General features: G+C 68.1%; 97 protein-coding genes, 3 tRNA genes, 3 rRNA genes and 4 pseudogenes (2 of these 107 cut by a window edge). 39 read left to right on the top strand and 68 right to left on the bottom strand.

Annotated features, from left to right (window positions below; genetic code table 11):
• Window positions 1-347, top strand: partial view of a Rid family detoxifying hydrolase gene (locus H9L41_RS22030; protein ID WP_028447786.1) — the 3' portion only. The gene continues 34 nt to the left of window position 1, outside the view; the window shows 347 of its 381 coding nt (coding positions 35-381); the start codon falls outside the window, past its left edge; its stop codon occupies window positions 345-347.
• A 70-nt stretch (window positions 348-417) separates the two neighbouring features.
• Here the strand turns inward: H9L41_RS22030 and H9L41_RS22035 are convergent, their stop codons facing one another.
• Window positions 418-1,653 (bottom strand): hypothetical protein, encoded by a 1,236-nt coding sequence (locus tag H9L41_RS22035; RefSeq protein ID WP_028447787.1) that lies wholly within the window; start codon window positions 1,651-1,653, stop codon window positions 418-420.
• A 555-nt stretch (window positions 1,654-2,208) separates the two neighbouring features.
• On the opposite strand from H9L41_RS22035, the pseudogene H9L41_RS26330 reads away from it, so the two are divergent.
• The 6 genes and pseudogenes from H9L41_RS26330 to H9L41_RS22055 all read left to right on the top strand — a co-directional run.
• Window positions 2,209-3,783, top strand: a pseudogene (locus tag H9L41_RS26330) (ABC transporter substrate-binding protein); the annotation flags it as partial.
• A 499-nt stretch (window positions 3,784-4,282) separates the two neighbouring features.
• Entirely contained in the window at window positions 4,283-4,744 is a 462-nt protein-coding gene (locus H9L41_RS26335; RefSeq protein WP_373282128.1) for an ABC transporter permease family protein, read from the top strand.
• 56 nt (window positions 4,745-4,800) lie between these two features.
• Window positions 4,801-5,259 (top strand): ABC transporter permease, encoded by a 459-nt coding sequence (locus H9L41_RS26340; protein ID WP_373282129.1) that lies wholly within the window; start codon window positions 4,801-4,803, stop codon window positions 5,257-5,259.
• Between the two features lie 137 nt (window positions 5,260-5,396).
• Window positions 5,397-5,891: a hypothetical protein gene (locus tag H9L41_RS25285; RefSeq protein ID WP_265584085.1), complete on the top strand. Its 495-nt coding sequence runs from the start codon at window positions 5,397-5,399 to the stop codon at window positions 5,889-5,891.
• A gap of 14 nt (window positions 5,892-5,905) precedes the next feature.
• Window positions 5,906-6,796: an ABC transporter permease gene (locus H9L41_RS25290; protein WP_265583877.1), complete on the top strand. Its 891-nt coding sequence runs from the start codon at window positions 5,906-5,908 to the stop codon at window positions 6,794-6,796.
• 19 nt (window positions 6,797-6,815) lie between these two features.
• Window positions 6,816-8,705 carry a dipeptide ABC transporter ATP-binding protein gene (locus H9L41_RS22055; protein WP_051319360.1) on the top strand — a complete coding sequence of 630 codons (1,890 nt, stop codon included), beginning with the start codon at window positions 6,816-6,818 and terminating at the stop codon, window positions 8,703-8,705.
• Window positions 8,706-8,770: 65 nt separating this feature from the next.
• Here the strand turns inward: H9L41_RS22055 and H9L41_RS22060 are convergent, their stop codons facing one another.
• Window positions 8,771-9,187, bottom strand: a complete 417-nt coding sequence (locus H9L41_RS22060; RefSeq protein WP_211236928.1) for a DCC1-like thiol-disulfide oxidoreductase family protein — start codon at window positions 9,185-9,187, stop codon at window positions 8,771-8,773.
• A gap of 80 nt (window positions 9,188-9,267) precedes the next feature.
• Here H9L41_RS22060 and H9L41_RS22065 point away from each other — a divergent pair, with 80 nt between their 5' ends.
• Together H9L41_RS22065 and ubiG are read left to right on the top strand one after the other, a co-directional pair.
• Entirely contained in the window at window positions 9,268-9,597 is a 330-nt protein-coding gene (locus H9L41_RS22065; RefSeq protein WP_028447792.1) for a metalloregulator ArsR/SmtB family transcription factor, read from the top strand.
• A gap of 9 nt (window positions 9,598-9,606) precedes the next feature.
• A complete protein-coding gene (gene ubiG, locus H9L41_RS22070) occupies window positions 9,607-10,395 on the top strand; it encodes a bifunctional 2-polyprenyl-6-hydroxyphenol methylase/3-demethylubiquinol 3-O-methyltransferase UbiG (RefSeq protein ID WP_034607961.1) in 789 nt (262 codons plus the stop codon).
• 10 nt (window positions 10,396-10,405) lie between these two features.
• Here the strand turns inward: ubiG and H9L41_RS22075 are convergent, their stop codons facing one another.
• From H9L41_RS22075 to H9L41_RS22160, 18 genes are all read right to left on the bottom strand, one after another.
• Window positions 10,406-12,838: a PEP-utilizing enzyme gene (locus H9L41_RS22075; RefSeq protein ID WP_028447793.1), complete on the bottom strand. Its 2,433-nt coding sequence runs from the start codon at window positions 12,836-12,838 to the stop codon at window positions 10,406-10,408.
• Between the two features lie 138 nt (window positions 12,839-12,976).
• Window positions 12,977-13,858: a DUF4166 domain-containing protein gene (locus H9L41_RS22080; RefSeq protein ID WP_187523596.1), complete on the bottom strand. Its 882-nt coding sequence runs from the start codon at window positions 13,856-13,858 to the stop codon at window positions 12,977-12,979.
• A 107-nt stretch (window positions 13,859-13,965) separates the two neighbouring features.
• The gene (locus H9L41_RS22085; protein ID WP_034607962.1) at window positions 13,966-15,417 is read right to left on the bottom strand and encodes a TIGR01777 family oxidoreductase; all 1,452 of its coding nucleotides are present in this window, start codon (window positions 15,415-15,417) and stop codon (window positions 13,966-13,968) included.
• A gap of 64 nt (window positions 15,418-15,481) precedes the next feature.
• Window positions 15,482-15,946: a DUF2269 family protein gene (locus H9L41_RS22090; protein ID WP_028447796.1), complete on the bottom strand. Its 465-nt coding sequence runs from the start codon at window positions 15,944-15,946 to the stop codon at window positions 15,482-15,484.
• A 15-nt stretch (window positions 15,947-15,961) separates the two neighbouring features.
• Window positions 15,962-17,221, bottom strand: coding sequence for an SDR family oxidoreductase (locus H9L41_RS22095; RefSeq protein ID WP_028447797.1), 1,260 nt, complete (start codon window positions 17,219-17,221; stop codon window positions 15,962-15,964).
• Between the two features lie 48 nt (window positions 17,222-17,269).
• Complete coding sequence (locus H9L41_RS22100; RefSeq protein ID WP_028447798.1) at window positions 17,270-17,668, bottom strand: thiol-disulfide oxidoreductase DCC family protein; 399 nt, start codon at window positions 17,666-17,668, stop codon at window positions 17,270-17,272.
• Window positions 17,665-18,114, bottom strand: coding sequence for an HD domain-containing protein (locus H9L41_RS22105; RefSeq protein WP_051319361.1), 450 nt, complete (start codon window positions 18,112-18,114; stop codon window positions 17,665-17,667). Before H9L41_RS22105 ends, H9L41_RS22100 begins: the two co-directional genes overlap by 4 nt.
• Before the next feature lie 20 nt (window positions 18,115-18,134).
• Window positions 18,135-18,680, bottom strand: coding sequence for a GbsR/MarR family transcriptional regulator (locus tag H9L41_RS22110; RefSeq protein WP_028447800.1), 546 nt, complete (start codon window positions 18,678-18,680; stop codon window positions 18,135-18,137).
• Window positions 18,681-18,948: 268 nt separating this feature from the next.
• Complete coding sequence (lnt, locus tag H9L41_RS22115; RefSeq protein ID WP_051319362.1) at window positions 18,949-20,469, bottom strand: apolipoprotein N-acyltransferase; 1,521 nt, start codon at window positions 20,467-20,469, stop codon at window positions 18,949-18,951.
• Entirely contained in the window at window positions 20,466-21,335 is an 870-nt protein-coding gene (locus H9L41_RS22120; protein WP_028447801.1) for a CorC family transporter, read from the bottom strand. The genes lnt and H9L41_RS22120 overlap by 4 nt, the downstream gene beginning before the upstream one ends.
• 227 nt (window positions 21,336-21,562) lie before the next feature.
• Window positions 21,563-21,949, bottom strand: a complete 387-nt coding sequence (gene gloA2 / locus H9L41_RS22125) for an SMU1112c/YaeR family gloxylase I-like metalloprotein (protein ID WP_028447802.1) — start codon at window positions 21,947-21,949, stop codon at window positions 21,563-21,565.
• Between the two features lie 2 nt (window positions 21,950-21,951).
• A complete protein-coding gene (ybeY, locus tag H9L41_RS22130; protein WP_265583878.1) occupies window positions 21,952-22,425 on the bottom strand; it encodes an rRNA maturation RNase YbeY in 474 nt (157 codons plus the stop codon).
• A 2-nt stretch (window positions 22,426-22,427) separates the two neighbouring features.
• Window positions 22,428-22,715, bottom strand: coding sequence for a hypothetical protein (locus tag H9L41_RS22135; RefSeq protein WP_187523930.1), 288 nt, complete (start codon window positions 22,713-22,715; stop codon window positions 22,428-22,430).
• Between the two features lie 50 nt (window positions 22,716-22,765).
• Window positions 22,766-23,812, bottom strand: coding sequence for a PhoH family protein (locus tag H9L41_RS22140; RefSeq protein ID WP_051319364.1), 1,047 nt, complete (start codon window positions 23,810-23,812; stop codon window positions 22,766-22,768).
• On the bottom strand, window positions 23,809-24,231 hold the full coding sequence (locus tag H9L41_RS22145) for a GNAT family N-acetyltransferase (protein WP_028447804.1): 423 nt from the start codon (window positions 24,229-24,231) through the stop codon (window positions 23,809-23,811). Before H9L41_RS22145 ends, H9L41_RS22140 begins: the two co-directional genes overlap by 4 nt.
• Window positions 24,232-24,311: 80 nt before the next feature.
• On the bottom strand, window positions 24,312-25,661 hold the full coding sequence (gene miaB / locus H9L41_RS22150; RefSeq protein WP_028447805.1) for a tRNA (N6-isopentenyl adenosine(37)-C2)-methylthiotransferase MiaB: 1,350 nt from the start codon (window positions 25,659-25,661) through the stop codon (window positions 24,312-24,314).
• Between the two features lie 100 nt (window positions 25,662-25,761).
• Window positions 25,762-25,838: transfer RNA gene (locus tag H9L41_RS22155), tRNA-Met, on the bottom strand.
• Between the two features lie 52 nt (window positions 25,839-25,890).
• Entirely contained in the window at window positions 25,891-27,042 is a 1,152-nt protein-coding gene (locus H9L41_RS22160) for a class I SAM-dependent methyltransferase (protein ID WP_028447806.1), read from the bottom strand.
• Window positions 27,043-27,090: 48 nt separating this feature from the next.
• Between H9L41_RS22160 and H9L41_RS22165 the strand changes: the two genes are divergently transcribed.
• The 8 genes from H9L41_RS22165 (at window position 27,091) to H9L41_RS22200 (ending at window position 34,402) form a co-directional block, all read left to right on the top strand.
• Window positions 27,091-27,831 carry a pteridine reductase gene (locus H9L41_RS22165; protein WP_028447807.1) on the top strand — a complete coding sequence of 247 codons (741 nt, stop codon included), beginning with the start codon at window positions 27,091-27,093 and terminating at the stop codon, window positions 27,829-27,831.
• Between the two features lie 125 nt (window positions 27,832-27,956).
• Complete coding sequence (gene ttcA, locus H9L41_RS22170; RefSeq protein ID WP_034607964.1) at window positions 27,957-28,907, top strand: tRNA 2-thiocytidine(32) synthetase TtcA; 951 nt, start codon at window positions 27,957-27,959, stop codon at window positions 28,905-28,907.
• Window positions 28,907-29,692 (top strand): polyamine aminopropyltransferase, encoded by a 786-nt coding sequence (locus H9L41_RS22175; protein ID WP_034607966.1) that lies wholly within the window; start codon window positions 28,907-28,909, stop codon window positions 29,690-29,692. Before ttcA ends, H9L41_RS22175 begins: the two co-directional genes overlap by 1 nt.
• Window positions 29,693-29,786: 94 nt before the next feature.
• Window positions 29,787-30,293 carry an RNA pyrophosphohydrolase gene (locus tag H9L41_RS22180; protein ID WP_028447810.1) on the top strand — a complete coding sequence of 169 codons (507 nt, stop codon included), beginning with the start codon at window positions 29,787-29,789 and terminating at the stop codon, window positions 30,291-30,293.
• A gap of 194 nt (window positions 30,294-30,487) precedes the next feature.
• Window positions 30,488-31,504 (top strand): UDP-glucose 4-epimerase GalE, encoded by a 1,017-nt coding sequence (gene galE, locus H9L41_RS22185; protein ID WP_034607968.1) that lies wholly within the window; start codon window positions 30,488-30,490, stop codon window positions 31,502-31,504.
• A 28-nt stretch (window positions 31,505-31,532) separates the two neighbouring features.
• Entirely contained in the window at window positions 31,533-32,603 is a 1,071-nt protein-coding gene (rfbB, locus tag H9L41_RS22190) for a dTDP-glucose 4,6-dehydratase (protein ID WP_028447812.1), read from the top strand.
• Window positions 32,600-33,481, top strand: coding sequence for a glucose-1-phosphate thymidylyltransferase RfbA (gene rfbA / locus H9L41_RS22195; protein WP_028447813.1), 882 nt, complete (start codon window positions 32,600-32,602; stop codon window positions 33,479-33,481). The genes rfbB and rfbA overlap by 4 nt, the downstream gene beginning before the upstream one ends.
• Before the next feature lie 3 nt (window positions 33,482-33,484).
• Entirely contained in the window at window positions 33,485-34,402 is a 918-nt protein-coding gene (locus tag H9L41_RS22200; protein ID WP_028447814.1) for a glycosyltransferase family 2 protein, read from the top strand.
• 10 nt (window positions 34,403-34,412) lie between these two features.
• Here H9L41_RS22200 and H9L41_RS22205 read toward each other — a convergent pair whose 3' ends face one another.
• From H9L41_RS22205 to H9L41_RS22240, 8 genes are all read right to left on the bottom strand, one after another.
• Window positions 34,413-35,030: a sugar transferase gene (locus H9L41_RS22205; protein ID WP_245589257.1), complete on the bottom strand. Its 618-nt coding sequence runs from the start codon at window positions 35,028-35,030 to the stop codon at window positions 34,413-34,415.
• An 11-nt stretch (window positions 35,031-35,041) separates the two neighbouring features.
• Entirely contained in the window at window positions 35,042-36,109 is a 1,068-nt protein-coding gene (gene aroB, locus H9L41_RS22210) for a 3-dehydroquinate synthase (RefSeq protein ID WP_028447815.1), read from the bottom strand.
• Window positions 36,090-36,635 (bottom strand): shikimate kinase AroK, encoded by a 546-nt coding sequence (aroK, locus tag H9L41_RS25900; RefSeq protein WP_034607972.1) that lies wholly within the window; start codon window positions 36,633-36,635, stop codon window positions 36,090-36,092. Before aroK ends, aroB begins: the two co-directional genes overlap by 20 nt.
• 18 nt (window positions 36,636-36,653) lie before the next feature.
• Window positions 36,654-38,609, bottom strand: a complete 1,956-nt coding sequence (locus H9L41_RS22220) for a type IV pilus secretin PilQ (RefSeq protein WP_211236929.1) — start codon at window positions 38,607-38,609, stop codon at window positions 36,654-36,656.
• A 98-nt stretch (window positions 38,610-38,707) separates the two neighbouring features.
• The gene (locus H9L41_RS22225) at window positions 38,708-39,229 is read right to left on the bottom strand and encodes a pilus assembly protein PilP (RefSeq protein ID WP_028447818.1); all 522 of its coding nucleotides are present in this window, start codon (window positions 39,227-39,229) and stop codon (window positions 38,708-38,710) included.
• A gap of 14 nt (window positions 39,230-39,243) precedes the next feature.
• Window positions 39,244-39,903 carry a type IV pilus inner membrane component PilO gene (locus H9L41_RS22230; protein ID WP_245589262.1) on the bottom strand — a complete coding sequence of 220 codons (660 nt, stop codon included), beginning with the start codon at window positions 39,901-39,903 and terminating at the stop codon, window positions 39,244-39,246.
• Window positions 39,904-39,905: 2 nt separating this feature from the next.
• Complete coding sequence (locus H9L41_RS22235) at window positions 39,906-40,499, bottom strand: PilN domain-containing protein (protein ID WP_028447820.1); 594 nt, start codon at window positions 40,497-40,499, stop codon at window positions 39,906-39,908.
• Window positions 40,496-41,566, bottom strand: coding sequence for a pilus assembly protein PilM (locus H9L41_RS22240; protein WP_084300567.1), 1,071 nt, complete (start codon window positions 41,564-41,566; stop codon window positions 40,496-40,498). Before H9L41_RS22240 ends, H9L41_RS22235 begins: the two co-directional genes overlap by 4 nt.
• Window positions 41,567-41,710: 144 nt before the next feature.
• Here H9L41_RS22240 and H9L41_RS22245 point away from each other — a divergent pair, with 144 nt between their 5' ends.
• From H9L41_RS22245 to H9L41_RS22255, 3 genes are all read left to right on the top strand, one after another.
• Window positions 41,711-43,408 (top strand): penicillin-binding protein 1A, encoded by a 1,698-nt coding sequence (locus H9L41_RS22245; RefSeq protein WP_187523597.1) that lies wholly within the window; start codon window positions 41,711-41,713, stop codon window positions 43,406-43,408.
• Window positions 43,405-44,022: a penicillin-binding transpeptidase domain-containing protein gene (locus H9L41_RS25905; protein ID WP_187523598.1), complete on the top strand. Its 618-nt coding sequence runs from the start codon at window positions 43,405-43,407 to the stop codon at window positions 44,020-44,022. Before H9L41_RS22245 ends, H9L41_RS25905 begins: the two co-directional genes overlap by 4 nt.
• A gap of 125 nt (window positions 44,023-44,147) precedes the next feature.
• Window positions 44,148-44,414: a LexA family protein gene (locus H9L41_RS22255; protein ID WP_084300572.1), complete on the top strand. Its 267-nt coding sequence runs from the start codon at window positions 44,148-44,150 to the stop codon at window positions 44,412-44,414.
• Window positions 44,415-44,774: 360 nt separating this feature from the next.
• Here H9L41_RS22255 and rrf read toward each other — a convergent pair.
• From rrf to rplU, 12 genes are all read right to left on the bottom strand, one after another.
• A 5S ribosomal RNA gene (rrf, locus tag H9L41_RS22260) occupies window positions 44,775-44,888 on the bottom strand.
• A gap of 145 nt (window positions 44,889-45,033) precedes the next feature.
• Window positions 45,034-47,913, bottom strand: a 23S ribosomal RNA gene (locus H9L41_RS22265).
• Between the two features lie 414 nt (window positions 47,914-48,327).
• Window positions 48,328-48,404, bottom strand: a tRNA-Ile gene (locus tag H9L41_RS22270).
• A gap of 70 nt (window positions 48,405-48,474) precedes the next feature.
• Window positions 48,475-50,006: ribosomal RNA gene (locus tag H9L41_RS22275) — 16S ribosomal RNA — on the bottom strand.
• The 16S, 23S and 5S rRNA genes sit together here with 1 tRNA gene alongside, the layout of an rRNA operon.
• A gap of 440 nt (window positions 50,007-50,446) precedes the next feature.
• On the bottom strand, window positions 50,447-51,601 hold the full coding sequence (locus H9L41_RS22280; RefSeq protein ID WP_028447586.1) for a THUMP domain-containing class I SAM-dependent RNA methyltransferase: 1,155 nt from the start codon (window positions 51,599-51,601) through the stop codon (window positions 50,447-50,449).
• Between the two features lie 19 nt (window positions 51,602-51,620).
• The gene (locus H9L41_RS22285; protein WP_028447585.1) at window positions 51,621-51,977 is read right to left on the bottom strand and encodes an MmcQ/YjbR family DNA-binding protein; all 357 of its coding nucleotides are present in this window, start codon (window positions 51,975-51,977) and stop codon (window positions 51,621-51,623) included.
• A gap of 74 nt (window positions 51,978-52,051) precedes the next feature.
• A complete protein-coding gene (locus H9L41_RS22290; protein ID WP_028447584.1) occupies window positions 52,052-54,865 on the bottom strand; it encodes an AAA family ATPase in 2,814 nt (937 codons plus the stop codon).
• 43 nt (window positions 54,866-54,908) lie between these two features.
• Entirely contained in the window at window positions 54,909-55,559 is a 651-nt protein-coding gene (locus H9L41_RS22295) for a hypothetical protein (protein WP_051319311.1), read from the bottom strand.
• Between the two features lie 95 nt (window positions 55,560-55,654).
• The gene (locus tag H9L41_RS22300; RefSeq protein ID WP_028447583.1) at window positions 55,655-56,908 is read right to left on the bottom strand and encodes a hypothetical protein; all 1,254 of its coding nucleotides are present in this window, start codon (window positions 56,906-56,908) and stop codon (window positions 55,655-55,657) included.
• Window positions 56,909-56,954: 46 nt separating this feature from the next.
• Window positions 56,955-58,079, bottom strand: a complete 1,125-nt coding sequence (obgE, locus tag H9L41_RS22305) for a GTPase ObgE (RefSeq protein WP_028447582.1) — start codon at window positions 58,077-58,079, stop codon at window positions 56,955-56,957.
• Window positions 58,080-58,220: 141 nt separating this feature from the next.
• Window positions 58,221-58,493 carry a 50S ribosomal protein L27 gene (rpmA, locus tag H9L41_RS22310; RefSeq protein WP_028447581.1) on the bottom strand — a complete coding sequence of 91 codons (273 nt, stop codon included), beginning with the start codon at window positions 58,491-58,493 and terminating at the stop codon, window positions 58,221-58,223.
• 16 nt (window positions 58,494-58,509) lie between these two features.
• The gene (gene rplU, locus H9L41_RS22315; protein ID WP_028447580.1) at window positions 58,510-58,821 is read right to left on the bottom strand and encodes a 50S ribosomal protein L21; all 312 of its coding nucleotides are present in this window, start codon (window positions 58,819-58,821) and stop codon (window positions 58,510-58,512) included.
• A gap of 225 nt (window positions 58,822-59,046) precedes the next feature.
• Here rplU and H9L41_RS22320 point away from each other — a divergent pair, with 225 nt between their 5' ends.
• Together H9L41_RS22320 and H9L41_RS22325 are read left to right on the top strand one after the other, a co-directional pair.
• Window positions 59,047-60,015 carry a polyprenyl synthetase family protein gene (locus tag H9L41_RS22320; protein WP_028447579.1) on the top strand — a complete coding sequence of 323 codons (969 nt, stop codon included), beginning with the start codon at window positions 59,047-59,049 and terminating at the stop codon, window positions 60,013-60,015.
• 71 nt (window positions 60,016-60,086) lie between these two features.
• Window positions 60,087-60,163: transfer RNA gene (locus H9L41_RS22325), tRNA-Pro, on the top strand.
• Between the two features lie 190 nt (window positions 60,164-60,353).
• On the opposite strand, the gene gabD is transcribed toward H9L41_RS22325, so the two are convergent.
• The 7 genes from gabD to H9L41_RS22360 form a co-directional block, all read right to left on the bottom strand.
• A complete protein-coding gene (gabD, locus tag H9L41_RS22330; protein WP_028447578.1) occupies window positions 60,354-61,805 on the bottom strand; it encodes an NADP-dependent succinate-semialdehyde dehydrogenase in 1,452 nt (483 codons plus the stop codon).
• 99 nt (window positions 61,806-61,904) lie between these two features.
• Window positions 61,905-63,173, bottom strand: coding sequence for a 4-aminobutyrate--2-oxoglutarate transaminase (locus tag H9L41_RS22335; protein ID WP_028447577.1), 1,269 nt, complete (start codon window positions 63,171-63,173; stop codon window positions 61,905-61,907).
• 200 nt (window positions 63,174-63,373) lie between these two features.
• Window positions 63,374-64,798, bottom strand: coding sequence for a gamma-aminobutyraldehyde dehydrogenase (locus tag H9L41_RS22340; protein ID WP_028447576.1), 1,425 nt, complete (start codon window positions 64,796-64,798; stop codon window positions 63,374-63,376).
• A gap of 132 nt (window positions 64,799-64,930) precedes the next feature.
• Complete coding sequence (locus H9L41_RS22345; RefSeq protein WP_028447575.1) at window positions 64,931-65,740, bottom strand: ABC transporter permease; 810 nt, start codon at window positions 65,738-65,740, stop codon at window positions 64,931-64,933.
• Window positions 65,730-66,710, bottom strand: a complete 981-nt coding sequence (locus H9L41_RS22350; protein WP_169730228.1) for an ABC transporter permease — start codon at window positions 66,708-66,710, stop codon at window positions 65,730-65,732. Before H9L41_RS22350 ends, H9L41_RS22345 begins: the two co-directional genes overlap by 11 nt.
• On the bottom strand, window positions 66,707-67,729 hold the full coding sequence (locus tag H9L41_RS22355; protein WP_028447573.1) for an ABC transporter ATP-binding protein: 1,023 nt from the start codon (window positions 67,727-67,729) through the stop codon (window positions 66,707-66,709). Before H9L41_RS22355 ends, H9L41_RS22350 begins: the two co-directional genes overlap by 4 nt.
• Window positions 67,730-67,997: 268 nt before the next feature.
• The gene (locus H9L41_RS22360) at window positions 67,998-69,149 is read right to left on the bottom strand and encodes an ABC transporter substrate-binding protein (RefSeq protein WP_028447572.1); all 1,152 of its coding nucleotides are present in this window, start codon (window positions 69,147-69,149) and stop codon (window positions 67,998-68,000) included.
• Window positions 69,150-69,313: 164 nt separating this feature from the next.
• On the opposite strand from H9L41_RS22360, the gene H9L41_RS22365 reads away from it, so the two are divergent.
• Entirely contained in the window at window positions 69,314-69,523 is a 210-nt protein-coding gene (locus H9L41_RS22365) for a hypothetical protein (protein ID WP_157462099.1), read from the top strand.
• Between the two features lie 117 nt (window positions 69,524-69,640).
• Here the strand turns inward: H9L41_RS22365 and H9L41_RS22370 are convergent, their stop codons facing one another.
• The gene (locus tag H9L41_RS22370; RefSeq protein WP_028447571.1) at window positions 69,641-70,195 is read right to left on the bottom strand and encodes a thioredoxin family protein; all 555 of its coding nucleotides are present in this window, start codon (window positions 70,193-70,195) and stop codon (window positions 69,641-69,643) included.
• Between the two features lie 103 nt (window positions 70,196-70,298).
• Here H9L41_RS22370 and H9L41_RS22375 point away from each other — a divergent pair, with 103 nt between their 5' ends.
• Complete coding sequence (locus H9L41_RS22375) at window positions 70,299-71,021, top strand: 16S rRNA (uracil(1498)-N(3))-methyltransferase (RefSeq protein ID WP_028447570.1); 723 nt, start codon at window positions 70,299-70,301, stop codon at window positions 71,019-71,021.
• 191 nt (window positions 71,022-71,212) lie between these two features.
• On the opposite strand, the gene H9L41_RS22380 is transcribed toward H9L41_RS22375, so the two are convergent.
• From H9L41_RS22380 to H9L41_RS22400, 5 genes and pseudogenes are all read right to left on the bottom strand, one after another.
• Window positions 71,213-72,106 carry a DMT family transporter gene (locus tag H9L41_RS22380; protein WP_034607771.1) on the bottom strand — a complete coding sequence of 298 codons (894 nt, stop codon included), beginning with the start codon at window positions 72,104-72,106 and terminating at the stop codon, window positions 71,213-71,215.
• A gap of 67 nt (window positions 72,107-72,173) precedes the next feature.
• Entirely contained in the window at window positions 72,174-72,716 is a 543-nt protein-coding gene (locus tag H9L41_RS22385) for a GNAT family N-acetyltransferase (protein WP_051319309.1), read from the bottom strand.
• A gap of 109 nt (window positions 72,717-72,825) precedes the next feature.
• A pseudogene (gene ccsB / locus H9L41_RS22390) lies at window positions 72,826-73,982 on the bottom strand (c-type cytochrome biogenesis protein CcsB).
• Entirely contained in the window at window positions 73,979-76,006 is a 2,028-nt protein-coding gene (locus H9L41_RS22395) for a cytochrome c biogenesis protein ResB (RefSeq protein ID WP_211236917.1), read from the bottom strand. Before H9L41_RS22395 ends, ccsB begins: the two are co-directional and overlap by 4 nt.
• Before the next feature lie 77 nt (window positions 76,007-76,083).
• Entirely contained in the window at window positions 76,084-76,704 is a 621-nt protein-coding gene (locus tag H9L41_RS22400) for a c-type cytochrome (protein WP_028447568.1), read from the bottom strand.
• A gap of 177 nt (window positions 76,705-76,881) precedes the next feature.
• Here H9L41_RS22400 and yihA point away from each other — a divergent pair, with 177 nt between their 5' ends.
• The 8 genes from yihA to H9L41_RS22435 all read left to right on the top strand — a co-directional run bounded on the left by yihA (window position 76,882) and on the right by H9L41_RS22435 (window position 90,077).
• A complete protein-coding gene (yihA, locus tag H9L41_RS22405; protein WP_028447567.1) occupies window positions 76,882-77,520 on the top strand; it encodes a ribosome biogenesis GTP-binding protein YihA/YsxC in 639 nt (212 codons plus the stop codon).
• Between the two features lie 384 nt (window positions 77,521-77,904).
• Window positions 77,905-78,288 (top strand): twitching motility response regulator PilG, encoded by a 384-nt coding sequence (pilG, locus tag H9L41_RS22410; protein WP_028447566.1) that lies wholly within the window; start codon window positions 77,905-77,907, stop codon window positions 78,286-78,288.
• 23 nt (window positions 78,289-78,311) lie between these two features.
• Window positions 78,312-78,677, top strand: a complete 366-nt coding sequence (locus tag H9L41_RS22415) for a response regulator (protein WP_028447565.1) — start codon at window positions 78,312-78,314, stop codon at window positions 78,675-78,677.
• A gap of 67 nt (window positions 78,678-78,744) precedes the next feature.
• Window positions 78,745-79,218: a chemotaxis protein CheW gene (locus H9L41_RS22420; RefSeq protein WP_051319308.1), complete on the top strand. Its 474-nt coding sequence runs from the start codon at window positions 78,745-78,747 to the stop codon at window positions 79,216-79,218.
• Between the two features lie 87 nt (window positions 79,219-79,305).
• Window positions 79,306-79,509 (top strand): hypothetical protein, encoded by a 204-nt coding sequence (locus H9L41_RS25295; RefSeq protein ID WP_265583879.1) that lies wholly within the window; start codon window positions 79,306-79,308, stop codon window positions 79,507-79,509.
• A 14-nt stretch (window positions 79,510-79,523) separates the two neighbouring features.
• The gene (locus tag H9L41_RS22425; protein WP_265583880.1) at window positions 79,524-81,518 is read left to right on the top strand and encodes a methyl-accepting chemotaxis protein; all 1,995 of its coding nucleotides are present in this window, start codon (window positions 79,524-79,526) and stop codon (window positions 81,516-81,518) included.
• 67 nt (window positions 81,519-81,585) lie between these two features.
• Window positions 81,586-88,437, top strand: coding sequence for a hybrid sensor histidine kinase/response regulator (locus H9L41_RS22430; protein ID WP_051319307.1), 6,852 nt, complete (start codon window positions 81,586-81,588; stop codon window positions 88,435-88,437).
• Between the two features lie 194 nt (window positions 88,438-88,631).
• Window positions 88,632-90,077, top strand: a complete 1,446-nt coding sequence (locus H9L41_RS22435; RefSeq protein WP_028447562.1) for a TIGR04222 domain-containing membrane protein — start codon at window positions 88,632-88,634, stop codon at window positions 90,075-90,077.
• Window positions 90,078-90,091: 14 nt separating this feature from the next.
• On the opposite strand, the gene H9L41_RS22440 is transcribed toward H9L41_RS22435, so the two are convergent.
• Window positions 90,092-90,685: a hypothetical protein gene (locus H9L41_RS22440; protein ID WP_028447561.1), complete on the bottom strand. Its 594-nt coding sequence runs from the start codon at window positions 90,683-90,685 to the stop codon at window positions 90,092-90,094.
• A gap of 390 nt (window positions 90,686-91,075) precedes the next feature.
• On the opposite strand from H9L41_RS22440, the gene H9L41_RS22445 reads away from it, so the two are divergent.
• The gene (locus H9L41_RS22445) at window positions 91,076-91,924 is read left to right on the top strand and encodes a sterol desaturase family protein (protein WP_051319306.1); all 849 of its coding nucleotides are present in this window, start codon (window positions 91,076-91,078) and stop codon (window positions 91,922-91,924) included.
• Between the two features lie 136 nt (window positions 91,925-92,060).
• On the opposite strand, the gene H9L41_RS22450 is transcribed toward H9L41_RS22445, so the two are convergent.
• From H9L41_RS22450 to glyQ, 14 genes and pseudogenes are all read right to left on the bottom strand, one after another.
• Window positions 92,061-92,642 carry an NUDIX domain-containing protein gene (locus tag H9L41_RS22450; RefSeq protein WP_028447560.1) on the bottom strand — a complete coding sequence of 194 codons (582 nt, stop codon included), beginning with the start codon at window positions 92,640-92,642 and terminating at the stop codon, window positions 92,061-92,063.
• A gap of 123 nt (window positions 92,643-92,765) precedes the next feature.
• Window positions 92,766-93,083 (bottom strand): hypothetical protein, encoded by a 318-nt coding sequence (locus tag H9L41_RS22455; protein ID WP_028447559.1) that lies wholly within the window; start codon window positions 93,081-93,083, stop codon window positions 92,766-92,768.
• A gap of 49 nt (window positions 93,084-93,132) precedes the next feature.
• On the bottom strand, window positions 93,133-94,050 hold the full coding sequence (locus tag H9L41_RS22460; RefSeq protein WP_051319305.1) for a lipase secretion chaperone: 918 nt from the start codon (window positions 94,048-94,050) through the stop codon (window positions 93,133-93,135).
• Window positions 94,050-94,988 (bottom strand): lipase family alpha/beta hydrolase, encoded by a 939-nt coding sequence (locus H9L41_RS22465; protein WP_187523923.1) that lies wholly within the window; start codon window positions 94,986-94,988, stop codon window positions 94,050-94,052. Before H9L41_RS22465 ends, H9L41_RS22460 begins: the two co-directional genes overlap by 1 nt.
• Before the next feature lie 610 nt (window positions 94,989-95,598).
• Window positions 95,599-96,393, bottom strand: coding sequence for an inositol monophosphatase family protein (locus H9L41_RS22470; protein ID WP_034607765.1), 795 nt, complete (start codon window positions 96,391-96,393; stop codon window positions 95,599-95,601).
• Between the two features lie 219 nt (window positions 96,394-96,612).
• On the bottom strand, window positions 96,613-97,155 hold the full coding sequence (locus H9L41_RS22475; protein WP_028447555.1) for a response regulator transcription factor: 543 nt from the start codon (window positions 97,153-97,155) through the stop codon (window positions 96,613-96,615).
• Window positions 97,152-98,441 (bottom strand): ATP-binding protein, encoded by a 1,290-nt coding sequence (locus H9L41_RS22480; RefSeq protein ID WP_028447554.1) that lies wholly within the window; start codon window positions 98,439-98,441, stop codon window positions 97,152-97,154. The genes H9L41_RS22475 and H9L41_RS22480 overlap by 4 nt, the downstream gene beginning before the upstream one ends.
• A gap of 193 nt (window positions 98,442-98,634) precedes the next feature.
• The gene (locus tag H9L41_RS25300) at window positions 98,635-99,099 is read right to left on the bottom strand and encodes a M48 family metallopeptidase (protein ID WP_308419673.1); all 465 of its coding nucleotides are present in this window, start codon (window positions 99,097-99,099) and stop codon (window positions 98,635-98,637) included.
• A complete protein-coding gene (locus H9L41_RS25910; protein WP_187523600.1) occupies window positions 99,024-99,335 on the bottom strand; it encodes a DUF45 domain-containing protein in 312 nt (103 codons plus the stop codon). The genes H9L41_RS25300 and H9L41_RS25910 overlap by 76 nt, the downstream gene beginning before the upstream one ends.
• Window positions 99,316-100,055 (bottom strand): annotated as a pseudogene (locus H9L41_RS26345) (lysophospholipid acyltransferase family protein). The gene H9L41_RS25910 and the pseudogene H9L41_RS26345 overlap by 20 nt, the downstream one beginning before the upstream one ends.
• A 40-nt stretch (window positions 100,056-100,095) precedes the next feature.
• Window positions 100,096-100,641: a D-glycero-beta-D-manno-heptose 1,7-bisphosphate 7-phosphatase gene (gmhB, locus tag H9L41_RS22500; protein ID WP_028447552.1), complete on the bottom strand. Its 546-nt coding sequence runs from the start codon at window positions 100,639-100,641 to the stop codon at window positions 100,096-100,098.
• A 152-nt stretch (window positions 100,642-100,793) separates the two neighbouring features.
• A pseudogene (glyS, locus tag H9L41_RS22505) lies at window positions 100,794-102,895 on the bottom strand (glycine--tRNA ligase subunit beta).
• Window positions 102,896-102,967: 72 nt separating this feature from the next.
• Window positions 102,968-103,471 (bottom strand): surface-adhesin E family protein, encoded by a 504-nt coding sequence (locus H9L41_RS22510; protein ID WP_028447550.1) that lies wholly within the window; start codon window positions 103,469-103,471, stop codon window positions 102,968-102,970.
• Window positions 103,472-103,477: 6 nt separating this feature from the next.
• Window positions 103,478-104,368 (bottom strand): glycine--tRNA ligase subunit alpha, encoded by an 891-nt coding sequence (gene glyQ / locus H9L41_RS22515; protein WP_028447549.1) that lies wholly within the window; start codon window positions 104,366-104,368, stop codon window positions 103,478-103,480.
• A 263-nt stretch (window positions 104,369-104,631) separates the two neighbouring features.
• On the opposite strand from glyQ, the gene recC reads away from it, so the two are divergent.
• The 6 genes from recC to H9L41_RS22545 form a co-directional block, all read left to right on the top strand.
• Window positions 104,632-107,751, top strand: coding sequence for an exodeoxyribonuclease V subunit gamma (gene recC / locus H9L41_RS22520; RefSeq protein ID WP_028447548.1), 3,120 nt, complete (start codon window positions 104,632-104,634; stop codon window positions 107,749-107,751).
• Window positions 107,748-110,945 (top strand): UvrD-helicase domain-containing protein, encoded by a 3,198-nt coding sequence (locus tag H9L41_RS22525; protein ID WP_187523601.1) that lies wholly within the window; start codon window positions 107,748-107,750, stop codon window positions 110,943-110,945. Before recC ends, H9L41_RS22525 begins: the two co-directional genes overlap by 4 nt.
• On the top strand, window positions 110,852-111,466 hold the full coding sequence (locus H9L41_RS22530; RefSeq protein WP_373282074.1) for a PD-(D/E)XK nuclease family protein: 615 nt from the start codon (window positions 110,852-110,854) through the stop codon (window positions 111,464-111,466). Before H9L41_RS22525 ends, H9L41_RS22530 begins: the two co-directional genes overlap by 94 nt.
• Before the next feature lie 206 nt (window positions 111,467-111,672).
• Entirely contained in the window at window positions 111,673-113,484 is a 1,812-nt protein-coding gene (gene recD / locus H9L41_RS22535; protein ID WP_034607763.1) for an exodeoxyribonuclease V subunit alpha, read from the top strand.
• A gap of 445 nt (window positions 113,485-113,929) precedes the next feature.
• Window positions 113,930-114,079, top strand: coding sequence for a hypothetical protein (locus tag H9L41_RS22540; protein ID WP_157462098.1), 150 nt, complete (start codon window positions 113,930-113,932; stop codon window positions 114,077-114,079).
• A 389-nt stretch (window positions 114,080-114,468) separates the two neighbouring features.
• Window positions 114,469-114,739, top strand: the 5' portion of a protein-coding gene (locus H9L41_RS22545) for an Ig-like domain-containing protein (protein ID WP_028447546.1). The gene runs 1,397 nt beyond the window's last position; only the first 271 of its 1,668 coding nucleotides appear in the window; it begins with the start codon at window positions 114,469-114,471; its stop codon lies beyond the right edge, outside the window.

Genomic DNA, 114,739 nt, shown 5'->3' on the forward strand with positions numbered 1-114,739 from the left:
CCAAGGCCGTCGGCACCTACTCGCAGGCCGTCAAGGTCGGCGACACCGTCTACCTGTCCGGCCAGCTCGGCCTCCACCCGGTGACGGGCGAACTGGCCGACGGCTTCGAAGCCCAGGCCCACCAGATGTTCCAGAACCTGCGCGCGGTGGCCCAGGCCGCCGGCGGCGACCTCAAGGACATCGTCAAGCTCGGCGTGTTCGTGATCGACCTGGCCAACTTCGCCAAGCTCAACGAGATCATGGGCCAGTACTTCGAAGCGCCCTACCCGGCCCGCGCGGCGATCCAGGCCGCGGCGCTGCCCAAGGGCGGCCTGGTCGAGGCCGACGCGGTGCTGGTGCTCGGCTGATCGCCGTACCTCCGCATGCGAAAAGGGGCGCGACGGCGCCCCTTTTTCATTGCCCGGCCGGCAGGCCCGGTCAGGACGACCAGGGATAGGTGGAATAGACGTAGGCCGGGTCCGCGCTGGTCGCATCGGCCGGGATCGCCGTGACCGGCGAGCTGCTGTTGATCGCGTTGTAGATGTTGAACACCGTCGTGTTGTAGACCGGCGCGATCATCAGCACGCGCGAGCGGTCCGGGTCGGTCTGGCCCTTGTTGGCGCCGTCGAGGTCCTGGCAGTCGACGATCAGCTGCTGGCCGCCCAGGCCGGCCGGCAGCTTGGCCACCGTGGTGCCCTGGATCAGCGCCTGTTCGAGGCCGAGGCCGCGGCCGGCGATCAGGTAGGACGAGGCGACGATCCCGGTGCGGTCGTGGCCGCTGGCGCAATGGATGTAGTAGATGCGCGGCTTGGCGTGGGTCGCCGCCATCAGCTTGGCCAGGTCCTGCGCCGAGTGCTGGTCGAACACGTCGTTGCCCGGCGTGGCGTGCGGCTCGATCTGCCAGTTGCACATCTGCGCCTCGAGCGGCGCCGCCGGCGTCGGCGGATACCAGGCGCGGCCGGCCAGGTCGGTGGCGATGTCGCTGCCGCCGAAGGACTGCAGCTCCCACAGGATCGAGCCGCCCTCGGAGGCCTGGCTCTGCAGGCAGATGTCGCACAGCACGTAGTCGCCCTGGGCGGGGAAGTCGGTCTTGCCGGTCTGGGCCTGGTACTTGGCCTGCATCGCCGCGTGCAGGCCGGCGAAATCGACCTGCTGCAATCCGTTGGCGACGGTCGGCGCGGTGAACGGCACGTTGCCGCGGAACAGCATGTTGCCGCTCTTGGCGACGTCGACCAGGAACACCATGGCCGGATCGAGCACCTGGTACAGGCTGTCGATGCCGGACGGCTGCGCGCCCGAGGGCTGCACCACCGGGATATTGTCCGGCGTGGCGCTGCTGAAGGCGCCGATGATGGTGGCGTCGTCGTTCGGGTACTGGCCCTTGGTATCGAGCGCCCACGGCTGGTCGGCATTGCCGAGCAGGAAGTTGAGGTGGCACTCGGCGCTCCAGGCGCCGCTGCCCGTGCCGCCGCTGATGGTGACGTAGCCCTCGGCGTAGGCGCTGTCGTTGTAGATCGTGATCGTGGTGCCGGGCACCACGGTGACCGAAGGCAGCGGCGTGGGCGGCTGGGCGGGGACGTCGGCGCTGAACGCGCCGGACATCAGGGTGACGACGACCGTGGTGCCGGCCTGGGGCGCGAACAGATATGCGTAGCTGTGGGTGGCGGAAGCCATGGGCGATCCTTGCGAGGGTCGGTTCGACGGACGATGCGGGCCGGCCCGGGGCGCTCCAAGCAGTGCGCTCCGGGCCGGGCCTACTAGGTTTAGGCGCACCGGCGCGCGAAGGAAACCCGGCCCGGTAACAGCGCGCCCGGCGGGCCGGTTCCGGGCGCATTTCTCCATGGCCGCGGCACGAATGCACAAGAAAAAATCCGCCGCCGGCGGAGCGCGCCGGACTAGCCGTTTTTCGCCGCCGGATATATTCGCGAAAACCCCACACTCGCCACTGGGACGAAGGCCCGTGACGGCGCAACGTGGCATGATCGCGGCCGTCGCACCACCTTGGTGCCGCCTGCCAGCGAGCCTTACCCCATGCTCCAGACCCTGCGCCGACGCCTGCTCCTGACCGGGAGCCTGGCGGTCCTGCTGTTGCCGACCGGCTGCGGCAAAGTCGTCAACCAGCCCTACCCGAACGAGCAGATCGCCGGCAACGTGCTGTTCTCCTCCTTCCAGGAGCGACCGAAGTACCTCGACCCGGTGAGCTCGTACAACCTCAACGAGACGCCGTGGATGTACCAGATCTACGAGCCGCTGCTGCACTACCACTACCTCAAGCGCCCCTACACGCTCGAGGGCCTGACCGCCACCGAAGTGCCGCTGCCGAGCTACTTCGACAAGGACGGCCAGCCGCTGCCCGACGATGCCGCCGCCGACCGGATCGCCACCAGCCTCTACACCATCCGCCTCAAGCCGGGCACCCGCTACCAGCCGCACCCGGCGCTGGCGCGCGACGCCGCCGGCAACTTCCTCTACCAGGATCTCGAGCCGGCCCAGATCGACGGCAAGTTCTCGATCTACGACTTCCCGCTCGACAAGGCCGCCGTCAGCACCCGCGAGGTGACCGCCGACGACTACGTCTACCAGATCAAGCGGCTGGCCAGCCCCTACGTGGCCACGCCGTCGCCGATCTACAACCTGCTCAACCAGTACATCGTCGGCCTGAAGGACCTGGGCGACCGGCTCAAGGCCGAGAAGAAGGCGGCGCTGGCCCAGCGCGACGCGCGCGACCGCTACCTGCCGTGGCGCGACCTGCGCGAGGTGCCGCTCGAAGGCGTGCGCGCGATCGACAAGTCGACGCTCGAGATCCGCGTGACCGGCAAGTACCCGCAGTTCAAGTACTGGATGGCGATGACCTTCTTCGCGCCGATCCCGTGGGAAGCCGACCGCTTCTACGCCCAGCGCGGCATGGCCGAGAACTCGCTGTCGCTCAACAACTGGCCGGTCGGCACCGGCGCCTTCATGCTGACCGAGCAGGGCCCGACCCGCTACGTGATGAAGCGCAACCCGAACTACCGCGACGAGCGCTACCCGAGCGAAGGCATGCCGGAGGACCGCCGGCAGGGCCTCTTGGCCGACGCCGGCCAGCGCATGCCCTTCCTCGACGAGATCGTGCTCAACATCGAGAAGGAAGGCGAACCGCGGCTGGCCAAGTACATGCAGGGCTACTACGACATCCCCGATGTCAGCCGGCTCGACACCGGTTTCGTCTTCCTCAAGGAACAGATGGACAAGACCGGCCGCTGGCAGACGCTGCGCGACCACGACATCCGCATGATCACCAGCATCGAGCCGAGCAACTGGTGGGTGGGCTTCAACTGGCTCGACCCGGTGGTCGGCAAGGGCGAGACGGCCGAGGAGCAGACGCGCCACCGCAAGTTGCGCCAGGCGATCTCGATCGCCACCGACTGGGAAGAGCACGCCGCGATCTTCTTCGATACCTACGGCCCGTCCGAGGCCGCCATGGGCCCGGTCCCGCCCGGCCTGTTCGGCTACCGCTCGGGCCGCGAGGGCATGAACCCGGTCACCCACGTCTGGCGCGACGGCCAGGCGGTGCGGCGGCCGATCGAGGACGCCAAGAAGCTGCTGGCCGAAGCCGGCTACCCGGACGGCCGCGACGCCAAGACCGGCAAGCCGCTGCTGCTGTTCTTCGATTCGAGCGGCGTCGGCCCGGCCTACCAGGCGCGGCTGGACTGGCAGGTGAAGCAGGTGCAGAAGCTCGGCATCCAGATGGAAGTGCGCGCCGCCGACTACAACCGCTTCCAGGACCGCATGCGCAAGGGCAACGCCCAGATCTACTTCTGGGGCTGGTTCTGCGACTACCCGGATCCTGAGAACTACCTGTTCCTGCTGACCAGCTCGCAGTCGAAGGTGAAGTTCGACGGCGAGAACGCCTCGAACTACTCGAACGCCGAGTTCGACCAGCTCTACACCCGCATGCAGGCGCTGCCCGACGGCCCCGAGCGGCAGCGCGCGATCGACCGCATGATCGACATCGCCCGCGAGGACGCGCCGTGGAGCTTCGGCCTGTTCCCCGGCTCGGTCGGCATCTACCAGACCTGGCTGCGCAACGCCAAGCCGACCGCGGTGGCCAACGACAAGCTGCGCTACCTGCGCGTCGACGGCGCCCTGCGCGCGCAGAAGATCGCCGAATGGAACAAGCCCAAGGCCTGGCCGCTCGGCATCGGCGCGCTGGCCGGCCTGGCGCTGCTGTGGCCGGCCTGGCTGATCTACCGCCGGCGCGAACGCGCCGACGCCCGCTCGACGCGCATGGCCGTCGCGGTCCACGCACCCAAGGGACGAACGCATGATCGCCTACCTGATCCGCCGCACCATCTACGCGGTGCTGGTCCTGGCCGGTATCAACCTGGCCACCTTCTTCCTGTTCTTCTCGGTCAACACGCCGGACGACATGGCGCGGCTGCAGCTGGGCGGCAAGCGGGTGGCGGCGGAAGCGATCGAGCGCTGGAAGGCCGAGCGCGGCTACGACCGGCCGCTCTACTTCAACCCGGCCGCCAGCGGCGTCGGCAAGCTCACCGACACGGTGTTCGCCGAGAACACGCTCGGCGTGGTGGCGCTCGACTTCGGCAAGACCAACGAAGGCCGCGACATCGGCTGGGAGATCGCCAACCGCATCCTGCCGACGCTGTCGGTGGCGATCCCGGTGTTCCTGATCGCGATCGGCCTGTCGATCGTGTTCGGCCTCGGCCTCGTGCTGTTCCGCCATACCTGGATCGACACCGCCGGGTGGTCACCCTGGTCGGGCTGATGTCGATCTCCTCGCTATTCTTCATCATCGTCGGCCAGTTCGTGTTCTCGCGGCTGATGAGCGTGACGCCGATCTCGGGCTTCTCGCCGCCGCCGGACATGTTCAAGTTCCTGCTGCTGCCGGTGGCGGTGGCGGTGCTGTACCAGCTCGGCCCCAACACCCGGCTGTACCGGACGCTGTTCCTCGAGGAGCTGGGCAAGGACTACGTGCGCACCGCGCGCGCCAAGGGCCTGTCGGAGATCGCCGTGCTGCTGCGCCACGTGCTGCGCAACTCGCTGATCCCGATCATCACCTCGGCCGGCCTGCTGCTGCCGGCGCTGCTGGCCGGCTCGATCCTGCTGGAGACCTTCTTCGGCATCCCGGGCCTGGGCACCTTCACGGTGGACGGCATCAACAACCAGGATTTCTCGATCGTGCGGGCGATGGTGTTCTTCGGCTCCTTCCTCTACGTCGCGACCTACCTGCTGACCGACTTCGCCTACGCCTGGACCGACCCGCGGGTGCGGCTGCAATGACCGCCTCGATGTCCTGTAGAAGCGGCTTCAGCCGCGAACCGGTCGAGCGTCGCATTGGCCATTCGCGGCTGAAGCCGCTCCTGCAAAATCCGGCGCCCCTTGCGCCGCCGCGGACCGTTTCTGAGGAACGCCCCATCATGAAAATCGTCATCCTGTGGACCGACTGGGTCGTCTTCCTGGTCATCGCCGCCACCCTGTTCTACGGCTGGAAGGTGCGCCGCACGCCGCACCTGGCCAATACCTGGCGGCGCGCCTTCACCGATCCGACCGGCGCGGCGGCCGCCACCGTGCTCGGCTTCTTCATCGCCATCGGCGTGGTCGATTCGCTGCACTACCGGCCGCTCTTGGCCAGCGCAGCCGGCGGCGAGCCGGCCTACGCCACCGAGACGCGCTCGGCGCTCGACGCCCTGCTGGCCGAACAGGCCGACAACAAGGAGCGCAGCTACTCGGCGCCGCTGGCCTACCAGGGCTACGAGAAGGAAGCGGTGACGGTGAACGGCCAGACCAGCCGCATCTACCCGCGGCTGGCGCACGCCGGCCTCGCGCTGAAGGACCCGGCGCACGACTGGGCCGGCGACGTCGGCGTGCTGACCGCCGTCGGCGTGGCCAAGGGGGCCTGCTGGCCGCGCTGATCGTCTGCGGCGCGGTGCTGCTGCTGGCGCGCAGCCGCCGGATCGCCCCGGGCGCGGCCTGGCGCGTGCTGGCGCGCGGCGAGAGCCGCTACCCGCTGCGCAGCGTGCTGGCGACCACCGCGGTGCTGTGCGTGCTGAGCTGCGTGGCGCTGTCGCTGGCCTCGGAATACCACGTGTTCGGCACCGACCGGGTCGGCAACGACCTGTTCTACGTGGTGCTCAAGAGCATCCGCACCGCGCTGGTGATCGGCACCATGTCGACGCTGGTGACCATGCCGATCGCGGTCGGCCTCGGCATCATGGCCGGCTACCTGCGCGGCTGGGTCGACGACGTGATCCAGTACGTCTACACGGTGATCAACTCGATCCCCTACGTGCTGCTGATCGCCGCCGCGGTGCTGATCCTGATGGTGTTCATCGACAACCACGCCGACCTGTTCCCGACCGCGGCCGAGCGCACCGACGCGCGGCTGTTCTTCCTCTGCGTGATCCTCGGCATGACCAGCTGGACCGACCTGTGCCGGCTGATCCGCGGCGAGGTGATCAAGCTGCGCGAGGCCGAGTACATCCAGGCCGCCCAGGCCTTCGGCGTCGGCACCTGGCGCATCCTCAGCGTCCACCTGCTGCCCAACGTGATGCACCTGATCCTGATCAGCCTGGTCATCAACTTCTCCGGCCTGGTGCTGGCCGAGGCGGTACTGAGCTACGTCGGCATCGGCGTCGACCCGTCGATGCAGAGCTTCGGCACGCTGATCAACACCGCGCGGCTCGAGCTGTCGCGCGAACCGACCATCTGGTGGACGCTGGCGACGGCCTTCACCTTCATGTTCACGCTGGTGCTGTCGGCGAACCTGTTCTCCGATTCCATCCGGGATGCCTTCGATCCCCGGGCGATTCACCGTTGATCCCGCGGAGTAACCAGACATGTTGAAACTCGACCAACTCCGCACCGAGATCCATTCCAGCCAGGGCATCGTCGTCGCCGTCGACGGCGTCAGCCTGTCGATCGAGCCGGGCGAGACCTTCGCGCTGGTCGGCGAATCGGGCTCGGGCAAGTCCGTCACCGCGCTGTCGATCAGCCGCCTGCTGCCCGACAACGCCTGCATCGCCGCCGGCGACGTGCGCCTGGGCGACGTCAGGCTGGCCGACCTGCCCGAGCGCGAGATGCGCCACTACCGCGGCCGCCGCATCGCGATGATCTTCCAGGAGCCGGCCACCAGCCTCAACGCGGTGCTCACCGTCGGCCGCCAGCTGGTCGAGGCGATCGAGACCCATACCGCGCTGCGCGGCAAGGAGGCGCGCGCCAAGGCGATCGACTGGCTGCGCCGGGTCGGCATCCCCGAGCCCGAGCGGCGCATCGACACCTACCCGTTCCAGATGTCGGGCGGCCAGAAGCAGCGCGTGATGATTGCCATGGCGCTGGCCACCGAGCCCGAGCTCTTGATCGCCGACGAGCCGACCACCGCGCTCGACGTAACGGTGCAGAAGCAGATCCTCGACCTGCTGCTCGACCTGCAGCGCGAGCGCGGCATGGCCATGCTGCTGATCACCCACGACCTCGGCGTGGTGGCCCAGGTGGCCGACCGCGTCGGCATCATGTACGCGGGCGAGCTGGTCGAGCTCGGCAGCAAGCGCGACTTCTTCGCCCACCCGCGCCACCCCTACGCGGTGCGGCTCTTGGGCGCGCTGCCCGACGTCGACAAGCGCGGCCACCTGCTCGAAGCGATCGCCGGCAGCGTGCCGGCGCTGAACCAGAGCTTCACCGGCTGCCGCTTCGCGCCACGCTGCTACTCGGCCACCGCGCGCTGCCGCGCCGAGACGGTGCCGATGTATCCGCAGCCGACCCCGGCCGGCGACGCCGCCCACGCGGTACGCTGCTTCGTCTACGCGCCGGCCGACCCGGTCGCGCTGGTGACGCCGCCCGAGCGCGAACCGGCGCCGCGCGCGGTGCCCAAGCAGAGCGACGCGCCGCCGCTGCTCAGCGTGCGCGACCTGCGCGTGCGTTTCCCGATCCGCTCGGGCCTGCTGCAGCGCGTGACCGGCCACGTCGACGCGGTGCACGAGGTCTCGTTCGACCTGCGCCCCGGCGAGACGCTGGCGCTGGTCGGCGAATCGGGTTCGGGCAAGACCACCACCGGCAAGGCCATCCTGCAGCTCTTGCGCGGCAGCGCGGTGGTCGACGGCAGCGCGGTGCTGCACGGCGAGCGCGACATCGACCTGATGCGCGCCGGCCCGCGCGAACTGCACGTGGCGCGGCGGCAGATGCAGATCATCTTCCAGGATCCGTTCGGCTCGCTGAACCCGCGCATGCGGGTGGGCGAGATCCTCGAGGAAGGCATCCAGTCGCTGCGTCCCGACCTCGATGCGGCTGCCCGGCGCGAGCGCATCAAGGGCCTGCTCGACCAGGTGAGCCTGCCGCTGGTGTCGCTGACCAAGTATCCGCACGAATTCTCGGGCGGCCAGCGCCAGCGCATCGCCATCGCCCGCGCGCTGGCGGTCGATCCCAAGCTGATCGTCTGCGACGAGCCGACCTCGGCGCTCGACGTCTCGGTGCAGGCGCAGATCCTCAACCTGCTCAAGGATCTGCAGCGCGAGCTCGGCGTGGCCTACCTGTTCATCACCCACAATATCGGCGTGGTCGAATACCTGGCCGACCAGATCGCGGTGATGAAGAACGGCCGCATCGTCGAGGCCGGCCGCTGCAGCGAGCTACTGGGCGCGCCGAGCCACGACTACACCCGCACGCTGCTGGCGGCGGTGCCGCGGGCCAAGCTGGAGGACGAGGCGGAGATGACGGCGCCGGTATCGGCCTGACCGGCCGGGACGGCAGCCATGCAGACGGGACGCGAAGCGTCCCGTTTTCTTTTGCGCGGCGAACGCTAGCCCGCGGGCGGCCGCTTGAGGTTCTCGATGTAGCGGATGCCCAGCAGCTTGAGCACCAGCGTCCGGAACGCCTTGCCCAGCGGGTAGAACACCCGGGCGCCCAGGCGCGAGCCGAACAGCCGGTAGTTGATCCGGTTGAACAGGCCGGACGGCGTGCTGAGCAGGGTCAGCACCCGGATCGCATCGGGGCCGTAATAGATCGCGTCGCGGAATTTGACGACCATGCCCTGATCGATGTCGAGGCCGGCCGCGGTGATCTCGTCCATCAGCGCGCCGGGCTGCCGTGCATCGATCAGGTGCAACTGGCCGACCGCCTCGCGGATGCGCACGTAGCGGCAATAGGTGGTGCAGACCGGGCATTCGCCGTCGTACACCAGCCAGACGTCTCCCTGGGCTCGCGCCATCGTGTCCATGTAAGGCTCCTTGCTTGGGCTTGGTTGATCGGTGATGACGATGCTATGATACATACCAATTAACTAATTAGCTAAATGTTATGAACATCGATCACGTCTTCGAAGCGCTCGCCTCCACGCCGCGGCGCAAGATCCTGTCCTATCTCTCGGCCGCGCCGCTGACGGCCGGCGAGATCGCCGAACGCTTCGAGATGAGCAAGCCGGCGCTCTCCAAGCACCTCAAGATCCTCGAGCACGCCGGACTGGTCCGCAGCGAGCGCAAGGGCCAGTTCGTGCAGTACAGCCTGGCCGACGACAACCTGCTGGCCCGGTTGCACGACTGCCTCGCCACCTTCTGCCCGGTCGGCGGACCGCTGAAGCGCGAAAGCGCCGAGCTGGCCAAGGGCAAGCCATCCGAGAACGCGAACTAGGAGCCCGCCATGCCTGCCATCGACAATGCCATCTACGACCGGATCGCCACGACCTGGTGGGAAGAGGACGGCTTCATGGCCCTGCTGCGCACCGTGCTGAATCCGCCGCGCTTCGCCTACTTCGAACACCTGCTGCGCGGCCGCCTGGGCATGCCGGCGGCCGGGCTGCGGGTGCTCGACGTCGGCTGCGGCGGCGGCCTGCTGTCCGAACGGTTCGCCGCACTGGGCTGCGAAGTGACCGGCATCGACCGCTCGAGGCCCACGCTCGATGCGGCGCGCGCCCACGCCGAACGCGCCGGGCTGCCGATCCGCTACCAGGAAGCCTGCGCCGAGGCCTTGCCGTTCGCCGCCGGCGAATTCGACCTGGTGATCTGCTGCGACGTGCTGGAGCACGTCGACGACCTCGACGCGGTGGTGGCCGAGATCGCCCGCGTGCTGAAGCCGGGCGGCCTGTTCTTCTTCGACACCATCAACCGTACGCTGCGCAGCCGGCTGATCGCCGTCCAACTGGCGCAGAACTGCGCGCTGACCCGGCTGCTGCCGCGCGACGTCCATGTCTGGGACAAGTTCATCCGGCCGGCCGAACTGGCCGAAAGGCTGGAACGGCACGGCCTGCCCGCGGTGGAATTCCGCGGCCTGTCGCCGCGCGGCAACCCGTTCAAACTGCTGCTCGCCCTGCTCCAGCGCAAGCTCGGCCGCATCGGCTACGCCGAGCTGGGCCGGCGGATCGGCCTGGCGGTCGGCCGCGACCTGTCGATCAGCTACCTGGGTTACGCCATCCGCACGCAACGGGGCTGAAGCCGGCCGCTCAGTCCGCCGGCATCAGCACGCCATCGCGGTAGCGCACCCGCCGCCCCAGCCAGGCCGGATCGGCCTCGGGCAGCACCGCCGACGGCTTGCCCAGTTCGCGCAGCAGCGTGGCGCCATGCGACAACCGGCCGCCCATGCGGGCGATGACGGCATGCGCGGCGCGGTAATCGGCATAGCGGCCCGGATCGAGCGCGTCTTCGAGCAGGATGTCGCGGCCCAATATGCCCTCCGCGCCGCCGGGATGGATCACGAAGCCGGCGGCCTGGTTATCGTCGCGCCGGCCGTCCTGCCAGAAGCCGCCGCGGCGGTCGCGCAGCGCCGGGTGCGGCGCGAACCAGGCGGCCCGGTCGGCCGCCGGCATGGCGTGATGCAGGCGGAAGAAGATGCGCATCAGGTTGTCGCGGTACCACTCGCGCAATTGCAGGTAGTAGCCGCGCAAGCCCGGCAAGCCCAGCCGGTGCGCCAGCCGCACGGCCGACGGCCAGGCGGGCCGCGGCTGCAACGGCAGCTCGGCGGCGGGCGGTCGCGGCGTGGCCGGATCGGTCTCCCACGGCAGCCGGTGCGGCGCGTCGGCCAGCGCGCGATAGACCGTCGGCGGCGTGCCGAGCCACGCGCCGCCGCTGCCGGCCAGCGCCGTACCGATGCACAGATTGCCCTGCACCACAAAAACGTAGAAACGGACGAACCAGTCGGCCAGCGCCTGGCCATCGGCACCGGCCGACTGCAAGGCAGCCAGCTCGGCATCGAAGCGGTGCAGGCCCGGCTCCAGCTCCGCCAGCGCCGCGCGGCTGGCGGATTGCATGCGGCGGAACAGCGGCAGGCTGCGCAACAGCCGGCCGGGCCGCCAGGGCAGCGCCGGCACGCTGCCGCCGATCTCGCCGGCGTAGGCGCGCGACGGCAGGCCCCAGTCGGCCAGGCGCGCCAGGAACAGATCGTCGTTGATATAGCTGGCACCGCCGAAGCGCGCGGTGAACGGCTCGTTGTCCGCCAGCACGCGCGCGTCCCAGCGCGCCATGACCGCCGGGATGCTGGCCGCCGCGCGGCGCTGGGCGTATTCCACCAGCCGGCTGGGCTGCGGCGGCAGGATCTCGCCGATGTTGGCGCTGGTGAGGTGCCGGCGCCAGCCGTAGTCGCTGATCGGGCGATATTGCAGCAGCCACAGCCGCTCGCCGTCCCAGGCCCACTCGATGTCGCCAGGCACGTAGTGGAAGACCCGCAGCACCGCTTGCAGGAAGCCCCACAGCGCGCCGCGGCCCAGCCCGTGGCCCGGCCGGAAATCGCCGTCCGCCCACTCCCCGCCGAGCCGCGACAGCACCGCCCGTTGCGGCTCGGCGCGGCCGTCGGCCAGCGCTTCGAGATGGCCCTCGACCCATTCGACCTCGGCCGCCAGGTGGCGTACGAAGGCGATGCCCGACAGCCGCGGCTCGACGAAGCGCTGCACCACCACCGCTTCGACGCCTCGGCGCTTCAGCATCTCGACCCGCGCCGCCACCTCGGCGGCCGGCACGCGCAGATAGGTGGCGCTCAGGCCGGCGTTGGCGCGGTCGGCCTGGTCCTCGGCCGCGCTCGACGAACGCACCGCCCAGCGCGCGCCGGAGTGGCCAGCCAGCAGCGGAGCCAGCCGCGCATCGGCGGCATCGGCCACGGTGATCGCCGCCGGTACCGGCAGGCCGGCCAGCGCCGCCAATTGCAATCGGCCACCCTTGCCGTGGGCGACGAAGCCGGCCTCGCCCGCCTCCAGCCAGGCGGCGAAGGCGGCCGGCGCGTCGATCCACGGGTAGTGGCCCCAGCCGGCGCGCAGGTCCACCGTCAACGCCGCCCGCGCCAGGATGGCCGACCAGGCCGCCGCCTGCTCGCGGCCGAGCACGGCGTCGGCCTCGCCCCACACCAGCTCGACCGGGTCGGCGATCCATTCGAGCAGGGGCAGCGCGGTATCGGCCCGGACTAGGTCCCAATACGGCAGGAAGGCACGGCAGCGCGCATAGCCGCGCCCCATGCGGCGGTATTGCGCCGCGCTCCAGCGCTGCGCCGAGAACTTGCGGGCGAACAGCCGCGGGCAGTGGCCGAGCAGCAGGTGCGCCAGCTTGCGTACCGGCCAGGGCGACATCAGCGCCGGCAGCCGCCGCTGCCACAGGAAGGCGCCGACCGGCGCCAGCAGCACGGTGCGGGCGAAATGGCCGGGCCGGCGCTGCAAGGCATGCAGCACCACCAGCGCGTTGACGCCGACGGCGAAGATCGCGCCGCCCGGCGCGGTCTGCGCCAGCAGCGCCTCGGCATAGGCGGCCAGGTCGGCCAACGGCGGCTGCGGGTTGTCGCCGAAGCCGGGCAGCTCGATCGGCTGCGGCCGGTAGCGGCGGAAATGCGGCAGGACGTCGTCCCACCAATCGGCGGCGCCGCCGTTGCCGGCCAGCAGGTACAAGGTCTGGGTCATGGCATTCGCTCGGGCGAATCGGCCGCGGCGCGGCCGGATCACCGGATGTTCAGGTCCCGGCCGCAGCGCGCGGCCGTTCGAGGTAGCGCTGCAGGGCGGCCAGCCGGCGCCGCGTCTCCCAATCGAATTAGGCGGCCATCAGCGGCTCCAGCCAGCGCCAGCCGCGCGCGGCCTCGATCCGGTAGCGGAAGCGCGCCTCGACCAGGCCGTCGCCGCGCGGCAGGTAGGCCCAGGTGCCGGCGAACGCAGCCAGGCAGCGCGGTCCGTCCACCATGGGATGGCGGCGCGTTCGGGCGGCCTCCAGGCCAGGTATTCGACCCGCATGCGCAGGCCATGCCTGGCGGTGACCGTCACCACGCCGTCGGCCGCGCGTTCGAGCCGCGCGGCGAACGGATCCCAGTCACGGCGGCGCGCATAGTCCTGCGAGGCGGCGAAGGCCTCGGCCTGGCCGGCGCGGAGGGTGGCGCGTCGTTCGACGATCGGCATCTCAATCCTCCTGCGCCAGCAGCCAGCCGGTGTAGTGCAGCAAGGGCCAGCGCCCCAACCGATGGCGACGTCGAAATGGAAACGCTCGCCCACCGCCCATTCGCGCGCCAGTACCCGCAATCCCAGCCGGGCCGGCAGCGGCAGGCCCAGGCAGCGCGTGGTGCGGCTGATCTGGTGCAGCGTTCCGGCCTCGACCTGGTTGTCCAGCCGCAGCGACCATGGCCCGAACGATTCGACCAGGCCGGCCGCGTCGGCATGCTGATGGGAATGCATGCGGCGGCCGGCGAAGTTGCGCTGCCAGCATTCGCCGCCGCCCTGCTCCGCCAGCACCACCTCGACCGGCTGCGCCTCGCCCTCGCGCGGCAGGCGGCCGAGCCGCAGCAGGGTCCGCAGCAGCGGCTGCTCGCCCCAGGCGACGCGCGTCTCGCCGCGCCAGGCCAGGCCCGGCGTCGAATGGAAGCGCTGCAGCAGCGGGTCGAGCCGGCCGAAATCGTCGCCGAGCAGGCGGAAGTAGAGCGGAGACAGGGTCTGCAAGGCATTCTCCCCAGTCGGAACGTGGGCGCGGCGGCAGGCAGGACCGGATCGGCCCTCGCGCGGGCCGCGAACGTCTCATCCGCGGCCCTGGGCTCAAGCCGGCCGTTTCAGATCAGGTCGCGCAGCGCGCCGGCCAGCGTCGGATGGCGGAAGGCGAAGCCGGCTTCGAGCAGGCGGCGCGGCACCACGCGCTGGCCGTCGACGAACAGCTGCGCCATTTCGCCGAGCGCGAGCCGCATCGGCCAGGCCGGCAGGTGCAGCCAGACCGGGCGGCGCAGCAGGCGGCCGGCGGTGGCGGCGAACTCGGCCTGCGGCACCGCCTCGGGCGCCACCGTGTTGTAGACGCCGCGCATGCTGTCGTCGGCCATCGCGCGCGCCAGCAATTGCAGCAGGTCGTCGCGGTGGATCCAGCTCATCACCTGGCGGCCGTCGCCGATGCGGCCGCCGAGGCCGAGCCGGTGCGGCAGCAGCAAGGGCGGCAGCGCCCCGCCAGGGCCGAGCACCAGGCCCAGCCGCAGCACCACCAGCCGCGGGCCGTGCGCCGCCACGGCGCCGGCCATCGCTTCCCAGCGCGCGCACAGCTCGGTCATGAAGCCCTCGCCGGCCTGGCTGTGCTCGTCCAGCGCCTCGTCGGCCGGCCGCACGCCGTAGAAGCCGATGGCCGAGGCCTGCAGCCACACGTCCGGCTTGTGACAGGTCCGGCCCAGCCAGTCGAGCAGCGCGCGGGTGGTGCCGAGCCGGCTGCCCAGCAACTGGGCCTTGCGCGCGTCGGTCCAGCGCGGTCCGACCACCGGCGCGCCGGCCAGGTTGACCACCGCGTGGAAGCGTTCCTCCTGGTTGAGCAGCGCCAGGTCGCGCACGCAGCGGGCGCGGCCGCCGAAGGTCCGGGCCGCGGCCTCGGGGTCGCGCGCCAGCACGGTGACGGTGTGGCCGGCATCGAGCAGCTGGCCGACCAGCGCCTGGCCGATGAAGCCGGTGCCGCCGCTGACCAGCACGTTGCGATAGGGCAGGCCGGCGAACGGGTTGTCCGCCGCCGGTGCGGCCGCCGCAGCCCGGCCGAGCCGGCGCGCGGCCAGGCCGTCGCGCAGGCCCGACAGCGCCACGCCGACGCCCATCGCCGCCAGCGCCCAGCCGCGCCAGCCGAGCTCTGCCGGCACTAGCGCGCTCGGCAGGCTCCACCACTGCGCCAGCTGCCAGGCATACAGGCCGAACAGCGCGCCGCCGTTGATGGCCAGCACGGTGTGCAGCACGCGTTCGCTGGCCGGCAGCCGGCGGCTGCGGTCCTCGATCACGAAATCCCACAGCGTGAGGCCGACCTCGACCAGCACCAGCGCGGCGACGGCCAGCATCCAGCCGCCGTGGAACTGCAGCAGGCCGATGGCGGCGAACAGCACGCCGTAGAGCAGCGCGCGCAGCGAATGGATCTGCAGCTCGCGCCGCGCGCCCGGCCGGCGTGGCAGGGCCTCGCTCAGCTCGTGGTGCCAGATCGTGTCGAACGCGCCGAGCAGGCCCTGCAGCAGCAGCAGGGCGACGGCGCCGTCGAGCGGGTCGAAGGTCATGATCGCGGTCCTTTCTTTCTCTTATGGAATTCAGTCCTGATTCGGCGCGTTTCGTTGCCGGCCGCTACATCGGCTTGTGCACCATCAGCCAGTACACGACCAGCAGCCCGCCGAAGGCCGGGAAGCCGAGCACGGTCCAGATGCGCTCGTAGCGCCAGTAGCGCGCGGGCAGCGCGGTGCCGTCGCGGGCGGCGAGCGCGGCCATGTCGCGCATGCGCAGCTGCAGCCACACCACCGGCAGCCAGCAGGCGCCGGCCAGCGCGTACAGCGCCAGTGACCCGGCGATCCAGGGCGCATCGAGCGGCCAGCCGGCCTGGCGGATCATCCACAGCCCGCTGAGCGGCTGGACGATGACGGCCGGCGTGGTGAACCACCAGTCGGCGCGCGCCACCCAGCGCGTCACCACGGCGATGGCCTGGACGTTGCCGCTGCGGTTGGCGAAGAACATGTAGAAAGCGGTGCCGAAACCGGTGCCGAACATGAAGGTGGCCGACAGGATGTGCAGCCATTTGAGGGTGAGGTAGTCCATGGTCGGGCTCCGGGGTCAGCGATGCGGGCGCGGCGTGGCGGCGGCCAGCAGGCCGAGCCAGGCGAGGATGGGCAGGTTCTTGCTCAGCGGGCCGAACGGGTGCAGCCACCACTGCGGCAGCCGCAGCGCGATGAAGATGCTGTAGGCCAGCACCAGCGCGATCTGGACTTGCCATAGCCGGCGGGTGGGCCGCAGCAGCGTCAGCGCGCCGAGCAGCGTGTCGAGCGCGATGCCGGCCAGCAGCGCCGGCATCCGCCAGGCCTCGGGCAGGCCCGCCGCGGCCAGCAGGCGCAGCCCCTCGTCGCGCTGCGCCCACGACACCCAGGCAGTGAACAGCCAGACGAAGGCGAGCGCCAGCCGAGCCAGCGGCAGCCACAGCGCCAGCAGCGCTTCGCCGCGCAAGGCGGGCCGGGTGAAATCGGCCGGATCGCGCAAAGGACGGCCAACCCGCTCGCGGGCGACGGCCGGGTCGGCCCGGCTGCCGGCGCGCAGCATGGCCAGGCTGTCGGGCCCGACCAGGCTGGCGGGCCAGTGCGCCAGCACCCGGCCCGCCAGCGCGACCGTGCCAGCCGGCAGGCGCAGCACCGGCGCCTGCGCCAGGCCCATGCCGCGGCGCAAGGCTTGCAGGTAGTCGGCCCAGGCCAGCGCGCGCGGCCCGACGGCTTCGATCACCCGGCGGCCGGCCGCCGTCGCCGTCAGCAGCCGCAGCAACAGTTCGACCAGGTCGTCGAGATGGATCGGCTGCACCGCGCCGGCATCGGCCGGCACCGCCAGCACGGGCATGGCCGCCAGCCGGCGGAACAGCGTGCTGCTGGGCCCGGCGTCGGCATACACCAGCGAAGGCTGCACCACCGCCCAGTCGAGCGGCTGCGCCATCAGCGCCGCATCGCCGGCGGCCTTGCTGCGCCAGTAGGCGGTGGCCGCCGCGGGCGCCGCGCCGAGCGCGGAGAGCTGGATCGCCCGGCCGACGCCGGCTTCGGTGCAGGCGGCGAACAAGGCGGCCGGCGCGCGTTCGTGCAATGCCTCGAAAGTCTGCCCGTCCTGCTCGCGCAGGATGCCGACGCAGTTGACCACCGCCTCCACGCCGGCCAGCAGCGGCAGCCAGTCGGCCGGCGTCGTCAGCGTGGCCAGGTCGGCGGCCTGCCAGCGCAGGCGCGGGTGCGCTTCGGCCGGCGGCCTGCGGCACAGCGCCGTCACCGCGTGGCCGTCGGCCAGCAAGCGTTCCAGCAAGGCCCGGCCGATCAGGCCGCTGGCGCCGGTCAGCAGGATGTGCATGGCGATCTCCGTTTATTTCTGTATAGACAGAAATACATGGACGAAAAACTAGCGCAGCCGGGCATCGCAGACCCCGTCCCGGCAGTCGGCATAACCGAACCAGCGGCTGGCGCGATAGCGGTTGCGGGCGAACCAGCGATAGGCGCGGCGCCACAGCGGCTTGCTCCAGCCCACCGTCAGCGGCCACACCAGCCAGCCGCGGCCGACCGCGCGGTAGGCGGCGGCGATGCAGTCGATGCCGACCAGCAGCCGGCCGGAGGCGTCGACACCGTGCAGCTCGGCGTCCATCGCCGCCAGCGTGGTGCCGTAGGCGGCCGCGTCGAAGCCCTCGCCGTGCATGTCGCGGAAGGCCAGCCGGCCGGCGCGGTCGCGCCCGGCCAGCCTGCGCATCTCGGCGACGCAGAGAGGGCAGCGGCTGTCGTAGAACAGGGTGAGGGTGGCGGTCATGGCAGATCCTGGGGATGGTCGGCGGCGAATTGCTCGATCAGCGCGATGGCGCGGCGGTACTTGGCCACCCGCTCCAGGTCGCGCTCGGTCGGTGCGGCGATGCGGCCGAGGTCGCAGTTGTCGCGCAGGTCGGCCAGCTTGACGCGGCGCGCCAGCGGATCGGCGGCGGCGCGCAGCACGAAGTCCTCGTAGCTTTCGCCGTCGCGCCGCGTCACCGCCTCGACCGCGGCCACCACGGCGGCGCTGAAGCCTTCGGCCCGCAGCGCCTCGGCGGTCCAGCCACAGTCCTCGACCACATCGTGCAGCACCGCGACGATGCGCTCGTCGTTGTGCCCGAGCGTCAGCATCAGCCGCAGCGGATGCAGGATGTAGGGCGCGCCGGCCTTGTCGACCTGGCCGGCGTGGGCGCGGGCGGCCAGTGCAATGGCGTGTTCGAGGGTGCTCATGGCCGTTCTCCGGTTCGTGCTCAGAGGGTGTCGTCGGCTTCGTCGGGACTGAGGAAGCGCGCCACCTTGCCGCCCATCTTGAGGAAGCGCTGCAAGGTGGCCGGTGGCAGGCCCTTGAAGTCATCGTAGGCCTTCATCAGCAGCTCGAGAAAGGCCAGCACCTCGTCCATCTTGGCGCGGCTGGCGGCCTCGAGCAGGTGGTCGCCGTCGGCTTCGAGCCGGCATTCGCGCAGCACCGACAGGGTCGGGTCGAGCTCGCGCTTCTTCCGCTCTTCCATGATCACGCGGAAGATTTCCCACACGTCCTGGTGGGCGACGAAGTGGTCGCGCCGATCGCCCATCACGTGGGTCACCCGCACCAGCCCCCAGCTCTGCAGCTCCTTGATGCTGGTGCTGACGTTGGAGCGCGCCACCGTCAGCGTGTCGCTGATCTCCTCGGCGTGCAGCGGCCGGTTGGCCAGGAACAGCAGCGCGTGGATCTGCGCCACCGTGCGGTTCACGCCCCAGCGCGTGCCCATCTCGCCCCAGTGGAGGATGTATTTCTGCGTGGTCGGGCTGAGTTGCATGGCGGTTCCGTCATTAATTTCTGTCGTTACAGAAATTAAATAACACCATAAGCCGAAGGTCAACGGGAAACGAGATTTCACCGCGGAGGACGCCGAGGCCGCGCAGAAAACACCCGCAGCCCGGCCAGTCCGATCGGAACCGCAGGAGCGGCTTCAGCCGCGAATCGCCGGGGATCGATGAGGCGGATGGGCCGATCCACCGCGGCCCCCGCCCGAACGCCTTCCTCCGCGCCCTCGGCGTCCTCCGCGGTGAATCATGCCCGCATGCTCAGCGCGCTGCCGCCCGTCTCAGGCCCCAGGCCGCCAGCAGCCCGATCGCCGCCAGCGCCAGCGCCGCCGCATTGCCCCAGCGCATGTACGGCGTCTCGCCCTGCATGCCCTGCACCGTGGCGTAGAGGATGCCCTCGACGCGTTCGGGCAGCTTGGCCTGGTAGCGGCCGTCGGGCCCGATCGCCGCGGTGGTGCCGCTATTGGTCGCCCGCAGCATCGGCCGGCCGGTCTCGCGCGCGCGCGCCTGGCTGATCTGGCCGTGCTGGGCCAGCGCCACCGAGCCGTCGAACCAGGCCAGGTTGGACAGGTTGAGCAGGATGGTGGCCTGCCGCGCATTGGGCAGCAGCTCCTCGCCGAACACGTCCTCGTAGCAGATGTTGGCGGCGATGCGCTGGTCGCGCACCTCGAGCGGCACCTGCACCGGTCCGCCCGACGAGAAATCGGACAGCGGCATGTGCAGCAGATCCTGGTAGACCCAGCCGAACAGCCAGGGCAGCGGCACGAATTCGCCGAACGGCACCAGGTGGGCCTTGTAGTTGGCCGGCCGCTTCGGATCGGTCAGCAGCACCGCGCCGTTGTAGTAGCGCTGGCTTTTCGCATCGAGCCGCGGCACGCCGGTGATCAGGTCGGCGCGCTGCTGCCTGGCGTGGCCGATCAGCATGTCGAGGTAATCGTCGGGCACCTCGTGCAGGAAGATCGGCAGCGCGGTCTCCGGCATCACGATCAGGTCGGCCTCGCTGCGCTTCACCAGCGAGTAGTAGGTGCGCAGGTTGTAGATCAGGTCTTCCATGCCCCACTTCTGGTTCTGCGGGATGGCGCCCTGCAGCAGCGCGACCTTGAGCGGCTTGCCGGCCGGCTCGGTCCAGCGCAGTCCGCCCAGGCCCCAGCCGGCCAGCAGCAGCAAGGCGGCGGCCAGCGCCGGCAGCCAGTCGCGGCCGCTCGGCCGGCCGGCCAGCAGCCAGGCTGCCGCGCCGGCGATCCAGGCCATCAGGCCGCCGACGCCGTAGACGCCGATCAGCGGCAGGAAACCGGCCAGCGGCCCGCCCGGCAGCTGGCTGTAGCCGACCGAGGCCCAGGGGAAGCCGGTGAACAGCCAGCCGCGCAGCCATTCGCCGAGCAGCCACAACGCCGGCAACGCCGCCAGCAGCAGCGCCGCGCGCGATTCGCCGGCCCAGCGCCGGGCGGCCCAGGCCACCGCGGCCGGGTAGAGCGCCAGGAAAGCGGCCAGACCCGCCACCGCCAGCGCGGCCAGCAGCGCCGGCATGCCGCCGTAGGTGTGCAGGCTGATGAAGATCCAGTGGATGGTGGCGGCGAAATAGCCCAGGCCCCAGGCCCAGGCCTTGAAGGCGGCACCGCGCAGCGTCGGCGCGCGCTCGACCATGCAGAACAGCAGCGCCAGCGCCAGCAGCACCAGCGGCCAGGAGAAGAACGGCGCGAAGCCGAACACGGCGATCGCGCCGGCCAGCGCTGGCGGGATCGCCCGGCCGATCAGCCGGGCGGCAGCGGCGGCGCGGCTCACGCTTCGTCCGCCGGGACCGGGGCCTCGCGCTCGACCAGCAGCGAGTAGACGCGGCGGCTGTCGGCGCGCAGCACGCGGAAGTGGAAGCCGTCGATGCTGATCGCGTCGCCGCGCTTGGGCACGCGGCCGAACTCGGTCACCACCAGGCCGCCGACGGTATCGATGCCGTCGGGCGCGTAGGCGCTGCCGAGCACCGCGTTGAGGTCGCCGACCGGCGTCATCGCCTTGACGCGCCAGCGGCCCTGGCGGTCGGGCCGGACATTGTCCTCGCTGTCGTCCTCGTCGTACTCGTCCTCGATGTCGCCGACGATCTGCTCGACCACGTCCTCGATGGTGACCAGGCCGGCCACGCCGCCGTACTCGTCGACCACGATGGCCATGTGGTTGCGGTTGGCGCGGAATTCCTTGAGCAGGACGTTGAGGCGCTTGGATTCGGGGATGAACACCGCCGGCCGCAGCATCCGGCGCAGGTCGAACTGCTGGCTGGCGTAGTAGCGCAGCAGGTCCTTGGCCAGCAGGATGCCGACGATGTTGTCCTTGGAGCCTTCGTAGACCGGGAAGCGCGAGTGCGCGGTGTCGATCACGTAGGGGATGAAGTCCTTGGGTTCGGCCGCCAGGTCGATGGCGTCCATCTGCGCGCGCGGCACCATCACGTCGCGTACCTGCAGGTCGCCGACCTGCAGCACGCCCTCGATCATCTCGAGCGCGTCGGCGTCGAGCAGGTGGCGCTCGAAGGCCGAGTGCAGCAGTTCGACCAGCTCTTCGCGGTCTTCCGGCTCGCGCAGCAGGAAGGCGGTCAGCCGCTCCAGCCAATTGGGTTTGTGGTTCGAATTGGGCTTGGGCGGGCGACTAGGGGGTAAGTCCATGAGGGGGAGGGAAAAATGACAACCCCCGGATTATAGCCGGCCGGCCCCGCCGCGGCGTGACCGCAGCGTTGCAAACGGAATGCCGGTCAACGGCCGACAGAAAAAATGCTTCACCGCAGAGGACACCGGGAACCGCGGGTCACCGCATCGCGCGGAAGCGCTCGTCCTCCCTGCCCTCGGCGTCCTCTGCGGTTGAAAGGCGGCGCCCGATGTCCCGCGATCCAGGTTCAGCGCGTCTCGTAGAACTCGATCGGCAGGCCGTCCGGATCGGCGCAGAAGGTGAAACGCGCGCCGGTGTACTCGTCGACGCGGATCGGCTCGCAGGCCACGCCGAAGGCCGCCATGCGCGCCACCATGGCGTCGAGATCGGCGACGCGGAAGGCCAGGTGGCGCAGGCCGCGCGCCTCGGGCCGGCTCGGCCGCGGCGGCGCGGCCGGAAAGGTGAACAGCTCGAGCTGGCCGCCGTCGGGCAGCTTGACGTCGACCTTCCACGAATCGCGTGGGGCGCGATAGTGCGCCGCGATCTCCTCGCCGCCGAGCGCCTCGAGGTAGAAGCGCCGCGCCGCGGCCAGGTCCGACACGATCAGCGCGACATGATGGAAGCCGGCGATCACGCTCAGGCGGCCGGCTCGCTCTCGATCGGGCCTTTCTCGCCGGCGTACGGGTCGGGATAGCCGAGCCCCTGCAGGATGGCCGTCTCGAGCGCTTCCATCGCCTCGGCTTCGACTTCGTCCTCGTGGTCGTAGGCCTGCAGGTGCAGCATGCCGTGCACCACCAGGTGAGCCCAGTGCGCCTCGAGATCCTTGCCCTGCTCCTCGGCTTCGCGCGCCACCACCGGTGCGCACAGCACCACGTCGCCCATCACCATGCCTTCCATGCCCGGCATCGGCTCGCCGTCGTTGAAAGCGAAGCTCAGCACGTTGGTGGCGTAGTCCTTGCCGCGGTAGTCATTGTTGAGCGCGCGGCCTTCGGCCTCGTCGACCACCCGCAGCGTGACCGAGGCGTCGACGCCGGCCTCGAGCGCGGCCGCCACCCAGCGCCGCAGCAGCTTCTTGGCCGGGACGCCGCGGGGCTTGACGGCGTACTGCACGCTCAGGTCGAGCGAGCCTTCGGGATCTCGATCAGCGGTTGCGCTTCGTCGACCTCGACCGCGACGCGCACCACGTTGGCCGCACCGGGCCGCAGCAGCAGCCGCGCCGGCCGCGCCTCGTCGCCGGGCGTGCCGATCAGCAGGCCGTCCTCGTCGTCGAGCAGCAGCTGCAGCACCGCGCCGTCGGCCAGCACCAGCTTCAGCTCCTGCGCCTTGACGCGCTTTTCCTTGCCGTCGGCATCGATCGCGTAGACCGCGACCCTCGTATCGTCCTGCTTCTTCATCTTCATGTTCGGGATTCCTGCGCCGGGCGGCGCTCGATGGGACTGGACGGATCGGCTCAGGCGGCGTCGCCGGCCGCGGGCGCAGCGCCGTCGGCGGCCGCGGCACCGGCGGCCGTCCTGCCTTCCCGCTCGCTGCGCGCCGCGGCGGCCTGCCGTTCGTGCTTCTCGTAGGCGTCGACGATCTTCTGCACCAGCGGGTGGCGCACCACGTCGTCGCTCTTGAAATGATGGAGGGCGATGCCGCGCACGTTCTGCAGCACGCGCTGGGCGTCGATCAGGCCGGATTTCTGGTTGCGCGCCAGGTCGATCTGGGTCACGTCGCCGGTCACCACCGCCTTGGAACCGAAGCCGATCCGGGTCAGGAACATCTTCATCTGCTCGGGCGTGGTGTTCTGCGCCTCGTCGAGGATGATGAAGGCGTGGTTCAGCGTGCGGCCGCGCATGAAGGCCAGCGGCGCGACCTCGATGATGCCGCGCTCGAACAGCTTGGTGACCTTGTCGAAACCCATCAGGTCGTACAGCGCGTCGTACAGCGGCCGCAGATAGGGGTCGACCTTCTGCACCAGGTCGCCGGGCAGGAAGCCGAGCCGCTCGCCGGCCTCGACCGCCGGCCGCACCAGCACCAGCCGCTTGACCAGGTCGCGCTCGAGCGCGTCGACCGCGCTGGCGACTGCCAGGTAGGTCTTGCCGGTACCGGCCGGGCCGATGCCGAAGGTGATGTCGTGCTCCTGGATCGCCTTCAGGTACTGGTTCTGCCGCGGCGTGCGGCCGCGCAGGTCGGCGCGCTTGGTCAAGAGCGCCGGCATGCCGTCGTCGGCGACCGCGTCGGCCGGGTGGGCGACTTCGATCAGGCCGAGCTGGATCTCCTCGATTTCGATCGGCCGGCGCGAGATCGAGTAGAAGCGCTCGAGCAGCTCGGCGGCGAGCTTGGTCTGGGCGATGCGCCCGGAAATGCTGAAGTGCTCGGCCCGGCGCGCGATGTCGACCTCGAGGCCGTTCTCGATCTGGCGCAGGTTCTCGTCGAGCGCGCCGCACAGGTTGGCGAGGCGCGCATTGTCGATCGGTTCGAAGCTGAGTTCGCGGGTGGCGTGGCGGGTCGTCATGCTCGGGGGAGGGTCTTCTCGTGGCTGCGCTGGGGGTGGCCGATGATACGGCGGTAGCCCAGCCCTTCGTAGAAATGCATGGCCGGCACCGCATTGGTATACAGCACCAGCCGGCGGAAACGGCCGGCCGCGGCGGCTTCGATGGCGGCGATCAGCGCGTGGCCGACGCCGTGGCTGCGCGCCTCCGGGTGGACGTAGACGCGCCGCACCCGGGCGAGGCTTGCGTCGTCGCAATCGCGGTTGAGCCCGCCGACGCCGGCCAGCCGGCCGTCGAGCCAGACCGCGTAGAAAGCTTCGCCGTCCTGGTCGAAGCGGTTGTCGCCGCAGCGCCAGTCGTCGACCAGCCGGCGCAGGAAGCGGAAGCCTTCCGCCTCGCCCAGCGCGCACAGGGCTTCGATGCCGTCGGGCAGGGCCGTCACTGCTGCGACCGTGAGAGAAGGGCTTGCGTTCAAAATCGATGCGTCCTCGAAGGCGGCCGGGCCGGGGGCCGCGACGGCGGTCAGGCGGCGGCGGTCACCGCTTCGCGCGTCACGATCTCGCCGCGCAGGCTGTGCGGCATCGCCTCGGTGATGCGCACCTCGGCGAACTGGTTGAGCAGCCGATCGGGGCCGACGAAGTTGACGATGCGGTTGTTGTCGGTGCGGCCGGCCAGCTCGGCGGCGTCCTTGCGCGCGCGGCCTTCGACCAGCACCCGCTGCACGCTGCCGACCATGCGGCGGTTCTCTTCCTGGGCGAATTCCTCGATGCGCGCCTGCAGCCGCATCAGCCGCTTCACCTTGTCCTCGTGGCTCACGTCGTCCTCGAGCTCGGCGGCCGGCGTGCCGGGGCGGCGGCTGTAGATGAAGCTGAAGCTGGCGTCGAAGCGCACGTCCTCGATCAGCTTCATGGTCTTCTCGAAATCGGCCTCGGTCTCGCCGGGGAAGCCGACGATGAAGTCGCTCGACAGGCAGATGTCGGGCCGCGCCTCGCGCAGCTTGCGCACGATGGCCTTGAATTCGAGCGCGGTATAGCCGCGCTTCATGTTCATCAGTACCCGGTCGGAGCCGGCCTGCACCGGCAGGTGCAGGTGCGACACCAGCTTGGGCAGGTTGCGATAGCAGTCGATCAGCCGCTGCGTCATTTCCTTGGGGTGGCTGGTGGTGTAGCGGATGCGCTCGATGCCGGGGATCTCGTGAATGTATTCGAGCAGCAGCGCGAAGTCGGCGATCTCGCCGTCTTCCATGCGGCCCAGATAGGCGTTCACGTTCTGGCCCAGCAGCGTGACTTCCTTGACGCCCTGCTGGGCCAGGCCGGCGACCTCGACCAGCACGTCCTCGAACGGCCGGCTCACTTCCTGGCCGCGGGTATACGGCACCACGCAGAACGAGCAGAACTTGGAACAGCCTTCCATGATCGAGACGAAGGCCGAGCCGCCCTCGATGCGGGCCGGCGGCAGGTGGTCGAACTTCTCGATCTCGGGGAAGGAGATGTCGACCTGGGCGGCGCCGGTCTCGCGCTTTTTGGCGATCAGCTCGGGCAGCCGGTGCAGCGTCTGCGGGCCGAACACCACGTCGACGTAGGGCGCGCGCTTGACGATGGCTTCGCCCTCCTGCGAGGCGACGCAACCGCCGACGCCGATCACCAGGTTCGGGTTGAGCAGCTTCAGCTCCTTGATGCGGCCGAGGTCGGAGAACACCTTCTCCTGCGCCTTCTCGCGCACCGAGCAGGTATTGAACAGGATGACGTCGGCCTCTTCGGGCTTGTCGGTCTTGGTCAGGCCTTCGGAAGCATTGAGCACGTCGGCCATCTTGTCCGAGTCGTACTCGTTCATCTGGCAGCCGAAGGTTTTGATGAAGACTTTCTTGCTCATGGAAACCACCCGTGAAATCAGGCGCTTATGCTAAGCCATCGCGGCCGCGCGCGCATAAGGCAAAAGCCCGCCGCCTTGCGGCGACGGGCTTTGTGAAACCTGGTGGCTATGACTGGACTTGAACCAGTGACCCCAGCATTATGAGTGCTGTGCTCTAACCAGCTGAGCTACATAGCCATCAAAGAGGGCGCGATTATCCTGAGCGACGCCCTTTCCGTCAAGCGCCTCGTCACAATCCGCCCGAACGGTCGTCGCGGCGGAAGCCCGCCAGCAGTTCCGGCAACGCCACTCCCTTCGAAAAGCCGATCACCTTGAACAGCTCGCCCATCTCGGCCGGGCCGACCAGCTTCTGCACCGCGGCAGCCGTGCGGAAATAGGCCGGATCGGCCGGATCCTGCTGCCCCATCAGTTCGAGCAGCCCGGCATCGAGCAGGAAGGACGCCTGCGTCGTATAGCCTTCGAGCTGCCAGCCGGCCGCGTCGCCGGCGCGCCAGATCGCCGAGAAGTCGACGTGGGTGGTGATGTCCTCCAGCCCCGGCAGGTGGAACGGGTCGTCGTGGCTGTGATGGCGGTAATGGCACATCAGCGTGCCGCGGCTGCGCTGCGGGTGGTAGTACTCGTCGGCGGCGAAACCGTAGTCGGGCAGGATCAATGCGCCGCGTGCGGTGGCGTCGGCCAGGCTGGCGACGAAGGCGCAGGCTTCGGGCTGGATTTCGGTCAGGTAGTCGTCGGGCAGCGCATGGCCGTCGAGATGGGCCACGGCGGCCGGGTCGGCCAGCGGCCGGTCTTCCCAGCGCAATCCATCGTCCCAGGCCACGCCGCGCTCGAACCAGGCGCCGGCCGACCAGCGCACCAGCCGGCACGGCATCGCGTCGAGCACCTCGTTGCCGACGATGCCGCCGACGAAGCCGCGCGGCAGCGCATCGAGCCATTCGACCCGGTCGACCAACTGCGGCAGCGCGGCGGCGATGGTCTCGCGCTGACGCGCCGCCAGCTCGGCCGACACTTCGAGGATGCGATAGCGCGCCGGCAGGCGATCGAGCGCCGCCAGCTCGGCCAGCAGGTCGGCCGCCAGCCGGCCCGAACCGGCGCCGACCTCGAGCACGTCGCCGCCGACCGCGGCCAGCACCTGCGCCACCGGCCGCGCCAGCGTGCGGCCGAACAGGGGAGACAGCTCGGGCGCCGTGACGAAATCGCCGGCCGCGCCGAACTTGCGGCTGCCGCCGGCGTAATAGCCGAGCCCGGGCGCATAGAGCGCCAGCCGCATGTAGTCGGCGAACGGCAGCCAGCCGCCGGCGCGGGCGATTTCGGCGCGGACGGTCTCGACCAGCGCGCGGCTCGCCGCCGACTGTTCTGCGCTCGGCGCGGGAAGTGAGGTCATGTGCTAGATTCGGCTGGATTCAAACGGGCAGTTTAACGAGGGCCGAACATGCAGGGCAAAGTGGCATTGGTGACGGGCGGCGCCAAGCGCGTGGGCGCCAGCATCGTGCGGCGCCTGCACGGCGCGGGCTGGAACGTGATGCTGCATTACCGCAGCTCGGCGACCGAGGCGCGCGCGCTGGCCGCCGAGATGAACCTGCAGCGGCCCCACTCGGTCGCGCTGGCCCAGGCCGACCTGCTCAACATCGCCGGCCTGCCGGTGCTGGTGCAGCAGACGCTGGCCCAGTTCGGCCGGCTCGACGCCCTGATCAACAACGCCTCGAGCTTCTTCCCGACCCCGGTCGGCGACATCAGCGAGGACGCCTGGACCGACCTGATCGGCAGCAATGTGAAGGCGCCGCTGTTCCTGGCCCAGGCCGCCGCACCGGAACTGAAGAAGACCCAGGGCTGCATCGTCAGCATCGCCGACATCCACGTCGAACGGCCGATGCGCCAGCATGTGGTCTACACCATCGGCAAGGCCGGCCTGGTCGCCATGACCCGCGCACTGGCCCGCGAACTGGCGCCCGAGGTGCGCGTCAACGCGGTCGCGCCGGGCGCCAACGTCTGGCCCGACGGCGAGTCGGTGTTCGACGAAGTGCATCGCCAGCGCATCGTCAGCAGCATCCCGCTCAAGCGCGTCGGCGAGCCCGACGATCTGGCGCGCACCATCCAGTTCCTGATCGAGGACGCGCCCTATATCACCGGCCAGATCATCAACGTCGACGGCGGCCGCAGCATCTACCTCTGAAGCGTAAAGACACCCGGCGGCCGGGCCGCGGCGGACCGCGCCAGGTTGAGCATCGGCGCGCTGCGGGCATGACACCGCTTTTCCCTGTAAAATCACGCGCTTTTCGCATTCCAGGGGTGCCCGCGATGGACGCCGCAATCACCGACCACGTCGAAGCCGGCCCGGCCGAGACCGATCCCAAGACCAAGTACAACGCCGACAAGCTGGCCAAGCGCCTGCGCCACGCGGTCGGCGACGCCATCGACGACTTCGGCATGATCGAGCAGGGCGACCGCATCATGGTCTGCCTGTCGGGCGGCAAGGACAGCTACACCATGCTCGACATGCTGATGAGCCTGCAGAAGAGCGCGCCCATCGACTTCGAGTTGATCGCGGTCAACCTCGACCAGAAGCAGCCCGGCTTCCCCGAGCACGTGCTGCCGGCCTATCTCGACCAGATCGGCGTGCCCTACCGCATCGTCGAGGAAGACACCTATTCGATCGTCAAGCGCGTGGTGCCCGACGGCAAGACCACCTGCGGCCTGTGCTCGCGCCTGCGCCGCGGCATCCTCTATCGGGTGGCCGACGAACTCGGCGCGACCAAGATCGCGCTCGGCCACCACCGCGACGACATCCTCGAGACGCTGTTCCTCAACATGTTCCACGGCGGCAAGCTCAAGGCCATGCCGCCCAAGCTGGTGTCGGACGACGGCCGCCACATGGTGATCCGCCCGCTGGCCTACTGCCGCGAGAAGGACATCGAGCGCTACGCCGCGATCAAGGGCTTCCCCATCATCCCGTGCAATCTGTGCGGTTCGCAGAGCAATCTGCAGCGGGTGGTGATCGGCGACATGCTGAAGGATTGGGACCGCCGCTTCCCCGGCCGCATCGAGACCATGTTCCGCTCGCTGCAGAACGTGGTGCCCTCGCACCTGGCCGACCCGCGCCAGTTCGGCTTCAAGTCGCTGCGTACCCAGGACGCGCCGTTCGAGGGCGGCGACACCGCCTTCGACGCGCCCGAGCTGCCGGCCGAGCCGGCGGCCGGCCCGTTCGGCGGCATCAGCATCCTCGACAGCCGCAGCGGGGGTTGCCACTGATGCTGCGCTTCGGCAAACGCGCCAGCCGCGACTGGACCGACGAAGTCGTCGTCGACGTCAGCGAGAAGGACGGCATCCGCTCGCTGCACCTGGGTTCCGAGGCGATTCAGAGTTCGATGCGGATCCGCGATCCGATCGAGCTGGTGCTCGGCTACAGCCGCTGCATGTTCGCCTTCCTGCTGTTCCGCGACCTGCCGCGCGATGCGCTGGTGCTCGGCCTCGGCGGCGGCTCGATCCCCAAGTTCATCCACCACCACATGCCGGCCACGCGCACCACGGTGCTCGAGCTGCATCCGCAGGTGGTCGGCGTGGCGCGCTCGATGTTCCACCTGCCGCCCGACGACGAGCGGCTAGAAGTGGTGGTCGGCGATGGCGCCGGCTACATCGACCGCATGGTCAACCCGGTCGATGCGATCTTCCACGATGCCTTCGGCCCGACCGGCATCGCCGAGGCGCTGGCCACCGAGGATTTTTTCGCCCGCTGCCGCGACCGGCTGACCGCCGACGGCACGCTGCTGGTCAACCTGTGGGGCTCGGACCCGAAGTTCAACGTCTACGTCGACCGCCTGTCGCGGGTCTTCGACGGCCTCCTGCTCTGCCTGCCGGCGCGCCAGCGCGGCAACGTGACCGCCATCTGCTTCCGCCGCGGCTGCAACAGCCCGACCTGGGCCGCGCTGAGCGAACGCGCGAGCGTGCTCGAAGCTCATTTCCCGCTCGAATTCCGTGAATTCGTGGCGGACCTGGCGCGCATGAACGTCCACAACGACCGCCGCCTGCTGGTCTAGCCCGATGCCGTGGCAGGTGCACGACAGTTCGCTTTCCATCACTGTGCCAATGTGAAAAAATCGAGACAATTTAACGATTTCCACGGTGATAACCATGCTCGATCGAGACGGCTATCGCCCCAACGTCGGCATCATCATCTGCAACGACAAGAACCAGGTTTTTTGGGGCAAGCGCGTTCGCGAACACTCCTGGCAGTTTCCGCAGGGGGGCATCAAGTCCGGGGAAAACCCGGAACAGGCCATGTTCCGCGAACTGATGGAAGAAACGGGCCTCAAGCCCGAGCACGTCCGGATTCTCGGCCGCACGCGGGACTGGCTGCGCTACGACGTGCCGACCCACTGGGTCCGGCGCGAATGGCGCGGTACTTACAAGGGCCAGAAGCAGATCTGGTTCCTGCTGCGGCTGGTCGGCCGCGATTGCGACGTCTGCCTGCGCGCTTCGCGCCACCCGGAGTTCGACGCCTGGCGCTGGAACGACTACTGGTCGCCGCTCGAGACAGTGATCGAATTCAAGCGCGGCGTGTACGAGCAAGCGTTGCACGAGTTGGCGCGCTTCCTGACGCCGTCGCCGCATCAACGCGTGGCCGCGCGCATGAAATAAGGCCGGGCTGCAAGATCCGACAGGGTGGCCACTCTTTTTTGCAGCTACCCTGTCGTCATCGTGCATCCAATGATTCTGGGTTCATACAGTTCAGCAGCAATTCATTTCGCATATGCCATATTAGGTGCAAAATCTTGTAGGCCATTTCCGACCGATTCTGCTGCAACGCACAATCGGCGATAATAAGATCAATCATGAAACAAACCATCCTGGTGACCGGCGGTGCCGGCTACATCGGCAGCCATACCTGTGTCGAGCTGCTGGCCTCGGGCTACGACATCGTCGTGGTCGACAATTTCTCGAACAGCAAACCCGCAGTGCTCGACCGAGTCGGACAGATCAGCGGCCAGGAATTCCCCTGGTACGAGATCGACGTCCGCGACCGCGCCGCGCTCGCGCGCGTGTTCGGCAAGCACCGCTTCTCGGGCGTGCTCCACTGCGCCGGCGTGAAATCGATCGCCGAGGCGCAGCGCGATCCGCTCAAGTACTACCAGCACAATCTCGAAGCCAGCCTCACGCTGCTCGAGGAAATGGCCGAGCGCGGCCTCAAGCGCCTGGTGTTCAGCTCGTCGGCCACCGTCTACGGCGAATGCACCCAGATTCCCTATCGCGAGGAATCGCCGCTCAAGCCCAATACCGTCTACGGCCGCAGCAAGATGGTGGTCGAGGACGTGCTGCACGACCTGGCCAGCGCCGACGAAAGCTGGCGCATCGCCATCCTGCGCTACTTCAATCCGGTCGGTGCCCATCCGTCCGGGCTGATCGGCGAAGACCCCAACGGCACGCCCAACAACCTGATGCCCTATATCTGCCAGGTCGCGGTCGGCAAGCAGGCCGAACTGGCGATCTTCGGTCACGACTATCCGACCCCGGACGGCACCGGCGTACGCGATTACCTGCACGTCGCCGACCTGGCCGAAGGCCATGTCCGGGCGCTCGACTACCTGGGCCGCGAGACCGGCCTGGTGACCTTCAACCTGGGCACCGGCCGCGGCTACAGCGTGCTCGAAGTGGTCCGCGCCTTCGAGCATGCCAGCGGCCGGGCCATTCCCTTCCGCTACGCCCCGCGCCGCTCCGGCGACCTGGCCAGCTATTATGCGGATACCAGCCGCGCCGCCAATACGCTGGACTGGCGCGCCAAGCGCAGCCTGGGCGAGATGTGCGCCGACGCCTGGCGCTGGCAATCGAAGAATCCCGGCGGCTACGCCTGATCGCCGTCCCGAAATCCTGGAGTAGACCTTGATACTTGTAACCGGTGGTGCCGGCTTCATCGGCGCCAACTTCGTCCTCGACTGGCTGGCCCAAAGCGACGAGCCCATCGTCAACCTCGACAAGCTCACCTACGCCGGCAATCGCGACAGTCTGAGCGCGCTGACCGGTGATCCCCGCCATGTCTTCGTCCGGGGCGACATCGGCGACGTCGAGCTGCTGAACCGGCTGTTCAACGAACATCGCCCGCGCGCGGTCCTCAACTTCGCCGCCGAATCGCACGTCGACCGCTCGATCCACGGCCCGGCGGACTTCATCCAGACCAACGTGCTCGGCACCTTCGGCCTGCTCGAAGCGACGCGGTCGTACTGGAGCCAGCTGCCGGAAGCCGAACGCGCCGCGTTCCGCTTCCTCCACGTCTCCACCGACGAGGTCTACGGTTCGCTCGCGCCCGATGCCGACGCCTTCACCGAGCAGCACCGCTACGAGCCCAACAGCCCGTATTCGGCCTCCAAGGCCGCCTCGGACCACCTGGTCCGCGCCTGGCACCATACCTATGGCCTGCCGGTACTGACCACCAACTGCTCCAACAACTACGGTCCCTACCAGTTTCCCGAGAAGCTGATCCCGCTGGTGATCACCAACGCGCTGGCCGGCAAGGCGCTGCCGATCTACGGCGACGGCCGCAACGTGCGCGACTGGCTCTATGTCGGCGACCACTGCGCGGCCATCCGCCGCGTGCTCGAGGCCGGCACGCTGGGCGAGACCTACAATATCGGCGGCTGGAACGAGAAACCGAACATCGAGATCGTGCAGACCATCTGCGCGCTGCTCGACGCCAGGCGCCCGCGTGCAGACGGCCTGTCCTACGCCAGCCAGATCACCTATGTCGCCGACCGGCCGGGCCATGACCGCCGCTATGCGATCGACGCCCGCAAGGTGGAACGCGAGCTGGGCTGGAAGCCGGCCGAAACCTTCGACACCGGCATCGCCCGGACCATCGACTGGTATCTCGCGCACCAGGACTGGGTGGGGCGCGTGACCAGCGGCGCCTACCGCGAATGGATCGACGCCAACTACCAGCAGCGGGGCAACGCATGAAGGGCATCATCCTGGCCGGCGGCTCCGGCACCCGCCTCTACCCGGCCACGCTGGCCGTCAGCAAGCAACTGCTGCCGGTCTACGACAAGCCGATGGTGTACTACCCATTGACCACGCTGATGCTGGCCGGCATCCGCGACATCCTGATCATCTCCACGCCGCAGGACACGCCGCGCTTCGAACAGCTGCTCGGCGACGGCTCGCAATGGGGAATCCGGATCGAATACCGCGTCCAGCCGAGCCCGGACGGGCTCGCCCAGGCCTTCCTGATCGGCGAATCGTTTATCGGCGACGACCGCGTCGCGCTGGTGCTTGGCGACAACATCTATTACGGCCACGATTTCCAGCGCCTGCTGCTCAACGCCGCCGCACGCGACAACGGCGCCACCGTATTCGCTTACGCGGTGACCGATCCGGAGCGCTACGGCGTGGTCGAATTCGACAAGACCGGCCGCGCGATCAGCCTCGAGGAAAAGCCGGTCCAGCCGAAGTCACGCTACGCCATTACCGGCCTCTACTTCTATGACCAGCGCGTGGTCGAGATCGCCAAGTCGATCCGCCCCTCGGCGCGCGGCGAACTCGAGATCACCGACGTCAACGCGCGCTATCTCGAGTGGGATGCGCTCAACGTCGAGATCATGGGCCGCGGCTATGCCTGGCTCGACACCGGCACCCACGAATCGATGCTGGAAGCCTCGATGTTCATCGAGACGCTGGAAAAGCGGCAGGGCCAGAAGATCGCCAGCCCGGAGGAAGTCGCCTACCGGCAGGGCTATATCGACGCTGCGCAACTCCAGAAGCTGGCCGCGCCGATGGCCAAGAACGGCTACGGCAAGTACCTGCTGGGCCTGCTCGCCGACGACAGCCCGTTCAACTGATCGATGCGGATCGGCCTGCTGATTCCGACCCTGAATGCGGGGCCGCGCTGGCATGCGGCGCTGCGCGCGCTCTCGCTGCAGGATCTGCGGCCCGATCGATTGCTGCTGATCGACTCGGGTTCGCAGGACGGCACCGTCGAAGCCGCCCGGGCGCACGGCTTCGAAATCGTCGAAATCCACCGCGAGCAGTTCGATCACGGCGCGACGCGGCAGCTCGGGCTCGACCGCCTCGCCGACTGCGACGTCGTCATCTGCATGACGCAGGATGCCATCGCCGCCGCGCCGGACACGCTCTCCAAGCTGGCCGCCGGCTTTGCCGACGGTCAGGTCGCCGTAGCCTGGGGCCGGCAGCTGCCGCACGACGACGCCAATCCGATCGCGGCCCACGCGCGCCGATTCAACTATCCCGGCCGGTCGCGCCAGGTCCGGTCGCAGGACATCCCCACGCTCGGCATCAAGGCCGCCTTCTGCTCCAACTCGTTCGCCGCCTGGCGCCAGACGGCGCTGCGCGCGATCGGCGGCTTTCCAAGCCAGACCCTGCTCGGCGAGGACATGCTCAGTTGCGCGAAGTTGCTGCAGGCCGGCTGGACCAGCGCCTATGTCGCCGAAGCTGCCGTTCACCATTCGCACAACTACAGTGCGACCGAGGAATTCAGGCGTTATTTCGATACCGGCGTGCTGCACAGCCGCGAAGCCTGGCTGATCGATGCGTTCGGCCGCGCCGAGGGCGAGGGCCTGCGCTTCATCCGATCCGAGTGGCAGGCGCTGGCCGAGCATGGCTCGGCCTGGCGGCTCAAGGCCCTGCTCAACAATGCAGCGAAGTTCTCCGGCTATGCATTGGGGCGCCGCTACCAACGACTACCGAAACGGCTCGTCCCGCGTCTCAGCATGCACCCGCGCTGGTGGCGCGCCCTCCGCTAGCCGGCGGGCTTCAATAGGCGCCGCGCCGGCTGATCACGACGCCGACGGTCCGGAACAGGATGCGCAGATCGAGCGCGAAGCTCCAGCTGCGGACGTACTCCGCATCGAGCCGGACCCGTTCCTCGTAGCTGGTGTCGTTGCGCCCGCTGACCTGCCACAAGCCGGTCAAACCCGGTCGGACCTGCAGATACAGCGCCGCCGCGTCGCCATAACGCTCCAGCTCGGCCCGCACCACCGGCCGCGGGCCGACCAGGCTCATCTGGCCGACCAGCACGTTCCACAGCTGCGGCAGCTCGTCGAGGCTCGACAGGCGCAGGAATTCGCCGAGCGCGGTGACACGCGGGTCGTTCTTCAGCTTGAAATCGCGCGCCCATTCCTCGCGCGCGGCGGGATCGGTGGCCAGCACATGGGCCAGTCGCGCCTCCGCGTCGGGCACCATGGTGCGGAATTTATGGCAGGCGAAAGGCTGGCCGTTGCGGCCGACCCGCTGGTGGGAAAAGAAGGCCGTGCCGCCCTCCAGCCGCAGCAGCAAGCCGAAGGCCGCGAACAGCGGCGCCAATACGACCAGCAGGGCCAAGGCCGCCAGGAAATCGAAACCGCGCTTCAACCGGTACGACCAGGACTGCAAACCCACCGCCATCAAGCCAGCACCGTGCGCAGTTGCTCGTCGCCCAGGTAGCCGAGATAGGATTCGCCGAGGCGGCGCATCAGCACGAAACGGATGCGGCCATCGGCGACCTTCTTGTCGAGCGACATCAGGTCCATCCAGCGCTCGAAGCCCAGCTGCGGCGCCTGCACCGGCAGGCCGGCGCGCTCGATCAGGGATTCGATACGGCCGACGTCCCCGGCGGACAGATTGCCCAGCACCTGCGAAACGCGCGCCGCCACGATCATGCCGGCGGCGACCGCCTCGCCGTGCAGCCAGGTACCGTAGCCGAGGCCCGCCTCGATGGCGTGGCCGAATGTATGGCCGAGATTCAGCAAGGCACGGCTATCCTGCTCCCGCTCGTCCGCCGCCACGATCCTGGCCTTGCTCGCGCACGACTGCTCGACGGCATAGGCGAGCGCTTCGGGGTCGCGCCGGATCAATGCATCGATATTCGCCTCGAGCCATTCGAAGAACGGCAGGTTATCGATCAGGCCGTATTTGATGACTTCGGCAAGGCCGGCCGAATATTCGCGCGCCGGCAGCGTATCGAGCGTGGCCAGGTCGGCGACGACCAGCTGCGGCTGGTAGAAGGCGCCGATCATGTTCTTGCCGCGCGCATGGTTCACCGCGGTCTTGCCGCCGACCGAAGAATCCACCTGCGCCAGCAAGGTGGTCGGAACCTGGATGAAGGGCATGCCGCGCTGATAGATGGATGCGGCGAAACCGGTGATGTCGCCGACCACTCCGCCGCCGAGGGCGATCAAGGTGGTCTTGCGCTCGCAATTGAATTCGAACAATTGATCCAGAATGCCGCTCAGGACTTCCCAGTTCTTATATTGCTCACCATCCGGGAGAATGATTTCCTGAACCTTGATCGCCTGATCCTGCAAAGTCTTTTGCAATGGCGCCAACCAGATTCGAGCAATCGTCTGATTGGTCACGATGACGATTCGTGGTTGCGGCAGATGCTTGGCGATCAATTCGCCGGCATCGATCAAGCGGCGGCCGATGACGATATCGTATGGCGCCCGCTCCAAATCAACATGAACTACTGGCATGACGGCGAATCAACTCTGCAAGAATGGATTGGGCAAGATGATTGGCATTTTGCCGGCTGGTGTCGATCACGATATCCGCCACTTCTCGGTAGAGCGGGTCGCGCACGGCATAGAGTGCTTCCAGCTTGGCGCGCGGATCGGCCAGCTGCAGCAACGGACGGTTCTTGTCGTTCTTGGTGCGCTGGTAGAGCTCCTCGACCGGCGCCCGCAGGTAGATCACATAGCCGCGCGACGACAGCACGCTACGCACTTCCGGACTCAATACCGCCCCACCGCCGGTCGCCAGCACGATATTCTCGTGCGAGGTCAGCTCACGGATCGTCTCGACCTCCCGCGCGCGGAAACCCGGCTCGCCCTCGATCTCGAAGATCACCGGAATACGGACCCCGGTCCTGGCTTCGATCTCATGATCGGAATCGTAGAAAGCCTTGCCGGTGGAACGCGCCAAGGCGCGACCGATCGTGGTCTTCCCCGCTCCCATCAAGCCCACTAAAAAAAAACTGCCCGGCAAATTCATGCCGGGCATTGTAGCGAAATATGTTTCTCAGCGCAGGGACAAGCTCTCGTCCAGGATCCGCGGCGTGATGAAGATCAGCAGCTCGGACTTGTTATTGGCGCGGGCCTTGGTCTTGAACAGGCTACCGAGTACCGGCACGTCGCCGAGCAGCGGCACCTTGGTCACCGTATCGCTTTCGGTGAGCTCGTAGATCCCGCCCAGCACGGCCGTTTCGCCGTTGCCGACCAGCACGTTGGTCTGGATCGAACGGGTGTCGATCACCTGGCCGGGCTGCAGCGCATCCTTGCTGATCTTGAGCTCCATGAACACCTTGCGGTCCGGCGTGATGCGCGGCGTCACCTCGAGCATCAGCACGGCCTCCTTCTCTTCGCTGACCAGGCCATCGGTGGTCGAGCGGTTGATGAAGAAGCGGCTACCTTGACGGATCACGGCCTTCTGTTGGTCACCGGTGATGACGCGCGGACTCGAGATCGTACGGCCGTTGCCTTCCGCTTCGAGCGCCTGCAGCTCGAGGCTCAGCAGTGCACCGACGCTGTTGTTCAGCAGCGTCACGCCGATCGAGGCGGGCGAGACGCTGTTGATACCGGCGGCCGGCAGGTTCACGTTGGTGGTGGTCGCCGCACTGACGCCATTGTTCAGCACATCGAGCGAATCGTTGGTGCCGGAGCCGATGCCGACGCGCGTGTTGTTGCCGGCGGTGCGGTCGCCGCGGATGCCGAGGCGGGCACCGAGCGTACGGCTGAAGTCGTCCTTCGCGATCACGATCCGTGCTTCGATCATCACCTGCCGCGCCGCGATATCTGCACGCAGCAGCAGCGCGCGGATCTCGTCGAGCTTGGCCGGCACGTCGTTGACGATCAGCACGTTATTGCGGCTTTCGACGATCGCGCTGCCGCGCTTGCTCAGGAACGGCTGCTTGTCGTTCATCAGCATCGCGCGCAGGTCTTCGGCCTTCAGGTAGTTGAGCTGGAAGGACTCGGTACGCAGCGGCTCGATGTCGGCGATCTGTGCCTTGGCTTCCAGGGCCAGCTTCTCGCGCGAGGCGATCTCTTCACGCGGGGCGACCCACAGCACGTTGCCGTTCTCGCGCTTGTCCAGACCCTTGCTCTGCAGGATCAGGTCGAGCGCCTGGTCCCAGGGCACGTCCTTCAGGCGCAGGGTCAGGTTGCCGCTCACGGTGTCGCTGGTGATGATGTTCTTGCCGGTGAATTCGGCGATCACCTGCAGCACGGTGCGGACTTCGACGTTCTGGAAGTTCAGCGACAGCTTCTCGCCCTTGTAGGTCGGCTTGTCGAGCTGGGCCAGGCGCTTGGCCTGCTCGTCCACGGTACGGATTTCGACGATGAAGCGGCCTTCGGTCTGGTAGGCCGAATATTCCCAGACGCCCTTGGGTTCGATCACCATCTTGGTGGACTCGCCCTGGGTGTAGGTATCGACCAGCTGTACCGGCGTACCGAAGTCCGACACGTCCATCCGGCGCTCGAGCTGGCGCGGCAGGCCGGTCTTGGCGAACTCGAGCACCAGGCCCTTGCCCTGCTGCTTGATGTCGATACCGATGTTCGGGTTCGACAGGTCGATCAGCACCCGGCCTTCGCCACGTGGTCCACGGCGGAAATCGACGTCGCGTAGCGATTCCTTGGCGACGTTCTGCGATACCGAGAACTGGCTCGACTTCACGCCGGCGTCCGTCCCGGCGCTGCTGGCCAGCGAGATCACCAGCTTGTTGCCGTTGGCACGCACTTCATAGCTTGCCGGCTTGACCAGGCCGAGCACCAGGCGCGAACGGCCGCCCGATTCGGCGATGGAAACCGACTTCAGATTGCCGCCGCCGACCGGGATGGTCGACTTGCCGGTCGAATTGACCGTATTGGCGAAGTCGAAGGCGATACGCGGCGGCGTGTTGACTGCGAAGCTCGCCGGAACGTCGACCTTCTTTTGCAGAACGAGCGTGATTTCCTGGCGATCGGCAGACTCCGTACGCACATCGACCGTATTGATCGCGTTCAGGTCTTCGGCACGAGCCGCAATCGCCAGCGCAGCAACAGCAATGACAATTGCGGAATTAAGCAGCTGGCGCACACTCATTTCTTGGACTCCGTTTCATCAAGCAGCAATGTGCTCGTCTTCTCTACCCAATCCCCGCTGCTGTCCTCAACGATCTCTTTCAGGGTAATCTCGGACTCGGTGATCGCTGTAATCATGCCAAAGTTCTGGCCCATATAACTTCCCATCTTCACCCTGAAGAGATTGCCATCGGGCGCCTGGATCAGCGCGCTGATCTCCTTGCCGCGCTGCAGCGTGCCGACCATGCGCAATTTCTCCAGGTCATATGCCTCGAGCGATTCTTTGGGCCGGTTCAAATTCGGCGCAAGCCCGCCGCCGCCCTTCTTGGCGATCTCCATCTTGCTGCGATTGAATGGATCGACCAAATCGAAAGCCTCATAGATATAAGGCTTATAGGGCTTCACTTCCGGCAAGGGCTCGACCTTGCCCTTCATCCCGCGAGTCGACTCTTCCATCCAGGATTTGAGGTCATCGAATTCACGACCGGCACATCCGAACAAGAAAAAAACCAGCGAGGAAGCAAGTAGAGACTTTTTCATTGACATACCTCAGCTTACTTTTTCTTCTTGGCGTCGGCCTCGGCCTTACGCACTGCGATGGCTTCCTCCGCATCCAGCGCCCGATAAGTCTTCGCGACTGCCTGCAGGGTCAGGGCGCCGGCTGCCGCTTCCTTCACCTGGGTAGGTGCCGGGGCCGTCAGCTGGATCTCGTCGATCGTGACGATCCGCGACAACTGGGCCACGTCGCTGGCGAACGCCGCCAGGTCATGGTAGCTACCGGTCAGCTTGATATCGATCGGACGCTCGGCGAATTCGGTCGTCCTCACCTCGGTGGGTGTCGGGCGGAACAGTTCGAATTGCAGCCCCCGGCCGACGCCGGCCTGGTTGATCTCGGTGATCAGCGTTTCCATCTCGGCCTTGCTCGGCAGCTGCTTGAGCAGCGCGCCGAACGATTCCTGGATTTCGGCGAGCTGCTGCCGATAGGCATCCAGGTTGACCGCCTTGACCTTCTTGTCCAGGAACGCCTGCTTGAGCTCTTCCTCGCGCGCACGGCCTTGGTCGAGCACTTCGCTCTGGCCGGCCAGGACGCCGAAATAACCGAGCACCACGATCGCCACGATCAGGATCGCAAGAAAGATCAGTTGCGCAGGTCCGGGCCAGTTCGCGATGTCCTTCGGATCCAGCCGGCGCAGTTCATCTAGTGTCATGGCCATGATCAATTGCCTTTCTTCTGGCCAGCTGCGCTCTGCGAATCGGCCGAGCCTTCCACTTCGCGCGTGATCTTGACGTTCAGGTTGAACTCGTTCAGACGCTGGGCATTCACGAGGGAAGCCTTGATTTCGATCAGGTTCGGCTGCTCGAACACGGCGGAATCGTTGAGGCTGCGCATCAGCGTCGACACGCGCGCGCTCGATTGCGCATAACCGGTCAGCGTAAGCAGATCACCGGTCTGCTTGACGTCCTTGAGGTAGATCCCCTCGGGCATCTGCCGCACCAGCTGGTCCAGGATCTGGACCGTCTCGGCACGGCTCGACTGCAGCCGTTCGACGACCTTCTTCCGATCCAGCAGCAGCTGCCGTTCCTTCTTGAGCGTCTCGATTTCGGCGATCTGCTTGTCGAGCTTGGCATTTTCCCCGTCGAGGAAAGCATTGCGCTCGTCCTGCATCGCGATCTGGGCGGTCAGCGCCAGGTAGGCCGCCACCACGATCGCCACGCCGATACCGCAGGCCAGCAGCGAAACGACGATGAAGCGCTGCAACCGCGCCTTGCGTTTCTGCTCCCGATGCGGCAGTAGGTTAATGCGAATCATGAATCAAACCTCCGCATCGCCAGACCACAGGCAATCAGCAGCGATGGCGCGTCCAGCAGCAGCTGCCTCGTCTTGACCCGGCTCGCCTGGGTCATGTTCAAGAAGGGATTCGCAATCATCGTGCTCACTTGCGTACGGCTCGCCACGACCTCGTCCAAGCCGGGAATGACGCTGCACCCGCCCGCGAGCAGGATATGGTCAACCGAATTGTATTGAGTCGAAGTGAAGAAGAATTGCAGCGCTCTGGAGATTTCGATCGCCAGGGAATCCATGAAGGGCTGCAATACTTCCGGTTCGTAATTGTCGGGCAGGCCGCCATTACGCTTTGCAGCCTCGGCTTCTTCCGAGGACAGATTGAATTTGCGCTGGATATCCTGCGTCAGCTGGTTGCCGCCGAAAGCCTGCTCGCGTGAATAGATCTGCTGCCCATCGCGCAGGACATTGATATGCATCAGCGCCGCACCGATATCGATGACGGCCACCGTCTGGCCCGCACCGGCATCGGGCAGCTGCTTCGCGATCAATTCGTAGGCAGCCTGGGTGGCGAAGGACTCGACGTCCATCACCAGCGCCTTGAGGCCGGCGGCCTCCACGGCGGCGACCCGGTCTTCGACCTTTTCCTTGCGCGAAGCCGCAATTAATACCTCGACTTCGTCCGCCGTCGCCATGGACGGTCCGAGAACCTGGAAATCCAGATTCACTTCATCGAGCGAAAAGGGGATGTACTGATTCGCTTCGGTCTCGACTTGCAACTCGAGTTCGGTTTCCGATTGCCCGGCGGGAACCGTGATCTTTTTGGTGATTACAGCAGCGGCCGGCAAGGCCAATGCAACGTTCTTGACGCGGGTTCCGAGCACTCGCCAAGCACGCTTGACGGCCTCACCAACCGCGTCTAGATTCGCCATGTTGCCATCTGCCACGGCGTCTTTGGGCAAAGGCTCGATCACATAGCGTTCAATCGTCAAATGCTTACCGGCTTCCGACAATTCAACCATTTTGACCGCTGATGTGCTGATGTCGACACCAATAAGCGGAGGGGATTTCGGCTTTAGGAAATCTAGATTCAACTTGAATTTCCTTTTAGGGATTTTAACAAGCGAGGATTTGTCTGATACGTCCGTTAGATGCTAGCAGCCCATCCTACGGGTGTAAAGCTGGTTTATGCATTTATTCTAAAATCCCCCTCTCCCTAGGTGCCCGAAAGCCCGCACATGCCCCGAAGACTGCTTCTGCTTACTCTGTGGACCATGCTCACGCTGTTGATCCTGGTCGTCGCCGCAATCTCGATTCTCATCGCCGTCACCTACCCGAAGCTGCCCTCGCTGGAGACGCTGACCGACTATCGGCCCAAAATCCCGCTGCGGATCTATACCGCCGATGGCGTGCAAATCGGTGAATTCGGCGAGGAGCGCAGGGCGTTCGTGCCAATTGGCAAAGTACCGACGCTGATGAAGCAGGCCATCCTGGCCGCCGAGGATGAGCGCTTCTACCAGCACGGCGGCGTCGACTACATCGGCGTGGTGCGGGCGGCGCTGTCCAATCTGGCGTCCGGCCATACGCAGTCCGGCGCGAGCACGATCACCATGCAGGTCGCGCGCAATTTCTTCCTGTCCAGCGAGAAGACCTTCACCCGCAAATTCAACGAAGCCATGCTCGCCTTTAAGATCGAGCACAATCTGACCAAGGATCAGATCCTCGAGCTTTATTTCAACCAGATTTATCTGGGCCAGCGCGCTTATGGATTCGCTTCCGCCGCCCGGGTGTATTACGGCAAATCGCTGGATCAGCTGAGCCCTGCCGAGATGGCGATGCTGGCCGGCCTGCCCAAGGCGCCATCGAGCTTCAATCCCATCGTCAATCCGTCGCGCGCACGCTTGCGCCAACAATATGTGCTCCGGCGCATGCACGAGCTTCAATTCATCAATGATGCTCAGTACAAGCAGGCCACCACAGAGCAATTGCGCACGTACGGGTCGACCGATGCCTTCTCGGTGCATGCCGAGTACGTCGCCGAAATGGCCCGCCAGGCCATCTTCGAGAAATACGGGGAGAACGCCTACTCCCAGGGACTGAAGGTCTTCACCACCGTGCTCGCCGCCCATCAGAGCGCCGCCTACGACGCCGCGCGCAAGGGTGTGATCGACTATGACCGGCGTCATGGCTATCGAGGCCCGGAGGCTTACCGCGAGGTGCCCGCAGTCAAGGGCGAAGGCGCCCGCGCCGCCTACGATGAACTGCTCGGCGAATTCGGTTCGATCGACGCCCTGCCGCCGGCGCTGGTGTTGAGCGCTAGCCCACAGGCCCTCACCGTGTACGCGAAGGATGCCGGCATGGTGGAAATCAAGGGTAAGGCGCTGGCCTTCGCCGCCCGTGCGCTGAGTGACAAGTTGCCGCCCGCGCAGCGGCTGCGCAGCGGCTCGGTGATCCGGATCCGCAATACCGACGACGGCTGGCAGATTGCCCAACTGCCCCAGGTTGAAGCCGCCTTCGTGTCGCTCGATCCACGCGACGGCGCAATCCGCGCCTTGGTCGGCGGCTTCGATTTCGGCCGCAACCACTTCAATCGGGTCACCCAGGCCTGGCGCCAACCGGGCTCCAGCTTCAAACCCTTCATCTACTCCGCCGGGATCGAGCGAGGCTTCACCCCGGCCACCCAGATCAACGATGCCCCGCTGGTCATCGACCCGGCCACCATCGGCGGGCAGCGCTGGGAGCCGAAGAACTTCGACGGCAAGTTCGCCGGCATGATGTCGATGCGCGATGCGCTGACCAAGTCGAAGAACCTCGTCTCGATCCGCATCCTGCAGGCGATCACCCCTGCATACGCGCAGGCCTATATCAGCAAGTTCGGCTTCGAGGCGAAGAACCACCCGCCCTATCTGACCATGGCACTGGGGCGGGCAGCGTGACTCCGCTACAACTGGCCGAGGGCTATTCGGTCTTCGCCAATACCGGCTATCGAGTGCGCTCCTATCTGATCGACCGGATCGAGAACGATCAGGGCAAGGTACTGGCCCGCACCCAGCCTGAAGTTGCCGGGGAGAACGCGCCGCGGACGCTAGATGCGCGCAACGCCTTCATCATGACCAGCATGATGCAGGACGTGACCCGTTACGGAACGGCCGCCAAGGCCAATGTACTCAATCGCACCGATCTCGCCGGCAAGACCGGCACGACCAACGATACGCACGATGCCTGGTTTGCAGGCTTCCAGCCTTCGCTGGTTTCAGTCGTCTGGCTCGGGTTCGATCAGCCGCGATCGCTGGGCGGCGCCGAAACCGGCGGCAACGCTGCACTGCCGATCTGGATCAACTATATGGCGACAGCACTGAAAGGCGTGCCGAACAAGCAGTACGCGGTGCCCGATGGTGTCATCAGCCAGACCATCGAGACCAGCCGAGGTCCAAGAGCGGAATATTTCTACGCCGAATTCCCGGACACCAATCCTGAGCTCGCGCTGGACAATGGTGCAGGCGCGGCCAATCAGCCCATCGATGAAAGTGTGAAGGATTTGCTGTTCTAAGCTTCTGAATTACAGCTTTTAAAGCAGGTAAGGCAGGGCCATCGATATTTCGATGGCCCTATTTTCTTGGCCTCCAATAGACCATCGAGCGATGAGCAACCAATTGCCAACCGCCCTTGGAGACCATGCTGATCCCGATCAAGGGCGATTCGATGATCGACGCCGGCATCCATCCGGGCGACCTGGCCGTGGTCGAACGCCGTGCAGCCGCCAACGTCGGCGACATCGTGGTCGCGATCGTCGACGACGAATTCACCCTCAAGACGCTGGCGCGCGAAGCCGGCCAGTTCGTGCTGCAGCCGGCCAACCCGGCCTACCCGGTCATCCGCCCCCGCGGCGCGCTCGAGATCTTCGGGGTGATGGTGGGGCTGGTGCGTAAATACCGGCACTGAGGCTTAGTCCGGTCGTCCCGCATTCCAGCTCGTAGAAACGATCAAGCCCCGCACGAACCGTGCGGGGCTTTCTTATTGCAGGTGTAATTCGATCTATTGAAGCTTCGATCTATTGAAGCGCAGGGATTCGTCCCTTTGCACAGAGCGCCGGATAAGCTTGGGGTGAGGGCTGGCTCATCAAATCACAGCACTCGAGACCATCCTGAAGCATTACCTGCTGCGCTTCATTGCGACTTGCGCCCCAGCCAATCCGAAGCAGCGCTCAATCCGGATACTCAGTGCGCATCAATCAAGCCAATCCGAGCCGCAAAGCTACAAAGCAAAACGCCCCGAACATCAGTTCGGGGCGTTCTAGAGGGAGCCTGGCGATGACCTACTTTCACACGGGTATACCGCACTATCATCGGCGCGACGTCGTTTCACGGTCCTGTTCGAGATGGGAAGGCGTGGGTCCAACGTGCTATGGTCGCCAAGCATTAACTTGGGAGCCCGATCAACTCTCTGATCAGCACTCATATTCGTTCGGCCGGTATCTCACCAGCCTCACATGGAAGAAGTAACTCTTTAGGTTGACCGACTCGACCTCGCAAACCCTGCCCTCTCAGGCATCTTGGGTTATAGGATCAAGCCTCACGGGCAATTAGTATCGGTTAGCTTAACGCATTACTGCGCTTCCACACCCGACCTATCAACGTCCTGGTCTCGAACGACCCTTCAGGGGATCAAGTCCCCAGGGAAGTCTCATCTTAAGGCAAGTTTCGCGCTTAGATGCTTTCAGCGCTTATCTCTTCCGAACTTAGCTACCCGGCGATACGACTGGCGTCATAACCGGTACACCAGAGGTTCGTCCACTCCGGTCCTCTCGTACTAGGAGCAGCCCCCTTCAAACTTCCAACGCCCACTGCAGATAGGGACCAAACTGTCTCACGACGTTTTAAACCCAGCTCACGTACCACTTTAAATGGCGAACAGCCATACCCTTGGGACCGGCTACAGCCCCAGGATGTGATGAGCCGACATCGAGGTGCCAAACTCCCCCGTCGATGTGAACTCTTGGGAGGAATCAGCCTGTTATCCCCGGCGTACCTTTTATCCGTTGAGCGATGGCCCTTCCATACAGAACCACCGGATCACTATGTCCTGCTTTCGCACCTGCTCGACTTGTCAGTCTCGCAGTCAAGCATCCTTATGCCATTGCACTATCAGTACGATTTCCGACCGTACCTAGGATACCTTCGAGCTCCTCCGTTACACTTTGGGAGGAGACCGCCCCAGTCAAACTGCCTACCATGCACGGTCCCCGATCCGGATGACGGACCTAGGTTAGAACCTCAAACACACCAGGCTGGTATTTCAACGTCGGCTCCACGAGAACTAGCGTCCCCGCTTCAAAGCCTCCCAGCTATCCTACACAAGTCTGTTCAAAGTCCAATGCAAAGCTACAGTAAAGGTGCACGGGGTCTTTCCGTCTAGCAGCGGGGAGATTGCATCTTCACAAACATTTCAACTTCGCTGAGTCTCGGGTGGAGACAGTGTGGCCATCGTTACGCCATTCGTGCGGGTCGGAACTTACCCGACAAGGAATTTCGCTACCTTAGGACCGTTATAGTTACGGCCGCCGTTTACTGGGGCTTCGATCAAGAGCTTGCACCCCATCACTTAACCTTCCAGCACCGGGCAGGCGTCACACCCTATACGTCCACTTTCGTGTTAGCAGAGTGCTGTGTTTTTAATAAACAGTCGCAGCCACCTTTTCACTGCAACCCCATCGGCCTTCGCCTGTACAGGCTACAACCTACCGGGGCACACCTTCTCCCGAAGTTACGGTGTCAATTTGCCGAGTTCCTTCACCCGAGTTCTCTCAAGCGCCTTAGAATTCTCATCCTACCCACCTGTGTCGGTTTGCGGTACGGTCAATCTGTAACTGAAGCTTAGCGGCTTTTCCTGGAAGCAGAGCATCAACCACTTCGTCTGCAAGCAGACTCGTCATCACGCCTCAGCTTAGTCTCGCGGATTTGCCTACGAGACACGCCTACACGCTTAAACCGGGACTTCCAACACCCGGCTGGCCTAGCTTTCTCCGTCCCCACATCGCATTACAGATTGGTACGGGAATATTAACCCGTTTCCCATCGACTACGCATTTCTGCCTCGCCTTAGGGGCCGACTCACCCTGCGCCGATGAACGTTGCGCAGGAAACCTTGGGTTTTCGGCGACAGGGACTTTCACCCTGTTTATCGCTACTCATGTCAGCATTCGCACTTCCGATACCTCCAGCAGACTTCACAATCCACCTTCGCAGGCCTACGGAACGCTCCTCTACCATATGCCTTACGGCATATCCCTAGCTTCGGTTCATAGTTTGAGCCCCGTTACATCTTCCGCGCAGGACGACTCGACCAGTGAGCTATTACGCTTTCTTTAAATGATGGCTGCTTCTAAGCCAACATCCTGGCTGTCTATGCCTTCCCACCTCGTTTTCCACTTAACTATGCATTTGGGACCTTAGCTGAGGGTCTGGGTTGTTTCCCTTTCGACACCGGACGTTAGCACCCGATGTCTGTCTCCCACGCTCGCACTTTCCGGTATTCAGAGTTTGCCATGGTTTGGTAAGTCGCGATGACCCCTAGCCATAACAGTGCTTTACCCCCGGAAGTGATACGTGAGGCACTACCTAAATAGTTTTCGAGGAGAACCAGCTATTTCCAGATTTGTTTAGCCTTTCACCCCTATCCACAGCTCATCCCCTAGTTTTGCAACACTAGTGGGTTCGGTCCTCCAGTGGGTGTTACCCCACCTTCAACCTGGCCATGGATAGATCATCTGGTTTCGGGTCTACACCCAGCAACTGAACGCCCTATTCGGACTCGCTTTCGCTACGCCTCCCCTACTCGGTTAAGCTCGCTACTGAATGTAAGTCGCTGACCCATTATACAAAAGGTACGCAGTCACCCCTTACGAGGCTCCCACTGTTTGTATGCATCCGGTTTCAGGTTCTATTTCACTCCGCTCCCGCGGTTCTTTTCGCCTTTCCCTCACGGTACTGGTTCACTATCGGTCGATCACGAGTATTTAGCCTTGGAGGATGGTCCCCCCATCTTCAGACAGGATTTCACGTGTCCCGCCCTACTTCTCGTACGCTCAGTACCACCGATCGCTTTTCACATACGGGGCTATCACCCACTATGGCCGGACTTTCCATTCCGTTCTGTTAAGCGTTCGACTATCACGTACAGGCTCTTCCCCTTTCGCTCGCCACTACTGGGGGAATCTCGGTTGATTTCTTTTCCTGCAGCTACTTAGATGTTTCAGTTCACTGCGTTCGCCTCTCATACCCTATGGATTCAGGTATGGATACCCTTGCGGGTGGGTTTCCCCATTCGGACATGCCCGGATCAAAGCTTCATTGCCAGCTCCCCGAGCCTTTTCGCAGGCTTGCGCGTCCTTCATCGCCTGTGATCGCCAAGGCATCCACCAGATGCACTTATTCGCTTGACCCTATAACCTAAAATGCCTAAGCATCGATTACAGGTGTTTGCGATGCCAGATCCATTCTTTCGAACGATCCAGCTGTCGATACAATCAACCCATTGCAGTCCTTTACAACTCCCCAGGCAACTTTCATCGCCCAGTTCGTCATTGAACTACATTGGTTACTTCTTCCATTTTTTTAAAGATCAAGTACAGACTTTCGTCCATTCGGCCAAGAAGCCAAACAATAAAATACTCCGCCATGCGACTCTCGTCGCAACGCTCAATATTCTCTTGTCTGGACTCTCGTTCCTGTCCACATCCTCCCGTTCCGCTTTCCAGCCCGGCAACGATGTGGTGGAGGCAGACGGGATCGAACCGACGACCCCCTGCTTGCAAAGCAGGTGCTCTCCCAGCTGAGCTATGCCCCAATCGAGTTACTGGTGGGTCAGATAGGAATCGAACCTATGACCCCCGCCTTATCAAGACGGTGCTCTAACCGACTGAGCTACTGACCCAGCTCCCGTACTTCTCTAACTACTACAACCGATAAGTGTAGACACTTGGCTACAGCGCCATTTTCTCTAGAAAGGAGGTGATCCAGCCGCAGGTTCCCCTACGGCTACCTTGTTACGACTTCACCCCAGTCATGAATCCTACCGTGGTAACCGGCCTCCCTAAGGTTAGCCTAGCTACTTCTGGTAGAACCCACTCCCATGGTGTGACGGGCGGTGTGTACAAGGCCCGGGAACGTATTCACCGCAGCATGCTGATCTGCGATTACTAGCGATTCCGACTTCATGCAGTCGAGTTGCAGACTGCAATCCGGACTACGATCGGCTTTCTGGGATTGGCTCCACCTCGCGGCTTGGCAACCCTCTGTACCGACCATTGTATGACGTGTGAAGCCCTACCCATAAGGGCCATGAGGACTTGACGTCATCCCCACCTTCCTCCGGTTTGTCACCGGCAGTCTCCTTAAAGTGCTCAACTGAATGGTAGCAACTAAGGACAAGGGTTGCGCTCGTTGCGGGACTTAACCCAACATCTCACGACACGAGCTGACGACAGCCATGCAGCACCTGTGTCCAGGTTCCCTTTCGGGCACCGCCAAATCTCTTCGGCATTCCTGGCATGTCAAGGGTAGGTAAGGTTTTTCGCGTTGCATCGAATTAATCCACATCATCCACCGCTTGTGCGGGCCCCCGTCAATTCCTTTGAGTTTTAATCTTGCGACCGTACTCCCCAGGCGGTCTACTTCACGCGTTAGCTGCGTTACTAAGGTATTGCTACCCCAACAACTAGTAGACATCGTTTAGGGCGTGGACTACCAGGGTATCTAATCCTGTTTGCTCCCCACGCTTTCGTGCATGAGTGTCAGTGCTATCCCAGGGGCTGCCTTCGCCATCGGTGTTCCTCCACATCTCTACGCATTTCACTGCTACACGTGGAATTCCACCCCCCTCTGACGCACTCTAGCCACGCAGTCCTCAATGCAGTTCCCAGGTTAAGCCCGGGGATTTCACATCAAGCTTACGTAACCACCTGCGCACGCTTTACGCCCAGTAATTCCGATTAACGCTCGCACCCTACGTATTACCGCGGCTGCTGGCACGTAGTTAGCCGGTGCTTATTCTTCCGGTACTCTCAGTTGCATGGGTATTAACCACGCAGATTTGCTCCCGGACAAAAGAGCTTTACAACCCGAAGGCCTTCTTCACTCACGCGGCATGGCTGGATCAGGCTTGCGCCCATTGTCCAAAATTCCCCACTGCTGCCTCCCGTAGGAGTCTGGGCCGTGTCTCAGTCCCAGTGTGGCGGATCATCCTCTCAGACCCGCTACGGATCGTCGCCTTGGTGAGCCTTTACCCCACCAACTAGCTAATCCGACATCGGCCGCTCATATAGCGCAAGGTCTTGCGATCCCCTGCTTTCATCCGTAGATCTCATGCGGTATTAGCGTAACTTTCGCTACGTTATCCCCCACTACACGGTACGTTCCGATGCATTACTCACCCGTTCGCCACTAACCTGGGAGCAAGCCCCCAAGTCCGTTCGACTTGCATGTGTAAAGCATGCCGCCAGCGTTCAATCTGAGCCAGGATCAAACTCTTGAGTTCAATCTCTGTTTAAATTGCTTCATTTGGCGTATTGCAAAATCAAAACCGTCGAAACGATTTCAATTCAACGTAAGCCTTGGCATCCTTCGCCAAGCGCCTACGCTTATCGGTTGTATCTTGTTAAAGAGCGTTTGCTTTCGCACTCAAACTCGGCTAGACTCGTTCGTTTTCGCTTCGTTTTCGTCTGCGTCAGCAGCAGAGATGCGAACTATACGGATCGCCGCCACACCCGTCAACACCTCTCGCGAAGATTTTTGAAAGATTCGCGTCAAAACCCACTAAATCATTGATTCATAATGGAACGGGCGGCAAAAGAATTTTCCGGGCCGCAGCCATCCCGTTGCAGTCCCAAGCAAAAGGCCCGCAGATGCGGGGCCTTTTGCTTGGCAAGCCACCGAAATCCGGCGCTTACCTATATATGTAGATGGAAATGCCGGGCCTCAGGCCGGCTTTCGGTTCGATCCCGCCACCATCCGGTACTCGAACAGCCGGCACTCGAGCCCGCCGTTGAACAGCACCGTACGTTTGCTGGCCGCCAGCCGGATCAGCTTGGCCAGCCGCAGGTCGCCGGTGAAGTAGTAGGCGCGCCAGCCGGCGAAGCGCTGCTTGAGCGCGTGGCCCAGCAGCGGGTAGAGCACCGCCAGGCTTTCCTGTTCTTCGAGCCGGATGCCGTAGGGCGGGTTGCAGACCAGCACGCCCTGCTCGGCCGGCGCGCTGCGCTCGAGCGCATCGGCCCGGCTCAGCTCGACGCAATCGGCCACGCCGGCCGCCGCCAGGTTGGTACGGCAGATGCTCAGCATCGCCGCATTGTCGTCGCTGCCATATATAGATATGGATTCGACCGGACGCTCCTTGGCCAGCGCCGCCTCCTTCACCCGCGCCCAGGCATCCGCATCGAACTGCGGATAGCGCTCGAAGGCGAACGAACGCTTGCCGCCCGGTGCGATGCCGCGCGCAATCAGCGCCGCCTCGATCAGGAAGGTGCCGCTGCCACACATCGGATCGAGCAAAGGCTCGCCGGGCTGCCAGCCGGTCAGGCGCAGGATGCCGGCGGCCAAGTTCTCGCGCAGCGGCGCCTCGCCGGTCTCGCGCCGGTAGCCGCGCTTGAACAGTGCGTCGCCGCTGGTATCGAGATAAAGGGTCAGCATCTTCTCGGTCAGGAAGACGTGGATGCGCATGTCCGGCGCCACCGTGTCCACGCTCGGCCGAGCATCGACAGCGGCACGGAAGGCATCGCAGATCGCGTCCTTGACCTTGAGCGCGACGAAATCGAGGCTGCGCAGCTTGCAGCCGATCCCGGTGACAGCCACCTTGATGGTGCGCTCGACCGAGAACAGCTCGGGCCAGTCGAGCGCGCGCGCCGCGCGGTAGATGTCGTCCTCGCTGCGATAGGGCTTTTCCAGCAGGCTCCACAGGATGCGGCTGGCGATGCGGCTGTGCAGGTTGGCCGTCATCATCAGCGCCCAGTCGCCGCGGAAGGCGACGCCGCCATCGGTCGCCGCGACCTCTTCCGCCCCCAGCTGCTGCAGTTCGTCGGACAGGACGGCTTCGAGGCCGCGCGGGCAGGTGGCGAAAAAGTGGAAACGCTGTTTCATGGGATATCCGGTCGGGCGATCAGGGTTGGGCGGGCAGGCTGTCGCGCAGCTTCTTCGGCAGCTTGGCGCGCACCAATCGGTAGGAGTCGGTCAGCAGCGCGGCGAAGGTTTCGTCCGCGACCACGCCGGGATGTTCGAGCCGCACCCAGTGGTGGCGTGCGAGATAGGGCGCCGGCGCAATGCCGGGCTGGTCGGTCAGTTCAAGGAAGCGGGCCGGATCGGCCTTGAGCGAGACGCCGGTGGAGACCGAGCGGTCGAGGCAGAACACGCAGAACATCTTGCCGCCGACCGAGAACACCCGGTCGACCTGCCATTTCACGTCGGCCGTCGCCCCGGGCAGGGCCAGGCAGAAGGCTTCGATCTCGGCGTAGTCCATGCGTGCTCCTGGTCGGGTCGATGCAGCATGTTAGGCCGCGGCGGAGCGGCTTTCAGCCTTTCCGCCGCAGGCGATCAGCGCGGCCGGCTGGCGTCGGTGCGGCGCCGGGTCTGGGTGATGATCGGCGCCCAGCGCTCGCTCGGCCGCTTCTTATAGGTACATAAGGTCAGCTCGCTCGGCGCGAAGGCATTGAGATTGTGGGTCAGCGGCGTAGTGATCAGGTACTGCGCCTGGGTCGCCTTGAGGAAGGCGCCGACCTTGTCGATGTTGAGTACGTCGAGGTGGGCGAACGGCTCGTCGATGAAGACGAAGCCCGACGGATTGCTCTCGTCCATCATCAGGCCGATCAGCAGGATCAGCGACTTCATCACCTGCTGGCCGCCCGAAGCCTCGCCGTCGTTCAGGCCCATCATGCCCTTCTGGTCGAAGTCGAAACGCGCCACCAGGCCGGCGTTGGCCAGCACCGCGTCATCGTTGTCCAGATGCGGCATATCGACCTCGACATGGATGCCCGACAGCTCGCCCAGCCGCTTCACGTTCTGGCCATAGCTGCGCACCGTGGCGCGCAGCTTGGCGATATAGGCGCCGCGCGCATCCTCGGTCAGCTCGCGGGCGCGCGCCACTTCGCGGGCACGGGCCGCCGTCTCGCCGGCCAGCGCGTCGTAGTCCTGCTGGATCTTGTCGCGCAACTCCAGCACGCTGGCGTCGCGCTCCCAGTCGCCATGCTCGATGCGCTGGCGCTGGCGCTCGGCCTCGTGCCGCACCGCCTGGATCGAGCCCCATTCCTGCTTGAGCTCGGGCAGCACGGTGGCGACCACGCCCTGCGATTCGAGGGCGGCGCGCAGCTCGCGCGCGTCTTCGATCTGGCGTGCCTGCTCGGCCTGGCGCGCCTCGACCTGGCTCATCAGCTCGCGCACCTGGCGAGCCAGGCCGTCGCGGGCGATCTCTACCTTCTGCAAGGCCAGCCGGCCATCCATCGCCGTCTTGCGCGCCGTGTCGAGCGCGGCCTGCTGTTCGGCCAGCTCGCCGCCGAGCCGCTGCGCCTGCGCCTGCAACTCGGGCAGCACCTGCTCGGCCGCCTCGAATTCGTCGCGCCGCGCGGCCAGCTGCTGCACCGCATCCATGCCGGCCAGCTGCAACTGCAGGCTGGCGATGCGGCGGCCCTGCTCGACCGACTCGCTTTCGCTGTCGAGGATCTGCTGGTTCAGGTCGCGCAGCCGGCGCGTCACCTCTTCCAGCCGCGACAGCCGGGCCGCTTCGCCGTAGGCATGGTCGCGCGGGTTGACGCCGATGAAGCGCGCGCCGCGGCGTTCCTTGTGATAGCCGTCGCGGGTGATCCAGTCGCCCTGCACGCCGGCGCCGGCCTCGACCGACTTAACCCGTTGCACGTTGTTGAGCTGGCGGGTGAGCCAGCCCGGCGCGTCGGCGCGGAAGTCGACCACCTCGAGCACCGAGCCCGGCACCGCGCGCGGCGCGGCTTCGCGCTCGGGCACGATGAAGTGGCGATATTGCAGCCGCTGGCCGATGCGGAATGCGTCGGCGCGGTCGGCCTCGCGGTTGAGCAGGATGATGTGGCGATACGGCGCCAGCAGCGCCTCGACCGCTTCCTGCCAGCTGTTGTCGCGGACTTCGACGATCTCGGTCAGCAACTGGTGGGCGATGCCGGCCTCGTCGAGCGCGGCGCGCATCTGGCGCACGAAGGGCTCGGCCGGCGGGCGACCGCCCTGCAGCGCGAACTGCAGTTCGGACAGCTGCTGGCGCTCGTCCTTGGCGGCCTTGATGCGCGCGTCGAGCTCACCCTTGCCCGCGCGCAGCCGGCCGACCTTGTCGGCCAGCTCGATCGAGTCGGCGCCCGACTCGGCTTCGGCCAAAGCCTTGAGCTTGTCGCGCTGGCCCAGCACCTTGTCGGCATCGCGCGCATCGGCCTTGACCCGCTCGAATGGCTCCCACAGCGCCTTGTAGCGCGCATCGGCGGTCTGCTCGGCCTGCACCGCGGCCTCGGTGGCGCCGTGCAGCCGGTAGTACTCGGCATCGGCGGCAGCCAGCTCGTCCTGGCGCGCCCGCAGCGCGCGGCGCACGCCGGTGTACTGGCTGCGATAGCCCTGCAGCGATTCCCAGGCGTCGAGATAGCGCAGCGCCGGCAGCACCGTGCTTTCGAGGTGCTGCACTTCCTGCTGCAGCTCCTGCCATTCGAGGTAGCGGTTGGCGCGGCCGCGCATCTGCTCGACCTTGTTGCCCAGGCCAGCCAGGCTGTTCTCCAGCTCGACCAGCTCGGCCTCGGCTTCGCGCTGCTCGGTCTTGGCCTGCTGGTAGTTGTCGAGCACCTGCTTGTCGCCGAACACCTGGAACACCAGGTCGAGCAGCGCCTTGGGGCTGTATTCGCACAGCTTGTCGGTATCGCCCTGCTCGAGCGCCAGCACCTCGGCGATCGCGCGGGTCAGGCCGGCCTGCTCCAGTGCCAGCTTGTAGTCGTTGACGCCGAGCCAGCGCAGCTGCTCCTCGGTGCCGGCCTCGAGCTCGATCTCGCCCTCGGCGATCGCGTAGTGGCGCGCCCAATCGCCGCCCTGCTTCTTCACGCGGCAGAACAGCGTGACCTTGTCGGCGGTGATCGGGAAGAAAGGATAGGGGAACAGGCCGCCGCCCTCGCGGCGCGGGTTGTCGACCACGCCGCGCAGCCAGGCGACCGGCTCGGTGCTGTTGCGCACGTAGCGCTTGTAGTCGCGCCGGCCCGAGCAGCGCAGGCACAGCAGCGTGCGCAGCGCGTCGAGCAAGGTGGTCTTGCCCGAGCCGTTGGGGCCGACGATGGTGACGATCTGCGCGTCGAGCGGGATTTCGATGCTTTGCCAGAAATCCCAGTTGCGCATCTCGAGCTTACGGAATTGGAACATTGCGCACTCTTTCGGCCCTCGCGGGCCTGCCCGGATGGGCCGGTTATTCGGCGGCGGCCTGCTCGGCGGCGCGGCGCTTGAGCACCTCGCCGAGCGCGCCCTCGATCACGCGCGGGGCGAGCGTGCCGTAGTCGAGCATCAGGTCGAGCAAGGGACCTTCGAGAATGATCTTGTTGCGGCGCTCGATGAAGCCGAGCCGGGCCAGCTGGCCCAGGTTGGCGTTCATGCGGGTCTTGCCGCCGAGCTTGTCGCGGTAGTCGGCGTAGAGCGCGTCCTCGGGGATGCCGACCGACACCTCTTCGCCCTGCAGCAGCGGCTTCTCTGCGCCGAACATGTCGGCCTGGCCTTCGCGCTCCTTCTCGGCGCGGGCGATCTGGCGCTCGCGCTTGGGCAGGATGATCTGCGCCCACAGCACCACCAGCAGCGCCACCGCGTCGCGCGGCAGGTTCATGTTGTTGTTGAGCCAGGCGTCGCCGTCGCCGAACACGAAGGGCTGCATCTCCTCGGCCAGGCCCACCGCCAGGTATTCGGCATAGGGATTCTCCAGCAGCGCCAGGCCGACCTCGGCCAGCCGGTGGTCGAGCGCGGCGCGGAAGTCGTCGTCGACCAACGCGCGGCGCGCCAGCGGGTCGTTGCGCGGGATGAAGCGGTGCGCGATCAGCCGCGCGCTGAGGATGGCAAGGGCGTTGTCCATGGCTTAACTCGTCCTTCTGGACCGCGGGCCGTGCCCGCGGCGGCGTCGACGCGGGGTCGACGAGATTCGTGGCCCGATCCGGCCGCGCGCAGCCGTCATCGGCGCGGGCGCAACCGGCCGAGCGAGATGCTGGCCACTTCGGGATGGTCGATCTGCTCGACTTCGCCGTCGGTCTCCAGCGCCAGCGGCAGGCGCACGATGTCGCCGACCACGCTGCGCTCGACCTCGGCCTCGCTGTCGCCGATCAGGCTCAGCAGCGACAGCCGGTAGGCGGTCTCGCGATAGCTGTCGGCGATCACCGCCTCACGCAGGCTGGCCGGCGCCTCGATGCGCGCCAGCACGGCGTGCAGCGCCTCGGCCTCGAACAGCCGCTCGGCCTCGACCGCGCCGACCGCCGGCGCGACCTGCTTGTCGGGCAGCGCCAGCGAGCCGGCGGCCAGCCGTTCGCGGTCGATCAGCTCGTATTCGGCGATGTCGAGCATCTCGTTGCCGGTGACGAAGGCCGGCTGCGGCGGGAAGCGCAGCATGCCGGCCGCCATCGCGGCCAGGTCGCCCTGCGCCGCGCTGCGCAGCCATTCGGCGATATCGCTCGAAGTGAGGCCCGACTGGCCGAGGTGGACGCGCTGCGCCTGCAGCTGGTTGAGCCGGCGCTGGAACACGCCGGTGAGCCGCAGCAGCCGCGACTGGACGTCGTGGATCGACTGCACCGCGTCGAGCGTGCGGCGGTCGTACTGCTCGTCGGCCATCAGCTCGTGGGTCAGCGCAGTACCCTTCTGCACCCAGCGCCAGACCGCCTCGAGCCGGCCCTGCGCCTTCTTGATCTGGTATTCGGACTGCGATTCGAGCGCGTCCTCGAAATAGCGGTGCAGCTCCTTGAGCCGGGCCAGCAGGTGCTGCAGCGTCTCGTTCGAGACCTGGCCGAGCTGCTGCTGGCCGGCCGCCTGGGCGGTCAGGTAGCCGAGCTCGGCGTCTTCCTCGGAGAAGGCCAGCAGCGTCGACAAGGCGGCCAGCGCGACCCGGCCGGTCTCGGCGATGCGGTAGAGGCCGTCGTCGGCGTCCCACAGCAACAGCTCGTTCTGGCGCAGCCGGGTCAGCACCGTCTCCAGCTTGATCGGGTTCACATAGGCGAAGTGGGCCTGCAACTGCTGCGGCGACCAGCGCGGCTCGTGGCCGCGCGCGCCGATCTCGCGCAGCACCAGCAGCCGCACCAGCACCTGTTCCTCGTTGCCGTGGAACAGCGTGATGAAGGCGGCCAGCAGGTTGCGCGCGCGCAGCAGCTCGGCCAGCGGCGGCAGGTCGAGCGGGTTGAGATTGCTGGCGAAGAAATCGGCGAGGCGTTCGTCGGACATGGTCGGAATCAGGCGAGGCGGCGGAGCCGCCGGGCGCGGCGACGCATCAGGACTTGGTCGGATCGTAGGGCGCGTGCAGCGCCTCGGCCTCGGTCGGGGCGCCCTCTTCGCGCTGCGGGCGGGTCGCCTCGAGGTAGTCCATCACCGCCCAGCACAGCTGCTGGGTGCCTTCGCCGGTGAGGCCCGAGATGGTGAAGACGCGCGGCACGGCCGGGTCGAACGGCGCCAGCGGATCGATCTCGACGCGCGGCCAGCCGAAGGCTTCGAGGAAGGCCTCGACGCGCGCCCCGCGCTCGTCCTCGGGCACCATGTCGAGCTTGTTGAGCACCAGCCAGCGTGGCTTGTGGTACAGCGTCTCGTCGTACTTGCGCAGCTCCTCGACGATGGCCTGCGCCTCGCGCACCGGGTCGGTCTCTTCGTTGAACGGGGCGAGGTCGACCAGGTGCAGCAGGATGCCGGTGCGCGCCAGGTGCTTGAGGAAGCGGTGGCCCAGGCCGGCGCCTTCGGCCGCGCCCTCGATCAGGCCGGGGATGTCGGCGATCACGAAGCTGCGGTTGTGGTCGATGCGCACCACGCCGAGATTCGGATGCAGCGTGGTGAACGGATAGTCCGCCACCTTGGGCTTGGCGGCCGACACCGCGCGGATGAAGGTCGACTTGCCGGCGTTGGGCATGCCCAGCAGGCCGACATCGGCCAGCACCTTGAGCTCGAGCCGCAGCTCGCGCTGCTCGCCCTCCTCGCCGTAGGTGAACTGGCGCGGCGCGCGGTTGGTGGAGGACTTGAAATGCAGGTTGCCCAGGCCGCCCTTGCCGCCCTTGGCGATCAGCGCCTGCTGGCCGTCGTGGGTCAGGTCGGCGACCAGTTCGCCGGATTCGGCATCGGTGATCACCGTACCGACCGGCATGCGCAGGTAGATGTCGTCGGCACCCTTGCCGTAGCAGTCGGCGCCGCGGCCGTTCTCGCCGTGCTTGGCGCGGTACTGCTTCACGAAGCGGTAGTCGACCAGCGTGTTGATGTCCTTGTCGGCCACTGCCCAGATGCTGCCGCCGCGGCCGCCATCGCCGCCGTCGGGGCCGCCGCGCGGCACGAACTTCTCGCGGCGCATGCTGGCCGAACCATTGCCGCCGCTGCCGCCGATCACTTCGATGCGGGCTTCGTCGATGAATTTCATGGGTAGGCGTGTCCTGTCTTGATCAGCATGACCGCGGGCCGGGCCGGCCTGCGCGGAAACGAAAAAGCCCTATCTGCGAGATAGGGCTTCGATTTTAAGCGAAACGCCCTGCGACCGGCGTCCCGCTTGACCGGGCGAGGCTCAGGCCTCGGCGCCGGTGTAGGGCTCGACCACCACGGTCTTGCGCTTGAGCGCGCCCTTGACCACGAACTTCACGTAGCCGTCGACCTTCGCGTACAGGGTGTGATCCTTGCCCATGCCCACGTTGTCGCCAGCGTGGAAGCGGGTGCCGCGCTGACGGATGATGATCGAACCGGCCGGGATCAGCTCGCCGCCGTAAACCTTGGTGCCAAGTCGCTTCGACTCGGAGTCGCGGCCGTTGCGCGAGCTACCGCCTGCTTTTTTGTGTGCCATGTTTCAGACTCCTTGCTTACTTGACGATGGCGTCGATGCGAATTTCGGTGAAATTCTGGCGATGGCCCTGGCGCTTCTGGTAGTGCTTGCGGCGGCGCATCTTGAAGATGCGGACCTTCTCGCCACGACCATGCGCAACCACGGTTGCCTCGATCTTGGCGCCAGCCACGACCGGGGTGCCAATGGTAACCGCTTCACCGTCCACCACCATCAGTACTTCTTCAAGCACGATTTGGGCGTCGATGTCGGCGGCAATCTGTTCTACTTTGAGTTTTTCGCCGACGGCAACTTTGTACTGCTTGCCCCCGGTTTTTACGACCGCGTACATAGACTGAGCTCCTGATAAATCCCCACGCGCGACGCGTAGGGAGCCGCGCACTATACGGAAGTCGCTGAATTTGGTCAATATTTCAGCCATATCGGCCAGCCCGGACGGCTGCCTGCGGGCCTTGGCCCCGGCTGCGATCGTGCAGTGCAACGTAGCCGACCGCGGCCGGCGCGCCGCTCGGCTATAATCGCGCGGTTTATCAAACTCGCCAGCCGATCCCGCAACGTGTCCATCGAATTCGTCAAATCCGTCATCGCCGCCGACATGCAGGCGGTCGATCAATTGATCCGCGAGCGCCTGCATTCCGAGGTCGCGCTGGTGCGCCAGGTGGCCGAATACATCATCTCCTCGGGCGGCAAGCGGCTGCGCCCGGTGCTGGTGCTGCTGTCGGCCGGCGCGCTCGGCTACCGCGGCGAGCATCACCGCGAGCTGGCCGCCGTGGTCGAGTTCATCCACACGGCCACCCTGCTGCACGACGACGTGGTCGACGAATCGAGCCTGCGCCGCGGCCGCGACACCGCCAACGCGATGTTCGGCAATGCCGCCAGCGTGCTGGTCGGCGACTTCCTCTACTCGCGCGCCTTCCAGATGATGGTCGGCGTGAACGACATGCGGGTGATGCAGGTGCTGGCCGACGCGACCAACGTGATCGCCGAGGGCGAGGTGCTGCAGCTGATGAACATCGGCGACGCCGAGCTCGACGAGGCCGACTACCTCAAGGTGATCCGCTACAAGACCGCCAAGCTGTTCGAGGCCGCCGCGCGCCTCGGCGCCCTGCTGTCCAAGTCCGACGCCGCGACCGAAGACGCGATGGCGCGCTTCGGCATGCACCTGGGCACCGCCTTCCAGATCGTCGACGACGTGCTCGACTACTCGGGCGACGCCGGCGAGATCGGCAAGAACCTCGGCGACGACCTGGCCGAGGGCAAGTGCACGCTGCCGCTGATCCACGCCATGCGCCTCGGCACCGCCGAACAGGCCGCGGTGGTGCGCGAGGCCATCGTGCACGCCCAGCGCGACCATTTCGCCGCGGTACTGGCCGCCGTGCAGGGTAGCGGCGCGCTCGAGGCCGCGATGGCCGCCGCGCGCGGCGAAGCCCGGCAGGCGCTGGCAGCACTGGCCGGCCTGCCCGACAACGACTCGACCCGCGCCCTCCATGCGCTGGCCGAATTCGCGGTCAACCGCAGCAATTGAAACAAGTTGAACAAATTTGCACGCGGGGGTTTACAGCTCGGCGGTGAATCTCCATAATGCGCAGCTCCTTTCGGGGTGTAGCTTAGCCTGGTAGAGCGCTACGTTCGGGACGTAGAGGCCGGTGGTTCGAATCCACTCACCCCGACCAGACATGAAAAAGCCGATGCAGACGCATCGGCTTTTTCGTTTCCGGCTGTTTCTCCGCACCTCGGATGCGCGCCCTTCTCCGCGGAAAGAGGGCAAAAAAAATCCCGCCGGCTTGCGCCAATAGCGGGAAGAGGAGGAGGAACTGGTTCGCGTCCGGTTACAACACGATTACGTTCATAGTAATCGCTAATTTAGATTCCTGCAAGGCAGAGATACTTGATCTCCAGGTAGTCCTCGATGCCGTGGCGCGAGCCTTCGCGGCCCAGGCCCGATTGCTTGACGCCGCCGAACGGGGCGACTTCGGTCGAGATCAGGCCGGCATTGGCGCCGACCATGCCGTATTCGAGCGCTTCGGCGACACGGAACACGCGGCCGAGATCCTTCGAGTAGAAATAGGCAGCCAGGCCGAATTCGGTGTCGTTGGCGCGCTCGATCGCTTCCTGCTCGGTATCGAACTTGAACAGCGGCGCCAGCGGGCCGAAGGTCTCCTCGCGCGCGACCTTCATGTCGGCGGTCACGCCGCTGACGATGGTCGGCTCGAAAAAGCTGTGGCCCAGCGCATGACGCTTGCCGCCGGTCACCAGCTTGCCGCCCTTCTCCAGCGCATCGGCGATGTGCTCCTCGACCTTCTCGACCGCCTTCATGTCGATCATCGGCCCCTGAGTCACGCCGGCCTCCATGCCGTTGCCGACCTTGAGCTTGCCGACCGCCACCGCGAGCTTCTCGGCGAACGCGTCGTAGACGCCGGCCTGCACGTACAGCCGGTTGGCGCAGACGCAGGTCTGGCCGGCGTTGCGGTATTTGGAGGCGATCGCGCCTTCGACCGCGGCGTCGAGGTCGGCGTCGTCGAACACGATGAAGGGCGCGTTGCCGCCCAGTTCGAGCGAGACCTTCTTGATGGTCGGCGCGCAGGCCGCCATCAGTTCGCGGCCGATCTCGGTCGAGCCGGTGAAGCTCAGCTTGCGCACGATCGGATTGCCGCTCAGCTCGCCGCCGATCGCCTTGGCCGAACCGGTGACGACGCTGAACACGCCGGCCGGCACGCCGGCACGGTGCGCCAGCTCGGCCATCGCCAGCGCCGACAGCGGCGTCTGGCTGGCCGGCTTGATCACCATCGGGCAGCCGGCGGCCAGCGCCGGGCCGGCCTTGCGGGTGATCATGGCCGAGGGGAAGTTCCACGGCGTGACCGCGGCAGTGACGCCGATCGGCTGCTTGATGGCCAGCAACCGCTTGTCGGCCCACGGCGAGGGGATGGTCTCGCCGTAGACGCGCTTGGCTTCCTCGGCGAACCATTCGAAGAAGGCGGCGGCGTAGGCGATCTCGCCCTTGGCCTCGGCCAGCGGCTTGCCCTGCTCGGTGGTCAGGATGGTCGCCAGGTCGTCCTGGTTGGCCATCATCAGGTCGTAGAGCTTGCGCAGCACGGCCGAGCGCTCCTTGGCGCTCTTGGCCTTCCAGGCCGGCCAGGCGCGCTCGGCGGCTTCGATCGCGCGGCGCGTCTCGGCTTCGCCCATCTTCGGCACGCGGGCGATGATCTCGCCGGTGGCCGGGTTGTTGACGGCGATGGTCTCGCCCGAGTCGGCGTCGAGCCACTGGCCGTCGATATAGCACTGCTGCTTGAGCAGGCTGGGGTCCTTCAGGTTCATGTCGGTCTCTCCATCCAGCGATCTAGAAATGGCAAGGGCGCAAGGCGCGCGAAGGGCCAGCCCTCCGCGCCCCTCGCGCCCCTCGCGGCGATACGGGAATCAGGCCTTCAGCGCGGCTTCCAGCACGTCGAGCGCTTCGGCGAAGGTGGCGTCGTCGATGGTCAGCGGCGCCAGGAAGCGGATCACGTTCGAGTAGACGCCGCAGGTCAGCAGGATCAGGCCGCGCTTGAGCGCCTCGACCTGCACCTTCTTGGCGAAGTCGGCATCGGGTTCGTCGCCGCCGGCCTTGTTGAACTCGACCGCGACCATGAAGCCCAGGCCGCGCACGTCGGCGATCTGCGGCACGGCGCCCTTGAGGCTGTTCAGCTTTTCCTTGAGCGCGGCGCCGAGGCGGTCGGCGCGTTCGTTCAGCTTCTCTTCCTCGATCACCTCGAGTACCGCCAGCGCGGCGGCGATCGCCAGCGGGCTGCCGGCGTAGGTGCCGCCGAGGCCGCCGGGCGCCGGCGCATCCATCAGCTCGGCGCGGCCGGTGACGGCGGACAGCGGGAAGCCGCCGGCCAGGCTCTTGGCCATGGTCATCAGATCGGGCTTCACGTCGTAGTGTTCCATCGCGAAGGTCTTGCCGGTCCGGGCGAAGCCGGTCTGGATCTCGTCGGCGATCAAGAGGATGCCGTGCTCGTCGCAGATGCGGCGCAGGCCGGCCATGAATTCCTTCGGCGCGACGTAGAAGCCGCCCTCGCCCTGCACCGGCTCGAGGATGATGGCCGCGACGCGCTTGGGATCGATGTCGGCCTTGAACAGCGTCTGCAGCGCCTTGAGCGAGTCGTCGACGCTGACGCCGTGCAGCGGGATCGGGTACGGCGCGTGGTAGACGTCGGCCGGCATCGGGCCGAAGTTGAGCTTGTAGGGGTTGACCTTGCCGGTCAGCGCCATGCCCATCATGGTGCGGCCGTGGAAGGCGCCCGAGAAGGCGATCACACCGCTGCGGCCGGTGGCGGCGCGGGCGATCTTGATGGCGTTCTCGACCGCTTCGGCACCGGTGGTGAAGAAGGCGGTCTTCCTGGCGCCGTCGATCGGGACGATCCCGTTCAGCGTCTCGGCCAGCTTCACGTAGCCCTCGTAGGGCACCACCTGGTAGCAGGTGTGGCTGAAGGCATCGAGCTGGGCGGCGACGGCGGCGGTGATCTTGGGGTGGCGGTGGCCGGTGTTCAGCACGGCGATGCCGGCGGCGAAGTCGATGAAGCGGCGGCCTTCGGCATCCCACAGCAGGCTGTTTTCGGCCCGTTCGACGAAGAAGTCGCCCAGTACGCCGACCCCGCGCGGAGTGGCGGCGAGACGGCGGGCGTGGAGATCGGCGTTGCTGGACATGTCGGGAATCCTCTTGGGCGGCAGGGGTGGAATGCGCGAATTTAAACATAAGCGATGAATAAATTCACCACTCACGATGAATAAATTCATCGCGCTGCAGTGCAGCATCAAGCCACTGATTCCAAATGGATAAGGGCGGCTCGCGCCGCCCTTCGTTCCGCACCGCGGGGCCGCGCCGACGCGCGGCCCACCCGGTCGCCTCAGTGCTTGAGCATCACGTGGCGCACGCAGGAATAGTCTTCCAGCGCATACATCGACATGTCCTTGCCGTAGCCCGACTTCTTCATGCCGCCGTGCGGCATCTCGCTGACCAGCATGAAGTGGGTGTTGATCCAGGTGCAGCCGTACTGCAGCCGAGCCGCGACCTGCATGGCGCGCGAGACGTCGCGGGTCCAGACCGAGGAGGCCAGGCCGTAGTCCGAGTCGTTGGCCCAGCGCACCGCCTCGGCGGCGTCGTCGAAGCGCGTCACCGACACCACCGGGCCGAACACCTCGCGCCGCACGATCTCGTCGTCCTGGCGCGCGCCGGCGATCACCGTCGGCTCGTAGAAGAAGCCGCGGCCGCCGCCGAGCTTGCCGCCGGCGGTGACCTCGATATGCGACTGCGCCGCGGCGCGCTCGACGAAGCTGGCGACGCGGTTGCGCTGGCGTTCCGAGATCAGCGGGCCCATCTCGACGCCTTCGAGATGCTGGTCGCCGAAGCGGATGGTCGAGACCGCCGCCGACAGGTCGGCCACCAGCCTGTCGTAGACCTTGGCGCCGGCGTAGACGCGGCAGGCCGCGGTGCAGTCCTGGCCGGCGTTGTAGTAGCCGAAGGTACGTATGCCGGCCACCACCTCGTCGACGTCGGCGTCGTCGAACACGATCACCGGCGCCTTGCCGCCGAGTTCGAGGTGGGTGCGCTTGAGCGACTTGGAGGCGGTCTCGAGGATCTTCTGGCCGGTCGAGACGTCGCCGGTCAGCGAGATCATCCGCACCTGCGGCTGCGAGATCAGCGGCGAGCCGACGCTGTCGCCGCGGCCGCACACCACGTTGACCACGCCGGCCGGCAGGATGTCGGCCAAGAGCTCGGCCAGCTTCAGCGTCGACAGCGGCGTCTGCTCGCTCGGCTTGATCACCACCGTGTTGCCGGCGGCGATGGCCGGCGCGATCTTCCAGGCCGCCATCATCAAGGGGTAGTTCCACGGCGCGATGCTGGCGACCACGCCGAGCGGATCGCGCCGGATCAGGCTGGTGTGGCCGGGCAGGTATTCGCCGGCCAGCGCGCCCTGCTGGCTGCGCACGGCGCCGGCGAAGAAGCGGAACACGTCGGCCACCGCCGGGATCTCGTCGTTGAGCGCGAACAGGTAGGGCTTGCCGCAGTTCAGCGATTCGATGCGGGCGAATTCGGTAGCGCGCGCCTCGATCGCGTCGCCGAGCCGCAGCAGCAGCGTGGCGCGGTCGCGCGGCGTGGTCCGGGCCCAGCCGTCGAAGGCGGCCTCGGCGGCGGCCACCGCGGCCTGCACCTGGTCGAGACTGGCCTCGGCGACGCGCGCGATCACCTCGCCGGTGGCCGGGTTGAGCACGTCCTCGACCTCGCCCTGGCCGGCGACGAACTGGCCGTTGATGAGCAGTTGGGTATGCATCGTCGTTCTCCTTCTGGTGTGAGGAGTGAGGCGTGAGGGGTGAGGGGTAAAGGTCCACGCGGGCACGGCAGGTCTCGCTCCACCGCCGCTGCCACGCGTACACCTCCCCCTCGCACCCCACACCTCACCGCATTACTTTCCGCTGCCCGCCACCGTTTCCGTGCCCTGGGTCAGCTTCCAGGCCAGCACGATCGGCAGCATGGTCATGAGCATCACCACCATCGCCACCACGTTGGTGACCGGCACGTCGCGCGGCCGGCCGAGCTGGTTGAGCAGCCAGATCGGCAGCGTGCGTTCGTGGCCGGCGGTGAAGGTGGTGACGATGATCTCGTCGAAGCTGAGCGCGAAGGCCAGGATGCCGCCGGCCAGCAGCGCGGTGGCGATCTGCGGCAGCACCACGTGGCGGAAGGTCTGGAAGGCGTCGGCGCCGAGGTCCATCGAGGCCTCGACCAGGTTGTAGGCGGTGCGGCGGAAGCGCGCGACGACGTTGTTGTAGACCACCACCATGCAGAAGGTGGCGTGGCCGATCACGATGGTCCAGAACGACGGTTCGACCTCGGCCAGCCGGAAGGTCGACAGCAGCGCGATGCCGGTGACGATGCCGGGCAGCGCGATCGGCAGCACCAGCATCAGCGTGATCGCGTCCTTGCCGAGGAAGTTGCGGCGGTACAGCGCGGCGGCCGCCATGCTGCCCAGCAGCAGCGCCAGCAGCGTGGCCGCGCCGGCGACCTTGACGCTGAGCCAGATCGCGGCGAGCACGTCGTCGCGGCCGAAGGCCTCGGCGAACCAGCGCAGCGTGAAACCCTGCAAGGGGAAGCTGAAGGCCGATTCCTCGGTGTTGAAGGCGTAGGCCAGCACCACCAGCAGCGGGAAATGCAGGAAGGCGAGGCCGCCCCAGGCCATGAGGCGCAGCCACCACGGCGCGCGCGGATCAGAGTGCATCGAAGGCTCCCAGTTTGCGCGCGGCGGTCAGGTAGAGGCCGATGATCACGATGGGCACCACGGTGAAGGCGGCCGCCATCGGGATGTTCCCGATCGAGCCCTGCATGGTGTAGACCATGTTGCCGATGAAGTAGCCGCTCGGCCCGACCAGGCTGGGGATGATGTAGTCGCCCAGCGTGAGGCTGAAGGTGAAGATCGAGCCGGCCACCACCCCGGGGAAGGCCAGCGGCAGGATGACGGTGCGGAAGGTCTGCGCCGGCGTGGCGCCGAGATCGGCCGAGGCCTGCAGGAGGCTGGCAGGCACGCGTTCGAGCGCGGCCTGGATCGGCAGGATCATGAACGGCAGCCAGATGTAGGTGAACACCAGGAAGCGGCCCAGGTGGCTGGTCGACAGCGAGGTGCCGCCGACCAGCGGCAGCGCCAGCACCGCCTCGAGCACGCCGTCGAGGCCCAGCGTATCGACGCACCAGTAGACGATGCCGCCGCGCGCCAGGATCACGGTCCAGGCATAGGCCTTGACGATGTAGCTGGCCCACATCGGCAGCATCACCGCCACGTAGAAGAAACCCTTCCAGGCGCCGCGCGCATAGCGCGCCATGTAGTAGGCGATCGGGAAGGCGATCACCGCGCCGGCCACGGTGACCGCGCAGGCCATCGCCAGCGTGCGCAGCACGATGTCGATGTTGGCGTCGAACAGCGGGTGGCGCGGGTCGAGCAGCGCGCGGAAGTTGTCGAGCGTCCAGTCCGGCGTCACCGCCATGGTGAAGTCGTCGAAGGTGTAGCCGGACTGCAGCAGCAACGCCAGCAGCGAGCCGAGGTAGACCACGCCGAACCACAGCAGCGGCGGGACCAGCAGCAGCAACAGTGCCAGCGTGCTGCGGCGGTAGAGCAGATCGGCCAGGCGGCGGCGCCAGCCGCTCGCGGCCGCCATGGCCGCGCCCTGGGCCGGCAGGCTGGAGGCGGCGCTCATGCGCGGGCGTCCAGCCAGACCATGGCGGCCGCCGGCCAGCCGAGCACGACCGCGCTGCCGACCGCCGGCAGCGGCTCGCCGGCGCCGTCGACGTTGGCGCGCGTCAGCGCCAGCAGGCGGCCGTCGTCGACCTCGACCTCGAAACGGCTGGTGGCGCCGTGGTATTGGATGTCGACCAGCCGGCCGGTCAGCCTTGGGCCGTCGCCGCCCGGCTCGTCGGCCAGGAAGCGGATGTGCTCGGGCCGGATCGCGAACGGCTCGGCGCGGCCGGTCAGCCGCTGGGCCAGCAGGCCGTCGACCACGTTGGCGGTGCCGACGAAATCGGCCACGAAGGGCGTGCGCGGCCGGGTATAGAGCCGCTGCGGGCTGTCGACCTGCTCGATGCGGCCGCGGTTGAACACCGCCACCCGGTCGGCCATCGACAGCGCCTCGCCCTGGTCGTGGGTGACATAGACGAAGGTGATGCCGAGCTGCTTCTGCAGCGCCTTGAGCTCGACCTGCATCGCCTCGCGCAGCTTGAGGTCGAGCGCGCCGAGCGGCTCGTCGAGCAACAGCACGCGCGGCTGGTTGATCAGCGCGCGCGCCAGCGCCACCCGCTGGCGCTGGCCGCCCGACAGCGCGGCCGGCTTGCGCTCGCCGTAGTCGGCCAGCTTGACCAGCGCCAGCAGCTCCTCGGCGCGGCGCCGGCGCTCCGCGCGAGCCACGCCCTTCACCATCAGGCCGTAGGCGACGTTGTCGCGCACGTTCATGTGCGGGAACAGCGCGTAGTCCTGGAACACGGTGTTGACGTCGCGCCGGTAGGGCGGCAGGCCGGCCGCCTCGCGGCCGTGGATGCGGATCGAGCCGGCGCTCGGCTGCTCGAAGCCGGCGATCAGCCTGAGGCAGGTGGTCTTGCCCGAGCCCGACGGGCCGAGCATGGCGAAGAATTCGCCGTCGGCGATCTCGACGCTGACGTCGTCGACGGCGCGGACGCGCTCGTAATGGCGGCTGACGTGGCTGAATTCGACGGCTGCGGTCATGGCGGCATCCCGGTACGCCGCGCGATGGGCGGCGTGGAAACGGCCCGTCGGACGACGGGAAGAAAGTGCCCGGCCGGCGTCGTGCCGAACCGGCCAGGCCCGAAGACGGACCGCGTCGCGCGATCCGCCGATTGCTGTCGGCGCGACGCCGCGCATGCCCCCACACGCACGGCGGACGGGCCACTCACCCGTCCGGCGTCCCTGCCGCGCCGCGCGTCCCGCCCCGGGGAGAGGCGGGACCGCGCCGCGGCGGGCGCCGCCCGCGGCCTCAGCGGCCGCCCATGATGGCGATATAGTCCTGCGTCCAGCGGCTGTACGGCACGCAGCTGCCCTGGCCGCACTTGGCCTGCGGCGTCTTCCAGAAGCGGATCTGGGTCATGCGGCCGAAGCCGTTCGAGGCGCAGAAGTCGCTGCCGCCGGGCGCCTTGTCCTGGCAGGCGGCCGCCACCGCCGGATTGGAGCCGAACCATTCGGCCAGCGCCGACTGCAGCTTGCGGTTGAGCGAGTGCTCCATCCACTTGTAGGCGCAGACCGGGTTCTTGGCATCGGCGTGCAGCATGGTGGTGTCGGCCCAGCCGGTGGCGCCCTCCTTCGGGATCACGCCCTCGATCGGGAATTTCTCGGCCTGCAGCGCATTGATCTGGTAGCCCCAGGCCGACGAGGCGGCGACGCCCTCGTTCTTGAAGTCGTTCATCTGCACCGTCACGTCGTGCCAGTAGCGGTGGGCCAGGGTCTTCTGCTGGCGCAGCAGCTTGAGCACTTCGGCGTACTGCTTCTCGTTGAGTTCGTATGGGTCCTTGATGCCGAGCGCCGGGTTCTTCTGCATCAGGTAGAGCGCCGCATCGGCGATGTAGATGGCGCCGTCGTAGGCCTGCACCCGGCCCTTGTTGGATTTGCCGTCGGGCAGGTTCTGCGGCTCGAACACCACGCCCCAGCTGTCGGGCGCCTTGGGGAAGATCTTGGTGTTGTAGGCCAGGAAGTTGGCGCCCCACTGGTAGGGTACGCCATAGTGCTTGCCGTCGACGGTATGCCAAGCGGCGTTCTGCAGCCGCGGGTCGACCTGGCCGTAGGACGGCACCAGCTTGAGGTTCACCTCCTGCACCTTCTTGCCGTAGATCAGCCGCAGCGAGGCGTCGCCCGAGGCGGTCACCAGGTCGTAGCCGCCCTGGTTCATCAGGCTGACCATTTCGTCCGAGGTGGCGGCGGTCTTGACGTTGACCTTGCAGCCGCTGTCCTTCTCGAAGGCGGTGACCCAGTCGTAGTTCTTGTCGCTCTCGCCGCGCTCGATGTAGCCGGGCCAGGCGATGATGTTGAGCTTGCCCTCGGGCTTGCCCAGGCTCTGCAGCGGCGCGGCCAGGCCGGCGACGGAGAGCGCGGCAGTCACGGCCAGCGCCACTCCATGGGTGTATCGCGTATGCATCGTGTTCTCCTCGGTTCGGAACTGCGGCGGGATCGGAACTGCGCCGATTCTGAGCGCCTGCCGGAGGGCGAATCCAGCGCAGGAGGGAGATACGATCCATCTGGAAAACAGATAGCCGATGGCGGCCCAGGCCTCCGCCGAGTCGCTCAACCCTGGATATGGCCATGCCGCAGTGCAGCAGCTGCGCGCCGATCGGCCGGCCCGATCGCTTGCAGATGGCTATTTGCCTGGCTTCCAGCCGATTGCTGCGGCGCGTGCATCGCCGTATCGAGGCGGCCGCGGCGGAATTCGGCAAAACCGATGGGCCGACGCCGCCGCACACGTCATTTCGGCCGATCCGATCAGTCCCGCTGCTTTATCTGGAAAACCGATGACCCAGGAAGGCGGCGCGCAATGCCGCCCGGCCCGGATTGCGCGCCGGACCGTTGCAATCCGTCACTGTCCGCCAGGCCGGACATCCGGCGGCATGCCCGCCGGCGAGCCGGGCAGGCTCAACCGTCGCGCCACTTGATCGAGCAGCCGATGCTCGGCACCTGCTCGAGCGGCCCGTCGCCGAGCATGGCGATCTGCTTCATCGCCTCGAACAGCTCGCGCCGCGCGCCCGGCACCATGTGGCGGCCGGAGGAATCGAAGCGGCCGCGGTACCGCAGCTTCAGATCGCTGTCGTAGCCGAAGAAATCGGGCGTGCAGACCGCGCCATAGGCGCGCGCGACCTGCTGGTCCGCGTCGAACAGATAGGGGAAGCCGAACTGATAGGCCTTGGCATAGGCCTTCATATGCTCGAAATCGTCCTCGGGATAGGCCGCCGGATCGTTGCTGCTGATCGCCACGCTGCGGATGCCGAACGGTTCGAGCTCGCGGCAGGTCTCCACCAGCGATTCGCGGATCGCCTTCACGTAGGGGCAGTGGTTGCAGATGAACATCACCAGGAGGCCGTTCGGGCCGCGCAGGTCGGCCAGCCGGTGGTTGCGGCCGTCGACGCCGGGCAGTTCGAAGTCGGGCGCCGCGAGACCGATGTCGCCGCGGGGAGTGGTAAGGGAGACCATAGGGGGCAGGCCGGAGGAGGAATGGGTCGATTATAGGGCGCCGGATCGGCCTGCCGAGGCTGGCATAATCGCGCGATTCCGATTCATCCATGTCGCCACGCCCATGCCCCGCCTCTTCGTCGACGCCCCGCTCGCCACCGGTCTCGAATTCGACCTGCCCGAAGCCGCCGCCCGCCATGTCCAGGTACTGCGCCTGCAACCGGGCGAGGCGCTGACGCTGTTCGACGGCCGCGGCGGCGAATACGCGGCGCGGGTGCGCGAGATGGGCAAGCGCCATGTCCGGGTCGCTGTCGAGGGCTTCGACGCGACCGAGCGCGAATCGCCGTTCCGGCTGACGCTGCTGCAGGCGCTGTCGGCCACCGAGCGGATGGACTACACGGTGCAGAAGGCGACCGAGCTCGGCGTGGCCGAGATCCGCATCGTGCAGTCGGCCTACTGCGGCTACAAGCTGGCGGCCGACCGCGTCGACAAACGCATGCAGCATTGGCGCGGCGTGGCCGAATCGGCCGCCGAACAGTGCGGCCGCACGCGGGTGCCGGCGCTCCATGCGCCGGTGCGGCTGGAACAGGCGCTGGCCGAGGCGCCGAGCGCCGCGCTGCGGCTGCTGCTGTCGCCCATCGGCGCGATCCGGCCGGCCGAGTTGCCGGCTGCCGCCAGCGAGGCGGTGGTCTTGATCGGGCCCGAGGGCGGCTTCTCGGCCGACGAGGAATCCCTCGCCGCGCTGGCCGGCTTCACGCCGCTGCTGCTCGGCCCGCGCATCCTGCGCACCGAGACGGCGACGCCGGTGGTCGCGGCCTTGCTGCAGGCGCGTTACGGCGATTTCTGAACGGCCCGGCGACGCGCCGGATCTTCACGGTTGCCAAAGATTGGGTAGGAGCGGCTTCAGCCGCGAACGGTCGGTGGCGCTCGACCGGCATTCGCGGCTGAAGCCGCTCCTACGGTGATGCCGGCGCCTGGACGTCCTTTTCCCGCGCGCTTCGACGACTCGGCAGAAGGAAGGGCCCAGCCCGGCGCCGCTCACTCGGTCTCGCGCGCCAGCCGGTCGGCCCACTGCTTCCACAGCGGCAGCTGGTGCACCAGCAGGCCGAACACGATCAGCGCGGTGCCGGACAGCAGTCCGGCCGAGACCGCCTCGCCGTCGGCCAGGTGGCCCAGCGCCAGCGCGGTGACCGGCGTGATCAGCGTGATCAGCGCCACGTGGGCGGTCGGCAGGCGCTGGATCAGCAGGTAGTAGAGGCTCATCGCCAGCACCGAGCCGACCGCCGCCAAGTAGGCCACCGCCCCCCAGCTCCGTACCCCGGCCGCGCTCGGCCACTGCCCGTCGAGCAGCGCCCAGGCCGCCAGCGACAGCACGGCACTGACCGTCAGCGCACCGGCCGCGGTCGCCAGCGGCGGCGTATCGCCGCCGTGGCGCTTGGTCAGCACCGCGCCGAGCGCCTGCAGCAACACGCCCATCAGGCCGCCGGCGATGCCCAGGTGGGCCTCCGGCCCGAGCGCGACGCGATCGCCGAAGATCAGCCACAGCCCGGCCAGGCCCAGCGCCATGCCGGCCAGCTGGCCGCGGCCCGGCCGCTCGCCGATCAGCGAGGTCGCGCACAGCGCGGTGATCAGCGGCGACAGGCCGAACAGCACCGCCATCAGCCCCGACGAGATATGGCGCGCGCCGAAATAGGTGCAGGCCATCGACAGCGCCATCGCCAGCCCGGCGATCAGGTAGGTGCGCCGCGCCGCCCGGTCGAACGGCAGGGGCCGACGCAGCAGCAACAGCAGCAGGACGGCCAGCGCGGCGCCGAGCGTCATGCGCGCGGCCAGCGCGGCGGTGAACGACATGCCGGCCACCGACCAGCGGATGGCCAGCGCGGTGGTGGACCAGACCAGCACCACGCCGAGGTAGGCGAAGGAAGTAGGCACGGCGGTAGGCACGGCGGTAGAGCTTGCGGACGGAAGGGAGGGAGGCCGCCGGAGGGCGGAGCGCCGCTTATAACACGGCCGGCGTATGCAGCGGCTTCTCCAGCACCACCGTGTCGGCCAGGAAGCCGGCATCGCGGCGGCGCTCGCCGGTCTCGCGGAAACCGAGCCGGCGCCAGAACGGGAAGGCCGGCTCGTTGCTGGCGACCACGCCGATGCGCATGGTCTCGATGCGCGGCCAGCGCTGCGCCAGCGCCTCGACCTCGAGGTAGGCCAGGCGGCCCAGGCCCTTGCCCTGCCAGGACTCGGCCAGCAGCAACAGGCCGATGCTGGCCTGCTCCGGGTAGGGCCAGCCGCGCAGCACCATCACGATGCCGATCAGGGTCTGGTCCGGGTCGTCGAGGTGGATGCCGTAGATCTGCTGATCGCCGATGCTCTTGCCCGGCGGCAGCTGGCGGCCGTCGAACCAGGCGGCGACCGCATCGCGGCCGGGCATGCCCTTGCCCTCGCTGAGCAGCCAGTAGTTGGGCGCCTGGCTCGCCACCGCCAGCACCGCGTTCAGTTGCGCCGCATCGGGCACCACGATGCGTTCGAGCCGGATCGACACGGCCATCTCCTCTTCGCCGACAAGCAAACGGCCAGGCTGGAGCCTGGCCGTATATTAGACAGTGTTAATTTTACCAGCAGCGAGCCGGGCGGTGGCCAATATATCGATCGGCGCCCTACAGCGAGCCGTAGGAATGCAGGCCGGACAGGAACATGTTGACGCCGAGGAAGGCGAAGGTGGTCACCAAGAGGCCGATCACCGCCCACCAGGCCAGCACGTTGCCGCGCCAGCCCTTGACCAGCCGGACGTGCAGCCAGGCCGCGTAGTTGAGCCAGACGATCAGCGCCCAGGTCTCCTTCGGATCCCAGCTCCAGTAGCCGCCCAGGCGTCGGCCGCCCACATGGCGCCGAGGATGGTGGCGATGGTGAAGAACAGGAAGCCGACCGCGATGGCCTTGTACATCACCTCGCCCAGCGTGTCGTAGCTCGGCAGCCGCGAGGCCAGCACGCCGTAAGAGGACAGCAGCTGCGCCACGCCGAGCATGGCGGCCAGCGCGAACGAGCCGTAGCCGACGAAGTTGGCCGGCACGTGGATCTTCATCCACCACGACTGCAGCGCCGGGATCAGCGGCTGGATCTCGTGCGCCTGGCGATCGAAGGTGTACCAGAGGATGAAGCCGACCGCGGCGCTCACCACCAGCAGCACGAAGGCGCCCATGCGGCGGGTGGCGAAGCGCTGCTCGTAGTAGAGGTACATCAGCGCGGTGATGAAGCAGAACAGGATGAACACTTCGTACAGGTTGGACACCGGTACGTGACCGACGTCGGCGCCGATCAGGTAGCCCTCGCGCCAGCGCACGAAGAACCACACCATGGCCGCGCCGGCCGCCGCCCAGGTCAGCCAGGAGCCGATCGCGTCGGCGGTGTCGGAGCGGCGCAAGAGGCCGACCCAGTACATCAGCATGGCGAGGAAGAACAGCACGCACATCCACATCACCGCCGACTGGCTGGCCAGCACGTACTTGAGCCAGAACGCGCTCTGGCCCCGCGCCAGGTCGTCGCCGTACAGCGCGACGCCGCCGAGCGCCAGCAGGCCGCACAGCGGCACGAACAGGCGGATCGGTTTCCAGAACCAGCCGAAGGCGATCAACCCGGCCACGGCGGCCAGCAGGATGGCCTGCTCGTAGACGTCCATCAGCGCGTGGTAGCGGCCGAAGGCGATGCCGCCGGCCAGCAGCACCAGGCCGGCGAACAGGTGGTCGCCCCACTTCAGGCCGCGCCAGAACGGCGGATCGATCGAGGGCGGCACGGCGGCGAGTTGGCTGGTGTTCATGGCGTTTCCCCTTGGGATTGCGGGCCGGCAATGGCGGCCAGCGCGGCGCGGTGGGCGGCGAATTCGCGCTCGGTCTGGTCGTCGCGGCGGTTGGAGCTCAGCGCCAGCAAGAGGCGCCCCTGGCCGGCGAAGACCCAGATGCGATTCTCGCGGATATAGAACATGCAGAAAATGCCCAGTACCAGCAGCAGGCTGCCGAAATAGACCAGGTTCTTGCCCGGGCTGCGGGTGAGCTGGAAGCCGCTCGACTTCACTTCCTCGAAGCCGGTCGGCTGCAGGTAGAAGCCGCTGCCGTAATCGAAGCTGGCCGAGACCGCCACCAGGCCGTCCATCAGGAAGCGGTAGCGCGCCTCGTCGAGCTCGGCCACCGGCAGGCCGGCGCGCTCCTGCGCCAGCGCCTGCGCGTCGATCACCGCGCCCTGCAGCAGCTTGATATAGGTCTGCGCCACCGCCTGGCGCTTGTCCTGCGGCACCTTGGCGTCGAGGAAGCGCTCGAGCGCGGCGAAGCCGCCTTCCGAGAAGCGCTGCAGCACCCATTGCAGGCTCTGCTCGAATTCCTGCCGGAACGGGCCGCTGATGGCGCCCTCGCGCTCGGCCCGCTCGGCGGTGCGGCGGGCGATGTCGGGCCAGGCCGCCGGATCGAACAGCACCGCGCGCAGACGCATGAAGCCGTCGATGCGGAAATCGCCGTCGAGCGGGATGCGGACGAAGGCGAACGGATCGGCCACCTGGCTGCGCACGCCGCTCATCAGGTAGTAGCGGCCGTCGTTCTCGACCGGCGACAGGTAGTTCAGGTACTCGCGCGCCTGGCCCTGGCCGTCGCGCACCTTGAACTGGATCGATGGGCCGACGTTCTTCACCTTCTTCACGGCCTTCACCTGGCGCGCGTCCTGCATCAGCTTGCCCAGGCCCTCGGCCTCGGCGGTGGCGCCGAGGTTCTCGATGTTGAAGGCGCGGAATTCGCCGAATTCGAGCGTGAGCGGCTGGCCGCGCCAGGACAGCGGCAGGTTGTTCTGCGAGACGGCGCGCAGGGGCTGCGGCGCGGCGCTGCGGCCGGCCCAGTCCCACAGCGCGAATTCGAGCTTCGAGCCGCCGTCGCCGAAGCTCGACTGGTAGATCGCGATGCCGTCGACGATCAGCGGATGGTTGACCTTGACCGTCGCCGTGCGGATCTTGCCGCTGGCCTTGTCGATGACCTCGATGTCGCTGGCGAACAGCTTGGGCTGGCCGGTGCTGTAGTGCTCGATGTGGAATTTCTTCAGCCGCAGCTGGAAGGGCAGTTCCTGCACGAAGTAGCCGCGGCCGGCATTGACGAAGGCGACGTCGCCGGCGCCGCCCTCGGGCAGATCGAGGATGCCGCGGAACGACAGGTTGCCGACGCCGAGCCGGCTCTCGGCCGGCACCTGGCTCTGCGGCACGTTGCGCATCTCGACGCGCTTGCTGCCGATCATCTCCTGCAGCTTGAACGGCAGGTTGCCGTCGAGCAGGCCGCCGATGCAGATGATCACGATGGCGGCGTGGGCGAACAGGTAGCCGAGCCGCTGCAGGCTGCCCTTCTTGGCCGCCAGCAGCGTGCCGTCGTCGCGCTCGGCCTGCCTGAAGCGATAGCCCTGGGCGGCCAGCCACTGGCGCGCCGCCGGAATCGCGGCGGCGGGATCGGCCGCGTCAAACTCGGCCTGGTGCGCCATCGCGCGCAGCGACTTCAGCGCGGCGTGCTCGCGGTAGTGGCGCACGTCGCGCAGCACGCCGGGCAGGTGGCGATAGATGCACAGCGAGGTCGACAGCACCAGGAAGGCCAGGATGCCGAGAAACCAGCCGGCGTGGTAGACGTCGAACAGCCCCAGCCATTCGAACGGGACGAACCAGAAATCGCCGAACTCGATGGCGTAGTTCGGATAGGGCTGGTTCTGCTGCAGCACCGTGCCGATCACCGAGGCGATGGCGATGACGGTGAGCAGGCTGATGGCGAAGCGCATCGAACTCAGGAGCTCGAACAGCGCCCGCGCGAAAGAGGTGCGTCGCACGGCGTTTCTCAACAAGAAGGGGTGGCACGGGGCCACCCCTTGGGTGCAGCGGGGCCGGAAAGTTCCGGCCCGACGGCTCAGCGCAGGCCGGCGATGTATTCGGCCACGGCCTTCATGTCCTGCTCGGACAGCTTGGCGGCGATCGGCGCCATCACCGCGTTCTTGCGGTCGGTACCGGCCTTGTAGTTGTTCAGCGAGGTCACCACGTAGGCGGCGTGCTGGCCGCCCAGGCGCGGGAACTGCACCGGGATGCCGGCGCCATTCGGGCCGTGGCAGGCCATGCAGGCCGGCACGCCGGACGCCGCGATGCCGCCGCGGTAGATCTTCTTGCCGGCTTCGATCAGCGCCTTGTCGGTGCCGGCGCGCTCCTTCGGCTTCTGCTCGCCGAAGTAGGCAGCCAGATTGCGCATGTCCGCATCGCCCAGGTTGGCCACCTGGCCCATCATGATCGGATTCTTGCGCTCGCCCTTCTTGAAGGCCTGCAGTTGGGCGTACAGGTATTCGGGATGCTGGCCGGCCAGGCTCGGATTGGCGCTGGCCGCGCTGTTGCCGTCGGCGCCGTGGCAGGCCGCGCAGACCTGGTCGACGATCGCCTTGCCCTTGGCCGGATCGGCCTTGGGCTTGGCTGCGGGCGCATCGGCGGCGATGGCGAAGGAAGCGGCGAAGCCGAACAGGACTGCCAGCGCGCTGCGTTTCATAGAAGCAACTCCTTGAGGACGATGGGTGCGGCGACGGCGCCGTCGTTGTTGGTTGTCGCGCGGGGTGAGATGGGGCTGGGAAGCGCCCGCGCGCCAAGGCATTGATTCAAACCTGATATTCTATCCGAAGCTCACGACGCCGCAAAAGCGCGGCTCACTCCCGGATTCCAGCCCCTCATGTCCCTGTTCCGCCAGCTCCGCTTCCATACCACCGTCAACGAACTGCACATGCTGCCCGCCGGCGGCATCGAAGTCGCCTTCGCCGGCCGCTCCAACGCCGGGAAGTCCAGCGCCATCAACACCTTGGCCGACCACACCCGGCTCGCCTTCGTCTCCAAGACGCCGGGCCGCACCCAGCACATCAACTACTTCGACTTCGGCGAAGGCCGCTTCCTGGTCGACCTGCCCGGCTATGGCTACGCCCAGGTGCCCGAGGCGATCCGCGCGCACTGGGAGAAACTGCTCGGCCACTATCTCGCCACCCGGCCCAACCTGATCGGCCTGGTGCTGCTGATGGATGCGCGCCACCCGCTCAAGCCGCTCGACGAGCGCATGCTCGACTGGTTCATCCCGACCGGCCGGCCGGTCCACGTGCTGCTGACCAAGGCCGACAAGCTCACCCGCCAGGAGCAGGCCAAGACGCTGGCCGCCGTGCGCGACAAGCTCGGCAGCTGGCCGCAGTGCAGCGTGCAATTGTTCTCGAGCCTGAAGAAGACCGGCATCGAGGAAGCCGAGGCGGTGGTCGGCGGCTGGTTCGCCGCCGCGCGGGCGCAGGACGCGGACGGGGACGAAGACGAGGCGCCGGCCGCCGAGTGAACGGCCATATGCGCGGCCGGGTCGCTTGCTGCATTGCCGCAGATCGGTGGGAACTAAACCGCGAGGGTGCGCTCTGACCATACAGGTGTATCGCACGCCTCCCGCTTTCCCTCCCTGAGCGGGCGCCTGGCCACGACGGCCAGGCCTTTTGACCCCGGTCCTCTCCCCTTGGATCGGGGTTTTTTATTTGCCGCGAATCGACTCGGCGATCTTGGAGTATTGCCGCGTCATGGCCGCCTGCAGCATGTCGGGATGGCTATTTCGGAACCAGCGCCTACACTCCAAACTTGCCTACGTCATAGAGCTTTACGCTTCAATGTGCTATGTTAGCGTTCGCCGTTAAGGCGCCCAGCAAGCGCTCAACGGGTATAGGGAGACAGGCCGATGCAGAATCTCGCCGGCATCAAGGTCATGGTGATCGACGACAGCAATACCATCCGCCGCAGCGCCGAGATCTTCCTCGGCCAGGCGGGCTGCGAGGTCATCCTGGCCGAAGACGGCTTCGATGCGCTAGCCAAGATCAGCGACCATCATCCCGACGTGATCTTCGTCGACGTGATGATGCCGCGGCTAGACGGGTACCAGACCTGTTCGCTGATCAAGAAGAATCCGCGGTTCAAATCCACGCCGGTGATCATGCTGTCGTCCAAGGACGGCCTGTTCGACCGCGCGCGCGGCCGCATGGTCGGCTCGGACGAATATCTGACCAAACCTTTTACCAAGGACAGCCTGCTGCAAGCGGTGGGCGCCCATGCAACTCACGCCTGATCGGGCGTCATAGGACTTATAAAATGACCATCAAGAAAATCCTGATCGTCGACGACTCCCCGACCGAACGCCATTTCCTTGGCGAGCTGCTGACCAAGAACGGTTTCCAGGTCATGACGCTGGAAAGCGGCGAAGAGGCCGTCTCGCGCGTGCGCGAGATCATGCCCGACCTGATCCTGATGGACGTGGTGATGCCCGGCCTCAACGGCTTCCAGGCCACCCGCACCATCACCAAGGACCAGGCCACTGCCCACATCCCGGTGATCATGTGCACTTCCAAGGGCCAGGAAACCGACATCGTCTGGGGCAAGCGCCAGGGCGCCAAGGGCTACGTGGTCAAGCCGGTGAACCCGGAAGAGCTGCTCAAGCAGATCGCCGCGCTCGGCTGAACCCGCTCCACGAACACGATCCGCCATGGCCCGCCGCGTCAGTCTCCGAGAATTCCAGGAAAGCGTAGTGGCGCGACTGAAGTCGCTGCCCGCTACCCATACCGCCACCACCAAGCTCGGCATCCAGGTCGGCGACGCCTCCTGGCTGGTCGACCTCACCGACGTCAGCGAGGTGCTGCCCGTGCCGGGCATGGTCGACGTGCCGCTGACCCGGCGCTGGTTCAAGGGTGTCGCCAACATCCGCGGCAACCTGTTCAGCGTGGTCGACCTGCCGGGCTTCCTCGGCGACGAGCCGGTGCAGCCCGCGGTCAGCAGCCGCCTCTTGCTGATCCACCCGCGCCACATCGTCAACTCGGCCTTGCTGGTCAACCGCATGCTCGGCCTGCGCAACGTGCAGAGCATGGAAGAAGTCGCCCCGGCCGACCCCGCCGTGCCGTGGTGCGGACCGACCCGGCGCGATGCCGACGGCCGCGACTGGCGCGAATTGCGCATCGCCGAGCTGGTGCAGCAGGCGCCCTTCCTCCAGGTAGGCACGATCTAGATCGGCCTGCCGCCCCGAACCACCCCCACTCGAACACCGTAAGCTCAGGCCGGCGAGGCCCAGGAAAGCACAGGGAGAAACGCGAACATGGCGCTGCTGGACAAAATCAAATCGCGCGGCAATGACCAATCCGCCGAGGCTGGTGCCTCGCGCGGCCTGTTGTCCGTATTCAAGAAACAGGCCGAACCGGCCGCCAAGAACGAGAAGGCCTACGACCCCTGCGTACCGTCTCGATCCTCGACCGCATCCGGCCGCAGGCCGAAGGCGGCGCCGCGCGGCCGCTGCCGCTGATCGGCCACCTGCCGGTGCGGCGCCAGATCGAGATCTGCGTCTACACCATGGTGATCGCCATCATCGCCTTCGCGGTCGCGATGATCATGATGGTGCGCGCTTCGGGCCACGACGCCCTGTACCGCGCCACCTCGACCGAAATGCAGATGCTGTCGCAGCGGATGGCGCGGACCTCCGCCCAGGCCATCCAGGGCAACACCGAGGCCTTCCAGCTGCTGTCCGAGGCCTACGAGCAGTTCGACCGCGACCTGAATCGCCTGGTCAGCGGCGGCGACGGCCTGCCGGCCTCGACCGGCGAAGCCGCCGAGATCCTCGGCAAGATCAAGCAGAGCTGGGACAACAACTTCCGTCCCAACCCGAAGAAGCCCACGGTCGAGACCATCCTCAAGCAGAAGGACACCCTGGTCGCGGTGACCAAGAACGTGAGCGCGATCAACCGCAACGATGCCAAGCTGCTGGAACTGACCCAGCAACTGGTCTCGCTGCTGTCCGAATCGGGCGCCTCGGGCCACGAGATCGAGCTGGCCAACCAGCAGGTGATGCTGTCGCAGCGCATGGCCAAGAACGCCAACGCCATGCTGGCCGGCGAAATCATCAACCCCGAAGTGGTGTTCCTGCTGGGCAAGGACACCAACACCTTCCGCGACACGCTGCAGGGCATGATCGAAGGTAGCGAGGAACTGCGCATCCCGGCCGCCAAGGACGGCGAGGTCAAGGACAAGCTCAACGAAATCCGCGACATGTTCAAGGACTTCGAGACCGTGGTGGGCGCCTTCTCGCGCAACATGCAGAACCTGGTGAACACCCGCCTGGCCAACCAGACCATCTACAAGGAAAGCGAAACGCTGCTTAAGGACGCCCAGCGCCTGACCGCCAGCTACGAGAACGAAGCCGGCGGCATGCTGATCGTCGTGCTCGAAGTCGCCTTCGCCCTGCTGGCCTTCCTCGGCCTGTTCGGCCTGATCCGCGTGTACAACGCCGAATCGCAACGCCGCCGCGTCGACATCGAAGCGGAAAACAAGCGGAACCAGGAAGCCATTCTGCGGCTGCTGAACGAAATGTCGGACCTCGCCGACGGTGACCTGACGGTTCGCGCCTCGGTGACCGAAGACCTGACCGGCGCCATCGCCGACTCGATGAACTACACCATCGACGAGCTCCGAAGCCTGATTATCGGTATCAACCGCGCGACCGAGCAGGTGACGGCCGCATCCCAGCAGGCGCAGGCGATTTCGGGCGAGCTCTTGCAGGCCGCCCAGCGCCAGTCCGAGGAAATCGTCGAGACCAACGCCGCGGTGCAGAACATCGCCCGTTCGATCAGCGACGTCTCGACCAACGCCGCCGAGTCCGCCCGCGTGGCGCGCCAGTCGCTGGATGCCGCCAACAAGGGCGCCGACGCGGTGCAGAACCAGATCAAGGGCATGAACGAAATCCGCGAGCAGATCCAGGAGACCGCCAAGCGGATCAAGCGGCTGGGCGAAAGCTCGCAGGAAATTACCGAAATCGTGGAACTGATCTCCGACATTACCGAGCAGACCAACGTGCTGGCGCTGAACGCCGCCATCCAGGCCGCTTCGGCCGGTGAAGCCGGTCGCGGCTTCACGGTGGTTGCGGAAGAAGTGCAGCGGCTGGCCGAGCGCTCCGGCGAGGCGACCAAGCAGATCGGCGCGATCGTGAAGACCATTCAGGCCGATACCCACGACGCGGTGGCCGCCATGGAAATCTCGACCCAGGGCGTGGTGGAAGGCGCGAAGCTGTCCGACGCCGCCGGCCAGGCGCTGACGGAGATCGGCCAGGTGTCGAACGATCTGGCCTCGCTGATCGAAACGATCGCCCGCGCCACCCAATCGCAACGCGAACTGGCCGACAAGGTGTCGGTATCGATGCAGGACATTCTGCGCATCACCGAGCAGACCACCGCCGGTACCAAGCAAACCGCCGTGCAGATCGGTCAGCTGACGGGCCTCGCCGCCGAACTGAAGGGTTCGGTCGCGGGCTTCAAGCTCTGATCGGAAACCGGCCGCCCGCCATCCCGCGCGGGCGGCATTCCTGCCATATCGCGGAAGCAGAAGACTGATGAGCGCGCACACCGAATTCGACCTGGGATCGCTGATCTGGGTAAAAGGCGAGATCGACCAGGCTCTTGAGAAGGCGCGCCAGTGCCTTTTCAAGTACAAGGCGCAGGCCGACACGGCCGAGCTGAAATTTGCCCAGACCCACCTCCACCAGGTCCGCGGCGCCGTCGAGATGGTCGGCCTGGCGGGCGCAGCCCGCTTCGCCGAAGAACTCGAAGTCGCCGTCGGCAGCATCGCCGGCGGCGAAGCCGACCCCAAACTGCTGGGCCTGGTCGCCGATGCCGGCGACAGCCTGGCGCAATACCTCGAAGCCCTGATCAACGGCTCGCCCGACCTCGCGCTGAAGCTGCTGCCGGCCTACCGGCGCGTGCGCGAAGCGCGCGGCGAGAAGCACACCTCGGGCGCCGACCTGTTCTTCCCGCCGCTGTCGGCCAGCCTGCCGGCCAGCGTCGCGCCGATCGCGCTCGACGAGGCCGCGCTGCCCAACTACCTGAAGAACGCGCGCGCGCGCTTCGAGGCCGGCCTGCTCAAGTGGCTCAAGGGCGATCGGCGCGAAGGCGGCACCTGGATGGTGCACGCGCTGTTCGGCGTCGCCCGCAGCCAGTCGAGCAGCCTGCAGCGCGGCTTCTGGTGGGCCGCCGCGGCGCTCGCCGAAGGCAGCATCGACCAGCGCGGCACGCTCGATCTCGACCTCAAGACCCTGTTCTCGCGCCTGAACCAGCAGCTCAAGCGGCTGGCCGACGGTGGCGGCAAGGTGGCCGAACGGCTGTTCCGCGACGTGCTGTACGTGGTCGCCCACCTCGACACCCAGAGCGTGCAGTGCGCCGCCGTGCGCGAAGCCTACGGCCTGGGCGAGCTGCTGCCGGCCGGCGCGCTCGAGGACGACGCGCACCAGCTGGCCTCGCTGCAGGCCGCGCGCGAGCTCAAGGAACTGGTCAACCAGGCCAAGGACAACTGGGCCCGCATCGGCGGCGGTGGCGCGGACAAGCTGCCGAGCTTCAAGCAGCAGCTGGGCGAATTGAGCCGCCGCAGCGCGGGGCTCGACATCGCCGCGCTCAAGGGCCTGGCCGAGACGCTCGAACAGGTGGTGGCCACGCTGAACGACACGCCGGCCGAAGGCCAGGCGCTGGAGATCGCGACCGCCCTCCTGCTGATCGAGAACGCCCTGGTGGTGTTCCCCGAGCGCTCGACCGACTTCCCGGCCCAGGCGGCCGCCATGCAGGCGCGCCTGACCCAGGCCGACACCGGCGCGCCCGAGGTCAACCTGCTCGACGAAGTGTCGCGCCGCGCCCAGGAACGCCTGCTGATGGCCCAGGTGGCGCAGGAGATCCAGGCCAACCTGGGCCAGATCGAGCAGACGCTCGACGACTTCTTCCGCGACCCGTCCACCCGCGGCGAGCTGCCGGCCACCGACGCGACGATCCGCCAGATCCGTGGTGCGCTGACCATCCTCGACGAGCGCGACGCGCTGGCCATCCTCGACGCCTGCGCCGAGGTGGTCCGCCGCTGCCAGGCCGCCGATTACGAAGCACCGGCCGAGGAACTCGAATTCCTGGCCGAAGCCTTCTCCAGCCTCGGTTTCTACGTCGATGCACTGCGCCGCGAGGAAGCCGACCGCGACAAGCTGATCGCGCCTTGGCTGCACAAGATCCGCGGCGACCAGCCCGCCCAGGACGCCGAAACCGAAGCGCCGAGCGAGGCCGAGCAGATCGTGGCCGAATTCGCCGTCGGTCCCGACGCCGAAGCCGCCAGGCCGGCAACCCAGCCGGCCCCGGCCGCCGCGGCGGAAGCCGCGCCGGAACCGGTCGCCGAGGCGCCGGCCAAGCCCGAACCGGTCAGCGAGGCCGCGGTCGACGCCGAGCTGCTCGAGGTCTACCTCGAGGAAGCGGTCGAGGTGCTCGACAACATCAACGGCTACCACCAGGTCATCCAGGAACAGCCGGGCGACAAGGAAGCGCTGACCGTCATCCGCCGCGGCTTCCACACGCTCAAGGGCAGCGGCCGCATGGTCGGCCTGAACCAGCTCGGCGAAGTCGCCTGGGCGGTCGAGCAGGTGATGAACAAGTGGCTGCAGGACGAGAAGCGCGCCACGCCGGCGCTGGTACGCCTGGTCGGCGATACCTCGGCGGCCTTCTCGGTCTGGGTCGGGCAGCTCAAGGACAGCGGTACAGCCCAGGTCGAGGCCAGCGCGCTGTTCGAACTGGCCGAGCAGCTCAAGAGCGGCATCGAACCGGAAGTCGCGCCCAAAGCCCATGCCGAGGCCGCCGAGCCGGCCCCGGTCGAAACGACTGCGGACGAAGCCGTCGCCGCGGTCGAACCGGTCGCCGACCTGGCCTTCGACCTCGAGCTGCCTGAAGTCGAATCCGAAGCCGCGCCGCAGCTCGCGACCGAGCCGACGCTGTCGCTGGACGATGCCGCCCCGGCGACCGGTGCGACCGAACTGACGCTCGACGCCGGTTTCGAGCTCGACATCGCCTCGCCCGAAGCCGCCGAACCCGCCGCAGACGTCCCGGCTACCGATGCGCTCGAGCTCGAATTCGACCTCGACCTCGCCGCGCCGGAAGCCCCGGCCAGCGAAGCCGTCGTGGCCGAAGCCGCGGTCCCGACGCTCGATTTCGATCTCGACCTCGCGGACGACCTCGCCGCCGACGCCGCGCCGGCCGAGGCCGTGACGCTCGAGGCCGCCTCGATCGAGGCCGAGCCGGTGCTCGAAGCGACGCCGCTCGAGCCCCTGCCCGAATCCCAAGCGGTCGAAGCCGCGCTCGACGATGGACCGGGCCTGCGTCCCGGCGACATCGAGCCGGTCAAGCCGGAGCCGGAAATCGAGCCGAGCGAGCTGGTCATCGGCGACACCGTGGTCTCCAAGGCGCTGTTCGGCATCTTCCTCGACGAGGCCTACAAGCATTTCGCCACGCTGAACGACGCCTTCATCGACTTCCATTCGCGCGGCGAGGTGCGGCCCGAATTCGTGCACGCGGCCCACACGCTGTGCGGCATCGCCAATACCACCGGCTTCACCACGCTGGGCGAACTCGGCTACGCGATCGAGCAGGCGCTGGTCGCCTTCCAGAAGGCCGGCGTGGAACCGCAAGTCGGCGACCGCGACACGCTGTCGCTGGCGATCGACAAGGTCGGCACCATGCTCGGCTCGATCGGCTACTACGCGCCGCCGCAGCCCGAGCCGCAGCTGGTCGCCCTGCTGGGCGCGCTGACCAACCGCCTCAAGGACGGCCTGCAGGTCGCCCTGCCCGAGTCGGCCCCGCTCGGCACGGCCCGCACCGAAGCGATCGACGAGGTGCACGAGCCGGAACCGTTCCCGGACTGCTCGCTCGCCACCGAACCGGCCATCGAAGCCGCCGCCGAAGCGCCGGCCGAGATCGACCTGGTGCTCGACGAGCCGGTCGCCGATCTCGACGTGCTGTCGCTCGAACCGCTGTCGGCCGACGGCGCGGCCGATGCGCTGCCCGACGCCGACGCGCTCGAAGCCGAGCTGGCGATCGAACTCGGCATCACCGAGCCCGAAGCCGCCGCCGAGCCGGCCGCCGAGCCCGCGCTGCTGCTCGATCTCGACGCCGAATCGCCCGCTTCGGCCGAAACGCTCGCCGTCGAAGCCGAGTCCGAGCTGCTGTCGATCGACCTGGACCTCGATGCGCCCGCCGAAGCCGTGCCCGAAGCGCAGTCGACCGACTTCGTGCTCGATCTCGATGCACCGGTCGCCCCGACCCTCGACGCGACGACCGCCGACGCCGAGCCGGAAGCCTTCTTCAGCCTCGACCTCGACGCCCCGGCAGAAGCCAGCGCCGATGCGATCGCCGTCGACGCGGCCTCCGAAGCCCAGGCCAGCGTCGAGCCGGTCATCGATCTCGATGCCGCGCTCGATCTCGACGTGCTCGGCGAAGCCACCGCCGCCGCGATCGACGACGCAGCCGACCAGGTCGCCGTCGAATCGGCCGTGATCGACCTGGCCGAACCGGCCGTGGCCGGCCTGCTGGTCCACGACGAAGCCGCGCCGCTCGAAGCGCCCACGCTCGATTTCGCAGTCGCCGAAGAAGCCCGGGCCGAGACGCTCGACCTCGATGCCGACCTCGACGCGGCCGAGACGACCGAAGCCGCAGCCATCACGCTCGACATGCCCGAGGAAGAGCCGGCCGTGGGGGTCCTCGACGACGTCGTGCCGCTCGATACGGACGTGATCGACCTGTCGGCCGGCGATTTCGCGATCGAAACCGCCGAGGCGCCGGTCGCGGCCGACGAGCTGGTGATCGACCTGGCCGAGCCCTCGGTCGAATTCGACCTGACCGAAACCCAAGCGACCGAGCCCGCCGTGCTCGACCTGCTGGCCGAAACGCCGGTCGAGGTCGAGCTGGCCCCGGTCGACGAAGCCATTGTGGTCGAGGCCAGCGAGCCCGACTTCGACCTCGACCTGGCTGCGCCGCTCGAAGCCGAGCCGGTCGCCGCCGAACCGATCGCGGCGGAAGCCGTGCCGACCAGCGCAGCCGAGCCCGACGGCATCGGCAGCGTGCTGCACCTGGCGACCGAAGACCGGCTGGCCGAGATCGCGGTCAAGGACGAACTCGACGAACAGCTGCTGCCGATCTTCATCGAAGAGGCGCAGGAGCTGACGCCGCAGGTGGCGGCCGGCCTGCGCGGCCTGCGCGCCGACGCCCACAACGTCGAGACGCTCGACTCGCTCAAGCGCGTGCTGCACACCCTCAAGGGCAGCGCGCGGATGGCCGGCGCGATGCGCCTCGGCGAAGCCACCCACAATATGGAGACCCGGCTGCTCAACGCCGGCGACCACCTGCCGGCCGCGCTGCTCGACCAGCTCGACCTCGACCTCGATGCGATCAACGAGCTGTACGACCGGCTGGTCAACGGCGAACCGGCGGAAGCCGAAGCCGTCGAGCCGGCCCTCGCGGCGCCGGTCGCCGCCGGCGAAGCCGTTCCGGCCGCAGCCGCCCAGCCGGCCCGCGCCGCCGCGCCGGCCCAGCAGCAGGCGCTCGGCCTGTCCGACCCCGAAGCGCGCGGCAGCGTGCGGGTGCGCGCCGACCTGATCGACCGGCTGGTCAACCAGGCCGGCGAGGTGTCGATCTCGCGCACGCGGATCGAATCCGAAATGCTGTCGCTCAAGCGCTCGCTGCTGGACCTGACCGACAACGTCGGCCGTCTGCGCGGCCAGCTGCGCGAGATCGAGATCCAGGCCGAGTCGCAGATGCAGTCGCGGCTGGCCCAGGCCTCGGACCGGCCCGACTTCGACCCGCTCGAGTTCGACCGCTTCTCGCGCCTGCAGGAACTGACCCGCTTCATGGCCGAGAGCGTCAACGACGTCGCGACCGTGCAGCACAACCTGCTGAAGAACCTCGACGAGTCGGCCGCCGCGCTGACCCAGCAGGCGCGCATGACGCGCGACCTGCAGCAGGAACTGATGCGGGTGCGCATGGTGCCGTTCTCGTCGGTGTCCGAGCGGCTCTACCGCCTGGTGCGGCAGACCGGCAAGGAAACCGGCAAGAAGGTGAACCTGGAAATCCGCGGCGGCCGCGTCGAGATCGACCGGTCGGTGCTGGAAAAGATGGTGTCGCCGTTCGAGCACATGCTGCGCAATGCGATCGACCACGGCCTCGAGAAGCCCGAGGCGCGGCTCGGTTCGGGCAAGAACGAGTTCGGCGAAATCGTGGTCGAGGCCCGCCAGGAAGGCAACGAACTGGTACTGGTGCTGCGCGACGACGGCGCCGGCCTGGACCTCGCCCGCATCCGCCGCAAGGCGGTCGAGCAGGGCCTGATCGATGCGAACGGCGAATACGCCGACGCCCAGATCATGGCGCTGATCTTCGAAGCCGGCTTCTCCACCGCCAGCGCCGTGACCCAGCTGTCGGGCCGCGGCATCGGCATGGACGTGGTCAAGAGCGAGATCGAAAGCCTCGGCGGCCGCGTCGACGTGATGTCGATCGCCGGCAGCGGCACCATCTTCACCATCCACCTGCCGCTGACGCTGGCGGTGACGCAGACCGTGATGATCAAGGTCGGCGCCAAGACCTACGCGATCCCGTCGGTGATGGTCGAGCAGGTGCAGGAACTGAAGCTGCCGGTGCTGGAGAAGCTGTACCAAAGCCACCAGGTCGAATGGCTGGGCAACGCCTATCCCTTCCACTACCTGCCGCGCCTCCTGGGCGACTACGACAGCCAGCCCGAGCAGAAGCGCTACAACACCGTGGTGCTGCTGCGTTCCGGCATCCATCGCGTCGCGCTGCACGTCGACGAGCTGATGAAGAACCAGGAAGTGGTGGTGAAGAACATCGGCCCGCAGCTGGTGCGGGTGGCCGGCGTGGCCGGCGCCACCGTGCTCGGTAACGGCGAGATCGTGCTGATCCTCAACCCGCTGGCGCTGCTGCAGCGCCGCGCCGAAGCCCCGGTGGCCGATTTCGACGCCGCCATGGCCGCCAGCAAGCCGGTGCCCGAGGAGCTGCTGCAGGTCGCGCCGGTGGTGATGGTGGTCGACGATTCGCTGACCGTGCGCAAGATCACCGGCCGCCTGCTGGCCCGCGAGGGCTACCAGGTCGAGACCGCCAAGGACGGCGTGGATGCCTTGCAGAAGCTGCACGACATCCGCCCGGCGGTGATGCTGCTCGACGTCGAGATGCCGCGCATGGACGGCTTCGAACTGACGCGCAATCTGCGCGCCAACGCCGACACGCGCGACATCCCGATCATCATGATCACCTCGCGCACCGCCGACAAACACAAGAACTACGCCTTCGAGCTCGGCGTGAACGTGTTCCTGGGCAAGCCCTACCAGGAAGACGAGCTGCTCGAGCACATCCGCAAGCTGATCGGCGAAGAGATGCCGATCGCCTGACCGCGATGGAACTGCCCTCCTACAGCGCCCCGTTCTTTGCGGGGCGTTGTTTTTGGTCGGGCCGGCTGCGTTTCACCGCGGAGGACGCTGAGGACGTGGAGGGAAAGCGGCATGCAGGCAATACCGACTTGCAAACTCAGTGTCCTCTGCGGTGAATGATTCGGCCGTCAGGTATCGCGCCCGCTGGAGAAACGATGAAACCCGATCCGCAACCGTCCATCCCTGCCGCCGGCCTGTCGCCCGAGCAAGCGGCGCTGTACCGCCGCATCGCCGAACATCCGTTCGACCGGGCCGCGCCGCTCGAGAACTTCTCCGCCAAGCTGGCGCGGCAGAACGGCTGGACGCCGGCCTATGCGCGGCGCGTCACCGCCGAGTACCGCCGCTTCGTGTTGATCGCGCTCGAAAGCGGCCATGTCGCCTCGCCGTCCGACGCGGTCGACCAGGCCTGGCATCTGCACCTGGGCTATACCCGCGACTACTGGGAGCGCTTCTGCCCCGAAGTGCTGGGCCGCACGCTGCACCATGAGCCAGCCGCCGCCGGCACGGCCGACGCCGCGCGCCATGCCGCGCAGTACCGGCAGACGCTGGCCAGCTACCGCCGCCTGTTCGGCGAGTCGCCGCCGGCCGACATCTGGCCGACCGGGCGCGCCGCCCACCGCTTCCAGCGCGTCGACCTGGCGCAGCACCTGCTGTTGCCCCGGCCCACCGTCCGGCCGGCCTGGCGCGTCGCCGCCGCCGTGGCCCCGCTCCTGCTGCTGGCCGGCTGCAGCGCGCTCGGCGGCTTCGACGTGCTCGGCTACAGCGGACCAGCCTTCCTCGCCTTCTACCTGCCGCTGCTGCTGATCTACCTGCTGCTGCGGCCCTGGCTCGGCTCGCTGGGCAGCCGCGTCCCCATCGAAAAGGATCTGCCGCTCGAACCGGCCGAGGCGGCCTACCTGGCCGACGGATCGACCCGGCTGGTCGAGACCACGGTCCTGGGCCTGCTGCAGAAACAGCAATTGACGCTCGACGAACAGGGCCGGCTCAACCGCAACGGCCTCGCCGGCGACTTCGGCCTGGCGCCGTTCGAGCGCGCGGTGCTGGCGCAGGTCGGCTTCCACACCGAGCCGGTCGAGCTGCACGACCGGCTCGACACCACGCCGATGCGGCGGCAGCTGCTCGCGCGCGGCCTGCTGCAACGGCCGGGGCTGCGCGCGGTCGATCTGCTCGGCATCGCGCTGTGGCTGCTCGGCGCGGTCAAGGCCGGCATCGGCATCTCGCTGGGCCGGCCGGTCATCGTGCTGCTGCTCGTGCTCGGCGCGCTGGCGGTGGTCGGCATCATCGTCTTCGTCCACTCGCGCCGCGTCCGCCCTTCGCCGGCCGGCCGCGCTGCCCTGAAAGGCTACGAGCGCCGCACCCGCAAGCTGACCCGCGGCAGCGACGAATACGCGCTGCAGCGCTTCGCCGTGATCGGCAGCGCCGCGCTGGCCGGCAGCGCCTGGGCCATCCTGCAGCGGTATTTCGGCCTGCTGCCGCCGGGCCGCCAGGACGGCGGCAGCGACAACGGCAGCAGCAGCTCGAACAGCGACAGCACCTGTTCGAGCGGCGGCGATGGCGGCGGAGGGGGTTGCGGCGGCTGCGGGGGCGGCGGCGGAGACTGAGCCGGCCGGATCGTTCAGACCACCGGCGCGCCGATGGCCAGCGCCGAGCCGACGAAAGGCACCGCCGCATCTTCGGCCGGCGCATTCGTCGTCGGCGCGGCAGCAGCCGCGGTGCCCCATTGCGTCACGCCGTGCGGCAGCAGCCGGCCGAGGTCGAAGCTGCGGCCGGCCCAGTCGAATTCGGTGCTCCACACCAGCGCGGCCGAGAACACGTTGTTCGACAACAGCCGCTGGCTGGCGCCGAGCTGGCCGGTGGCGAGCTCGACGCCGACCACCATGCCGACGCGGCGGAAGATGGCGATGCGCTCGCCGGCGGCGAACGAGGCCGGATCGTCGAAACGGCCGCGCGGCTCGCGCTGCAGGTAGACCGAGAATTCGCCGGCCGGGTCGATCGCCAGCGACAGAGCGCCGTTGCGGATGCCGCCCGGCTTGAACGGCTCGGCGGCGAAGGTGAAGTGCGCGTTCGGCGCGTCGATCTCGCCGGCGAACAGCGGCGCGATGCCGGCCAGGTGCAGGAAGTAGCCGCAGTCGAAGGCGGTGTCGTGCGGGCCGGCGTAGAAGCGGCCGGTCACATACCAGGCGATCTCGCCGGTGCGGGGTGGGTGCATGTCGTGTTCCTCCTCGTTCGAGGGCCGAAAACCGGCCCGGGGCCGCCGCGATCGGCAGGCCGTGCCCAGTGTAGATAGCGCGGCCGCCTTCCCGCCATGCCTGACGCGGCCCACCGGCCGCCGCGCCGAATCGGCATCCATGCCGCAAGGTCATGCCGTTCCGTCTCCCGGCATGGCCGCGGCGCGATGCGGACGCTACCATGCAGGCTCTAGCGCTTGCTCGAAGGCCGGCTCCGCCGCCGCGCCGCGCAGGCCGAACGACATGCCGGGCGGCCGACCTCGCGGACGACCCGGCGGACCTGGAGACATCGCATGCACGCCCTCACCGCGCGGCTCGCCGGCCGTACCGCGCCCTCGATCCGCCCAGCCCCCGCCCGCTAGGACTCCGCCATGGAACTCGGTTTCGATCCCGGCCTGGTGCTGCTCGGGCTGGCTCCGCTCTTTCTCGCCTGCATCGGCTGGGAGATCTGGTACTGGCACCGCCGCCGGGTCGCGCAGTACACGCTGGTCGACACGCTGTCCAACGCCGGCCTGGCGCTGATGCACCAGGGCGCCGACCTGCTGGCCAACCTGCTGTTCGTCAAGACGGTCTACAGCTGGGCCTACCAGCACGGCCTGCATGCCTTCCCCAACACCTGGTGGAGCGTGCTGGCGGCCTTCGTGATCCAGGATTTCGTCTACTACTGGTTCCACCGCGCCAGCCACCGCATCCGCTGGATGTGGGCCAGCCATGTGACGCATCACTCGAGCGAGCGGCTCAACCTGTCGACCGCCTTCCGCCAGAGCCTGACCTACCCGATCTCGGGCATGTGGCTGTTCTGGCTGCCGCTGGCCTGGCTCGGCTTCGCGCCCGACCTGGTGCTGCTGGTGGTCGGCCTCAACCTGGGCTACCAGTTCTTCGTGCATACCGAAGCGGTCGGCCGGCTCGGCTGGTTCGAGAAGATCTTCAACACGCCCTCGCACCACCGCGTGCACCACGCCAGGAACGCGCACTACATCGATCGCAATTACGCCGGCGTGCTGATCGTGTGGGACAAGCTGTTCGGCAGCTACGTCGAGGAAGTCGAGCCGCCGGTCTACGGCATCGTGCGCCAGGTGCGCAGCCACAATCCGCTCCGGCTGACCTTCCACGAGTGGATCGCCATGTTCCGCGACGTCTGGCGCGACCGCGATCCGCGCCATCTGTGGAAGCCGCCCGAGTGGGGCGAGAAGCCGGCCGAACGCACGGCCGGCTCTTGAGCCCTGGCGTGCGTGGCAGCTTTTCAGGTCCGCTAGTTTTTACCGCGGAGGACGCGGAGGGAGCATGAAAGGGCTGCAGCGTGCCTTCCTCCGCGTCCTTGGCGTCCTCCGCGGTGAAATCCGCCCGGAAACCGCTTCAGCGCAGCAGGTGCAACTGCGCGTACTGCAGCAGCATGATGGTCTTGGCGTCGACGATCTCGCCACGCGCCAGCATGGCCAGCGCCTCGTCGAACGACAGTTCGAGCACCTCGATGTCCTCGCCTTCCTCCGCCAGCCCGCCGCCATCGCCGGCGCGATCGGCCGGATCGTATTCGGCGACGAAGAAGTGCAGCTTCTCGGTCACCGAGCCGGGGCTCATATAGCACTCGAACACCTTGCGCACCGTATCGACGCGCAAGCCGGTCTCCTCGGCCACCTCGGCGCGGATGCGCTCGGCCGGATCGGCGTCGTCGAGCAGGCCGGCCGGCGCCTCGATCAGCAGGTCGTCGTGGCCGTTGAGCCAGACCGGCAGGCGGAACTGCCGCACCAGCACCACGCTGCGGTGCGCCAGGTTGTACAGCAGGATCACCGCGCCGTTGCCGCGATCGTAGGCCTCGCGTACCTGCGCCTGCCATTCGCCGTTGCCGCGCAGGTAGTCGTATTCGTACTTGCGCAGCACGTACCAGTTGTCCGACAACAGCGTCTCGCGCCGCATCCGGATGCGGTCTTTCAGGCTCATCGCGTCTCCTCGGGTTCGACGGCCGGCGTAGCTTACCCGAGCCGCGTCCCGGCGGATCGGCCGCCGGCAACGACGAAGGGCGCCATCGGCGCCCTTCGCGTCATTCGCTCATGTCGGATCGCGTCAATCGTAAGGCTCGTCGTCGTCGCCCGGTTCGCCGCCCAGGGCATTGAGCGCGCGTTCGCTCGGTACGCCGAAGGCGGTCAGGATGAAGTCGTACTGGTCGTCGCGCAGCTGCTGCGCCACGTAGGGCTGCAGCGCGGCGAGCTTGTCGGCGGTGAGGAAGTAGGAAAGCAGCATGTCCGGATCGGGCCGCTGCTGCTCGGCGGCAAACAGCCGCAGCAGGTAGGCCGGGGCGATCGAGTCGGCCACCGGCCAATGGCCGACGAAGGCGCCGTCCATGCCCTTTTCCCACACTTCGATGACGCGTTTGATCTGCATGCCGCGACTCTACGCGCATGCGGTCCGGCCGGGCAAGCCAGCCGGCCGTCTACTCGTAGGCCTTCAGCCGCAGCCGCTCCTCGGCGCTGAAACCGGCCGCCTGCAAGCGCTCGATCGCCGCCGTGCGCGCCGTCTCGTCGAGCGCCGCGTCGGCGCGGATCGCCGCCAGCGACTGGCGGTACTGCTCGATCCGCCCGCGCCAGGCCGCCTCGTCGCGGTCGAGCGCGGCCAGCCGGGCCGCGGCGGCCTCGCCGACGTTGGCGGCCCGCATGCGGAACACCGCCGCGTCGTCGGCACCGGCGGCGCGGGCCGCCTGCACCGACTGGTCGAGCGCGATGAATTGCACCGGCTGCTGGCGCGCGGCCAGCATCTCGGGCGGCAGCGCGGCATCGAGCTCGGCCAGCCGGCGCTGCTTCTCTCGGGCGTCGAGCGTGCCGTCCTGCTGCAATTGAATGCGCGCCAGCGCATCGTCGTCGTAGCGGTCTTCCCAGCCGAACAGCGCCTGGTCCTCGTCGGCGCTGAAGAACTGCCGCCGGAGCTTGCGCATCGCGTCGAGCCGGGCCCGGGCGGTGGCCGGCGCGTCGCCCTTCAGCGCCGGATCGGCATCGAGCGCGATCAGCGCGCGCTTGAAGTCGAGGTAGCGGCGGAACAGCCGCTTGGCCTCGGCCGCCGCAGCCGGCGACAGGCGCGCGTCGAGATCGCGTTCGACCAGGGCGATGATGGCGTCGAGACTGCGCTCGCCCTGGCTCGACAGGTGGTAGTCGAACAGCCGGCGTAGTTCGGCGTCGATCAGCAGCCGCTCGCCGCGGCCCTGCGCGCCGCCGTCGACCTCGGTGCCGACCTGCGAGGCGGCGGGGGCCGGCGACGGCGCCGCCGCCGGTTCCGCCGGTTGCGAGCCGAGCGAAGTCATCGCCAGCGCGGCCGCGCCGAAGGCGGCGACCGCGGCGGCCAGCACCGCCTTGCGCATCACAGCCCCGCGTTCTTCAGGCGGTTGGCCTGCTGGCGGTAGAGCGTGACCGGGCTGGTCTCGAACAGGTGCACCAGGCCGAAGAAGTGGTTGATCTCGTCGACGTGGTTCATCCAGTAATTGTCGCGGATCACCTGGCCCAGGTGGCTCGAGCAGGTGCCGACCAGGCCGTCGCTGGCGCTGCCGTAGACGAGGCCGGTCAGGCCCAGCAGCGCGTCGCTCGGGTCGAGGATGTTGGTCACCGTGCTGGCGCCGCTCCAGGAGTAGAAGCGGATGCCGTTCTGGCTGTAGGCGCCTTCGCCGCACTCGCTGGTCGGCACACCGGCCGGGAAGCGGCGGTTGAAGTCGGCCAGCGACTTGGTGGTCAGCGCGTCGAGCGCCTTGACCGGATCCTGCGGCAGCTGGGTGCCGCCCGAAGCCAGCGAGATCAGTCCGGACAGGCCGCGGGCCACGCCGGCGGCGACCGCTTCGGACACCGAGCCGGGCGGCAGCGCGCCGCGGGCGACATCGGCCACGCGCGAACCCTTGTTGACGCCGCCGACGGTGGTGACCGAGGCGATCAGGCCGGGCGCCACGCCGGCGACGTAGCGCACGGTCGGGCCGCCATGGCTGTGGCCGATCAGGTTGACCTTGGCCGCACCGGTGATCGCCAGCACCTGGCGGACCTGGCTCAGCAGCTGCTCGCCGCGCGTCTCGGTGCTGTTGGTGGCCGACACCTGGGCGACGTAGACCTTGGCGCCGTCCTGCTGCAATTCGGCCGGGATGCGGTACCAGTAATCGACGCCGAGCGCCTGATCGAAACCGAACAGGCCGTGTACGAGAACGATCGGATACTTGGTCTGGGTATAGCCGCTGGAGGCGGCCTGGACGGCAGTGGGGGCAGCGAGGGCGCAAGCGAGCCCAACGCCGCCAGCAAGCTGGCGAAACGCTTCATCGATGTTGTCTCCGGTTGTAAATCATTGATCCGCCATATGTATTGGCGGTAGCGGCAAGTTAGCCAATGACGAGTGGATTGTCTAGAGCAATCGCTCGATAGGCAAAAAAGCGACAAAACGCGGAGAAACGAACGGAAACGAAAGAGGGGAGGTGTTAGGGGTGAGGCGTGAGGTGTTGACCCCATCCCCTCCCAGCCCTCCCTTGAAGGGGAGGGAGCCAGACAGCGGAAGGCTGAGGCTGAGGCTGAGGCTGAGGCTGAGGCTGAGGCGTTTCAGGATGGCAGGTGGTCGCCCGGCGAACACAAGCGCATGCCGGATCACGCGTGATCAAACCGGCGCCGTATCAAGCCGCGCTGCCGTCCCTCTCCCTCTGGGAGAGGGCTAGGGTGAGGGAGCGCCGGCCGAGCGCTCACCAACCTGCAGCACATCCTGAACCGTCGCTCCCTCACCCTGCCCTCTCCCGGAGGGAGAGGGTGGTGCAGTGATCACCCAGGCATGCGGCCATCGTCATCGCAGTGCACGACGGCTCATCCCCTGCACTGCCGCTCCCTCCCCTTCAATGGGAGGGCCGGGGAGGGGATGGGGTTACACCTCACCCCTCACACCTAACCCCTCACAGATTGCACTTCACCCAGCGCGTCCACTGCCCGAACAGCCCCGCATCAAGCGCCGCCACCACCGAGCGCTGCCAGACGTCGTCGGCCCAGTAGTCGTCGTGGTAGAGGCTGGTCATGTGGCCGCCGGCCTCCTTCAGCACCAGGCAGCCGGCCGCGTAATCCCACAGCCGCTGGCCGCCGTGCACGTAGAGGTCGAAGCGGCCGGCGGCGATATAGCACCAGTCGAGCGTGGAAGCGCCGAAATTGCGCTGGCTGCCGAACGGGGCGATCGCTGCCAGCCGCTGCGGCAGCTTGCCGCCGAGCCATTTGACCTCGACCCCGGCCACCGCTTCCGACATCGCCGGCACATGGCGCTTGAGCGGTAGCCGCTGGCCGTTGAGATAGGCGCCCTGGCCGAGCTCGGCGGTGAAGCATTCGTCGGCCACCGGGTTGTAGACCACGCCGAGCACCGGCCGGCCGGCGCGCACCAGCGCCACCGAGATGGCGAAATACGGCAGGCCGTGGACGAAGTTGGTGGTGCCGTCGATCGGGTCGATCACCCACAGCTGTTCGTGGCCCTCCCACAAGGCCTCCTGTTCGGCCGCGGTCATTTCCTCGCCGAGCACCGGGCAGGGCACGATCTTCGGCAGTTCGCGCTCGAGCGCGCGCTGCGCCTCGAGGTCGGCTTCGGTGAACAGGGTGCCGTCGTCCTTGCGGCTGCTGCCCACGCGCATGAAACGCGGCATCACCTCGGTGGCGGCCACGGCACGCACGGTGGAGACGAGCTGGTCGAGGACGTGGCTGGCGGACATGACAGGACCGGAGACGGGTGGAAGACCGGCCATTCTAGCCGAGGCCGGCGGCCGCAGCAGCGCGGGAAACCACCGCCGGCCTTGGCCGCGGCGAAGCGTTGAAGCCCTGCAAACTTCTTACTGCAGCGGACGCCGGGGACGCGGAGGAAGACTGGCGGACGCCTGCCCTCCGAGGCGCCCCTCCTCGGCGTCCTCCGCGGTGAAGCTTTTCCAACCCGCTCAATCGCGCTCGGGCGGATTCGGGCTCGGCCGCTTCAGCAACTTGCGCTGCAGGGTGCGCCGATGCATGTTGAGCGCGCGCGCGGTGGCGCTGATGTTGCCGCCGTGCTCGGCCAGCACCTTCTGGATGTGTTCCCACTCGAGCCGCTCGACGCTGAGCGGCTGCGCCTCGACCGTGGCGGCCGCATCGCCGTCGACCTTGTCGAAGGCCGCGATGATCTCGTCGACCGCGGCCGGCTTGGCCAGGTAGTGCACCGCGCCGAGCTTGATCGCCTCGATCGCGGTGGCGATGCTGGCATAGCCGGTCAGCATCACGATGCGGCAGGCCGGCGCCAGCGCCTTGAGCTCGGCGATCAGCCGCAGGCCCGAATCGGCGCCCAGCTTGAGGTCGATCACCGCGTGGCTCGGCGGCTGCCGCCGCGCGGCCGCCAGCGCGCCGGCCGCGTCGTGGGCCAGCTCGGCCTGCCAGCCGCGGCGGCCGAAGGCGCGCGCCAGCACTGCGGCCAGCATGGCATCGTCGTCGACGATCAGCACGGTCTTCATGCGGGCAGCACCGGCAGTTCGATCTCGGCCCGCGTACCGCCGCCGGGCCGCGCGCGCCATTCGACGCGGCCGCCGCTGCGCTCGATCGCCGAGACCGCCAGCGCGATCCCGACGCCGAGACCGTCGCCGGCCTCGTCATCCTCGCCGCTCGCGCGGGCCTCGCCATTCTTGTGCCCCTCGCCGCTGACGCGGCCCTCGCCGCTGACGCGGCGAGTGGGCGCCACCCCGTCGAAACCGGCGCCGGCATCCTCGACGCCGACCCGCAAGCGCCCGGCCGACCAGTCCAGCGTCAGCCGCTGCCAGTCGGGACTGGCGTCGGCGGCGTTGTCGAGCAGGTTCATCAGCGACTGGCGCAGCGTGAAATCCCAGGCCACCCGCGGCGGCTCGCCGCCGCCGAGCACCGCCGTCTCGCAATGCTGCGCCGGCCGCACCACCCGCCAATCGTCGAGCAGCGCCAGCAGCGCGGCATCGGCCGGCAGGGCGGCCGGCGCCTCGCCGGCGGCGCGCAGCCGCTGCAGTTCGTCGCGGCAGGCCGCCAGCTGCTGGCGCAGCACGGCCAGGTCGGCCGCCAGCGCGCGATCGCCGGCATGCTCGGCCGCCAGTTCGTCGACCAGCACGGTCATGGTCGCCAGCGGCGTGCCGAGCCGATGCGCCGCGCCGGCGGCCTGGATCGCCAGGCCCATCACCTGCTGCTGGCGCAGGCCGCGTTCGCGTGCGTCGTGCAGCTCGCGCTGCTGGTCGCGCAGCTGGCGGCCGATGCGGGCGACCAGGCCGGCCACGATCAGCGCGGCGGCGACAAAGGCCAGCCACATGCCGACCGTGTGCAGGAAGAAGGCCTGCGCCAATGCCGTCTCGGGGATCGGCAGCGGCATGTACCAGACCATCAGGGTCGAGTAGGTCGCCAGCGTGAGCGCGGTCAGCGGCCAGACGTAGCGGCCCGGCAGGCTGGCGGCGGCGATGGTCAGCGGCAGCAGGAACATCGCGGTGAACGGGTTGGTGGCGCCGCCGACGAAGAACAGCCACAGGCCGTGGCCGACGATGTCGACCGCCAGCTGGCGCGCGACTTCGGCATCGCCGGCCGGGTAGCCGCGCCGCGCCAGCCGCAGCCGGCCGATGGCCAGCAGGTTGTAGCCGGCCAGCAAGAGGCAGATGAAGCTCAGCGAGACCAGCGGCAGCGCCCAGTCGAGCGCCAGGCCGCCGATCAGCATGGCGACCGCGTAGGCGCTGACGGTGAGCGCGCGCAGCAGGATCAGCCGGCGCAGGATCGAATCGGGAACGGATGACATCGCGCGATTCTAGCGGGGACGCGGACGGACCGGCTGCGGCATGGCGTCGCAGCACGGCCTGGCTGCCATGCAGGGACGCTGGAGAAGGTGCTTTACCGCGCGGGGGCAGTTCGCAGCGCCGATTGACGGTTCGCAGCGCGAACGTAGGTCGGGCTTTATGCCCGACCTACCTACGACCTGCCCGCCTCGCACATCACCAGGCGAAGTACCGCCCGCCCTCGCACTTGAGCCAGTCGCGCTTGTGCTTCCAGTCCGGGCAGACGCTGGCCACCAGCGCCCAGAAACGGGCCGAGTGGTTCAGCTCGACCAGGTGGCACAGCTCGTGGATCACCACGTAGTCGAGCACCGGCAGCGGCGCCTGCATCAGCCGCCAGTGCAGCCGGATCGCGCCGGCCGAGGTGCAGCTGCCCCAGCGCGTGCCGGCGCTGGTCAGCTTGAAGGCGCTGTATTGCAGGCCGAGCCGGCCGGCCCACAGCGCCAGCCGCTCGGCCAGGAAGGCGCGCGCCTCGCGCCGCATCAGCTTTTCCAATGCCTGCGGCAGCGCGGCCGGGTCCGCCGTGGCCAGCCGAAGCTCGTCCGCGGTCACTTCGCCGCGCAGGTAGCCGAGCCGGACCGCATGCGGCTCGCCGAGCCAGTCGACCGCCGCGCCGTCGGCCAGCGGCTCGGCGCGCGGCCGGCCGCCAGCTCGTCGAGCTTGGCGACGATCCAGTCGGCCTTGCGCTGCAGGACGGCGTCGAGTTCGTACAGCGGGAAGCGGTTGGGCAGGGTGACGGCCAGGCCGTCCGGGCCGATGCGCAGGCCGACCGAGCGGCGCGCCGAGCGCGTCAGCCGCACCGGCACGCTGCGGCCGGCCACGGTGAACAGGCGGACCGCCTCAGGCAGAGACCGTGCCATGGACCTCGGCCGGTTGCCTGCCGGCCGGCCAGCACGGGCCGACGCCGCTGATGCGCGCCATCTCGGCTTCGATCCAGGCCGACACCTCGCGGTTGACCTGGTCGGCGGTCTTGCCGACGGTGGGAATGGCCGGGCCGATCGACACCACGATCTCGCCCGGATACTTGAGGAAGCTGTTGCGCGGCCAGTATTCGCCCGAATTGACCGCCACCGGCACCACCGGCGCGCCGGTACCGCAGGCCAGCCGGGCGCCGCCCTGCTTGTACTTGCCGCGACGGCCGGCGGCGATGCGGGTGCCCTCCGGGAAGATCACGATCCAGGCGCCGTCGCGCAACCGCGCCTTGCCCTGCTCGATCAGCTGGCGGCCGGCCTCGGCGCGGTTGGAACGGTTGAGCGCGATCGGCCGGAGACTCCACAGCCCCAGCCGAAGAACGGGATCCACAGCAGCTCGCGCTTGACCACCCAGGCGGTCAGCGGCAGCAGCCGCTGCAGCGCCATGGTCTCGTAGGCCGACTGGTGCTTGCTCATCACCACCGCGGCGTCGCGCGGCAGGTTCTCGCGGCCGATCACCCGGCCCTTGAGGCCGCAGGTGAGCTCCAGCCAGCGCAGCGCGAACCAGCACCAGTAGCTGATCACGCCGTAGCGCACCTTGTAGGGCAGCGGCAAGGCCAGCATGCAGCCGGCCGCGCACAGCACGGTATTGGCGGCCCAGCCCAGCATGTAGAGGGCCGAGCGCAGCCAGGTGAGGAAATCGCGCAACTCAGTCCTCCCCGGCGTCGATCAGCGCGTCGACCGCTTCGGACAGATCGGCGTAGACCCGCGTGCCGGCCGGCAGGCCGCCCTTGGCCAGCGTCTTCTCGCCCTTGCCGCTGCGCACCAGGATCGGCTGGGCGCCGACCGCGGCGGCGGCCTCGAGGTCGCGCAGGCTGTCGCCGATCACCGGCGTCTCGTCGAGCCGCGCGTCGAAGCGCAGGCCGATGTCGCGGTACATGCCGGGCTTGGGCTTGCGGCAGCCGCATTGCATGTCGGCGGTGTGCGGGCACAGGAAGATCGCGTCGACCCGGCCGCCGACGCCGGCCAGCAGCCGGTGCAGCTTGTCGTGCATGGCGTTCAGCTCGGCCATGCCGAACAGGCCGCGGCCGATGCCCGACTGGTTGGTCGCGACCACCACGCGCCAGCCGGCGTGATTGAGCCGGGCGATCGCTTCGAGGCTGCCGTCGATCGGCACCCATTCGGCGGCCGACTTCACGAAGTCGTCGCGGTCGTGGTTGATGACGCCGTCGCGGTCGAGGATGACGAGTTTCATAAGGGCCGTGAAACGTGAAATGTGAAACGTGAAATGTGATCCACCGCTACGCGGTGCCGGTGAATTGCGGTGCGGCGGCGCCGCACTTACGATGCTCGCCGCAGGCTTGACTTGAGCCGCGGCGCGGCGAACCACGTTTCACCTTTCACGTTTCACCTTTCACCGCATTCCAGAAGCGAAATATCCGCCACCCGGTTCATCAATCCGCTCAGCGCCGCCAGCAGCGCCAGCCGGTTGGCGCGGACCGCCGCGTCGTCGGCCATCACCATCACGCCGTCGAAGAAGGCGTCGACCGGCGCGCGCAGGCCGGCCAGCTTCTTCAGCGCCAGCGTGTAGTCGTGCGCGGCGAAGGCGGCTTCGACCGGCGCCTGCAGGTCGATCAGCGCGCCATGCAGGTCGCGCTCGGCGGCCTCGGCCAGCAACGCCGGATCGATCGCCGGCAGCGCCTCGCCGGGCGCCACGTTCTTCTTGAGGATGTTGCCGATGCGCTTGTTGGCGGCGGCCAGCGCGGCGGCCTCGGGCAGCTGCTTGAACTCGGCCACGGCGGCCAGCTTGCGGCCGATCTCGTCGAGCCGGCTCGGGCCGTCGGCCAGCACCGCCTCGATGTCGCCGGCCGGGTGTTCGGCCGCCAGCAGGTTCTTCAGCCGTTCCTGCATGAAGCCGAACACGCCCTCGACCGTGCCCTCGGCCACCACGCCGGCCGGGAACAGGCCGGCGGCACGCGCCAGCGCGGCGCGCAGGTCCAGCGGCAGGCGATCCTCGACCAGCATGCGCAGCACGCCGAGCGCGGCGCGGCGCAGCGCGAACGGATCCTTGTCGCCGGTCGGCACCAGGCCGATGCCCCAGATGCCGACCAGGGTCTCGAGCTTGTCGGCCAGCGAGACCGCCTGCGCCACCGTGCCGACCGGCAGGCTGTCGCCGGCGAAGCGCGGGTGGTAGTGGCCCTCGATCGCCGCGGCCACGGTGGCGTCGACGCCGTCGTGGCGGGCGTAGTAGGTGCCCATGATGCCTTGCAGCTCGGGGAACTCGCCGACCATGTCGGTCAAGAGGTCGGCCTTGGCCAGCTGGCCGGCGTAGGCCGCCTGGGCCGCGACCGCGGCATCGCCGCTCAATTCGAGCGCGATATGGCTGGACAGCGTGGACAGCCGCTCGATGCGGGCAGCCTGGCTGCCGATCTTGTTGTGGTAGACCACCTGCTCGAAGCGCGGCAGCCGGTTGGCCAGCGCGTGCTTGCGGTCCTGCTCGTAGAAGAAGCGGGCGTCGCTGAGCCGCGCGCGCAGCACCCGGCCGTTGCCGTGGATGATGTGCGAGGGGTCGGCGGTCTCGAGGTTGGAGACGATCAGGTAGCGGTGCGTCAGCTTGCCCTGGGCGTCGAGCAGCGGGAAATACTTCTGGTTCTGCTGCATGGTCAGGATCAGGCATTCCTGCGGCACCTCGAGGAAGTGCTCCTCGAAGCTGCCTTCCAGCACCACCGGCCATTCGACCAGCGCGGTCACCTCGTCGATCAGCGCGTCGCCGCCGGCGATGGTGGCGCCGCGTTCCGCGGCCATCGCGCCGAGCCGCTCGACGATCAGCGCGCGCCGCTCGGCGAAGCCGGCGATCACGCGGCCCTGCTCGCGCAGCGTGGCGGCATAGGCGTCGGCGTTCGGGATCTCGACCGGACCCTTGGACAGGAAACGGTGGCCGCCGGTGACCCGGCCCGCCTCGAAGCCGAGCACCTCGCCCGCGACCACCTCGCTGCCCAGCAGCATCACCAGGCCGTGCACCGGCCGGATGAACTGGCCGTCGCGGCTGCCCAGCGCATCAGCTTGGGGGCAGGCAGCTTCTTCAGCGCGTCGGCGACGATGCCGGCGAGGCAGGCGGCCAGCGGCTCGCCCTTCTTCTCGCTGCGGAACACGAACACGTCCTGCTTGCCGTCGCTGACCTGGGCCAGCTGGTCGAGCTGGTCGGCGCCGAGGCCGTTGGAACGGGCGAAGCCGAGCAGCGCGGGCGTCGGCTGGCCGTCCTTGTAGCCGGCGGCGACCGCCGGGCCCTTCTTCTCGACCACGCGGTCGGGCTGCACCGCCGCCACGCCGGCCACGCTGACCGCCAGCCGGCGCGGGCTGGCGTACTCGGTGACGGCGGCGTCGGCAGCAGCGAAGCCGAGCTTGCGCAATTCGCCGGCAATCGTCTCGGCGAAGGCGGCCGCCAGCTTGGGCAGCGCCTTGGGCGGCAGTTCTTCGGTGAACAGTTCGATCAGTAGGGTTTGGCTCATGGGACTTCTTTTTCGCCGCGGCGGGGCGGGCATGGCGCCGTCGCCTGGCCGCGCGGATGCGTTGAATGGGCGCTATTGCCCGGCGGCCGTCTTCTGCTTGGCCGCCTGGCAGACCTGGTTGACGAAATCGGCCTGGTAGTTGCCCTGGCCGGCCGGCTGGAATTCCCACTGGAAGCCCGGCACGTCGCGGCGGCTGGTCTGGTCGCCGTCCTTGTCGTGACGCTCGACCGCGATGCCGGCAATCTGGCGCTTGGCACAGTCGATGACGAAGCGGTCGTATTCCTTGCGGTAGTCGTATTCGTCCTCGAAGCTCGACTTCTGGTCGGCCTTGAATTCGCGCAGCACCCAGACGTAGACCAGCGGGTCGGAATAGCCGTCGGCCTGTACCGTCTCGATGCTGTCGTACGACACCTTGGTGTCGAAGCCGGCTTCCTGGCCGTACAGGCGCCAGTCGGCGCTCTTGTCGTCGGGGATCGGCGGCGGCGGCTCGGCGTCCTTGGTGTTCATATAGGTGCCGCCCAGCTTGTCGCAGGCGGCGAGGCCCAACAGCAGCAACAGCAGGGCGGCGCGCTTCATGGCGGATCAGTCCTTCTTCAGCATCGGGAAGCCGAGCGCTTCGCGGGCGTCGTAGTAGCGTTGCGCCACGCCGCGCGCCAGCGTGCGGATACGGCCGATGTAGGCGGCGCGCTCGGTCACCGAGATGGCGCCGCGCGCATCGAGCAGGTTGAAGGTGTGGCTGGCCTTCATGATCATCTCGTAGGCCGCCAGCGGCACTTCGGCTTCCAGCAGGCGGGTCGCCTCGGCCTCGTAATCGTTGAACTGGCGGAACAGCAGTTCGACGTTGGAATGCTCGAAGGCGTACTTCGATTGCTCGACCTCGTTCTGGTAGAACACGTTGCCGTAGCTGACCGGCTGGCCGTCGGGCAGGTGGGTCCAGACCAGGTCGTAGACGTTTTCGACGCCCTGCAGGTACATCGCCAGCCGTTCGAGGCCGTAGGTGATCTCGCCGAGCACCGGCTTGCAGTCGAGGCCGCCGACCTGCTGGAAGTAGGTGAACTGGGTCACTTCCATGCCGTTCAGCCAGACTTCCCAGCCGAGGCCCCAGGCGCCCAGCGTCGGGCTTTCCCAGTCGTCCTCGACGAAGCGGATGTCGTGCACCGTCGGATCGAGCCCGAGCGCGCGCAGCGAGCCGAGGTAGAGATCCTGGATGTCGTCGGGGCTGGGCTTGAGCGCCACCTGGAACTGGTGGTGCTGGAACAGGCGGTTGGGGTTCTCGCCGTAGCGGCCGTCCTTGGGGCGGCGGCTCGGCTGCACGTAGGCGGCGTTCCACGGCTCGGGGCCGAGCGCGCGCAGGAAGGTGGCGGTGTGGAAGGTCCCCGCGCCCACTTCGCAGTCGTAGGGCTGCAGCAGCACGCAGCCGTAGTCGCCCCAGTATTTCTGGAGCGTGAGGATGATGTCCTGGAACGTCAGCATCGGGAAAATGGATCCGCTTCGAATGCGATCGCGCTGGCGCGATCAATCATGAAAAGTATGGACCGGAGTCCAGACCGATCGTAATCGGAAAGCATGGGCAGGAGCCCACGCCGGTCATGGCAAGTATGGATGGGAGTCCATGCTTCGGGTCCGGATTCTACTTGCATTCGGGCGGCCGACAAACGCCGCGCGGAGCTGGCATACAATGCCCGGCTGCAACCCGGCGCCCCGCCCTTTCCCACCGCCCGCCACCGCCGCCGACCGTGCTCCACCTCTACCAGTCCAACCGCCTCGAAACCCTGGCCGCGCTGCTCGACGGCGTGCTGGCGCAGCCGCCGGCCGACCCGTACGCGCGCGAGACGGTGATCGTGCAGGCGCGCGGCATGGGCCGCTGGCTGGCGCTGGCGCTGGCCGAGCGCTTCGGGGTGTGCGCCAACGTCGACTTCCCGCTGCCGGCCACCTTCCTGTGGCGGCTGATCGAACAGGTGCTCGGCCCGCAATCGCGCAAGGGCCCGTTCGGCGCCGACGCGCTGGCCTGGCGGCTGCACGCGCTGCTGGCCGATCCGCCGCCGGCGCTGGCCGGCTACCTGGCCCGGCCGCCGGGCCAGGTAGCCGCGGTGGCCGAGCGGCGGCGCTGGCGGCTGGCGCGCCGCATCGCCGACGTGTTCGATCATTACCTGGTCTACCGGCCCGACTGGCTCGAAGCCTGGGAAGCCGGCCAGCTGCGCAACCTCGGCCGCGACGAGGACTGGCAGGCCCAGCTGTGGCGCCGGCTGGCGGCCGATCGCGACGGCCCGCACCGGGCCGACCTGATGCGCGAGCTGCTGGCGCGGCTGGCCGATGCGGCGCCGCTCGACCTGCCCGAGCGCATCGTGCTGTTCGGCAGCTCCAGCCTGCCGCCCTTGATGCTCGACGTATTGCGCGCGCTGAGCCGCCGCATCGACGTCTGCCTGTTCGCGCTCAACCCCTGCGCCGCGCCGTGGGGCGACCTGACCCGCAAGGCGCAGACGCTGGCGCCGGGCGAGCGGCTGCTGGCAGCCTGGGGCGCGCAGGGCCGGGTGTTCTTCGACGAGCTGGCCGGCGCCGACGAGCTGACCAGCCTGTTCGACGACAGCGCGCCGGACCACCTGCTGGGCGCGCTGCAGCACGCCGTGCTGACGCTCGAACCGGTCCGCTTCACCGCCGACGACAGCCTGGCGATCCATGCCTGCCACGGCCCGCAGCGCCAGGTCGAGACGCTGAAGGACGCGCTGCTGGCGCGCTTCGCCGCCGACCCGACCTTGCAGCCCGACCAGGTGGTGGTGCTGTGCCCGGACGTCGAAGGCTATGCGCCGCATATCGAGGCGGTATTCGGCCATGGCGAGCCGGCCGTGCCGTTCGCGGTGGCCGACCGCGGCGGCCTGGCCGCCTCGCCCTTGCTGGCCGGCTTCGTCGCGCTGCTGCGGCTGCCGGACAGCGACTGGGAAGCCGGCCGCATCGCCGCGCTGCTCGAAATCCCGGCGCTGGCGGCGCGCTTCGGCCTGGCCGAGGCCGACCTGCCGCTGCTGCGCGAATGGATCGCCCGCGGCGGCATCCGCCGCGGCCGCAGCGGCGACGAATTCAGCTGGGAGGCCGGCATCGGCCGGCTGCTGCTCGGCGTGGCGCTGCCGCGCCGGCTGCCGGTCGACCCGGCCGCGGCCGGCGCCGAATCCTCCCTGCCGCTGTTCGGCGCGCTGCTGCCGGCCGACGGCCTCGACCTGCGCTTCGCCGACCGCGTCGCCGCCTTGGCGCGGGTGGTGCGCCAGCTCGGCCGCTGGCAGGACGCGCTGGCGCACGAGCGGCCGCCGGCCGAGTGGAGCGGCTTCCTGCTGCAATGGATCGACGGCTGGTTCGCCGACCCCGGCCACGAGGCCGCCGACCAGGCCGCGCTCGACCGCCTGCGCGGCGCGCTGGTGGAACTGGCCGAGCTGGCCGAACACGCCGGCGTGACCGCGCCGGTCGGCCGCGCCGCGGTGGTCGAGTGGCTGGAAGGCCGGCTCGGCGACGGCTCGAGCGCCGGCGGCTTCCTTACCGGCGGGGTGACCTTCGCCCAGCTGATGCCGATGCGCAACCTGCCGTTCCGGGTGGTGGCGGTGCTCGGCCTCGACGACGGCGCCTTCCCGCGCGACAGCCAGCCCGACGGCTTCGACCTGATCGCGCGCCATCCGCGCCGCGGCGACCGCGCCCGCGCGCTCGACGAGCGCTGGCTGTTCCTCGAGACCGTGCTGGCGGCGCGCGACGCGCTGCTGCTGTTCTATACCGGCCGCGACGCGCGCTCCGATGTCGCGCTGCCGCCGTCGACGGTGATCGCCGACCTGGTCGACACGCTGGGCGAGGCCGGGCCGGCGCTGCTGCACCAGCATCCCTTGCAGGCCTTCTCGCCCGACCGCTTCGGCGGCCGCGCCGCGCTGCCGGCCTTCGATGCGCGCTGGGCCGGCATCGCCCGCCAGGCCGGCCGCGGCGACCAGCCGGCCGCGCCGCTCGACGGCGCCGACTGGGCGATCGCCCAGCCGGCCACGCTGGAACTGGACGAGCTGCTGGCCTTCGCCGGCGACCCGGCCGGCTGGTTCCTGCGCCGCCAGGGCGTGCGCTTCGAGCGCGCCGAGGCCGAGCTGGCGGCGCGCGAGCCGTTCGCGCTGCAGCGCCAGGACGAGCGGGCGCTGCTCGAGCTGGCCGAGCGCCACGCCGGCGAGCCGGCCGCCTTGGCCGCGCTCGGCCACGCCGCCGCGGTGCTGCCGATGGGCGCCACCGGCGCGCTGTGGGCCGAGCGCGAGGCGGCCCGCTTCGCCCCGGCGCTGGCGGCCTGGCGCGAACGGCCCGAGCGCAGCCTGTCGATCGACCTCGAACTCGACCATCTCCGCCTCGGCGGCCTGCTGCGCGGCATCGGCGCCGACGGCCTGCAGCTGCAGCAGCCCGGCCCGCTGTGGGACAGCGCGCGGCTGGCGGCCTGGCTGCAGCACCTGCTGCTGTGCATCGCCCAGCCGGCCGGCATCGCCTGCGCGACCCGGCTGGTCGGGCTCGACGAAGTCGCCCATTACCGCGCCCCGGCCGACGCGCGCGCGCTGCTGCGGCCGTGGCTGGCGGCCTGGCGCGACGCCCACCAGCGGCCGCCGCCGTTGCTGCCGCGCTGCGCGCTGGCCTGGCTCAAGGGCCGCGACGGCAAGGGCGGCAGCCTGGACAAGGCCTGGGCCGAAGCGCTCAAGGCCTGGCTGGGCAGCGAGCAGGCCGCCGGCGAAGGCGCACGCGACGCGGTGCGCGCGCTGTGGCGCGACCAGCCGCCGCTGGGCGAAGCCTTCGCCGCGCTGGCCGACACGCTGATCGCGCCGATGCTGGCGCACGAGACGCTGACGGAGCTGCCGGCATGAGCGCCCGCCCCTTCCGCGCGCTCGATGCGCCGCTCGACGGCCTCAACCTGATCGAGGCCAGCGCCGGCACCGGCAAGACCTGGACCATCGCCGCGCTGTATGCCCGGCTGGTGCTCGAACGCGCGCTGGTGCCCGAGCAGATCCTGGTGGTGACCTATACCAAGGCCGCCACCGCCGAGCTGCGCGACCGCATCCGCCGCCGCCTGGCCGAGCTGGCCGAAGCGCTGGAGCAGGCCGGCGACGCCGCCGCGATGGCCGCCCTGGCCGAGCGCGACGCGCATTTCCTCTACCCGCTGGTGGCCGGCCGCGCAGCGCTGGGCAGCGAGGCGGCGGCCGCCGACGCCTTGCGGCTGCGCGCCGCGGTCTCGGGCTTCGACACCGCGGCGGTGTTCACCATCCACGGTTTCTGCCAGCGCGCGCTCGGCGAGCATGCGCTGGCGGCCGGGCTGGAGCTCGACCGCAGCTTCCTGGCCGACGAGGCCGAGCTGCTGCAGGCCGCCGCCGACGCGGCCTGGAAGGACGAGACCGCCCACGCCAGCCGCGACTGGCTCGACTACCTGATCGACAAGCGGCAGACGCCCGAGGCCTGGGTCGCGCTGCTGCGCGGCTGGCTGGCGCTGCCCGAACTGGAGATCGCCCTGCCCGAGGGCAGCGCCGACAGCGACGCGCTGCTGGCCGGCTTCGCCGCCGACCACGCCGCGCTGGCCGCACGCTGGCACGGCGCCGAGGGCACGGACGCGCGCAACTGGCTGCTGGCGCAGTCGGACGCCAAGCTGCTCGACGGCCGCAGCCACCAGCGCCGCTACCTCGACGGCGCGCTGGCGTTCTGGGACGGCTGGCTGGCCGGCCCGGCCCGCGCCGGCGTGCCAGTCGAAAAGGACGGCAGCCTGCCGGGCAAGGTCTGGCGGCTGTTCGGCGATGCGCTGGCCGATGCCGCCAAGGGCGGGCCGCCGGTGCCGCCGCTGTTCGCCGCGCTGCGGCCGCTGGCCGAGCAGGCGCAGCGGCTCGACGCCGCGCGCAAGGCGCGGCTGGCCGCCACCCACGCCCGGCTGATCGGCGAGCTGGCGGCGCGGCTGGCCGAGCGCAAGGCGGCCGCCGGCGCGATGAGCTTCCACGACCTGCTGGTCGAGCTCGACGCCGCCCTGGCCGGCCCGGCCGGCGACGCCCTGGCCGCGGCGCTGCGCACGCGCTACCGCGCCGCGCTGATCGACGAATTCCAGGACACCGATCCGCTGCAGTTCCGCATCTTCGACCGGCTGTTCGGGGCGGCAGCCGATGCTGCGCCGGCCGTTGCCGCGGCAGCCGCTGATGCGGCAGCCGACGCGGCGGTCGCCGGAGAGGAGATGGCCCGCGGCGAAGACCTGTTTGGCGGGCTCGCGGCCGACGACGCAGCGGAGGGCGGCGGCGCCCCCCACGCCACCTTCCTGGTCGGCGACCCCAAGCAGGCGATCTACGCGTTCCGCGGCGCCGAGCTGCACGCCTACCTGGCGGCGCGCGACCGGGTGCCGCTCGAGCGGCGCTACAGCCTGACCACCAACCGCCGCAGCACGCCGGCGCTGGTCGGCGCGATCGAGCAGCTGTTCCGCTGCAGCGCCGCGCCCTTCCTGCTGGAGGAGCTCGACTACGCCCACGTCGACGCGATCGACGACAAGCCGGCGCTCGAACTCGACGGCACGGCCCAGGCCGCGCTCGGCTGGCAATGGCTGGCGGCGGACGACGAGGCGATGCTGGGCCGCCTGGCCGCGCGCGCCGAGGCGGTCAGGCTGACGGCCGACCGCATCGCCGCGCTGCTGGCGCCGGGCCGCGCCAGCCTCGGCGGCCGGCCGCTCGGCGGCGGCGACGTGGCGGTGCTGGCCGGCACCCACGGCGAGCTGGCGGCGATGCAGCTGGCGCTGGCCGAGCGCGGCGTGCTCAGCGTGCGCATCAGCCGGCAGAGCGTGTTCGACACCGACGAGGCGCGCGACCTGCTGCAGGTGCTGGCGGCGCTGGCCGAACCGGGCGAGCGGGCGATCCGCACCGCGCTGTTCACCCCGACCGTCGGCCTCGACGCCGCCACGCTGGCCGGCCTGTTGCGCGACGAGCGCGGCTGGGACGCCACGCTGGCCGATTTCCGCCGCTGGCACGGCGAGCTGCTGGCGCACGGCCCGATGGCAGCGCTGACCGGCTGGCTGATCGGCAGCGGCAGCGCGGCGCGGCTGGCCGGCCGGCCGCAGGGCGAGCGGCGGCTGACCAATCTGCTGCACCTGTTCGAGCTGGTCGAGCAGGCCCACCATGGCCAGCACGGCCTGGCGCCGCTCTTGGCCTGGTACCGCGCCGAGCTCGGCGGCGCCGCGGCCGGCGAGGAGGATGCGCGGCTGATGCGGCTGGAAAGCGACGCCAGCCGGGTCAAGCTGGTCACCATCCACGCCGCCAAGGGGCTCGAATACCCGGTGGTGTTCTGCCCCTTCCTGTGGGACGGCCAGCTGTTCCGCCAGCACGAGACCATTCCGCTGTGCCACGAGGACGGCCGCGCGCTGCTCGATTTCGGCTCGCCGCGGCTGGCCGAGCACTGGCAGGCCGCCAGCGCCGAGCGGCTGGCCGAGAAGCTGCGGCTGCTCTACGTGGCGCTGACGCGGCCGCGCAGCGCCTGCTACGTCGCCTGGGGCGCGGTGAAGGACGTACAGCAGTCGGCGCTCGGCTGGCTGCTGGCCGGCGGCGCGCTGCGCGAGCGCGACGCGGCGGCGCTGCAGGCCGAGGTGTCGGCGCTGGTCGCGGCGTCGAACGGCGCGATGGCCTGGATCGACGAGGGCGGCGAACGCGTGCCGCCGGCGCCGCCGCCGGCCGCCGCGTTCGAGCCGTCAGTGGCGACGCTGGCGCGCAAGCTGCGCTGGCAGTGGCGCATGAGCAGCTTCTCCGGCCTGACCGCCGGCCTGCACGCCGAGGCGCCCGACCACGACGGCGCGGTGCTGCCGGCCGAGGAGGCCGCGGCGCCGGTCGAGCCGCCGCACGCCGACCCTTACGGCTTCGACCGCCTGCCGGCCGGCCCGCGTGCCGGGTCTGCCTGCATGCGCTGTTCGAGGAGTGGGATTTCGCCCGCCGCGACCGGCCCGCGCTCGAGGCGATGTCGGCGCGGCTGTTGCGCCAGCACGGCTTCGACCCGGCCTTGGCGCCGCTGGCGGCCGAGCTGGTCGAGCGGACGCTGGCCACGCCGCTGACGGCGGGCGGTGCGCGGCTGGCCGGGCTGCCGGCCGGCCGCCGGCTGGTGGAGCTCGAGTTCACCTACCGCCTGCGCCGCTTCGAATGGCCGGCGCTGGCGGCCTTGCTGGCCGATCCGGCGGCCGGCCTGCCGGCCCGTTTCGCAGAGGCGGCCGCCGGCCTCGAGGCGGAGGTCGGCGCGGGCTACCTCAAGGGCTTCATCGACCTGGTATGCGAACTCGACGGCCGCCACTACGTGCTCGACTGGAAGTCGAACCGCCTGCCCGGCTACGGCCCGGCCGCGCTGGAAGCGGCGATGGCGGCCGAGCACTACTATCTGCAGGCGCTGGTGTATTGCGTGGCGCTGCACCGCTACCTGAAGTGGCGGCTGCGCGACTACGACTACGCGCGCGATTTCGGCGGCGCGATCTATGTGTTCCTGCGCGGCGTGCCGGAGGGCGGCGTGTGGCGGTATGCGCCGCCGCTGGCATTGATCGAGGGATTGGAGACGCTGCTGTGCGGCGGCGGCCGTGAGGTGTGAGGTGTCAGGCGTGAGGTGTAACCCCATCCCCAGCCGACGCCGGCCGCCCCCACCCCTCCCCTTGAAGGGGAGGGAGTTCTATTGCGACACGTTTGGAGATCACTGCCGACCGAAACTTGCGCGGCCGGCCCCTCCCCCTTCAAGGGGGAGGTTGGGAGGGGATGGGGTTACACCTCACGCCTGACACCTCACGCCTCACACCAAAGATGAACACCGCCCTCCTCCCCCCCTACGCCGCCGAGCTGGTCGAATGGCTGCAGGCCAGCCACCCCGCCGCCGCGCCCGCCGCGCTGGCCGCCGCCGGCCTCGCCGCCGCGCGCGCCGACGAGGGCCATGTCTGCGTCGAGCTGGCGGACATGGCCGGCAGCCGCTGGAACGGCATCGAGCTGCCCGCCCTGGCCGACTGGCGCGCCGCGCTGCTGGCCAGCGGCTTCGTCGCCGCGCCCGCCGGCTACGCGCCGCTGCTGCTCGACGGCGACCGGCTCTACCTGGCCCGGCTGTGGGCCGACGAGGTGACGCTGGCCGCCGCGCTGCGCCGCCGCGCCGGCCCGGCCGCCGTCGCGCCGGAACGGGTGCGCGCGGCGCTCGATCCGCTGTTCGCCGGCACGCCGGCCGACGACGGCCAGCGCCGCGCCGCCGCCACCGCGCTGCTCAACCGGGTGGCGGTGATCTCGGGCGGGCCCGGCACCGGCAAGACCACCACCGTGGCCAAGGTGCTGGCCGCGCTGGTGGCGCTCGAGCCGGGCTGCCGCATCCGGCTGGCCGCGCCGACCGGCAAGGCCGCCGCGCGCATGGTCGAGGCTCTGGCCGGCGCGCGCGAGCGGCTCGGCCTCGACCTGGTCACCCAGGCCGCGCTGCCGGCCGAGGCGATCACGCTGCACCGGCTGCTGGGCTTCCGGCCCGACTCGGCCCGGCCGCGCCACGACGCGGCCCATCCGCTGGCGCTCGACGCGCTGGTGGTCGACGAAGCCTCGATGATCGATCTCGCGCTGTTCGCCAGGCTGCTCGAAGCGCTGCCGGCCGACGCCCGGCTGATCCTGCTCGGCGACCGCGACCAGCTCGCCTCGGTCGAGGCCGGCAGCGCCTTCGCCGAACTGGTCACCCAGGCCGGCCACTCCACCGCCGGCCTGGCCCGCCTGGCCGCCGCCACCGGCATGCGCAAGCCGGCCAGCCCAGCCGGGGCCGCGCCCGACGCCGGCGCGCTGGCCGACGGCATCGCCCTGCTCGAGGTGAGCCACCGCTTCGACAGCGCCAGCGGCATCGGCGCGCTGGCGCAACTGGCCAACCGCGGCCAGGCCGACGCGGCGATCGCGCTGCTGCGGCAACAGCCGCTGGCCGGGGCAACCGCGCCCACGGCAGGCGAACTCGCCTGGCAGCCGGGCCGCGCCGCCGACTGGCTGCCGGCGCTGGTGGCCGGGCTCGAAGCCGCGCTGGCCGGCTACCGCGCCGCCGTCGCGGCGCGCGACGCCGACGCCGCCTGGCGCGCGTTCGAGCGGCTGCGGCTGCTGTGCGCGCTGCGCGACGGTCCGGTCGGCGTCGAGGCGATCAACCGGCTGGTCGAGACCCGCGTGCTGCGGCACGACCCGCGCCGCCAGCCGTGGTACCCGGGCCGGCCGGTGATCGTGCGCGCCAACGACACCGCGCTCGGCCTCGCCAACGGCGACGTCGGCCTGACGCTGGCGACCGACGACGGCCTGCGGGTGCACTTCCCCGCCGCCGACGGCTGGCGCGCACTGGCGCCGGGCCGCTTGCCGGCGCACGACACCGCCTTCGCGCTCACCGTGCACCAGTCGCAGGGCTCGGAATTCGACGCGGTCTGGCTGCTGCTGCCGGACGAGGACGCCCCGCTGCTCGACCGCAGCCTGGTCTACACCGCGGTGACGCGCGCGCGGCGCCAGGTCGCGATATGGGGCTCGGCCGCCACGCTGGCCGCGGCGATCGGCCGCGAGACGCGGCGCGCCAGCGGGCTGGCGGCACGGCTGGCGGACGGTCGGGCGGCAGCGATCGCGCACGCTTGAACGCAGGGCGAGCACGGCCCTTGCCGGGAAGCGCACGGCAAACCGCCAGGCGGATAAGCCGCAGGCCCGATCCGGCCATGCCGGAATCCGCCGGTCCTCTGCATCGTCCGCGCCAAATCCCCAAACAATCCAAAGCGCATTGGATTCTTGAAGCTGGTTATCCGCCGAAGGTATTGGATTTCAAGCCCGCCAATTGAATTGGCCTGATTCCACTCCGAATTGGACTCCAATTGGTATTGCAATCCGATCGAATCGTCCCATTCGGCGAATATCGGCGCTCGCCATGGCTCATCCGCCGATTTCCTAGCTCGTCGCATCGATATTGCGGCGCCGATCCGAAGCTCCCACTATTTGCGCCAGACACGCCGCGATCCGTATCCGACTCTAAACGGGCGCCGGACGATGTCGAATCATCCTAATAAGAACGCGTCTCCCGGAGTGATTCATGAAAACCGCCTTTCCCATGGCAGGCGTCTCCTCGGCAGGCGAACCGCAGCGCTCCCGCATGCGTTTCGCCGCCGGCCCGTCATGGCCGATCGGCGCCGCGATCCCGGTTTCGGCCGGGATCGCCATGCTTGTTCCCCCTGAGACATGAATTCGGGCAATCGGCCGGATCGATTCCGGCGCGATCGCCGTTCGATCGGAAGGCAGGGCGAAATACCGTCATTCCGGCCGTGACCGGGCGCATCGGCCGAGGCCGCGCCCGTCGGCAGATAAAAAGAGCAGAGAGCGAGTGAAGCAGCAGTACCCATGAAGCGGCAGCACCAGGCCGCATAAAAACGGTGAACAAGCCGTTCCGATATCAAACAAGAAAAGAACAAACAACAAGAAATGGAGCGGGTGGGCCGGTACCCGTCGACCATTCGGCGATCCCGCGTCGCACACCCCGCGCCCTACCGGGCGCACTCCGGAACCAGCCGGGCGCGGCCTCCTCCCGCGACCCGGCGGTTCCGGTCATTTTTTGCCGAGCAGGAGGAATCCGACATGCGCCCCCTCGCGACCAGCGATCTCCATGCCTTCGTGTCGGCCGACCAGCCGATCCGACTCGACGCGCCCTTCTCCGTCCCGGCCGAGCTGGTCGCATGGACACCCGACGACGCCCTGCGCCGCCCGTTCCGCGCGGCGCTCGAACAATTGCCGGCCGCGCTGCGGCAGGATCCCGGCCAGATCGTCTCGCTCGCCGCCTCGACCGACGAGCAGGCCTGGCGGGCCTATGGCCTGGCGGTGACCCGCGACGGCCAGCTGCACCGCTGGG

The organism is Chitinimonas koreensis (genome assembly GCF_014353015.1).
Taxonomy (GTDB): Bacteria; Pseudomonadota; Gammaproteobacteria; order Burkholderiales; family Chitinimonadaceae; genus Chitinimonas; species Chitinimonas koreensis.

Coding starts and splice junctions, on each gene's coding strand:
- H9L41_RS22035 (WP_028447787.1), bottom strand. CDS start 1,653: ATGGCTTCCGCCACCCACAGCTACGCATATCTGTTCGCGCCCCAGGCC.
- H9L41_RS26335 (WP_373282128.1), top strand. CDS start 4,283: ATGATCGCCTACCTGATCCGCCGCACCATCTACGCGGTGCTGGTCCTG.
- H9L41_RS26340 (WP_373282129.1), top strand. CDS start 4,801: ATGAGCGTGACGCCGATCTCGGGCTTCTCGCCGCCGCCGGACATGTTC.
- H9L41_RS25285 (WP_265584085.1), top strand. CDS start 5,397: ATGAAAATCGTCATCCTGTGGACCGACTGGGTCGTCTTCCTGGTCATC.
- H9L41_RS22055 (WP_051319360.1), top strand. CDS start 6,816: ATGTTGAAACTCGACCAACTCCGCACCGAGATCCATTCCAGCCAGGGC.
- H9L41_RS22060 (WP_211236928.1), bottom strand. CDS start 9,187: ATGGACACGATGGCGCGAGCCCAGGGAGACGTCTGGCTGGTGTACGAC.
- H9L41_RS22065 (WP_028447792.1), top strand. CDS start 9,268: ATGAACATCGATCACGTCTTCGAAGCGCTCGCCTCCACGCCGCGGCGC.
- ubiG (WP_034607961.1), top strand. CDS start 9,607: ATGCCTGCCATCGACAATGCCATCTACGACCGGATCGCCACGACCTGG.
- H9L41_RS22075 (WP_028447793.1), bottom strand. CDS start 12,838: ATGACCCAGACCTTGTACCTGCTGGCCGGCAACGGCGGCGCCGCCGAT.
- H9L41_RS22085 (WP_034607962.1), bottom strand. CDS start 15,417: ATGACCTTCGACCCGCTCGACGGCGCCGTCGCCCTGCTGCTGCTGCAG.
- H9L41_RS22090 (WP_028447796.1), bottom strand. CDS start 15,946: ATGGACTACCTCACCCTCAAATGGCTGCACATCCTGTCGGCCACCTTC.
- H9L41_RS22095 (WP_028447797.1), bottom strand. CDS start 17,221: ATGCACATCCTGCTGACCGGCGCCAGCGGCCTGATCGGCCGGGCCTTG.
- H9L41_RS22100 (WP_028447798.1), bottom strand. CDS start 17,668: ATGACCGCCACCCTCACCCTGTTCTACGACAGCCGCTGCCCTCTCTGC.
- H9L41_RS22105 (WP_051319361.1), bottom strand. CDS start 18,114: ATGAGCACCCTCGAACACGCCATTGCACTGGCCGCCCGCGCCCACGCC.
- H9L41_RS22110 (WP_028447800.1), bottom strand. CDS start 18,680: ATGCAACTCAGCCCGACCACGCAGAAATACATCCTCCACTGGGGCGAG.
- H9L41_RS22120 (WP_028447801.1), bottom strand. CDS start 21,335: ATGGACTTACCCCCTAGTCGCCCGCCCAAGCCCAATTCGAACCACAAA.
- H9L41_RS22135 (WP_187523930.1), bottom strand. CDS start 22,715: ATGAAGATGAAGAAGCAGGACGATACGAGGGTCGCGGTCTACGCGATC.
- H9L41_RS22140 (WP_051319364.1), bottom strand. CDS start 23,812: ATGACGACCCGCCACGCCACCCGCGAACTCAGCTTCGAACCGATCGAC.
- miaB (WP_028447805.1), bottom strand. CDS start 25,661: ATGAGCAAGAAAGTCTTCATCAAAACCTTCGGCTGCCAGATGAACGAG.
- H9L41_RS22160 (WP_028447806.1), bottom strand. CDS start 27,042: ATGACCTCACTTCCCGCGCCGAGCGCAGAACAGTCGGCGGCGAGCCGC.
- H9L41_RS22165 (WP_028447807.1), top strand. CDS start 27,091: ATGCAGGGCAAAGTGGCATTGGTGACGGGCGGCGCCAAGCGCGTGGGC.
- ttcA (WP_034607964.1), top strand. CDS start 27,957: ATGGACGCCGCAATCACCGACCACGTCGAAGCCGGCCCGGCCGAGACC.
- H9L41_RS22175 (WP_034607966.1), top strand. CDS start 28,907: ATGCTGCGCTTCGGCAAACGCGCCAGCCGCGACTGGACCGACGAAGTC.
- H9L41_RS22180 (WP_028447810.1), top strand. CDS start 29,787: ATGCTCGATCGAGACGGCTATCGCCCCAACGTCGGCATCATCATCTGC.
- galE (WP_034607968.1), top strand. CDS start 30,488: ATGAAACAAACCATCCTGGTGACCGGCGGTGCCGGCTACATCGGCAGC.
- rfbA (WP_028447813.1), top strand. CDS start 32,600: ATGAAGGGCATCATCCTGGCCGGCGGCTCCGGCACCCGCCTCTACCCG.
- H9L41_RS22200 (WP_028447814.1), top strand. CDS start 33,485: ATGCGGATCGGCCTGCTGATTCCGACCCTGAATGCGGGGCCGCGCTGG.
- aroB (WP_028447815.1), bottom strand. CDS start 36,109: ATGCCAGTAGTTCATGTTGATTTGGAGCGGGCGCCATACGATATCGTC.
- aroK (WP_034607972.1), bottom strand. CDS start 36,635: ATGCCCGGCATGAATTTGCCGGGCAGTTTTTTTTTAGTGGGCTTGATG.
- H9L41_RS22225 (WP_028447818.1), bottom strand. CDS start 39,229: ATGAAAAAGTCTCTACTTGCTTCCTCGCTGGTTTTTTTCTTGTTCGGA.
- H9L41_RS22230 (WP_245589262.1), bottom strand. CDS start 39,903: ATGGCCATGACACTAGATGAACTGCGCCGGCTGGATCCGAAGGACATC.
- H9L41_RS22235 (WP_028447820.1), bottom strand. CDS start 40,499: ATGATTCGCATTAACCTACTGCCGCATCGGGAGCAGAAACGCAAGGCG.
- H9L41_RS22245 (WP_187523597.1), top strand. CDS start 41,711: ATGCCCCGAAGACTGCTTCTGCTTACTCTGTGGACCATGCTCACGCTG.
- H9L41_RS22255 (WP_084300572.1), top strand. CDS start 44,148: ATGCTGATCCCGATCAAGGGCGATTCGATGATCGACGCCGGCATCCAT.
- H9L41_RS22280 (WP_028447586.1), bottom strand. CDS start 51,601: ATGAAACAGCGTTTCCACTTTTTCGCCACCTGCCCGCGCGGCCTCGAA.
- H9L41_RS22285 (WP_028447585.1), bottom strand. CDS start 51,977: ATGGACTACGCCGAGATCGAAGCCTTCTGCCTGGCCCTGCCCGGGGCG.
- H9L41_RS22290 (WP_028447584.1), bottom strand. CDS start 54,865: ATGTTCCAATTCCGTAAGCTCGAGATGCGCAACTGGGATTTCTGGCAA.
- H9L41_RS22295 (WP_051319311.1), bottom strand. CDS start 55,559: ATGGACAACGCCCTTGCCATCCTCAGCGCGCGGCTGATCGCGCACCGC.
- H9L41_RS22300 (WP_028447583.1), bottom strand. CDS start 56,908: ATGTCCGACGAACGCCTCGCCGATTTCTTCGCCAGCAATCTCAACCCG.
- obgE (WP_028447582.1), bottom strand. CDS start 58,079: ATGAAATTCATCGACGAAGCCCGCATCGAAGTGATCGGCGGCAGCGGC.
- rpmA (WP_028447581.1), bottom strand. CDS start 58,493: ATGGCACACAAAAAAGCAGGCGGTAGCTCGCGCAACGGCCGCGACTCC.
- rplU (WP_028447580.1), bottom strand. CDS start 58,821: ATGTACGCGGTCGTAAAAACCGGGGGCAAGCAGTACAAAGTTGCCGTC.
- gabD (WP_028447578.1), bottom strand. CDS start 61,805: ATGAACCTGAAGGACCCCAGCCTGCTCAAGCAGCAGTGCTATATCGAC.
- H9L41_RS22335 (WP_028447577.1), bottom strand. CDS start 63,173: ATGTCCAGCAACGCCGATCTCCACGCCCGCCGTCTCGCCGCCACTCCG.
- H9L41_RS22340 (WP_028447576.1), bottom strand. CDS start 64,798: ATGCATACCCAACTGCTCATCAACGGCCAGTTCGTCGCCGGCCAGGGC.
- H9L41_RS22345 (WP_028447575.1), bottom strand. CDS start 65,740: ATGCACTCTGATCCGCGCGCGCCGTGGTGGCTGCGCCTCATGGCCTGG.
- H9L41_RS22350 (WP_169730228.1), bottom strand. CDS start 66,710: ATGAGCGCCGCCTCCAGCCTGCCGGCCCAGGGCGCGGCCATGGCGGCC.
- H9L41_RS22355 (WP_028447573.1), bottom strand. CDS start 67,729: ATGACCGCAGCCGTCGAATTCAGCCACGTCAGCCGCCATTACGAGCGC.
- H9L41_RS22360 (WP_028447572.1), bottom strand. CDS start 69,149: ATGCATACGCGATACACCCATGGAGTGGCGCTGGCCGTGACTGCCGCG.
- H9L41_RS22365 (WP_157462099.1), top strand. CDS start 69,314: ATGCCGCAGTGCAGCAGCTGCGCGCCGATCGGCCGGCCCGATCGCTTG.
- H9L41_RS22370 (WP_028447571.1), bottom strand. CDS start 70,195: ATGGTCTCCCTTACCACTCCCCGCGGCGACATCGGTCTCGCGGCGCCC.
- H9L41_RS22375 (WP_028447570.1), top strand. CDS start 70,299: ATGCCCCGCCTCTTCGTCGACGCCCCGCTCGCCACCGGTCTCGAATTC.
- H9L41_RS22385 (WP_051319309.1), bottom strand. CDS start 72,716: ATGGCCGTGTCGATCCGGCTCGAACGCATCGTGGTGCCCGATGCGGCG.
- H9L41_RS22400 (WP_028447568.1), bottom strand. CDS start 76,704: ATGAAACGCAGCGCGCTGGCAGTCCTGTTCGGCTTCGCCGCTTCCTTC.
- yihA (WP_028447567.1), top strand. CDS start 76,882: ATGTCCCTGTTCCGCCAGCTCCGCTTCCATACCACCGTCAACGAACTG.
- pilG (WP_028447566.1), top strand. CDS start 77,905: ATGCAGAATCTCGCCGGCATCAAGGTCATGGTGATCGACGACAGCAAT.
- H9L41_RS22415 (WP_028447565.1), top strand. CDS start 78,312: ATGACCATCAAGAAAATCCTGATCGTCGACGACTCCCCGACCGAACGC.
- H9L41_RS25295 (WP_265583879.1), top strand. CDS start 79,306: ATGGCGCTGCTGGACAAAATCAAATCGCGCGGCAATGACCAATCCGCC.
- H9L41_RS22430 (WP_051319307.1), top strand. CDS start 81,586: ATGAGCGCGCACACCGAATTCGACCTGGGATCGCTGATCTGGGTAAAA.
- H9L41_RS22435 (WP_028447562.1), top strand. CDS start 88,632: ATGAAACCCGATCCGCAACCGTCCATCCCTGCCGCCGGCCTGTCGCCC.
- H9L41_RS22440 (WP_028447561.1), bottom strand. CDS start 90,685: ATGCACCCACCCCGCACCGGCGAGATCGCCTGGTATGTGACCGGCCGC.
- H9L41_RS22445 (WP_051319306.1), top strand. CDS start 91,076: ATGGAACTCGGTTTCGATCCCGGCCTGGTGCTGCTCGGGCTGGCTCCG.
- H9L41_RS22450 (WP_028447560.1), bottom strand. CDS start 92,642: ATGAGCCTGAAAGACCGCATCCGGATGCGGCGCGAGACGCTGTTGTCG.
- H9L41_RS22455 (WP_028447559.1), bottom strand. CDS start 93,083: ATGCAGATCAAACGCGTCATCGAAGTGTGGGAAAAGGGCATGGACGGC.
- H9L41_RS22460 (WP_051319305.1), bottom strand. CDS start 94,050: ATGCGCAAGGCGGTGCTGGCCGCCGCGGTCGCCGCCTTCGGCGCGGCC.
- H9L41_RS22470 (WP_034607765.1), bottom strand. CDS start 96,393: ATGTCCGCCAGCCACGTCCTCGACCAGCTCGTCTCCACCGTGCGTGCC.
- H9L41_RS22475 (WP_028447555.1), bottom strand. CDS start 97,155: ATGAAGACCGTGCTGATCGTCGACGACGATGCCATGCTGGCCGCAGTG.
- H9L41_RS22480 (WP_028447554.1), bottom strand. CDS start 98,441: ATGTCATCCGTTCCCGATTCGATCCTGCGCCGGCTGATCCTGCTGCGC.
- H9L41_RS25910 (WP_187523600.1), bottom strand. CDS start 99,335: ATGGCACGGTCTCTGCCTGAGGCGGTCCGCCTGTTCACCGTGGCCGGC.
- gmhB (WP_028447552.1), bottom strand. CDS start 100,641: ATGAAACTCGTCATCCTCGACCGCGACGGCGTCATCAACCACGACCGC.
- H9L41_RS22510 (WP_028447550.1), bottom strand. CDS start 103,471: ATGAAGCGCGCCGCCCTGCTGTTGCTGCTGTTGGGCCTCGCCGCCTGC.
- glyQ (WP_028447549.1), bottom strand. CDS start 104,368: ATGCTGACGTTCCAGGACATCATCCTCACGCTCCAGAAATACTGGGGC.
- H9L41_RS22525 (WP_187523601.1), top strand. CDS start 107,748: ATGAGCGCCCGCCCCTTCCGCGCGCTCGATGCGCCGCTCGACGGCCTC.
- H9L41_RS22530 (WP_373282074.1), top strand. CDS start 110,852: ATGTCGGCGCGGCTGTTGCGCCAGCACGGCTTCGACCCGGCCTTGGCG.
- recD (WP_034607763.1), top strand. CDS start 111,673: ATGAACACCGCCCTCCTCCCCCCCTACGCCGCCGAGCTGGTCGAATGG.
- H9L41_RS22540 (WP_157462098.1), top strand. CDS start 113,930: ATGAAAACCGCCTTTCCCATGGCAGGCGTCTCCTCGGCAGGCGAACCG.